Raw genomic sequence first — 115,343 nt, 5'->3', positions numbered from 1 at the left:
TACTATATGACAAATATACTTTACATTATTAATATATGCAAATGCTTTTCACAAACTTGACCTGATATGATTAATAGTATAACTTCGTTTATCTTATGATATAAAGCATTGAAACGCTTTTATAACAACGAAACATTTAAACAAAACCCAAAATCATCGATTCTTAGCTTCAATCCATTTACTCATATACTTAGTACTCTGCATTGTTTGGTGTCTTAATAATTGACCAATAAAATTCTGTTGGTGATGTACTTTTAAATTATGTTTCAGTTCAGCTATATGAGTTGAGAATTCATCTTCAAAATCTAATCGATTAAAACGCTGATTGATAACTTTAAAACCATTCTTTTGCTTTTGTTCCCATATTTCAGAATTGGTAAAAAGTGAAACTGCTTTATCTGCAAAAGCTTCAGGGTTGTCTTCTATAAAACCATTTGTTTCACAATTACCAAACATACTTTCAGCTGCAATCTCAGTCATAACTGATGGTGTCCCATTTTGCATGGCATCTATTAGTTTGCCTTTTAGTCCTGCTCCATAACGCAAAGAAGCTAAACATACTTTTGCTTTTTGCATCACTTCATTTACGTCTTCTGCAAAGCCTTTTATTAAAAAACCGTCTTTTGTATTATTAAGTTGAGTTACTTTTTGAGACTCGTAAGCTCCATAAATATGTAATTCGGCTTTTGGTAATTGCTTTCTAATTAAAGGCCAAATGGTTTGTTTTAAATATAAAACAGCATCGTAATTTGGTGCATGTAAAAAATTACCAATGGTAATAAAGTGTTGTCTGGCTTCAAAAGATGGTAATTGTTCTTTTTCGGTTTCAGAAATTGGTTCTAATAAAAATGGTAAGTAATAAAGTAAGCTTTTATCGATTTTAAATGTGGTTGTTAATAGATCTATTTCAGCCTCAGAAATCATTAAACTTAAATCACAACGATAGATACTTGCTATTTCTCGTTTGGTGATATCGTTCTGTAGATACGTAATTGAAACCTCTTCTCTTTGTCTTAAAGCCACTTCCCTAGCCTTTCTTAAACCGTGAAAATCTTCAGTGTCTAAAATACGAAGTGCATTTGGACATTGTTCTTCAATGCGCCAACCATATTGTTCTTCGGACATAAAACGATCAAACAACACAACATCTGGATTTAGGCTTTTTACAAAGACATCAAAAGAAGAATCATTTAATAGAATGGCTTCTGTTTCTATATTAAGACCACTTAAATCAAAAGTATTTTTAGAGGTATTAGCCGCAGAAGCAAACGTAACATCATAACCCTGATTTTGAAACTGTTCTATCAGCTGAAGCATTCTACTGCCAGCTGCAGAACTCTTAGGTTCTGGCCAAACAAAACCAATAACTAATAGTTTTTTATTCAATTATTGAGGCTCTTTTAAGAACACATATTTTAAACGCACTGTTTTTGCCCAAGATATTACAGCATCTATCTGTTCTTGAGATAATTTAGCGTCACCATGCGTCCAAGTGTAACTGTCTAATGGCATTTCTTTTTCTTCAACCATTTCTATTAACTCATCGAGTTTGTGGTCTTTTTTCTTATCAGAATAATCATTCCATTTAGAGATGTTAAAATGTTTCTTTCCATCATTAATATGTTCATCTAACCAATAGTTAACTGGTGTAATATTATTATACCAAGGATAACGTGTGCTATCACTATGGCAATCATTACAAGCCGCTTTTAAAATTAATTTTACATCTTCTGGCGGATTAGTATCTGCATAAAAAGCATCCACAGAAGTGATATCTCCTTCATTTTTATCTGGACCAAAAAATTGTGCAATAATGAACACTACCAAAAGTAAAAGTCCTATTTTTTTTAAAATCTTCATTTTTCATTAATTTAGAGCTCTAAATTAATCAATTTCTATTGACTAGAACAGAACTTTATAAGGAATTAAACTATGTAAATCATTCGCGCGAAAAGCGATTAAAATACGCGAATCTCGTTATTGACCAGCCTGAATTAGTTTCTCCTCTATTAGACATACTTTTTAAAGTAGACGATAAAATTTCGTGTAGAGCCGCTTGGGTGTTTGAGTTTATGTGTAAAGAAAAACTAGAAGCTATAATTCCTTTTCTAGATGTATTTACTAAAAACATGTCTAAAGTACACCTAGATCCTGCTGTAAGACCTGTAGCCAAAGTGTGCGAGTATCTCATTAAAGCACATTATTCAAAAACAGATAATGCTATTAAGTCGCATCTCACAGAAACGCACAAAGAAAGCATCATAGAAGTATGTTTCGATTGGATGATAAATGACGAAAAAATTGCTCCTAAAGCTTATGCCATGAACAGTTTATTCTTATTAGGCAATGAGTATGAGTGGATTCATCCGGAATTAGCTATTATTCTTGAGCGCGATTTTCAGATGCAGAGTTCGGGTTTTAAAGCTAGAGCTCGCCATATTCTTAAAAAAATTAAAACATAAACTATCTAAAACTATTACCAACAGTCAGTTACTTTGCAACTCTAAAACTTCCTGTTTTATCATCAAAAGCAATTAAATCTTTAGGAAAAAGCGAATTAAAAACACCTTTAGCTATTAAGTTACATGGCTGATCGCAAACTACAGTATCTTTTTGCATTACAATCATGGTATCACATAACTGAATGGCTAAATCAATTTCGTGAGATGAAAACAAGATAGTTTTTCCCGTTTCTTTTGTTAACTTTTGAAGTAGTTTTAAAATGTAAGCTTTGTGATACATATCGAGATGTGACGTTGGCTCGTCTAAAACAATGATTGCTGTATCTTGGGCTAAAGCACGTGCTATCATTACTTTTTGTAGCTGGCCATCACTTAGCTCGTAACACTTTTTTTCTGATAAGTTTAAAATATTAACAAGTTCTAAAGCTTTATTTACCGCAGATATATCTGCTTCAGATAAATTCCCTATCCAATTCGTATATGGATGTCTTCCTAATGATACCAGCTCTAAAACCGACAAGTTTTTAGAAATTAAAGGTTCTGTTAATACAATACTTAATTGTTTGGCTAGCTCTAAGGTAGAGGTTGAATTTAAATCACTTCCATTAATAGAAATATTGCCATTTAAAGCAGATTGCACTTTAATTAAAGTACGTAATAATGTAGATTTCCCTATACCATTAGCACCAACTAAACCGATAAGTTGTCCTTTTTCTAATTGGAAATTTATATTTGAAGCCACAACAGTGTCAACCTTTTTGGTTTTATAACCAATAGAAAGATCCGTTACTTTAACAATATTGTGCTTATGTGTAGTCACTAATTTATTAATTGATTGGTAATATTATTTTCATTACAGATTGAAATATAATGAATAGCCATTACAATTTGAACATTAGTATTATTTAAATCGAAATCCAAGGTGTTATCTGAAATGTAATTTAACATTGATGAATGACTAAAATCTTCAGTCTTTAAAATGTTGTTATAGTATTTACTAACCATTGAGTTATGCTTTGTAGTTAGGCTTAAAAATTCTTGATATTTTCCATTTTTTTTAGGAGCATAATATTGGTAAGTATCATCACTATTTCTACTTCTCTGTTGCGTTTTTGTTTCCCAAATTTCATCAAAGGTAGATTTTGAAACAGAACTAAACAATTTATCTATTTTTTTTGGTACTACAGACTTAAAACCTTCAGCCTCTAGGCTAACGATTCTATGTCTAAACTCTTTATTAAAATTATCATCATTAAGACTTAAGATATCTTTTATAAAAAAAGTTCTAATGGTCTGTAAGTCTTTTATTTCATGTTTATTAAAAGTAGATTCAAGTTCTGTAGTCGTTTTGTAAGATTTGCAACCTAATAATAAAAAGGTGCATACAATAAAAAGATTTTTAACAGCGCTGATCTTCCAGAAATTAAGGGTTTCTAAAGTCATGTTTTAAAAAAAATTCAAAACATCATTTTCCGCTGTCTTACTAGTAACCAAATCACTACCGGAGCACCAACTAAAGCCGTTATTGCATTAATTGGCAACATATAATCACTCGAAGGGACTTGCGCGATACTATCGCAAATTAGCATTACAATAGCACCAAATAAAAATACAGCAGGCAATAATATTTTATGATTTGTGGTTTTAAATATTTGCCGAGTTAAATGCGGAATTGCTAAACCGATAAATGCTATAGGGCCAGCAAAAGCGGTTATAGTTCCTGCAATTAAACTTGTGGCGAAGATAATAACGAATCTGCTAGACTTCAAAGATAAACCAAGGCTTTTTGCGTAATTGTCCCCTAACAACAAAGCATTCAAGCCTTTAACAGAAAAAATACTGAGGATGATTCCTACACTATAAATACCAAAGAAAATCAACAATTCTTCCCAAGATAAATTGCTTAAACTTCCAAATCCCCAAAAAATATATTGCTGTAATTGTTCTGCAGAACTGAAGTAAGACAATACGCTCACAATAGCAGCAGTAATGCTTCCAAACATTAGACCTATTATAAGAATTGCCATAGTATCTCTAACTCTACTTGAAACCGCCAAAACGGCTAAAAGCACTAAAAAACTTCCCAAACTTGCTGCAATTACAATACTCCATTTAGATATTAAAACGGTTGCAAATAAACCTCCAAACAGACCAGAACCCAAAATAACAATAGCGACTCCTAAACTTGCTCCAGAGCTTATACCCAAAACAAAAGGACCTGCTAAAGGGTTTTTAAATAACGTTTGCATTAATAGACCAGATATACCCAAACCAGAACCCACCATAATAGCAGTAATTGCCTTTGGCAATCTTACTTTTGTAATGATAACTTGCCAAGTTTCATTATCAACAGAACCAAAAAGACTACCTAAAACTTCAGAAAACGGAATACTAACCGAACCCAAGCTAATGTTTAGCACAAAACAAAACAGTAAAATGACTGTTAAGATTAGAAAAGGATATGTGTGGTTGGTTTTCAAATTGTATTTAAATATTTTGAAGAACTAAGCATTTTATTTATGATCATAGTATCAAAACTATCAACAGGTTTCGACTTTCTGAATACTATGAATTATTCTAATTTATTGAAAAAATAAGGCTCATAATCAACTAATAATTCCGGATGCGTAATTTTTATTAAATCTTTTAGCACTAAATCTGGTCTTGCTGTTCCTAATTCGTAATACAACACACCTCCTGAGGCACCTGTTTTATTTGCAAATGTATAGATGTTTTTGGTCTTGAAAGCTTTAAAATTAGAGTAAAGCGCATTCGCTTTTTCTAATTGTTCCATACTACCATAATACGAAGGACTCAACCAAAATTCTGCATCTTTGGCCTTATCTAAAACCACTTCAAAACTTAAAGCTAAACTACCATTTCCGGTAGTTTCACTCCATAAATAATTGACATTAGCATCTTTTAAAAATTGTGCTTCTGCACTAGATCCATTTGGCAAATACCATACGTCTTTATGCATGGCTCCACTTAAAACAGTTGGATTACTTTTTGCTTTTTTCGCAATGTCTTTAGCTGCTAAATATTCTTTTTCAATGTTATTAAATATAGAATCTGCTTCTTTTTCTTTATTATAAAGTACACCAAAGAACTTAATCCATTCTGCTTTTGCCAAAGCTGAACTTTCTACCCAATCGCCATTATAAATTACAGGAACACCTGCTTTTTTAACCACTTCAAAAGTCTTGTTTACACCATCTACACCAAAACCGACCACAACATCTGGGTTTAATTCTAAAAGGACTTCGGTATTAATGCCTTCATTTTTTCCTAGTTCTCTTATTTTACCATTATCTATAAGTTGTCTAGTTTTTTCTGAAGACACGTAATCTGTTCCTGGAAATCCTATTAAGGAGCTTTCTTCATTTAATAATTCTAAAGCAGGAATATGTGTTGTAGATGTCACAACTACTTTTGATACTGGTGTAATTATTACTCCATCATAATCCGCTGCATTAAATGTGATTTTAGAAGCTTGTTCTTTTGTTAGTAATAAATAAGTATATTTCTTATCGGCTTTTGGCCAAGCCTTTTTAATCTCTAATGTTTTACGATCATTGAATGCTGTAATTTTAAAACCTTCCGCATATTTTAATGAGTTATCGTGTTCTTCTACTTCTGGAAGTGATTTCACAATGCCTTTATCGTTTTTACAACTCATAAAGGATACTGCTAATAATAAGAAAATATAAGTAAATTTCATCTGTAACTTTTGTAACTTTTAATTGAGGTTATATCATTAATTTTGATAAAAATACTACCATGAGAGGCGATTCAAATTTAACATTATATATTGTTGCAGGAATTATTATTGCTCATTTTTTAATTGGCTTTATTTATCTACTGTATAAAATGAATAAAAAAAAGTGATAAAAATCAGGTATCAGCTATAATTAAAAGTCTATTTTTGCCGCGAAATTAGGTTCTAATTGTTAACCGATTAGATTAAAAGGGAATCTGGTGAGATATTATTATCAAGACCAGAACTGTTCCCGCAACTGTAAGTTTTATGCTGTAATTATTTCAGCATCTCTTAAGAGTTGTTACATACTTCAAACCACTGAGAGATTGCCACAGTTGACGCAAAAGTCAACTAAGCAATGACATCTTGGGAAGGTTATGTAACAAAAAACGAGTCAGGAGACCTGCCTATTTCAAAACCATAAAGTCAAACTTTCGGGATAAAAGTGATTTAATAATGATACGTGTAATACTCTTATTTTTATTTCTGTTTTTTTTTAGCGTAACTAAAGCGCAAAGAGCCACTGATTCTATTCAGCGATTAGATGAAGTTGTGCTTAGCGACGTAAAGTTAAAACGCTATGCAAGTGGCTTTAAATTAAAGGTTCTAAATGATTCTTTACTTAAAAAAAACAGTAGCTCATTTACAGATATACTTCGCTTTAACTCTAATCTATACTTTAAAGAAAACGGTTATGGTATGGTCTCCTCACCTTCATTTAGAGGAACTAACGCTTCTCAAACTGCTGTAATTTGGAACGGCATAAACATTAATTCTCAACTTACAGGTCAAACTGATTTTAATACTATAAACACTACTAACTTTAAAAGTATTATTATCCGATCTGGTGGAGGATCTGTACAATATGGTAGTGGTGCTGTTGGTGGTAGTATTCATTTAAATAATACCTTAACTTTTACATCTCATTTTGAGAATACCGCAACATTGTCTTATGGAAGCTATGACACTAAAAATGTAAGCTATTTATCTTCTTTTGGTAATGAAAAGCTTTCTCTTAGTATAGGATTAAACTATATAGATTCTGAAAACGATTACAAATATCTAAATACAGATGAACGCAATGAGAATGGTGCATTTACAAATGGAAGTATCAATGCCAATTTAGGCTATATTCTATCTGAGAAGAATGTACTAAAACTTTATCATCAATCCTTTATTGGTGAACGTGAGTTTTCTGGCACCGTATCTACTCAATCTTTAGCTAAATATGAAGACCAAAATTTCAGAACCATGTTAGAATGGTCTCATTTAGGTAAAAAAGCAAATTCAAAATTAAAAGTAGTACACTTACAAGAACATTTTAAATATTTTGGAAACAAAAACACTGATAATTATACGTTTGGAAAAGTAAACACTTACCTCATCAATTATACTGCAGATATAGATTTAATAAAGCATTTAAAATTTAAGCCTATAGTATCTTATAATTATTACGAAGGCAGCGGAAGTAGTTTTGACGATCCTACCCGAAAAGAATTTTCTACAACAGCTTTATTACTGTATACTCCATCACCTAAATGGTATTATGGTTTCAACTTACGGCAAGATGTAAATTCTAGTTTTGATAGTCCATTGTTATTTTCTTTTGACGTAGCTTATAACGTTTCAGATGCTTATAAACTAAAATTAAATGGTTCTAAAAATTACCGTGTCCCAACATTTAACGATTTGTATTGGCAACAAGGAGGTAATTTAGATTTGGTTCCAGAAACCTCTTATCAAGTAGATTTAGGCCAAGAAATAACATATAAAAATACTAAACTTAAGCTTAATGCATTTTACATAAACACCACATATCTTATACAATGGCTACCTAACGATTCTGGCTTTTGGAGTCCTGATAACGTTGATAAAACACAAAATTATGGCATTGAAGCGAGCTTAGATATTACAAAGCGCATCAATGCGCATCAGTTTTCATTACAATCTAATTACGCCTATACAGTTTCAGAAGATTTAGAAACAAATAATCAACTCATATATGTGCCTTACCATAAAGCAAATATCAATTTGGCTTATGCCTATAAACGTATATCAGTATTTGTTCAGCATTTATATACAGGAGAAGTTTATATAACTCCAGATAACTTATCAGGACCTTTTGACAGTGTAGATGCTTATCAGTTAACCAATTTTGGATGTAATTATCAACTATTAAAAACAAAATCACAACAAATAGATGTAAGCCTAAAAGTTAATAATCTATTTAATACAGCATACGAGAACGTGGCGTTTAGACCAATGCCAGATCGTAATTTTAATTTTCAAATTCAATATAAATTTTAAACCAATTACAATGAAAAAAATCATTTTATCAATTTTTGCAATGTCGTTATTAATCGTGTCATGTTCTAGCGATGATGATGGAACAACATCTGAGCCTTTAGGTGCTTATGAAGATGGAATAATAGTTAGTGGAGAAGGGTCGTTTTCGTTACCAAGCTCAGTATCATTTATTTCTGAGGATTTAATGACATCAGAAAATCAAATTTATTTTAATGCAAATAATGAAACTACAGGTGGATATTTACAATCTATAGGTTTTAATGCTGATAAAGCGTATATCGTAGTCCAAGATGGCACAATTAAAGTAGTTAATCGTTATACTTTTGAAAAATTAACTACTATTTCAACAGGCTTATCATTACCTAGATATATTGCTTTTGAAGATAATACAGCTTATGTATCTGATTGGGGAGATCCTAATGACACTACAGATGATTATATTGCTGTTATTGATTTAACTTCTAATACAGTAATCTCTACAATTCCTGTATCTGAAGGTCCTGAACAAATTTTAGAGGAGTCAGATAAGCTTTATGTATCTCATAAAGGTGGTTATAATGTGAATAATGTAATTTCTGTAATTGACACATCAGATAACTCACTAGAAACCATAACAGTTAATGATGTGCCAGATGAAATGTTTATAGATGAATCTGGAGATTTATTAGTTTTAAGTTCTGGTGCAAACCAATATTGGTTAACACCAGCTGTTATAACAGATGCTGCAATAACAAGAATTAATTTAAGTGACAATTCTATAATTTCTAATTTAGAATTTCCATCGGGTGAGCACCCAAGCCTAATGACTTATGAAGATGGTATAGCTTATTATATTTTAAACAATGAAGTATATAGTTTAGTAGATAATGCTACGAGTTTACCAACAACGTCGTTATTTAATACTACTGCAAGCAATGCTTATGGTTTATCTGTTAACGATAATCAATTATTTGTTACAGATGCTGGAGGCTTTTCAGCAAATAGTACTTTATTAGTTTATGATTTAGCTTCAGGAACTGAAACAAATACGTTTAGCGTTGCTGTAGGTGCTTCAAAAATATATTTCAATTAATAGTATTTTAGATACATATAAAAAGCCGCTTTTTTCATCTTGAAAAAAGCGGCTTTTTTAATTCAAATATTACACATACAATTAGTCTATATACATATCTTGCTCTAAAGGTGAAATATAATGTTTCACATCTCTTAGCTTATCCCCTTCGTTTACCGCATTAAATGAGCGATCTGCAAAATTCATATTTGCAAGAGCAGCAGCTAACAAAGGTTCGTTAATATCACCTAAAATTCCGAATGTACTTGGCGTTTCAGAAATAGCAATATCAGGAATTAAACCTGTCCCAGGAACTAACTGATCATTCAAATTGGTAGAATTTGCAATTAAAGGTTGCATAGCGTACGTATGACTTAAATTTACATCTTCATCTGTAAATAAACCTGGAGAATCGTATATCGTTTGAGAAGCTTGTGTTTTCCCAACAGTGTTTTCACCAATAACAACAACATCTATATATGGTTTTAGACTGTTTATAACAAGTTCACTGGCAGATGCTGTTCTTCTATTGGTAGTTAACACATAAACTCTAGATAAATTGAGACTGTTAATAGTACCACCACCATTAATAGAATTGGTAAAGAGATAATTGGTATCTAAACTCTGTAAGTTTTCATTATGAAAAGTTTTTGAATACACTTCACCTGTAAACTGACCTGTGACCATACTGCCTAAATATGCAGCAGTTTGTACAGAACCTCCTCCATTATATCTTAAATCAATCACCAATTCAGTAACACCAGCAGCACTAAATTCACCAAAAGCATTATTAAGTTCGTCATTAAAATTAAATGTAAAACCATTATACATTAAATAGCCAATTTTAGTTCCGCTTACATTTAACACCTCAGTTTTATGCACTGGGTTTTCAGTATATGTCATTTTACTTAAATTTGCGCTTTCACCATTTAAAACCACAGTATCATCTTCTGCCTCTACAGTACCATTATTATCATAATCTGCAAAATTTAAAGTATAAGAATCTTGGTAAATAGCGTCACCTAAATCATTAATACTCTCAACAGTTAATGATTCTCCATTGACTCCTCTAAATATTTGTCCACGCTCTAAACCTAAATTATCTGCAACGCTATTATTTAAAACCAACGTTATGGCGCCAAAAATCTCAGAACTACTGCCTGGTACATAATAAAAATTAAATTCTACTCCTGTACTTAAGGACGTGCCGCCTAAAGAATTCTGTAATTCATAATAGTTATCTGTAATTCTACTAAATCTATCTACATTTTCAGAATCATACTTTAAAGATTCAAATAAGGCTTCTGGACTTTCAAATCCATTTAAATACTCTTGGTACTCTGTACTAGAAGCAAAATTATCATCTGCTAAAGCTACAACTTCAGGTTTATACAAATAAACAAAATTCATTCCTTTCCAAACAAAATCATTGATTTCTAATGTAGAAGCAGGAATTATATTATCATCCAAATCATCAAAACAGCCTGTAAATGAAAAACCTACAAGGCATGTAAGTAGTAAAATTTTTATTTTTCTCATGGTAATAGTGTTCTTTTATATATAGCAATGTTTCACATTCAGTAGTAAAACTATAAATTTACTTACAATATTGTAAAAAATACAAAATGTTTGTAACAAAAGATAAAGTGACTCGTCGTAATAATGAAGGCGAATAATAATCAACTTTACCAACCAACCAAAAAAAAGTAATGAAGCAGGCAGATTTTGTAAATATTGTGATGCCTTTTAAGGATAAAGTGTTTCGTTTAGCAAAACGATTACTCGTTTCTAGAGAAGAAGCTGAAGATGCTACACAAGAAATACTGCTGAAATTGTGGAAGAATAACAAAAAGATTGAAGACTATAAAAATGTAGAAGCGTTTTCAATGACCATGACAAAGAATTTTTGTTTAGATCGATTAAAATCGAAACAAGCACAGAATTTAAAAATTGTTCATAGTAATTATACGGATAACAGTTCGTCATTACAAAAACAAGTTGAAGCAAAAGATAGTGTGGATTGGGTTTCTAAAATAATGGAAGACCTACCGGAACAACAAAAAATAATAGTGCAACTAAGAGATATTGAAGAATATGATTTCGCAGAAATAGCTAAAATGCTAGACATGACGGAAACTGCGATAAGAGTCAATTTATCTAGAGCACGAAAAACAATAAGAGAAAAATTAACTAATACACATGGATATGGTATTAAATAATATAGAAAATTTAATAGAAAAGTATAACAATGCGGAGACTACACTAAAAGAAGAAGCGCAATTAAAGGCCTATTTCTTAAGTGATGATGTAGCACCACATTTAGAACATTACAAACCAATGTTTCAATACTTTTCACAATCAAAACAAGAGCAGTACACCAAAGACGTTCCTTTAAACACTAAGAAAACAAAACTGTATCAATGGATTTCTGTCGCAGCTGTAACGCTTTTAATGCTTGGTTTTTTTATTCCGAATTGGAATAGTGGACCAAAAACTCTAGCGGATTATACGCCAGAAGAACAAGAAATGTATTTGGAAGCAAAACAAGCTTTGGCTATGCTTTCAAGTAATTTAAATGATGGAGCCTCAAGTTTTAAAGTCATAGAATTAGCTTCAGATAATTTTAATGCTGGACTTGAAAAAGCCAATCACATTACAGAGTTTAATAAATCAACAAACAAATTATTAAAGAATTAAAAAAAAAAGAAAAATTTAAAACAAAAATTAAAACAAGAAATTATGAAAAAAATAATAGTAATAGTAGCAGTAATGCTAATGTCGGTAAACGGATTTAGTCAAAGTGTATTTGATAAATTTGAAGACCAAGAAGGAGTAGCATCAGTTATTCTTAATGGCAAAATGTTTAAAATGTTAGCCACAATGGGCATTGACATGGACGACCCAGAAACCAAAGAATACGCTGAAATGGCTAGTAAGATTACAGGCTTTAAAGTATTTACAACTGATAACGCAAAAATATCTGCTGATATGACTGCTACAGTAGCTAAATATTTAAAAACTTCGGATTTAGAAGAATTGATGCGTATGAAAGATGGTGACCAAACCGTTAAGTTTTACGTAAAAGAAGGTAAAGACGAAAACCACGTTAAAGAATTATTAATGTTTATTACAGGTCTAAAGGAAATGACAAAAGACCAAAACATAGAAATTAATGGTAAAAAACGTGAGTTTGAAACTGTAGTAATGACATTAACTGGTGATATCGATCTAAGACAAGTATCTAAAATTACAAATCAAATGGATATTCCAGGTGGTGAGCAGTTAAAGAAAGCTGGAGACAAGAAAAACTAGAACCATGATACAATCAATCAAAAAATCAATAGTAGTGTTGTTTTTGGTTGCCGCTTTTACAAGCTGCAACCAAGGGCCAACATTGCAAACCTATTATGTAGATAACGAATTAAAGCCTGGTTTTGCTTCGTTTGATGTGCCAACAAGTTTTGTTAATGTTGATAATATAAACCTTACTGAAGAACAAAAAGAAGCTTACAGTTCTGTAGACAAATTAAATGTACTCACATTTATGAAAGAAGATACAGATGCAGAAGATTATAAACTAGAATTAGAAAAAGTAAAAACCATATTAAAAGATCCTAAATACGAAGAACTCATACGTGGAGGAAACTCAACAGATGGAAAATTCGTTGTTAAGTTTTTAGGTGATATTGAAAATATCGATGAACTCATCATTTTTGGAAGTGCCAATAATAAAGGCTTTATGATTGCCAGAATTTTAGGTGATGATATGAATGCGTCTAAGTTAATGTCTTTAAGTTCTGTATTAGAAAATGCGAAATTTGAAGATACTGATCTTAATGGTTTAACCGACTTTTTCAAGTAGAAAAACAAAGAATAAAACTTAAACCTCGATTTATCGAGTAAAGAAATTTAAATAAACTGATCGTTATTTAAATGTTAATGTGAATCGTCTTGAGGCTCGTCTTCAGGACGATTTTTTTTAGCTTCGTTTTTAAACGCAATGATTATAGCAGCAACAAATAAGCCACCGAAACCTATAAACAACATTCCTTTTACAATAACATAATCAAGAACATCAAATAAACCCGAAACAAACAAACCCAATGCTAATAAAGTCACACAAGTTAGTGCAATGGCGTCTTTGGTCGTTGGTATTAGTTTCACAGTTTCAATATTTTAAATGCCAGTATAATTACTTGGAGTAATCACCTTTAGTTCAGACTTAATAGCATCCGAAACGTCTAAGGTATCAATAAAATTTGAAATAGAACTTTGTGTAATTGCCTCATTAGTTCTCGTTAATCCTTTTAAAGCTTCATAAGGATTTGGATAACTTTCTCGCCTTAAAATGGTCTGAATGGCTTCTGCAACCACAGCCCAATTGTTTTCAAGGTCTTGCGCAAACTTAGGCTCATTTAATAATAATTTACCTAAACCTTTCATTGTAGACTTAAAACCAATAATGGTATGTCCAAACGGTACACCAACATTTCTTAAAACTGTACTATCTGTTAAATCACGTTGTAATCTTGAAAGTGGCAATTTTGCAGACAAATGCTCAAAAATAGCGTTTGCTATACCTAAGTTTCCTTCACTATTTTCAAAATCAATAGGGTTTACTTTATGTGGCATTGCAGAACTACCTACTTCACCCTTCTTAATTTTCTGTTTAAAGTAATCCATGGATACATAAGTCCAAATGTCTCTATCCAAGTCAATGATAATAGTATTAATGCGTTTTAGCCCATCAAACAAAGCAGCTACGTGATCGTAGTGTTCTATTTGTGTGGTTGGAAAAGAATGATGTAAGCCTAATTTTTCTTGAACAAATTTAGTTCCAAAAGCCTTCCAATCGATATTTGGATAAGCCACTTTATGAGCATTAAAATTACCCGTTGCACCACCAAATTTTGCAGCACTTGGTACATCATTCAATAAATTAAATTGCTCCTTTAATCTTACAGCAAACACGTCTATTTCTTTTCCTAAACGGGTTGGAGATGCTGGCTGACCATGTGTTCTCGCTAACATTGGGATATGTGCCCAATCTTTTGCTAAACCTTCTATTTTTTCTAATAATGCTGTATATTCAGGAACATAAACATCATTCATAGCATCCTTAATACTTAAAGGAATTGCTGTATTATTAATATCTTGAGAAGTTAAGCCAAAATGGATAAACTCCTTATAAGCTGAAAGCCCTAAAGCATCAAATTTCTCTTTAATAAAGTATTCAACCGCTTTTACATCGTGATTGGTCACTTTTTCAATGTCCTTAATCGCTGTTGCATCTTCAGTATTAAAGTTTTTGTATATCGCTCTTAAGTCTTCAAAAATAGAACTAGAAACCGACTCTAATTGTGGTAATGGTATTTCACATAACGCAATAAAATATTCAATCTCTACCAAAACACGATATCTAATCAGTGCTTCTTCAGAAAAATAATCTTTTAATTTTTCTACTTTAGATCGGTATCTACCATCAATTGGTGAAATTGCATTAAGAGGTGAAAGTGCCATTTTGTTTGGTTTTTTTGAAGCATCAAATATAGCAAAGTAAGTTAAGAGTTGACAGTTATAGCTAAAGAGATTTTTAAAGTTTTTACCTAAACTTGACTATCAATTGCTGCTTGTTCTTATTAGATTTTTAAATATTAGAATTTTTAAATTTTTGTCAGTTTTAAAATATTTTACTCACATCAAGATTTAAGTTTTCGCTACAATCTTCAAGTGAAAAATGTATCTTTGAGAAATTTCTATTTTAAACATGAACGACACTATAATTCTCATCCTTGTTATTTTCATTTCCACAGGAATTGGAGCTTTTATTGGACTTAAATTTTCGCAATTAAAAAGTAAAAGTGACAAAAGTACCTTAGAAGAGCGTAACGCAAATCTGCAACAACAGTTTAATGAATTCAAGCAATTTTCCGAAACTGAAAATCAAAAACAAGATCAGTATTTCAATCAGTCGTTAAATGAATTAAAAGAAAGTATTTCTAAAATTGAAATTGAACGTGAAAACATCAGAAAAGAAAAGGATTTTTTAAGCACTGAATTATCTCGAAGAAATACAGAATTTGAAAACTTACAGCAGCAAAATCTCAAACGAGATGAAGCTATGGCAGAGCAACAAATTCAGCTACGTAAAGATTTTGAATTGATGGCTTCTAAAATATTAGATGAAAAGTCTGAAAAATTTACACTTCAAAATAAGGAGAATATTAAAAACATCTTAAATCCATTACAGGAAAAAATTCAACTTTTTGAGAAAAAAGTAGATGACACCCAAAAGGAAAGTATTAGCATGCACTCTGCTTTAAAAGAGCAATTATTAGGCCTTAAAGACCTTAACTTGCAAATGAGTAAAGAAGCGACAAACCTAACTAGAGCTTTAAAAGGTGATAGTAAAATGCAAGGTAATTGGGGCGAATTAGTTTTAGAGCGTGTGTTAGAAAAATCTGGACTAGAAAAAGATAGAGAGTATTTTGTTCAGCAAAATTTTCAGCGTGAGGATGGCTCTCGTGTTATGCCAGATGTGGTATTACATCTTCCAGATTCTAAAAAAATGATTATAGATTCTAAAGTGTCACTAACAGATTATGAACGCATGGTTAATGCAGACGATGATGATAGAGCGCTGTATTTAAAAGCGCATGTTAACTCTATAAAAAGACATGTCGATCAATTATCTGCAAAAAACTACCAAGATTTATATGATATTGAATCTCCTGATTTTGTGTTGATGTTTATTCCAATTGAACCTGCTTTTGCAGTAGCAATTAATGAAGATAACACCTTATACAATAAGGCTTTTGAACAGAATATAGTTATCGTTACACCTTCTACCCTTTTAGCAACTTTACGTACCATTGATAGTATGTGGAACAATGAAAAGCAACAACAAAATGCTTTAGAAATTGCAAAACAAGCTGGTGCACTTTACGATAAGTTTGAAGGTTTGGTGAGTGATTTAACTGGTGTTGGTAAAAAAATAGATGCTGCTAAGAGTGATTATTCTGCAGCAATGAATAAATTAGTGAGTGGCAATGGTAATCTCATTTCTCGTGTTGAAAGAATAAAAAAATTGGGTGCCAAAGCAAAAAAAGCATTACCTGAAAGTTTTATTAAACGTGCAACTGATGCCGAACTAGAATAATCATTTCACTATAATTGTATGGCATATATAACTTGCTATACTTAAAACTCAAAAATTATGTTTAAAACCACTGAAGATTCTAGAATACAGATTTCAGAATTAATGAAACCAGCTCATGCTAATTTTGGAGGCAAAATTCATGGTGGTTATATTTTGAGTTTAATGGACAATGTTGCATTTGCTTGTGCATCAAAACATTCTCGTAGTTATTGTGTTACAGCATCGGTAAATAAAGTCAACTTTCTAAACCCTATTGAAGTTGGAGAATTAGTGACTATGAAAGCTTCTGTAAATTATGTCGGTAAATCATCTATGGTTGTTGGTATAAGAGTAGAATCTGAGAATATTAGAACAGGAGAAACGAAACATTGCAATTCGTCTTACTTTATTATGGTTGCTGTAGATGAAGAGGGAAATAAAATAACTGTACCTGGATTAATATTAACAAATAAATTATCTGCTAAGCGTTTTATTAAATCTATAATACGACGTGATAGCGATATTAAAAGAAGTAAGGATTTACAGCAACTTTATAAAAACGTAGAAGATCATTTAGAACAACTTAAAGATTATCGCGTTAAAATTGATTTTAAATAAAAAAAGCTGCTTCATTTCTGAAACAGCTTTCTCATGTGTTTTTAAAACTTTTATTGCTTAATAAATCGTTTAGTCTGCGACTCATTTTCAGTTGAGACCTTTACAAGATATACTCCTGTTTTCCAATTAGAGACATCTACTGATGCTGATAATTGGGTAATGGTACTTTTATGAATGCGTTTTCCAAGCACATCAAATACTTCAAGCGTCATGTTTTCTGATGCTTTTGGTAATTTAATATTTAACTTGTTTTTTGAAGGATTAGGCGAAATCTTAAAAGTATCGTCTTGAAATCCATTCAAATTTGTATCTAAATCATAGATAGAAACAACATCTTCATCAAAGCTTGCATCATCAAACAGATGTGCTGAACCATGCGCAAACACAGTGCTAAAAGTGAATATTGTTATAAGTCCGAGTAATATTTTTTTCATATAATTTGGGTATTCTTAAAACTAAGTTAGTAAATATTAATTAATTCTACTTACCATTCATCGAAAACTGTGCCAATTATTTACTCAAATACATTTTTCTTCTAGCATAAAGATCATAAAACTGATCGTCCTTTAAACTATCAATAAACAAAATGCTCTCTCCTGTACTTTTCATTTCTGGTCCTAATTGTTTATTTACATTAGGAAATTTATTAAATGAGAACACAGGTTGCTTAATAGCATAACCTTCTAATTGTGGTTTAAAGTTAAAATCCGTTACTTTTTTCTCACCTAACATTACTTTAGTTGCATAGTTTACGTAAGGTTCTTTATACGCTTTTGCTATAAATGGTACTGTTCGAGATGCTCTTGGATTGGCTTCAATAATGTATACCAATTCATCTTTTATAGCGAACTGAATATTAATTAACCCAACCGTATTTAAAGCTCTTGCAATAGTATGTGTATGATCTTTTATTTGCTGCATTACCAATTCACCTAAGTTAAATGGTGGCAACGTTGCATTACTATCGCCAGAGTGAATACCACACGGCTCAATATGTTCCATTATTCCGATAATATAGACATTACCATCTGCATCACAAATTGCATCTGCCTCTGCTTCTATTGCACCATCTAAGTAATGATCTAACAATAATTTATTACCAGGAATAGACTTTAATAAATCAATAACATGAGATTCTAACTCTTGCTTATTAATTACAATTTTCATTCCTTGACCACCAAGTACATAAGAAGGTCTTACTAAAATCGGAAAGTCTAAAACATCTGCAATCGCTAAAGCTTCATCTGCAGATTCTGCAACATCAAACTCAGGGTAAGGAATATTATGTTGTTTTAAAATGTTTGAAAAACTTCCTCTATCTTCAGCTAAATCTAATGATTTAAAGCTTGTTCCCATAATCTTAACTCCCCATTTTTCTAACTTCTCGGCAAGTTTTAATGCTGTTTGTCCTCCTAACTGAACAATAACACCTTCTGGTTTTTCATGCTGAATGATATCGTAGATATGCTCCCAGAATACAGGTTCAAAATAAAGTTTATCTGCAATATCAAAATCGGTAGATACCGTTTCTGGATTACAGTTTATCATAATCGTTTCATAACCACATTCTGCAGCTGCCAAAACACCATGCACACAACAATAATCAAACTCAATACCTTGACCAATACGGTTTGGTCCAGAGCCTAAAACGATAATTTTCTTTTTATCACTTACTATACTTTCGTTTTGCACGTAAACTTCACCTTCAGCTGTTTCTACTTCACTTTCAAAAGTTGAATAGTAATATGGTGTTTGTGCTTTAAATTCTGCGGCACAAGTATCTACCAATTTAAATACACGGTTGATGTTTAGTTCTTTTCTCTTATTATAAACTTGGCTTTCTAAACAACCCAACATGTGAGCTATTTGTCTGTCTCCATATCCTTTTTGCTTCGCTTCTAACAATAATTCGCGTTCAATGTTTTCAATTTTAAACGTAGAAATCTCTTTTTGAAGTTGAAATAACTCTTCATATTGCTTTAAAAACCACATATCAATTTTTGTGATTTCGTGAATACGATTTAAAGGAATTCCGATAGCAATAGCATCATAAATTACAAATACCCTGTCCCAACTTGCGTAAGTTAGTTTTTCAATAATGGTATCATAATCCGTATAACCTTTTCCGTCTGCACCTAATCCATTTCTCTTTATTTCTAAAGACTGTGTTGCTTTGTGTAAAGCTTCTTGGAACGAACGACCTATTGACATTACTTCACCAACGGCTTTCATCTGTAAACCTAAAGTTCTGTCTGAACCTTCAAATTTATCAAAATTCCAACGTGGAATCTTAACGACTACGTAATCTAAAGTAGGCTCAAATAAAGCCGAAGTTGATTTTGTAATCTGATTATCTAATTCATCTAAATTATAGCCAATTGCTAATTTAGCCGCAATTTTTGCAATAGGATAACCTGTTGCTTTACTTGCTAATGCTGACGAACGTGATACTCTAGGGTTAATTTCAATAGCAATAATTTCCTCTTCATCATCCGGACTTACAGCAAATTGTACATTACATCCACCAGCAAAATCACCAATACTACGCATCATATGAATTGCCATATCTCTCATTTTCTGAAAGGTCTTGTCTGACAAAGTCATTGCTGGCGCTAATGTTATAGAATCACCCGTATGAATTCCCATAGGATCCATATTCTCAATGGTACAGATAATAACAACATTATCATTTTTATCTCTTAATAATTCTAGCTCATATTCTTTCCAGCCGATTAAAGCTTTATCTATCATAACTTCATGAATTGGAGATACCTCTAAACCATGCGTTAATTTCTTGTCGAATTCGTCTTCTTTAAAAACAAAAGATGCGCCTTCACCACCTAAAGTATAAGATGCTCTAATCACTAATGGAAAACCAAACTCTTGTGCTATTTCTTTTCCTTTAAGAAAAGAAGTTGCTGTTGCTTGAGGTGCCATGCCAACACCAATTTTCAACATTAATTCTCTAAATTTTTCTCTGTCTTCTGTTATATTAATAGCATCAATATCTACACCTATAATATCTACTCCAAAATCTTCCCAAATACCTTTTTCATCTGCTTCAATACACAGATTTAAAGCTGTTTGCCCTCCCATTGTTGGTAATACAGCATCAATCTGAGGATGTTCTTTTAAAATCTGAATTAACGATTTTGTAGTCAATGGTAACAAATACACATGATCTGCCATTGTTGGATCTGTCATGATTGTTGCAGGATTAGAATTGATTAAAATCGTTTCAATTCCGTCTTCTCTAAGTGAACGTAAAGCTTGAGAACCTGAATAATCAAATTCACAGGCTTGCCCAATCACAATAGGACCTGAACCAATAAGTAAAATAGATTTTAAGTTGTTATTTTTTGGCATGAGAATAATATATTTAGTGTTTTATATAAATCTTTATTTTTTTAGCTGTGCAAAAATAGTTAACAATAGGATATAAAAAAAGGCGTTACACCTAAGTAACGCCTTTAATATATTAACAATTGTTAATCATTATTTTTTATGTCTAGATTCAGTTGAAACAGACAATTTTTTTCTTCCTTTAGCTCTTCTACGTGCTAAAACTTTTCTTCCGTTAACAGAAGCCATTCTTTCTCTGAAACCGTGTTTGTTTCTTCTCTTTCTTTTTGACGGTTGAAACGTTCTTTTTGGCATGTCTTATATTTTTAAAAACTAATATTCGTGTTAATGTCGATATGAGTTGAGAGCTATCTCAAAACTGCGTGCAAATATACAACAAGTTTTTACTTTAGCAAATAGCAAAAGATTTTTTTTCTAATGATTTTATATTGACTTTTCAATTTCTTACAAAATCACTGTAAATTCACCTTGATTGGTTGATTACTTTATTTATAGTATACTATATAAACCTTGGAAACACCTTAAATTTAAACCGTTTTCATTTAAATTATAGATAAAAATGTAAGTCAATATCAATTCTTAGATTTTAAACGCGTTGTTTTTATTATCTTTGCGCTCTCAAAAAACACACAGAAACATGTTTAATAAAAATATAAAATTAGCCATTTTCGCATTAATTATTGCTTATGCGATATATCAATTCACTGAAGGATATATTGGTAATGGTATTATGTACATCTTACTTTCTACCATTTTCATATTCCTTTACTTTAAAAATGAAATGATTTTACTCGCTTTTTTAAGGCTAAGAAAGCAAGATTTTGCAGGAGCAAAAAAATGGTTAGACAAAATTAAAAACCCTGAAGGCGCTTTAGTAAAAAAACAACAAGGCTATTTAAATTATTTAAATGGCATTATGGTTTCTCAAACTAATATGAATGAAGCCGAAGGTTACTTTAAAAAAGCGATTAGCTTAGGATTATCTATGGATCATGATTTAGCAATGGCTAAATTAAACTTAGCAGGTATTGCATTTTCAAAGCGTAGAAAGCCAGAAGCTCAAAAATTATTGGCTGAAGCTGAAAAATTAGATAAACGAGATATGCTTGCAGATCAAATTAAAATGATGAAGCAGCAGATGAAAAAAGCAGTAATGCCAAAACAACAATATGGTCAGCCTACTTCAGCTCGTCAGAATCGTCGTAGCAGAAGGTAAAACAAAGTTTATAACACATAAAAAAGGCTTGAACATATTAATGTTTAGGCCTTTTTTTTATGTAACAACTATAATAAGGGTGCCATCAAACGAGCAACAGCTTCTATCAGTTTAGTTTGTTTAGAACGTTGTTGCCATGATTTTAAGTCTAGTGGTTCACAATCTTTTAAATCATCATTAAAGAACTCTGTGAGTTGATTGCTAATGTCCTTATTATAGATTAGAGCATTAACTTCAAAATTAATATTGAAACTTCTATAATCCATATTGGTTGTACCAACCGTACTAAATACACCATCAACGACCATAGTTTTTGCATGTATAAAGCCTTTAGTGTAACGGTACACCTCTACTCCTGCTTCTAAAAGCGACTCTAAATAAGAATTGGTAGCGTATTCCGCAATCCAAGAATCGGAAGTTTTAGGCACAATAATTTTAACTTTTATATTGCTTCTTGAAGTAACTTGAAGTGCTGTGACAATTTCGCTATTAGGAATAAAATAAGGCGTTGTAATGTACACATGATCTTCAGCATTTGTAATAGCTACAAAAATAGCTTCCATTATATTAGACCAATCGGTATCTGGTCCACTAGCTGCTATTTGAAGTGGTACATTCTCTTTACAATTGTGTTCTGGGAAATAAGTTTTAGAAATCTCTAATTCTTCTTGGCTCACAAAATCCCATGTCGTAAAAAATAATATCTGTAATGGTTTTACGGCCTCGCCAATAATACGGATATGTGTATCTCTCCAATAGCGTTTATTATTAGCATTTACATAATTATCTGAAATATTTATTCCACCAACGTAACCAATTTCACCATCTATAACAATAATTTTTCGGTGATCGCGATAATTCATCTGTCCTGTGAATTTTGAAAAAAGCACAGGCATAAACGGTTTCATATTAACGCCAGAGTCTTTCAATTTTCGCTTCATATTAGAAGAAATAGAACTTCCAACATCATCTATAACGATTCTAATTTCTACACCTTCAATGGCTTTATCACAAAGTATATTAAGAAGTTCCGTACCTATTACGTCATCCTTTATTACAAAATATTCTAAATGAATGTGGTATTGCGCTGCTTTTAAATCTTTAAAAAGAAGCTTAAACTTATCATCTCCATTTTTAATAAGCTTAACATCATTATTAATAGTTAGTTTAGATTTTTCACTATTATATAATAATGGAATAAGTTTGGATTTCTGATCAAGTAAATCATCTACTACATTAATCTCCTTTGTATCGAGTTCTAACTGATTTTGAATCTTTTTTACAATAGATTGATTTAAAACATGTTTTCTACTGAAGATTTTTGTTTTCCTGTATTCTTGCCCAAAAAGATAGTACACTATTAAGCCTAAAAACGGTAAAGCCAACAAACCAATAATATAACTTAACGCTTTGGTTGGGTTGAGTTTTTTGTGCAGAATAGTAACCACAGCAGATAATGCTATGGCATAATTGAGTACAATTAAAATTTGCCAGATATGATTTCTAACAAATTCCAATAATTAAGATTTAGTATTATAATAGCCTTCTTTTGGAATTTCAATCTGGTAAGATTTTCTAGACTTGTTATTTAAATGAGGCTCTCTTAACCATGGGTTATGGAGTTTTAAAATCTTATAATTAATACCAAATTGCTTAGCAAACTTTGCAAAATCTGTTACTGCTGTATCCACTTCAACTTTATAGGTTGGCACTTCTTTATATAAATGGGATTTATTAAAGTTGAATCCGTATTTACTTGGATTAGACAATATTTCTTTCAATGCTACTATTCTAAATACATAACGCCCTGTTTCTTCACCTAACAACAGATCGTAATAGCCGTCAACATCTTGCTCTTTTAAACGTCTAGAGACACCATAATTACCAGCGTTATATGCTGCTGCTGCTTTAGTCCAAGACCCTAAACTTTCTTTTGCTTTCTTTAAGTAATCACATGCGACTTCAGTTGCTTTTTCTAAATTGTAACGTTCGTCTACATTATCGTTTACTTCTAAACCATTTTCGCGTCCTGTAGCCTTCATAATTTGCCAAACACCACTTGCGCCTGCAGGTGATTTTGCTGTTTGTACTAATCCACTTTCAATAACCGCGAGATACTTAAAATCATCTGGCACTCCATTTCGTTTCAAAATTGGCTCTATGATTGGAAAGTATTTTTGTGCGCGTTTAAACATTAAAAGTCCATTAGATTGCCAATAGGTATTTACCAATAATTCCCTATCCATTCTTTCATAGATGTCTGGATTTTGAATAGGAACCATTTCACCTGCAAAATTTAAATTTTCAGGCATTTCTAATGCATATACGTTGTAGTTATTTACAATAGGATCTTCTTTTCCTAATAAAAAATCTGATGGAGCTTTTTCATCTGGAGCTTTTTGCATGGCGAATATAAACAAGCCAGATATACAAATAACACCTATTAATGCTAAGCTATTCTTTATGTATTTCATAGTATTTCTTTTAATGTATTTTAGAATATTACATGCTGTGTATTGTTCATCATTTATTTAAATGCTTAAGCAATTTGCATGACTGATTCAGAATTTTGTTTTTTTAGTAATATATAAATGTAATCAATCTACGATGAAGATTCAAATTCAGCCTTCAATAAGTTTTGGTAAATTTTCGTTAAACCATTTATATTTATTGATAATCATGATGTGAGTTCCACCTTTAATAACAATACAATTTCCAACACAAGAATGCGGAAAAACAGCATCCTTATCTCCATGAATATAAATAGCATTAGGCATTTCTGCTTCTTGATCCCAACAAACCACATGCTTTATGGCCCAATTGAGATAAGTTTTATCATTTACAGAAAGGTATTTTTTATATAAATCAATACGTTTCTTTATGGTTTCACCTAAAGCATATTTTGCTAATAAATCAATATTACTAACTAATTGCGTTGGTAGTATTTTATACGCTTTGGTGACTTTTAGTAACTTCATACGTTTGGGTAACTCGTAATGTGATTTCACACTAGAAACGACAAACAATTTTTTTACCGTTAAGTACTTACTCATTTCTTGCACTAACATACCACCAAAAGATACACCAAGCAATACTATATTATCATGCTTTATAAACGTACACATACGTTTGGCATAAGCTTCAAAAGTTTCCGTTTTAGTTGGTATCTGCCATTCTAACCAATGAATTTCATAAGAAGTCTCTGGTAGCTTTATATGTTCAAAAATAGAGGGATTTGCTGCCATACCTGGCATTAAATATACATGTGTTAATTTAGTATTCATTTGGTAAAATTGGAGCGTCCTAATTAATTACAATTTAAGGTTTTAACAACAATAACCTAATTCTTAAGTTGATTTTTTGTACCTTTGCACAGCAAAACTATATAAAATATAGTATCTACGCTACCAACCGCTGAATTTAATATAAAGAAATTATGACAGAAACTGCTGAACTAATTGACAATGATTTTCTTCGTCAATTTGAATTAAAGGTTGAAAACGAAATGGCTATTATTGAATATTCTTTACAAGAACGAAAGATATTCTTAACTAAAATGATTATTCCTGATGGTATTAGAACAGACGAATTTGAACTAGATTTTATTGACCTAGTATTCTCAAACATTAAAGAACGAAACATTAGCGTGGTACCAACAAGTCCTGAAATTGCTAAGTTTGTAAGACGTAATAGAAAATATAAGCGAATGTTACCTGTTGGTATACGCATATAATTTAAAAATATACATCACAAAAAAATCCGAAATTTTAAAATTTCGGATTTTTTTATTGTAATTAATATTAACTATTAGTAATTCACATCAATTGTTCCATTCTCTAACACTATAGACGCTTCCTCAACTGCTGTATAAGAAGTCAGTGTTCCTGCAAAAGTTGCTGTCAATCTAGAGCCATTATTAACACTTATAACTGAATTAAATGCTCCGCTATCATAATAATACTCTCCATCAATAAGATATTCAAACGCATACAATGAGAAAGTTCCTAAATCACCCACTTCTGTTTCAAAATTAATAGTTCTAGAAGCGTCAGTTCCTACTGTAGCTGATACATATAATATTGTAAATTGTTCTCCATCAAAAGTAAATGTATCGCTCTCAACAATAATTGTATCGAATGTAACTGACTGACCATCAATTATCACGGTAAGTTCGTTAGAAGCTCCATTATTATCACTTCCATCATCATCTTTATTACAAGAGGTAGATAATATTAAACCGACTACAACAAATAAGTTAAAAAATATTTTTTTCATAATATATCAGTTTTGTTAAGATTGTAAATCTAACTTAAGAAATAACCTACGCAAACGCTTTAATAAAATTAAACCGTACTAACCCATCTTCGTCAATTTCGATTAGTTTTACATCATGTATCGTATTCACCAACTCCGGATTCCAAGGAGCCTTTACCTTTACATAGTTTTCCGTAAAACCATGAATATAACCTTCTTTGTTTTCTCCTTCAAATAATACCGTACAACTTGTCTGTAATTGATTTTCGTAAAAAGCTCTTCGCTTTTTAGCAGACAAACCTCTTAACATTTTACTACGCTTAGATCGTTTAGCTTTAGACACCACATTAGGCATATTTGCTGCTTCTGTATTATCACGTTCAGAATATTGAAACACGTGTAAATAAGAGATTTCTAATGCATTCAAAAAGTTATATGTTTCTAAAAATAATTCATCAGTTTCACCAGGAAAACCAACAATTACATCGACTCCAATACAAGCATGAGGCATTACTTCTTTAATTTTTGAAACTCTGTCTACATATAACTCTTTCATATAACGACGTTTCATCTTTTTTAAGATGTCGTTACTTCCACTTTGTAATGGTATATGAAAATGCGGCACAAACGCTCTAGATTTAGACACTAAATCTATGGTTTCGTTTTTTAATAAATTAGGTTCAATTGAAGAAATTCTTAAACGTTCAATACCTTTAACCTTATCGAGCTCAGTTACGAGATCTAAAAAAGTGTGTTCGTGCTTTTTATTCCCAAACTCTCCTTTGCCATAATCACCAATATTAACTCCTGTAAGTACAATTTCTTTAATTCCTTGCTCAGAAATTTCCTTTGCATTCTTTAAAACACTAGTCATTGTATCACTACGCGAAATTCCTCTGGCCAGCGGAATTGTACAATAGGTACATTTATAATCGCAACCATCTTGTACTTTTAAAAAAGCTCTTGTTCTATCTCCAATAGAATAACTACCAACATAAAAATCTGCATCTTCTATTTCGCAAGAATGTACCTCCCCAAAATTGTTTTTGGTTAAATCATTTAAGTAATCTGTAATCTTGAATTTTTCAGTCGCTCCCAAAACCAAATCCACACCATTTACATCTGCTAATTCCTCTGGCTTTAATTGCGCATAGCAACCAATGGCAGCAACAAATGCTTCAGGATTATTCTTTTGCGCTTGTTTTACTATAGTTTTAAAACGCTTATCTGCATTTTCAGTAACCGAACAAGTGTTTATGACGTATACATCTGCAGATTCTTTAAAATCTACACGATCAAATCCTTCGTTTTCAAAACCCCTAGCTATTGTGGAGGTTTCTGAAAAATTAAGTTTACAACCTAATGTATAAAATGCGACTTTTTTTGTTGGATTCATTCTTGTACTTTTACCAAGTTGGCAAATTTACAACATATAAATTATATGCTAAAACTCACACCATCGTTATTCAAAAGATTGCTGTATACCTCATTAATTATGATGGTATTTTCATGTACCTCAAAAGAAAGTAATGAATTAGACCATCTAGTTTTTAGATACAATGAACACAAAAACATAGGTTCATTAGACCCTGCATTTTCAAAGGATTTAGCAGATATCTGGGCAACACATCAATTATTTAATGGTTTGGTGCAAATGGATGATCAACTTAATGTAAAACCATGTATTGCTAAAAAATGGACTATTACCGATAGTGCTAAAATATACACATTTACCTTACGGAAGGATGTCTATTTTCATAAACATAATTTGTTCGGAAAAGATTCTACAAGAAGCACAACAGCTTCTGATTTTGAATATAGCTTCAACCGATTAAAAGATAATACCATTGCATCACCTGGAAGTTGGGTCTTAAATAAAGTTGAAGACTTTTCTGCGATTAATGATTCTACTTTTCAAATTAAATTAAAACAACCTTTTCCTGCGTTTCTAGGCTTACTCACCATGAAATATTGCTCTGTTGTTCCTAAAGAAATCGTAGAACATTATGGCAATGATTTCAGGTCTAATCCGATAGGCACTGGTCCTTTTAAATTTAAACGGTGGGAAGAAAATTTAAAGTTAGTTTTTAGAAAAAATAACCATTATTTTGAAATTGATTCTCAAGGACAACAACTGCCTTATCTAGAAGCGATATCCATCACCTTTTTACCAGATAAACAGAGTGAATTTCTGCAGTTTGCGCAAGGTAATATTGATTTTGTCTCTGGTTTAGATGGTTCTTATAAGGATGAAATTTTAACAGCCGAAGGCAAGTTAAGAGCAAATTATGCTGAAAATGTAAAAATGATACGAGGTCCATACCTTAACACAGAGTATTTAGCATTTTTTATGGAAACTGAGGATAATACCATTCAATCAAAAAAAATAAGAAAAGCAATTAATATTGGTTTTAATCGTAACAAAATGATGACTTATTTGAGAAATGGTATCGGAATTCCTGCTAGTGGAGGTTTTATTCCTAAAGGCTTACCTGGTTTTGATTCCTCTATTGGTTATACATATCAACCTGATTTAGCAAAACAATTAGTATCCGAATTTAAAGCCGAAACAGGTATTAACAATCCAGAAATTACGTTGACCACAACAAGTAATTATTTAAGCTTTTGTGAATTTATTCAGCGGGAACTGCAAAAAACAGGCCTATTAGTAAATGTAGATGTTATACCACCTTCAAGCTTAAAAGATGCTAAAGCAAATGGACAACTCGATTTTTTTAGAGCAAGTTGGATTGCAGATTATCCTGATGCAGAAAATTACCTATCATTATTTTACAGCAAGAATTTTGCTCCAAATGGACCAAACTATACTCATTTTAAAAATGATACATTCGACCAAATGTATGACGCTGCATATTTGGAAACTGATCAAGACTTAAGAGCTTTACTTTACACCAAAATGGATGCATTGATTATGAGCTCTGCCCCTATTGTACCTCTCTTTTATGATGAAGTGGTTAGATTTACTAGAAAAAATGTTGAAGATTTGGGTATTAATGCCACTAACTTACTAGAGTTAAAATCTGTAAGAAAGACTAAATAATCACGTATTAAACATTGAAAAATCTAAAAAAAAAGGATGAGATGATGCATTTTTTCAGCCTTAATTCCCACCAATAGATTCGCCTTCTTTAGCATTTAATTTTACCTCACTTAAATAACTTAAAATATTACCTTGAGAATCCACATTACCAACAAATCCAAAAGTAGCTGAGTAATAAAGGAAAAACTCTTTACTCTTGCCACTATCCCTATCTGTTAGCTGCTTACAATGTACTTTTATACAATCTTTGTATTTCTTTTTGGGTGTTTTAAATTTTTGATCAACAGCAATTACTTCATAACTCCAGCTTTTATCATTTTCTAACCAATTATCACCAAGAACTGGTTTTACAGGTAATACAATTGATTCTTTAAGTGATTTCTTATCAATGTGATAATAGTATGTATTGCCTTTTCGATAATACGTAGTATCAACATCTCCCCAACTATACTTTCTATATCTCACATAATATTCTTGATTATTGATATCTTCTTTTTGCTTTGCAAAAAATTCAAAATAATGTGATTTTCCGTATTTAAAATATTTTCCACTATTTGAGTTTTCAAATAACGTAATGTAACCATCTAATTCGTTATAGGTAAACGATAAAAGACTAAATGAGCATACTAAAATTATGATTATTTTTTTCATACTAAAATTGTTAGAAATAGCAATATACTAACATTTAGCATTTTAAATACTAGTTGCTTTCATCTTTATCAAACCCAGTAAAATAATACAAATCATCTCCACCTTCCCCTTTTAAACGTCTAGAAGACAAATAACCCGTAGTTAAATCATCATTTAAGAAAAATGAAAAATCATCTCCTTTACTATTTATTGGTTTATCTAAAGATACTGGAGATTTTATGATATTAGTAGAATTTAAATCAAACATATAGATATCTATTCCTCCTTTACCTCCTCGTCTATCAGAAGAAAAATAAAGTCTATTATCCGAGCTCACAAAGGGAAACGTTTCTGTACGAGAAGAGTTTATATGCTCGCCTAATTTAGTAACTTCTCCATAGGTTTTATGGTCTGTTACAGACACTTTATAAATATCAGATTTTCCTTTAGTTCCTTTTACATCAGCTATAAAATACAGTGTAGATCCATCTGCACTCAAAGCAGGATGTGCAAAATTGTGATCTGGATCACAGAAAGGTAAAGTTGTAAAATTAACCCAACCTTTCCCTTCTTCATATTCGGCACGTTGTATTAAAAGATTGAACGTGCTCATATCCTTTAGTTTATTCTCTCCTTTTACGGTTTGATTGGTTGTAAAATACATATACTTACCATCTTTAGAATAAGTAGCTACAGACATGTTAGACATGCCTACTTCCTTTTTTTCAATAAGTTTTGGATCTTCTATTTCACCTTCTTCACCTAACTTACATTCATAAATGCCGTAAAGATTCTGAGCATAATTATCTAAAATAGCTCTTCCACTTCTTGATGTAAGGTTAGAACTAATAAAAACTTTATCCTTAACAACTCTCGCTGCAAAGTGATCTAATTTATTGTTTATTTCAAGTTTTTTAACTTCTACCTCTTGAGAAAATCCAAGGCTTATAATAAATAAAAAAAGTAGGTTGAATTTGGGTGCTTTTAATTTCATAATATAATATTATTCTCTTCTATATTGTTTTGTTTCTTCAAAAATGTGCTCTAAAATGGCTTTATCTAAATCCATGAATTCTTCTTTTCGTCTTCCCATAACAACTTCAGCAACTTCAAATGCTTTATTTGTTTTATAGGTTACAAACCCATTATTTCCGCCCCAAGAAAAACTAGGAACAAAATTTCTAGGAAAACCACTTCCAAAGATATTAGCACTTACACCAACAACTGTACCAGTATTAAACATGGTATTAATTCCACATTTACTATGATCACCCATCATTAAGCCACAAAATTGTAATCCTGTTCTTGCAAATCCTTCTGTGTTATAATCCCACAGTCTTACTTCTGCATAATTATTCTTTAGATTACTATTATTAGTATCTGCACCAAGGTTACACCATTCTCCTAAAACCGAATTCCCTAAAAAGCCATCGTGTCCTTTATTAGAAAATCCAAATATTACAGAGTTACTCACCTCTCCTCCAATTTTACTATGAGGACCAACCGTTGTTGGACCATAAACCTTAGCTCCTAATTTTAAGGTTGAATTATTACACAGTGCCAAAGGCCCTCTAACCAATGCACCTTCCATAACTTCTGAATCTCTACCAATATAAATGGGTCCAGCACTCGCATTTAAAGTCGCAAAATTTAAGGTAGCACCTTTTTCTATAAAAATGTTCTCAGGGTTTACTGTATTTATTGTTGAAGGAATTGGTTCTGATTTTCTACCATTAGTAATTAGATTAAAATCTTCTGCAATAGCGTCCCCATTTTTAGAAAAAATATCCCAAGTATGTTCAATTTTTAAAATGTCGCCTTCAAATTCTACAGCTTCAAAAGTTGAAAAATCACTAACTTCTTCACCTTCTTTTGCAAAAAACGCAATTACGTCTTCGCCTTTAAATAAAGCTTGATTATGGTTTAAGTTTTTTACGACTTCAACAACTTCCATATTTGGTAAAAAAGAAGCATTAATCATAATGTTCTCTTCCATCTCAACCATAGGAAACTTTTCTGCTAGATAATCTTCAGTTACAGTTGTTGTAGTATATTCTAGATACGATTCCCATTTTTGGCGAATGGTTAAAATACCAACTCTAATATCTGCAACTGGCCTGGTAAAGGTAAACGGCAACAAATTGTTGCGATAAGGACCATCAAAAAGTATATAGTTCATTCTGATTTTATAGTTTAAAGTTTCAAATAAAAACTTTGATTAACAATTCAAAAATAACTTAATTGTATAAAACGCAAAAGCCTTTCTGTCATAGAAAGGCTTTTAACGATTATCGGTAAGCTTAGTTTATTTTTTAAACTTAGCGTATTTGTTTTTGAACTTGTCAATACGACCAGCTGTATCTACTAATTTAGATTTACCAGTGTAAAAAGGGTGAGATGTTCTAGAGATTTCTAACTTAACTAATGGATATTCTGTTCCATCAACGTCAATAGTCTCATTTGTATCTGCCGTAGATTTTGTTAAATATACCTCTTCATTAGACATATCTTTAAACGCTACTACTCTATAATTTTCTGGATGTATTCCTGCTTTCATCACTAAATGCTTTAAATGTATTCGATTTTTCGAGGTGCAAATTTAACCATTTTTTATAAATCTACAATCTTTTTTGATAAATTTTATTCTACTAATGTATGTAACATTTATGTAACTTTGTCTACTAACTAATAAATTAACCTAAAACTTAAGTTTATTATGACTAAATCTTTAAAATCTTCAGCACTAAATTATGGTCTATATTTAGGACTTATATTATCTTCATTTACAATAATTGGATATGCAGTATACCTTGACTTATTTACCCAATGGTGGTTTGGAATAGGCCAAATGTTTCTAGTTATCATTGTTGGCATTGTATCTGCAATGAAAGCAAAAAAGATATTAGGAGGTTTTATTAGTTTTAAAGAGGCATTTACCGCGTTTTTTATAACAATACTTGTTGGTGTTACAATACCAGCACTTATTGGTTTTATTATTTTTAATATAGTAGATGTAGAGGCTGCAAATATACTGCAAGAAAAAATCATCAACTCTCAATTAGCCATGATGGAAAAATTTGGTGCACCACAAGAATCTATTGATATGGCAATGGAGCAAATGCAAAAAGAAAGTAATTTTTTCTCTTTAGGAAATACAGTTAAATCTATTGCATACCAACTTGTTGGCTTTAGTATAATAGGTCTTATTGTTGCTGCGGTTACAAAAAAGAATGATCCACACGCAGCTTAAATAATTTCTTTATTTTTGAAGTTCAGAAATTAGACCAAACTCTATGGATATATCAGTAGTAATACCACTACTTAACGAAGAAGAATCTTTAAAAGAATTACACGATTGGATAGCGTCAGTGATGTTATCCAATCAGTTTTCTTACGAAATCTTATTTATAGATGATGGGAGTACGGATAAATCTTGGTCAATCATTTCTGAACTAGGTCACATTAATCCTAATGTAAAGGGTATTAGATTTCTGAAAAATTTCGGAAAATCACAAGCATTACATGCTGGTTTTGCAAAAGCTACAGGAGATATTGTTGTTACCATGGATGCTGATTTACAAGACAACCCTGAAGAAATTCCCGAACTCTTCAAAATGATTAAAACGGATAAATATGATCTTGTTTCTGGTTGGAAAAAGAAACGATATGATTCTTATTTTTCTAAAAATTTACCTTCAAAATTATTTAATTGGGCAGCAAGACGCACTTCTGGTGTAACATTAAACGATTTTAATTGTGGTTTAAAAGCCTACAGCAATACCGTTGTAAAACACATTGATGTTTATGGCGAAATGCATCGTTACATTCCGGTATTGGCAAAAAATGCAGGTTTTATAAATATTGGTGAAAAAGTAGTACAACACCAAGCGCGTAAATATGGCACCACAAAATTTGGGATGAATCGTTTTATTAACGGTTTCTTAGATCTCATAACCATATGGTTTCTTTCTCGCTTTGGTAAAAGACCCATGCATTTATTCGGAGCAATTGGCGTGCTAATGTTTATAATTGGTTTTGGGTTTTCATTTTATTTAGGTTTAGACAAACTATTTTTTAATCCTTTAGGAAGGCTAATCACAGACAGACCACAGTTCTATATCGCATTATCTACCATGATTATTGGCTCGCAATTCTTCATTGCAGGCTTTTTAGGTGAACTTATTTTGCGCTCTAACCGTCAGCAACAACGCTATTTTATTAAAGAGCATTTGAATCTGAAATAACCTTCAGAATAAATAGTCTTGATAGTCGGTTTAAAATTGTGAATTGTTTATTTTTGTTTAACATTTTACATCATTAATAAATACATTTTTTCCATGATACATATTAAGCCAGAAATTCTAGAGCGCGTAAACACTTGGTTAACTCCAACTTTTGACGAAGAATCGCAAAATCAAATTAAAAATATGATTGCCTCTAATCCTAAAGAATTAGAAGAAAGCTTTTATAAAAATCTTGAATTTGGGACAGGCGGAATGCGTGGTATTATGGGTTTAGGTACTAACCGAATTAACAAATACACTTTAGGTAAAAACACACAAGGCTTAAGTAACTACTTAAAAGAATCATTTCCAAATGAAGAATTAAAAGTGGCCATTGCTTACGATTGCAGGCATAATAGTAAAACATTTGGGAAATTAGTAGCAGATGTATTTTCTGCCAATGGAATTAAAGTATTTTTATTTGAAGATTTAAGACCTACGCCAGAGTTGTCATTTGCATTAAAACATTTAAACTGCCATTGTGGTATTGTGCTAACAGCCTCTCACAATCCACCAGAATACAATGGTTACAAAGTGTATTGGCAAGATGGTGGCCAATTAGTACCACCACAAGATGCTGCTGTAATTGCAGAAATTAATCGTTTAGATTATTCTGAAATTAAATTTGAAGCAAACGAAAGCTTAATTCAATATATAGGAAAGGATATCGATGATGTTTTTATTAATGCATCTATAAAAAATGGAAGTTTTGATACTTCAAAAGAAGCTAAAGAAAATCTAAACATTGTATTCACCTCTTTACATGGCACTTCTATTACAGCCATTCCAGAAACTTTAAAACGTGCAGGTTATACCAATGTAAATATTGTTGAAGAACAACGTGTACCTAATGGAGATTTTCCAACGGTAGTGTCTCCAAACCCTGAAGAACCAGAAGCTTTAAAAATGGCTATAGCACTTGCAGGAAAAGTTGATGGAGATATTGTTATTGGTACAGATCCAGATTGTGATCGTTTAGGTGTAGTAGTTAGAAATTTAGAAAATGAATTGGTAATTCTTAACGGAAACCAAACCATGATTTTAATGACTAACTTTTTATTAAAACAATGGAAAAAATCAGGAAAAATAAATGGTAATCAATTTGTAGGTTCTACAATTGTGTCTACTCCAATGATGACGGTTTTAGCAAATGCATATGATGTAGAATGTAAAATTGGTTTAACCGGTTTTAAATGGATTGCTAAAATGATTAAAGACTTCCCAACCATGGACTTTATTGGTGGTGGAGAAGAAAGTTTTGGTTTTATGGTTGGCGATTTTGTTCGTGATAAAGATGCCGTTACCTCTACCCTTTTAGCTATAGAAATTGCTGCACAAGCAAAAGAAAAAGGCAAAACCATGTACCAAGAGTTAATTGATTTATACGTTGAGCATGGCTTTTTTAAAGAACGTTTAGTGTCTTTAACTAAAAAAGGAATTGAAGGTGCACAAGAAATTAAACAAATGATGATTGATGCCAGAGAAAATCCTTTAAAAGAAATCAATGGTAAAAAAGTGGTTTTAATTGAAGATTACCAATTATCAATTTCTAAAAATCTTCAAAGTAATGAAGAAACAACTATCGATATTCCTAAATCTAATGTATTAATATATTATACTGAAGACGGAAGTAAAATAGCCTTAAGACCAAGTGGTACTGAGCCTAAAATAAAATTCTATATCAGCGTAAATGCAGATCTTGACAATTCGTCAGACTTTGAAAAAACGGAGCAGTTGTTGGATAAGAGGATTAATGCAATTTTAAAGGATATGAAGCTGTAAATGAATTATTTTAAACAAGTACTTGGATTTGCTAAACCTTATAAAGGCTATGCTATTTTAAATATAGTCTGTAATATTTTCTATGCGCTATTCGGAACTTTATCGATGGTATCCTTATTTCCAATGCTTAATGTTTTATTCGGAAAAACAGAACCACTCAAAATAAAACCTGAATGGACAGGAATAAGTAATATTAAAGATTATGGAGAAAATTACCTCAACTACTTTGTGACGCAAAAATCTGTTGAAGGTCATGATGATGTGCTTATCTTTATGGTAGGCTTGGTTATAACTATGTTTCTCCTTAAAAATATTTTCTCTTATCTAGCAATGTATTTTATAACGTTTCTTAGAAATGGTGTTTTAAGAGATATTAGGAATGCTGTTTATAATAAAATAATGGTGCTCCCTATTTCATATTATTCAGAAAAAAGAAAAGGTGATACTATTGCTAGAATTTCAAGTGATGTTCAAGAAATTCAAAGTTCATTTCTTTCGATATTAGAATTAATTGTTAGAGAACCATTAATGATTATTTTCACAATTATAATGATGCTTCTTATAAGCTTAAAGCTTACAATATTTGTATTTATTTTTATTCCTTTGAGTGGTTTTATCATTTCATTAATAGGAAAATCATTGAAACGAAAATCTGGTTATGTTCAAAAAGAGCAAGGTCAGTTTTTATCTATTGTAGAAGAAACACTTGGTGGTTTAAAAGTCATCAAAGGCTTTAATTCTGAAGGCGCTTTTAATCAGAGATTTCAGAATTCGACGAATCGTTTTTTTCATTTTTCAAATAAATTACTGCATCGTCAAAACTTAGCGTCTCCTACTAGTGAATTTTTAGGTATTACTGTTATTGCAATTCTCTTATGGTATGGCGGTCGCATGGTATTAAATGATAAAGCTTTAGATCCTGGATTATTTATAGTTTATATGGGTTTAGCCTATAACATCCTTACACCTGCAAAAGCCATAAGTAAGGCGAGTTATAGTGTTAAAAAAGGAAACGCAGCAGCAGAGCGTGTTTTAGAAATTCTGAATACGGTTTCACCATTAGAAGATATTCCAAATGCTAAGGTTAAAAGTGATTTTACTACAGAAATAAGACTTGATAATATTTCCTTTAAATACGAAAATGATTTAGTGCTAAAAAACTTTTCATTGAATGTACCAAAAGGAAAAACTGTAGCTTTGGTCGGCCAATCTGGAAGTGGAAAATCTACAATAGCAAATTTGGTAACACGTTTCTATGATGTTAACGAAGGTACGATAAGCATAGATGGAGAAGATATTAAAGGCCTTACAAAACATTCGCTTCGCAGCCTAATGGGATTAGTAACTCAAGATTCTATACTTTTTAATGATAGTATTAAAAACAATCTTCTTTTAGGAAAAGAAAAGGCAACAGATGAAGCTATTATAGACGCACTCAAAATTGCTAATGCATGGGAATTTGTAAAAGATTTATCAAATGGAATTGACACTAACATTGGAGATTCTGGCGGTAAATTGTCTGGCGGACAAAAACAACGTTTAAGCATCGCCAGAGCTGTGCTTAAAAATCCTCCGATAATGATTTTAGATGAAGCTACCTCAGCTTTAGATACAGAAAGCGAACGTTTAGTACAAGATGCATTAGAAAAGATGATGATGAACCGAACTTCTATTGTTATTGCTCACAGGCTTTCTACAATACAAAATGCAGATCTCATTGTTGTAATGCAAAAAGGTGAAATTGCAGAACAAGGCACACACACTGAATTGATTGCTAAAAATGGTGTTTATAGAAAACTTGTTGACATGCAAAGTTTTGAATAATATGGTGTAATCACTATTTCTTTATTAGAAATTTGAATTATCATTTTTGTTGTTAATTCTGAATATTTTAAAATAAATACAACTCATCCACAAGAATTTACAATTCAGGAATTGATATTATTTTTATTTAAAGGTTTATTAGATATTTGAATCATCAATAAAAACGAACAGTATTTCACACTAACCATTAAAACAATTTAACCATGAAAACTTTATTCTTAACATTCGCACTCGTATTAACTTCAATATTTAGCTTTTCTCAAGACTCTGGCGTAACACTCACATTAACGATAGATAATGTAATAAGCGACAAAGGCAACGTTAAAATGGCGTTACACACGGTTGATACATTTATGAAAGGAAAAGGTCTGGACAATGGTCAATCTGAAATTAAAGACGGGAAGGTTACCATCACTTTTGAAAACGTTAAACCAGGAGACTACGCTATAATAGCTTTCCATGATGAAAATGAAAACAATAAAATGGATTTTAGAGATAATGGCATGCCATTAGAATCTTACGGAATGTCTAATAACGTTATGTCTTTTGGACCACCTCAATATGATGACGCAAAGTTTACTATTGCAGATAAAGACTTAGAATTAAACATTCGTTTCTAATAATAGAATTATCATAAAATTAAAAAACCTTCAGATTAATAATCTGAAGGTTTTTCATTTATATAAAGTACTGTTTGTTATTATACAGTCTCTCCCATCCAAGCTTTCATCATCCAAACTGTTTTTTCTTGTTCAGTAATAAAATCACTCATCATAGAGCTTGTTCCTTCATCATTTGCATCTCCTGCAGATTCTAAAATAGAACGCTCAATCTTCAATAACTCACCAATAGATTCTACAATAAGCTCTACTGCTTTTTCATCCTTAGATATATTTTTTCCAACTGGTACTTTTGCAGCTTTGGTATAATCCTCAAAAGTATGTAATGGTGTAGCTCCAAGTGTTAAAATACGCTCTGCGATCTCATCTACTTTTAAATTTGCGTCTGTGTATAACTCTTCGAACTTTACATGTAAATTAAAAAAGGCATGTCCTTTAATATTCCAATGTATTCCTCTTAAATTCTGATAGTATAATTGAAAATTTGCTAATAATACATTTAAATCATTTGCTAGTTCTTTTGTTTTCTCGGTATCTAAACCTATGCTATTTAATGTCATAATAGATTGTTTTTTGTTTAGTCAAATTTACGAATGAAATAAGTATTAATTAGCATAGTTTTTATGAATAGATTTAATACTTTTATAGCCAAAATTAATAGTTATGACAATAACCCAACTCAAATATGCTTTAGCTATAGCAGAACACAAAAATTTCACAAAAGCTGCAGAAAAATGCTTTGTAACACAACCAACATTGAGTACTCAGATTCAGAAATTAGAAGACGAGTTAGACATTATTATATTTGACAGAAGTAAAAAGCCCATTGAATTAACGGACGTTGGACGAAAAATTGTTTTTCAGGCTAGAAATATTGTAAATGAAGCAGATCGTATTCAAGATATTGTAGATCAGCAAAAAGGATTTATAGGAGGTGAGTTTAGGCTTGGCATAATTCCGACTGTGATGCCTACACTTTTACCAATGTTTTTAAGAAGTTTCATTAAAAAATACCCAAAGGTTAAATTAAAAATTGAAGAATTAACCACTGAAGAAATATTAGCTCGCCTCAGTGATGGTCACTTAGATGCAGCTATTGCAGCTACACCTTTAGAAAGTGATAATATAAAAGAGCGTGTTTTATACTACGAACCTTTTGTTGCTTATATTCCTTCTAACCATCGATTAAAAGACAAGAAAATCATTGAAGTTTCTGATTTAAATATTGATGATATGCTACTTTTAGAAGATGGCCATTGTTTTAGAGATGGTGTCATCAATCTTTGTAAGACATTTAAAGATCAAATAGATGAAAACTTTCAGTTAGAAAGCGGAAGTATTGAAACCTTAATAAAACTATCTAATGAAGGTTTAGGAATGACACTGCTTCCTTATCTGCACACTTTAGACATAAAAGAAAAATTAAGTCCTAATTTAAGACACTTTAAAGAACCCTCACCTGCGAGAGAAGTAAGTATTATTTATCATAAAAGTGAATTAAAAATGCAAATAATTAATGCCTTGCATGATGTTATTTCGGGTATAATTCGTGGTGCAATTGCATTTCAGAATGTTGAAATTATAAGCCCTAAAGCAAAGTAACTTTATTCTCTATTAAAATAAAAAAACCTCGTAGCATCGATCTACGAGGTTTTTTTTATTAAAGTATCTTATTCAATGTTTATAAAGCATAATTTAAATAAATTGAAAAACGATTTTGAGACTCTACATTATCACCAAATAAATTTTGACTTAAAGGCAGTGTATAACTCGCACCAAAAATAAATTTATTAATGGCTAATTCCGAGCCTAAAGAACCGTTTAGGATGTTGCCATCTGTATCTTGTAGCGTTTCATCGTATTGAACAATAGAATCATAAACATCACCAGAAAGACCAACAAACGGCATGATATTCATTTTTTCTTTAGGAAAAACAGTATATAAATTAACCGCATAACTAAATTGATTACCAAATTGGTAACTGTTTTTATTTTCACCTTTTAAATAATAACTCAAAAGGGTGTTTACGCCAACCTTATCACTTCCGTAATTATAACTCAAAGAAAAAATACCATCTACACTACCTGTACCTACTTGAAAGCCAGGATTAACATTATCTGCTAGTTGTTCTTCAAATTTTCCCGTTGGCAATTTTACACCAATTCCAAATTGTAATGAATGTCCTGAAGCTTCTCTAGGCAAATTATAATCTACTTTATCTTTGCTACTTTTTTTCTTGTAAAACACCAATTTGTACCAACCAATTGTACTTATATCTCCCAAACCGTTAAGCGTTTCATTTTCTCCTTGAAACTTTCGAGTTAAGTCTTGGTACGGAGCATTAGCAGTAACATAAAATGATTTATTTATTGGAATTTGTGCCCATAACTGTATGGTGTTAAATGCCTCTTTACTCACTGGAGAATTACTAAATATACCTGCTTTAGATTCAAAATTTTGATAGATATAGCGTACACCAATAAAATTAGCATTGCTTAATGTTCCAAAACCAAAGCTGCCACTACTTGTAGAACAACCACATAAATCACAAAACAACTCCATAAATTGGTGATTTTCACAATCCCTTTTAATTGACGTGGCATTGACAACTGAGTTGCTCATTACAATAAAGATGAGGGCAACTATTATTTTATTAATATTCTGAAAAACGTTCATCTTCTAAAAATTCGTTATCGGTTAAAGTTTTTAAGAAAGCCAATAAGCTTTCTTTTTCATAAGTAGAAAGCGAAATACCATAAGTACCGTCGCCTCTAAGTAACACTTGGTCTACGTTACCATTATCTACAGCTGCAGAATCATAAAAATCTAAAACCACCTCTAGTGTCGCAAATCTACCATCATGCATGTAAGGATAAGACACTTCTACATTTCTTAAACTAGGTACTTTAAATTTGTACAAATCATTGGGATCTTCTAGTACACCAAATCTTCCTGTATCATTTAATTGAGGATTTATTGGTAAACCATTATTTCTAAAACTTTGATCAGAAAATAAATCTGTAGCATGACAAGTAGCACATTTATTCTGAAATATATTTAATCCATCAGACTCTAATTGTGTAAAGCTAATTCCATCTTCTCCTCTTACATATTTATCGTATTTAGAATTAGAAGATACCATCATTACCATAAATTGAGATAATGCCTTTAACATGTTCTCCGTATTAATTTCGCCATTTTCAAAAGCCCGTGCAAACTGATCTTGATAATAAGGTTCTGCTTGCAATTTAGAAATAACATTACTAGTGGTTTCACCCATTTCTAATTCGCTTGTTAATGGAATAATAGGTTGCAAGTCTAAATGTGTTGCAGCACCATCCCACATAAAAGTAGATTGATAAGCCATATTTTGTATAGGCTGTGCATTTCTAAAGCCCACACCTCCATTAACACCATGACTTAAATTATGTCCATGATGGGTAAAAGCAAAAGCTTGCTCATGGCAAAAAGCACACGGTATGGCATTGTTTAATGACAGTTTCCCCTCATAAAACAAATCTTTACCTAATTCAAAACCTGCTTTAGTAACCGGATTAACATCTAAATTATAAGCAATATCAGGAAAATTAGAAGGCATATCAACCTCCATTACTGCTGGTTCGTATTTAACAATATCTGATGTATCAGAACATGAAGATACTATAACCATTACAGCAAATAACAATTTTATTCTATTCATAAAATATCATTTATAAAACTAGAAGGAGCAAAAAGCTCCTTCTAATTTTAATATTGCTTAATCGTTATGTACGTGATGCACGTCAAACATAGTTTGAACATTTGAAGCAATAACTGGAGTTTCATTTGCATCTGTATGCACCTGATCATAACCATCAGCAAAATTCACTGAAGTAGTACCATCAAAAACTTTAGATATATCTGCGGTAATATGAACTTCTGGAGACTTATTTTCTCTAACTAAAACTGTATTTGGAAAAGTTAATGATACTTCCTTATAATTATCTAAAGAAGAACCTACACTACCCATGTGTATAGCTAATGGCTCATCTGTAACAGTATCTGTAGAGAATGTGCCATCAAACCTAACAAACCTATATCCTGTTGCCCAACTCCACAACATTCCTTCATCTGATGCTAAATCTAAAAAGTCACCTTGCCCATCAGCACCTAATAAAAAACGATCTTGATCGATACCAATTCCGAAAGTAATTTCGGTGTAATTAGCAGCATCAATATCATTTAATGTTACCCAAATCTCACCTGCATTATTACCATCTTCTTCATTAACAATAAACACGTTATCTGAGGTAGGATATGTATATATGTTTCCATCAACATCTTTAACTCTTACATTACTAATAATATATTTTAATGTAGATAGTTGGTAAGATTCACCATTAGATTTAGTATAAGTTGTTCCGAAGATAAAGTCTTGGTCTCCAACAGAATTATCAAATTTTAAAATTAATTCACCAGATTGTCCTGTTAGGTCTTCATTGTTATCATCATCAGATGAACAATTTGTAAGTATTGCGCACGCCAAAAGTGCAAATGTATATTTAAGTAATTTCATTTGTTTAAATTTTATTTTTCGAATGTATTTTGAATGTATTAAGACTTTAGTTCTATAAATTAAACAACTATATAAAAATATGAACACGATCCATTTTTAATATTAAGATACACATCTAACTATTAAAATTTTTATGAAACATGCCATTTAAAAGTTGCTTAAGGTTATAGAAAAAAATCTCACCTAAAAATAAAATTATGAAATTGGAGGCTTAAAATGGTAGTATTCAAACTTGTAAGAATAACATTGAATACATGCTATTATTTTTTGCTTATTATAAAAGGTTGTTAAAGCATTAATTTCAATTACAGGCAATTTTTCTGAAAACACTGGAAAAAAAGAATCGTAAATACTAACTAAAGCTTTTCCACTATCGTCTGTGTTATTAACCGCTGTCAATTGTTTTGCTAAATGACACTTACCATTACATTTTAGCTCTGGCTTATCTGTGTTAATACAATAAGTCTCTATAATATAATCAATATTTAATTGATAATAGAGCATGTTACCAACAACATATATTAGTCTAAACGCAAAAACTAAAAACAATATGTAAACAGCTATTTTTTTCAGTGTAATAGTTTTTTTTTGCGAAGATAACTTTACTCATAAAAAAAGCGACTCGAAAGTCGCTTTTTTTTTTATGCTTTTAAATAAATTAAACACTGATTCAATTCTGGGTTTTGATTGATTAGGGACTGGATATATATTCTAAGTTCTTCAAGTTCGTGAGGCAATAATCGTCTTACTGCTTTTTGTACTTCTCTACAGAATAATGTCGCATCAAAACTCACTTTGCTGAGAACAGTTTTAGTGTACTCGTACATTGCTCGCGCCATAGGTTTTTTTGGTTTTAGGTTTAAAAAAAGTAGATTTTCTCTATACGCTATTGTTTCAATTCAGTTTAAAGGTAATAAAAAAAATGAATTTGAATTTATTTAATCTAAAGTTTAACAGCTTATTATGTTAAAAATTTGAGATTACTTTATTAAAACCATAGTTAAATTAAGAAAACCTATTCTATTTAATTATTAGATTTAAAGCGTTATGCATACCATTTTAAAAGCGATTATCTCCATCTAACAAGTCGCCCAAACCTCCTAAAATACTACCTTCTCCTCTATCTTTTCCTCCACTTCTCGGAGCAGTTGCCAATACACGACCAGCTAACCTACTAAAAGGTAACGATTGAATATAAACTTTCCCAGGTCCTTGCAGTCTCGCAAAGAACAATCCTTCTCCTCCAAAAATGGAATTTTTTATTCCCTTCACAAATTCAATATCGTAATCAATACTTTGAGAAAACCCGACAATACAACCTGTATCTACACGCAAAGTTTCTCCAGCTGCTAATGTTTTTTCTGCCATAGTGCCACCTGCATGTACAAATGCCATACCATCTCCTTCTAACTTTTGCATTATAAAACCTTCACCTCCAAATAAGCCTCGACCTAATTTTTTAGAAAACTCAATACCTATACTTACGCCTTTTGCGGCACAAAGAAAAGCATCTTTTTGGCAAATAAACTTTCCGCCAAACTCAGTTAAATCAATTGGAACTATTTTTCCAGGATATGGAGATGCAAAAGATACATTGCGCTTACCAGTATAATCATTGTAGAAAGCGGTCATAAATAAACTCTCTCCTGTAAGAATACGTTTTCCAGCTCCAAGAATTTTACCCAGAAAACCAGTATCTTGTTGAGAGCCATCACCAAAAATGGTATCCATTTTAATACCATCATCCATCATCATAAAGCTTCCTGATTCCGCAATTACTCCTTCTTGCGGATCGAGTTCTACCTCTACATATTGCATTTCCTCACCATATATACGGTAATCTATCTCATGAGAATTTCTATCGCTATAATTTGGTAATTTTTCCATAACTAATTATTTAAATATTTTAATTGATTCCTTTATATGTTGTAAAAAGCTAAAAAATGTTACAAAAAAAAGGCTATGTACTTAAGAAACACAACAACAATTACGCTTTAACTTTTAAAGTCCATTGAAAATTAAATGTAGAGACTTCTATTCCATCTTTATTAATTCCTTTAGAATTTAACCACAATGTTTGGCCTTCTCCTGTTTCAATCGCTTTATGAATAGCATCATCTATTTTACTTCCTTCATTACAGGTAAAAGTAATTCTACCTGTTGCTTTTTTTGAAAAAGAAGCATCATTAGAAGCGACTAACATTGAGATATTTTTACCACTTTCTTTAATCTTTTTCATTACTAATGCTCCCGTTGTTAACTCAGCTGCCATACCTTGTACAGCCCAAAACATTGACCTAAAAGGATTTTGGTTCACCCAACGATGTTTTACTGAAACAACACAAGTTGTATCATCTAAAGACTTTGTTCTTATACCTGTAAAATATGCCGCAGGTAGCTTAAACATTAGAAACATGTTAAGTTTGGATGGTGAAATATTCATGATGTTAATTAAAATTTTCACTAAAATAATTCAAAATTATGAACCAAACTAATGTTAAGAAAATGTTAATTTTTAGTACTATGCGTAACATAATACCTTTTTAAAGACATATATTTGTATAAGCAACTATTATATACTTTATATTATGTTAGATAATCATCATAAAAATTTAGCCACATTTATTCATCTATCTACCTTTTCGAGGTTTGTTATTCCTTTTGGCAATTTTATTGGACCTATAGTATTATGGGCAGCTAATAAAAACAAATCAGAGTTTATAGATCAGCATGGTAAACAAGCTATTAATTTTCAGATCAGTGTTTTACTATACGCCATTATTATAGGGAGCATTAGTGTACCGCTTTTCATTTTTAGAGTGTTTAGTAATATGGATGTCTTAGATTTTAATGGCTTTAATAGTTTTCATATTAATATTGGTGAACCTTCTCCTCTGCTATACATAGGTGGTGGTCTAGGAGCATTAGCTATTATTGCCTTTATAATAGAATTAGCACTAATTGTTAAAGCTAGTTTAACTGCTAGAGATGGACTCTCGTTTAAATATCCTTTTACAATTAACTTTTTAAAATAATAACACGCGATTTAATCACTCGCTATTTTAATAACTATAAATCATCAATCAAAAAATGAACAGTTTAATCGAATTAAAGACGCACAATACATGAAAATAGAAAACACAAAAGCACAAATGCGTAAAGGTGTTCTAGAGTATTGCATTTTATCCGTTTTAAAGGATGAAGATGCATACGTAGCAGAGATTCTAGGCACACTAAAAGATGCAAAAATGCTTGTTGTAGAAGGAACTATATATCCACTATTAACAAGATTAAAAAATGCTGGCTTGCTCAATTATCGTTGGGAAGAATCTACCTCTGGACCACCAAGAAAATATTATGGACTTACAGAAACAGGAAAATTGTTTCTTAATGAATTAAATACCACTTGGAGTGAATTACAAAATGCCGTTAACCTAGTAACCAATACAAAAACACCAAAAAAATGAATAAAACAGTCAATATAAATTTAGCAGGTATATTCTTCCATATAGATGAAGATGCATACCTAAAATTATCGCGCTATCTTGAGGCTATAAAACGTTCATTTACAGATTCTCAAGGTCAATCAGAAATCATTGCAGACATTGAAGCACGTATTGCCGAATTGTTTTCTGAACGTATACAGAATGAAAAACAAGTTGTGGGTATTAGATTAGTGGACGAAGTGATTACTATAATGGGACAACCCGAAGATTATCTTGTAGATGATGAAATCTTTGAGGATGAGCCAAAACAACAATACAAGCAAAGATCTACATCTTCGAGACGTTTATACAGAGATACTGATAACTCTTACATAGGTGGTGTAGCTGCTGGTTTGGGGCATTATTTTGGAATTGATGCTTTATGGATAAGACTTATTTGGGTGATACTATTCTTTAGTGCTGGTACAGGTGTATTATTATACATTATACTTTGGGCTTTAATACCTGAAGCAAAAACTACTGCAGAAAAAATAACAATGACTGGTGATCCTGTAAACATCAGTAACATTGAAAAAAAAATTAAAGACGGCATTGATACGGTATCAGAAACCGTAAAAAATGTAGATTTAAAAAAACATAGCGAGAAATTAAAAGAAGGTTTTGATCATGTTTCAGATAATATCTCAGAAACGGTTAAAAGTGTCGATTTTCAGAAGCAAAGTAGTAAGCTAAAATCGAGTTCTCAATCTTTTTTTGAAACCATTGGTAGCATTATAATGTTCTTTTTAAAAATAGTATCAAAGTTCATTGGTATTCTTTTAATTATTATTGGAATTAGCACAATCATAGGATTAATTGTGGCCTTCTTTACTGTTGGCGTTACCAATGCTATTCATTTTCCTGGCATGGATTTCATTAATGCATCTAATGCTGCCAATATTCCTATTTGGCTCATGTCATTATTGTTATTTTTCGCTATCGGAATTCCTTTTTTCTTTGTTTTTTATTTAGGATTAAAGATTTTAATAAACAACTTAAAATCAATAGGTAATATTGCAAAATTCGCATTATTAGGTCTCTGGATTGTTTCAATTATTGGTTTAATAATTACAGGTATAAGACAAGCTACAGAGCAAGCATATGATGCCAATGTTACACAAATAGAGGAAACAATAAACGTTACTTCTGGAGATACATTGAAAATTAAAATGGTTGGTCACGATACATACAACAAACACCTATATAGTGACTATAGTGGCTATAGAATTAGTTCTACTGATGACGGTAACAATGTTATATCAACGACAGATATAAGGCTTACAGTAAAATCTACCACAGATTCCTTAGCCAGTATAAAAATTAATGCTTTAGCAAGAGGCAGCAGTTATGAATTAGCCAGAGAACGTGCTCATGAAATTAAATACAATTATTCTGAAGCAAATAATGAACTAAAATTAGATGCATATCTAATTACACATGCTTCAAATAAATTTAGCGATCAACATATTGAAGTTGTCTTGTACCTGCCTGAAGGCACCATATTTATTGCTAACAGCAATACACAAAATTTTCGTCGTTATTATAACTCTTCAAATGACATTCTTAAACGAGGCATGGAAAACCATTTCTTAAAAGTTATAGAAGATGATGTTGAGTGTTTAGATTGTGAGCCAGAACCAGAACCAGAACCAGTACAAGAACTAGAAACCAAAGTTGAAGCAGCTGTAATTAAATCAGAAGTAATAAATACTCAGGAAACTAAAATACAGAAATCAATTGAGCAAGAATTAAACTCAAAAGAATCAGAAATTCAGTATGAAATTACTGAAGAAAATGGCGTTAGCATTGATACTAATAACAATTGATACTTTAAATTATACAAGTCATCATTTTATAATTTACAACAAAGATTAATCAACTTAAATTTATAAAAAACATTTCATCAATCAAAAAACCAACAGAAATCATGAGCACATTATCAAGAATTATCGTAGTCAGTATTATTAGCTTACTAATGCTATCCTGTAATTTTTCTATGAATTTAGGAAAAGGCATTGATGGTAACGGAGACGTTATAAGTGTAGATAGAACTATTTCTAAAGACTTCAATGAAATTAAAATTAGCCAAGGTCTAGAGCTTTACATTACACAATCTGATGACGTGTCATTAGCCATTGAAGCAGATGCAAATCTTCATGATATTATTATGACTGAAGTAGAAAATGGAATATTAAGAATATATGCTACTGAGAACATAAGACGTGCTTCTTCTAAAAAAATAATGCTCAGTTTTGAAACTATTGCATCAATAAAAGCTACTAGTGGAAGCGATGTATATTCTACAAACACTATTAAACTTGCAGATTTGGAGCTAAAATGCACAAGTGGAGCTGATATAAAATTAGATGTCAAAACAGAAACTATAAACTGCAGCTCTACAAGTGGTAGCGATATTAAATTAACTGGATCTACTGAACGTTTTACAGCAGCTGCCACTAGCGGAAGTGATATAAATGCCGCAAAATTACAATCAGAAACTGCTGATGTAAATGCCACAAGCGGAGCCGATATTTCTATAAACACCTCTAAATCATTAACTGCCAAGGCCACAAGCGGTGGAGATATTAGATATTCTGGTAACCCTGAAAACGTAAAAAAATCAGACAATTCCGCTGGAAACGTACGACAACAATAATGATACTGCAAAAAAATAAATTGTATATTTAAAAAATAAAACACTAACAACCAACCAATTGCACACCATCTTAAACTCTAATTAGAGTTTGGGATGGTTTTTGTATATCTTACTTTAATAGCTTTTAATTGACCAATATTTAAATAGAAATCACTATTATTGACAATCGAAACACGTTACATAAGTATAAAACATTACAAATTAACTTATTTAGTACGTTTTGAGTCCCTTAAAAGATAGTAAACCTAAGAACATGAAAAAATTATTACTTATTCTACTTTTAATGATTGTTGCAACTCCAATCATTTCAGCGCAATCAGATGGAAAAATTAAAGGAGATAGAAACGTCACTATTAAACAAACTTTTATCGATAACTTCCACTCTATTATTATTGATGGAGATTTTTCAATTGAAGCTGTATACAACAGTAAACCTTCGGTTAGTGTAGAAGCTGATAGTAATTTACACGATGTAATTCAATTTAATGTTGTAGATGGTGTACTTACCTTTGCAGAAACGGTTCAAATTTCTTCTAAAAAGAAGCTTAATATTACCGTTAATTATGGAGATGGACTACGTTCTATAGAAACTAGAGGAGATAGCGAAATTAGATCTTTAACCTCAATGGAATTAGGTGATGTTACTTTAATTACTGCAGATGACTCTAGAGCTTACTTGAATATTAATGCTAAAAAATTTGATTATAAGAGTTCAGGAAAATCTAAAACAAGATTAAACCTTACTGCAGAAAACACCAAAATTGAATTAAGTGATAATAGTAAGTTAGACGCTTTAATTAATAGTAAAATTGCAAATTTCGATTTGTATCTTCGTTCAGATGCTGTAATAGAAGGCTCTGCAAATAGTTCGGTATTTAGATTAGATAATTCAACGAATTTTAATGGAGCAAAATTTGATGTTAAAACGGTGGATGCAACTCTTGAAGACACAAGCGATTTAACTATTGCTGCAACCGAAAGTATTACTATAGCAGCTTCTGGAGATAGTGAGATTTACCTTTTTGGAAATCCAGCAATATCAATTACGAAATTTGAAGACACTGCCAAATTACAGAAGAAAAAGCGATAAAATATTTAACGCTTAATTTATAAATATAAAAAAGCCGAAGTAATTACTTCGGCTTTTTTATGTAATCAAAATTTATCGACTAGTTATATGTTGAAGTTGCTACTTCAAAATCAGAATCTTTAGCTGCCAAATAACGCTCAGCATCTAACGCTGCCATACAACCTGTACCTGCAGCTGTAATAGCTTGTCTATAAACATGGTCTGCTGCATCACCACTAACAAATACACCTTCTACATTGGTTTTACTTGTTCCTGGTACTGCGTTAATGATGTAACCTGTTTCGTCTAAATCTAAAATGCCTTTAAAAATATCCGTATTTGGTTTATGACCAATGGCTACGAAGAAACCTGTAGCTTCAATATCATGCTTTTCATTCGTTTTATTGTTAAAAACCCTAACACCAGTAACCACTTGTCCATCACCTAAAACCTCATCCGTTTCTGTGTTGAATAAGATTTCAATATTCTCGGTGTTTTTTACACGATTCGCCATGATTTTAGACGCTCTAAACTCATCACGTCTTACTAACATCGTCACCTTTTTACAAAGTTTAGAAAGGTAGTGAGCTTCTTCACAAGCCGAATCACCTGCTCCAACAATAACTACCTCTTGATTTCTATAAAAGAAACCATCACATACTGCACATGCAGAAACTCCTCCTCCTAATTTCAAATATTTTTGTTCAGAAGGTAAGTTTAAATACTTAGCAGAAGCACCTGTAGAAATTATAATAGTATCTGCGTGAATTTCTTTTTCTTCATTTATCCATGCTTTATGAATATCACCAGAAAAATCGACTTTACTAACCCAGCCATGACGTACATCTGTACCAAAACGTTCTGCTTGTTTTTGTAATTGCATCATCATTTCTGGACCCGTAATTCCTTCAGGATAACCTGGGAAATTTTCAACATCATTTGTTGTAGTTAACTGACCACCTGGCTGCTCACCTTGATATAAAACAGGTGCCATATTAGCTCTAGCCGCATAAACAGCAGCTGTGTAACCTGCTGGACCAGAACCTATAATTAAACACTTTACTTTTTCAATTTTATCAGACATATCTTGTGTTTTTATACTTAAAAAATTAATCTCAACTTCTTCAATAAAAAAGCCAAAATTGTGTATAACAAAAGTAGGTTTTTTGAGCAAAACCTTACATAGAAGTTATTAACAGTAACTATTACAGCATAAATGTTTTAAATAGTAGCGTATTCTACTTATAATTTCGTAATTTAAAGCAGTTTAATTGCTAAATCCTAGAAATTATGTCATTAAGAATACTAATTTTAATCCTTAGCTTTGTGTTCATATCTTCATGTAAAGACCAACCCAAAGAGACTTCAGAAATTGTTGAAATTGAAGAAATTCCGAATATCAACTCAAAAAAACTTAATGGAACTTGGGAATTGGTGAGTTTTTATAATTATAAAGATAATGTGGTGGTTGATTCCTTTGACACGTCTTCGACCTCTAGGCAATTAAAAATGTATACGGACTCTAAAGTGATGTGGTGTAAGCATAAGCCAGCAGATTCTTCAGAATGGTTTGGTTATGGCACATATAATTTTAAAGACAACACACTTACCGAAGTATTAGATTTTGGTTCTGCTGTTATGGACAATGTTATTTCCGAAAAAAAACAGTTTAAATTTGAACTACAATTACAATCAAATCAGTTTCAACAAATTGAATTAGATGACGATGGTAACCGTATATATTCTGAAAATTATAAACGTGTAGAATAAATAATGTAAGTTTTGTTTTTTTAATTTATTAGAACCTTAATTATCTAAAAATACGAACGACTGTAATTAATTGTTAGTATTATTTGAAACGGTATTATCGTCACTACAGCCATCTTTAATGATATCCTCCTGAATATTTTTTAATGGAAAAACGAAAAAGAACGAACTACCTTTTCCTAATTTTGACTCTACCCATATCTTACCATCTAAGAGGTTAACAAGTTTTTTTGCTATGGTGAGTCCAATGCCAGCACCATCAAAAGACCTATTAAATGACCCATTAACTTGCGTAAAACCTTTAAAAATTAACTCTTGATGATTTGGATCTATTCCAATTCCGGTATCTGTAACATAAAAAGCAATTTTTGGTGTTTCTTCTCTTTTACAGACCTTAAAGCCATAAGTAACGGTTCCACTTTCTGAAAATTTAATGGCATTCTTTAACAGGTTAATTAATATCTGTTGTAGTTTTAGTTGATCTGTGTAAATGGTTAAATTATTATAACTAGGAGGAATCTCTAAATTAAATTCTAAGTGATCCTTTCCTAAACTTTTTTTATGAATTACCATTGATTCATGTATTTCATTTAGAAAAACATTCAAATTAATATCATTCATATAAACTTTTTCTTTCCCTGATTCTATAAGAGAAAATTTAATAAGATCTTCAATGAGTTTAAGTAAATGTTCACCGCTTTCGTTAATAATTTTTACAAACTCAAGAATTTCATCAATGGACGACTCGTTATCTATGAGCCCAGAAAGTCCAATAATAGAATTAAGTGGTGTTCTTAACTCGTGTGAAATGGTTGCAAGAAATTGAGATTTTAGTCGGTCACTTTCTTCTGCTTTATCTTTAGCTAGGGTAAGTTCTAAGGTTCTTTCTTCAACAAGATTTTCAAGATGATTTCTATATGTTTCTAACTCTTTATTTTGTGATGTAATCTCTTCTTTCTTTTCTAAAAGTAAGTTGTTTTTATTCTTTAATTCCTGAGTACGTAACTGAACTTTCTCCTCTAATAAAGTACTTAACTCTAATAATTCTTTATTTTGAATTTTAAGTTGGTTTTCTTGCTCATAGCTTTTAATGGCTTGTTTAACCGTTAACACAAGATCGTCTGTATGCCAAGGCTTAGCAATATATCGATAGAGACCTGCATGGTTTATGGCATTGGTTATGCCTTCAATAGTGGCCTGCCCTGTTAATAATATATTTAAAGTATCAGGTGATTTTTTATGAAGTTCAGTTAAAAACTCATCTCCTTTCATTACTGGCATAGCGTAATCTGCTATAACTACTTGTAGTCTGTAATTTAAGCTTAATAAATTATCTATAGCCTCTAAAGCCTCAATTCCCGATTCTGCTGTTTCAATAATATATATATTACCAAAAGCATTTTTCAGTTCAGTTTTTAAGCTATTTAAAACTATTTTTTCATCATCGATACAAAATATCACATCTTTCTTCTCCATACGCCTTAGTTTAAATTAAATGCATACCAGTTTCAATACAAGCGAATAACTCTGATCGAATCCATGGTTTTTTTAAGCACTTAAATAGATGTGCTTCCTTCTTTGTTTTCTCAATTAAATTGTCATCTGCCTGCCCAGTTAACAAAATTTTCAAAGAATTAGGATACTTATTATGCACTTTAATTAAAAATTCATCTCCTTTAACAACTGGCATTAGCCAATCGCTGATTATTATAAGTTTTACTTTTTTATCTATCATTAATTCATCAATAATATCAAAAGCTTCCACAGCACTCTGGGCCGTTTCATAAAAAAATGAATTACCGTAATTTTCTTTTAATTGTGCTTTTATACTATCTAAAATAATTTTTTCGTCATCAACACATAATATTACAATTTTCTCCATAAATTATTATTTTGGCTATACTGATAATTCTTTACTATTATTAATAGGTAAGTAAATGCTAAATGTTGTTTTTCCTGGCTTACTTTCTACCTCAATTTTTCCATTATGTTTTTCTATAATTCGTTTTGAAATATCTAAACCAATTCCCGTTCCTTCACCAGTTGGCTTTGTACTAAAAAACGGGTCAAATATTTGATGAATTTCATCTTCAGGAATTCCTTTCCCACTGTCAGTAATAGACACAACAACCCAATTATTTTCTACACCTGTTTTAACCGTTAACTTCCCTTTAAGATCCATCGCATAGATGGCATTATGAAGTATATTGGTCCAAACCTGATTAAGCTCATCATAATAACAAAGAATTTTTGGAATCTTTTGAAATACTTTTGAGACTTCAATACCTTGCTTTATTTGATTGTTGTATAAAATTAAAATACTTTCAATGCCTTCAGAAACATCTGCCAGGACTTGTTCTTCATGAATATTAATTCTTGATGAATTTTTTAAAGCAAAAACAACTTTCGAAGCTCTATCAGACGCGAATTCTATGTTTTCAGTGCTTCTTTGTAAACCTGTAATTTTATAAGCTGTTTCTAAAATATTTTCAGAATCTTCATTTTGCAAAAGAGTTAGATATTTTTCAACATTATCAACAACCATAATATCTACAAAAGTATCTGCGTAAGAATAGGCATTTTTAATATTATGAGATTCAAACGTTGCTGCTATCTTTTTCTTAAGCGTTCGTTCCTCTTTTGAAGTCAACATATGCCTATTTTTAAAAGAATCTTCCATTAATGCTAAAAAATCAACTCTTAAAGCATCTGGTAATTGATTTATAAATATGGGATAATCATTTATAACAAAATGCAATGTTTTTTTAATATTACCTATAGAAGAACGAATAGCACCAAGTGGTGTGTTGATCTCGTGAGCTACACCTGCAATTAACTGACCTAAGGCAGCCAATTTCTCTGAATTAACAAGTTTTTCTTGTGTCTGTTTTAGATCACCTAGAGTTTTTGTTAATTCTGTTGTACGTTGTTTTAGTGCTTCTTCTCTCACATATATTTGAGATAACATTTTATTATACTCATCAACTAAATCACCAATTTCATCTTTACCTTGTTTATGCACTCTCAAGTTATAATTACCTTTTTCAGATATCTCCTTGGTAGCTTTTGTTAAGTTTAAAATAGGTTCAGACAATACTTTTTGTAACCACGTAGCCAAAAAGTAATTTACTATAACTAACACAACTAATAATATGCCCATTTTTATTAAATAGTCATTAATTTTAATTGTTAGCTCTTCTGTAGAAACCCTTAAATAAATCGTTCCTGCAAATTCATTATCGCTAAATATAGGTTTAGATACGCTTAAATACTCATTTTCAAACTTATTCCAAGAGCTTGTTTTGGGAGTGTTAGAAATTGGAATTTTATTTCCGTTTTTATAATATTCTGCAAAAACTTCATTCTTATCATTATAAACAATCCCTACTTCTAAGGACGGAATGTTTTGCAACTTGCCCAGCGTTTCCACAGCACTTTCTGAAACATCAAAAACCAAAGGCACGGCACAATAATCTCCAACAAGTGTTGCATTAATTATTGCGTTGTTCTTCATGTCTTCCTTAAAAACCGTAATATTACTATAGATAACATATGCAAAACCTATCAATAACGATGACAATGACACTAATTGAATAATTAGCATCAACTTTACTTTTATTGATCGATTTTTGAATAGCATATACTAACTTAATACGTTTTATTTTATAGGATAATTAAGAATAATACGACTAAATAAAAGTAATGGTAACTACATAATTCTCACCACCAAACAAGGCTTCAATAGTTCCTACAATTTTAGAAGATGATATTGATACAATATCTATTGCAGAAAAACCCATTGATCCAACAACAGGATAATCATATACAATAGGATCACCTAATATAAGTTGAGTATTGTCTTCGTTTAATAACCATGTGCTTTCTAAGATTACCTCACCTGTAGCATCATAATGATAAAAAGTACCATCTGCTTTAAATTGAAAAGAATAATTTCTAGTTTCCTCAGACTCAAACAACATAATATCTGTAACTTCTATTCCATTATAAACAATGGTAGGTGAAAGCATTTTACTTTCTATTACCCAGTTTCTAGAACTCAGCATGTCGTTAGGATCTGATGATTCTGAATCATCAGTACTACAAGATGTTATAGTAAGGAATAAACTAAAAATAGTGATTAAAAAATAATACTTTTTCATAAATAGATAAGGGTTAAAAATTTGGGTTATTCGTGATTTTTATTAATATTTCCATTGAAGCCCTAATAAGAAAATAGATCCAATATTATCTGCAAAGCCATATTCTCGGTGTTTTCCTAATAGGTTTTTTGCAGTGAAATTTATTGAGATATTCTTATTAAATTGATATGACGTTTTCGCATTTAGAACCATATTGGTTTTTATATACATATGCGACTTTTCATTTTCAAGATTTTCTAAATCATTTATTTCGTAATAGTTATAACTCGCAAATTCATGATTAGAATAGATATAACCATCTGCATTAAAGCTCCATTTATTATTTGGATTATAGTTTAATGAAAAACCTCCAAAAAAGGATGGTGTTGCTTCTTCACTCCATTGGGTAGGGTTTGTTTTATTACTTAATGTACTTGTTAGGATATCTCCTGTAGGATTAACATTTAATTGAATATCTGTTAATTCAACATCAATATCTTTACTACCTGATATGTTAGTTTTCTGGTAAGTACCAAATACCTTAGCTCTGAAGTTATCATTAATTTCATAATCTAGCGTAAAGCCTAAACCATATTGGCTCGCATTTAAATTATAATTTTCAAATATAACAGCACCATCGGCATTTATAGATAATAAATTTCCTGGATTTCCAAATTCATCTAACTCCTGTACTGTGGTATAATCGTGATATGCATTAGGATTCACAAAGTTATCTACTTTAGAATAAAACATTTCAACATCTAAACTTAAACGATTAGTTATTTTAGTTCTCCAACCAATTTCACTACTTGTTATAGTAGGATATTTAAGATCTTCTTGGCCATTAATATTTAAATTTACTGGCACTGTAATTGGATCTGCAGAACCATCTACTGAATGATCATATTCTATTATAATGTTCCCATTTAAATAAGTATCAAAAAAGAAAGGTGATTTAGAGGCTTTTGAATGTACTGCGCGTATTAAGTTATTTTTATTAATACGATACGTAGAAGCTATTTCATAATTTATAAAATTATGTTTATTAAATCCAAATTTATCTAATCGAGCTGCACCAATTACCCTTAGCTTTTCGGCTGGTTTCCACTCAGTAAGCATAAATGCTGAAAAAGAATAAGTTTCTTTTGCTTCATCTTTAAATTGATAGTTAAGCTCATTAAAACTAAAGCGTTCTTTATAAGTAAAGGGACTATTGTATGATAAATACTTATAATTAACTCCTGGTCTTATACTTATCTTTTTAAATTCTTTAAAGTACTCTAAGTTTGCTTCAAGATTAGTAAACTTATAAGAATTAAACTTGTAATTGTTTTCATCCTTACCTGAGTTAATATTAAACTGTCCTATTAAATTATTGTGCTTTATTTTTGCATTTAAATAATAACTCTGTGATTCTGTTTGAGATAATGGTGTTGCTAAATTCACAAAACCTGTTCTCTGACTTTGAGATTTTTGAGCGCCAACAGCAACATCTATATTTGAATGTACACCATAATTATGTGTAAAAAAGATATTACCTCCAATTCTTCTTAAACTAAGATCTTCATCATAATAAGCACCTAGTTCCTTTTGATACTCCCCAAACGTCCATGCCTCATTAGCAGTCACGTCTTTTACTGGAGCGACAAACATGGTTAAACTATCTACACCTACGTAATCTTTTCTTATAAAATCGTAATACTTACTATCAAAACGATAACGCTCTGCAAAATTACCTGAAAAAGACAATTTTGTTTTGTCATCCCAATTATAGCCAATATTTACACTCGCATTTTTAGCATTATTAGTTCCCATTTGACTAGAAACTGCAATGTTTTTTCCTTTTTTATTTGCGTGAGATGTTATAATATTAATTACTCCTGTAACAGCATTGGGACCATATAATGCAGATGCAGGACCTCTAACCACTTCAATTCTTTCAACATCATTTAAATCTACAGGCAAGGTTTCCCAAAATGTGCCTCCACTAAAATAACTATACACCGTTCGGTTATCAATCATAACCAGTATTGTTGTATTATAAGACAATGTTAAATACACATTTTTTGTAATATCATCGTAACCTCTAATATGAATATCATAATTACCAGGTGTTATTTCTCTAACAATTAACCCCTGTGACAAACGTAATGCCTCCGGAATACTTGTAACACCAGAATTCTTTATTTCATCCTTACTAATAATTGTTGTAGACAAAGGTGTCTCAAACAAATCTTCTGGGTGTTTAGATGCTGTTACTACAACATCTATATTTAAAAGCTCTTCAAGAGTCATTTCATTATATACTTTACTGTCATCTTTTTGTCCAAAAGATTTGTAGCACAACAGAGATGTTATGAGCATAATGAATAAAAGTACTTTTCCCTTAAAATTCATAATTGTTTCATTTAAAAATTTTACCAATTCTCAAAATATCCGATGAGAATGATTGCCCTTCCTTTTCTAGTGATGATAAATTCACTAATATTTTAGGTTTATTGTTTTCAATTCCAAATCCTAGTGAGATTTCGCCTTGCTCAACAAAACGCGTTGTACTTGTTACAGAAAGAACATTATTATCTCTACATAATTTAGAAAAACCATGTATGCCTGGCATAAAATAAACAACTTGAGATCCCGAAATATTTTCTGCTAGTTCAGTAGGAAGAATGGCTTTAACATCCATTTTATTTCCCAATCCTTTCATAAATTCAACTTTATTTATTTCAGTACCTGTATCATACACTACTAATATTTTTATTTTTTGGTCATGAGGAATTTGAGGGTTATATTTTAAAACTTTAATTAAGAGGGCAGCTTGTATGTTTTCGGGAACAGAAATGTTTTGTGAAAAAACTGATATGCCCCAAAACAAAAACCCAACAAAAAGTACAGTCCTCCTTAATGAGAAGATGCAATTCTGAGATAATTTTGAGTTAGACATTTAGCAGGTTTCAGTTTTAACTTTAATTCACTATTTTTTTTACAAATGATAGTGTCTATTTTATTACTTCTTAACGTTTATAAGAATGCAAAAAAACATCCATTTATTTTGTTTAATAAAAATCCGGACGAAACAATAGTAGAAGATGTAGAGATACTACTAAAAAGAGAAATAGAGCTTTGTTCTACTAATAAAGGCAGAAAAAAACATAAAAAGACCATCAAAAAGATGATTTTGACTGAATTCATTTAGGGCTATTTAAATTTAATATTCTAATAAATTAAGTCTAAAATAAGACTTAAACCTATTAAATCACAAGGTTAATTAAGGCGAAAATATGCATTTAATCTTAGTTATATGCATTATGCCGATGAAAATATTTTAATAAGTTTACTTTTATTTTTCAAAAAATCAGTGTCAAATGCATCTATTTAATTAATTAACAGAATATTAAAAACAATTAGACAGTAAAAAAAATATTTGTAAAAATTATGACCTACACCATTCTGCATTATAATATCTTTTAAATTTTAATGATAATTTGCTTATTCCTTTACAAACAAGACTATATAAAAACTTTAATTTATGATGTACAGCTAGGATAACAGAAGGTTAATTGAAGTCTAAGAAAATAGATCTGCAGTAAAACGACTAGAAAGGTTTAAATTTCTATACAAAAATAGCCTTGAAAACATAAGTTCTCAAGGCTATTTAAAATATTATTTTGATTTAGTCTTTTACTAAATTATTTCTTCACCAATCCTTTTAATAAAGACAGTACAAAAAGTACTATAAATATAAAGAAAATGATTTTAGCGATTCCTGCTGCAGCACCTGCAATTCCTCCGAATCCAAGAATGGCTGCTATGATTGCTATTATAATGAATGTGATTGTCCAACGTAACATAATATTTTGATTTTAGTGTGATTAATAGAAAAAAGCTCGTCTTATTTCCTATTATAAAGATAGTTACGAAATACATATTAGCTTAACACAAACCGTTAGATTACTAACTCATTTGTTGTTTAACACACTAAATAAAAGGGTGTTATATAAAAATATAACATCCTTTACCTTATCTATAAATAAATATATTAATGCAAATCCTCTAAAGTATTAATTTTAGCCAGACCATTATTGATCGTCGTTTTTTGCGACTGCAGAATTGACTTTGTACTTATAGGAAGACTTGTATCATTTAACACGTCTTCATACTCTTTAATTGCTGCTTTTTCGCCTCTAATTGCTTCATTTAACATTGATTCTTCATCATCCGCAGAAAATAAACTTTTAACATCCATCCATGCTCTGTGAGCTGTTCCTGTTAGACTTCCTCCTTTATCAACATCTTGATTAAAACTTTTAATCTCTTGTTTTAATTCGCGTCCAAAATTTAGACGTTCCTGAGCTTTATTTCTAAAATACGATTTTAATGAGGAATGCTCAATGTTCTCTGCTGCTTTATTAAAACCTTTTTCAGCGTCGTATGTCTTTTCTAATAGATTATTTAATTTTTTTCCAACTTCTTCTGTGTAAGTACTCATAACTTTTATTTTTTTTTGTTTTATGGTACGTTATTTTAAAGATGTGCACCATTTTACATCTTTTTATCAAAATTAGCCCATCTGTACAGTACTAATTAATTCAATAAAATTCAATTTTAACTTAATAGCTTAGCGATTATCACTCATGTAAGCATTGTACTTTGTAGCTAATTCTTCTTTTTGTTTCTCTGATAATATTTTTCCTGATAATTGAAAAAAAGTATGCTCTTCATCTTCTAAATGATGCTCTACTTTATGCTTAAGATCTTTGGCTATTTTTAACCATGCAGATGAATCCATTTCTGTATCTTCTAATTGCTCAATAAGCTCATCAATCTCATGGTGTTCTGCAATACCATGTCTAGCGTGTTCTTGCATCATATCTGAAGGTATCAATGGTTTATAAAAATGCCTTTCTTCTGCATTAGCATGTAAAATCAATTCTTTTTTTAATTTTTTAAAAATTTCTTTTCTTTCTTCTGAGTCTCCTGTAGTTTGCGTTAATTTATCCAAAAGTTCTCTTTGAATATCGTGGTCGATTCTTATGGCTTCGTAAATTTTCATTTCTTAGTTTTTTTTTGAATTACTCAAAATTAAACCAATGGAAATCAAAGGATTTGCTCAATAGATTTAAAAATTAACTGTAATAATGATATACTTTAATAGCATTGTTATCCGTATTTAAGAAAGAAAATAGTATTATCATAAAGTGATTGAATAACAACAAAATAGATTTGTATTAAAAGAATAAGCTTCAATTTTTATTAAATAAAAAATGGTACTGTAAGAAGTAAAATAGGTACTACGTATTATACAGAATAGTATAAACTCGTTGTATCAAGAATTGTCTTAGCAAAAATACAAACCTCTAATTTATTATAAAGTTTTTACGAGAAGTGTTGCTTAGACTCATTATACCTGAAGAAAAATTTATTTTTTAAATAGCCACTTTCTTATCAATGCGATAAAGCTATATTTTCCAGTTAATTTCAAAGCTGTACTTAACCAATTCAAAGGTTGCAAGTCTTCTTTAAATTCACTTTTAGTGAGCTTTAATTCTTCCCAAGCAATATCGCGTTCTAATTTGTAACGCTTTAAGTCATTATCAATTTCTTCGAATGTTGTGTATGTCTTCATATTAATTAAAAAATTTAGGTCCTACTTTTTTAAGTATATAGGCATTGAATTTTGATCTTAGCATATAAATTATAATACAAAGTACCACATAAATAAGTCCCACTAATAAAAACCCAAGTGAATAACTACCAAATGAATTACCTATTTCTAAAGCTGCAGAAATAGACAAAAAGACTAATGCTGCAAATAAAAAACTACCTACAGCCAAAACTTTCGCTACTAAACTTAATGAAAGTGTTAGCTGCTGAAATATCTTCAGTCTAAAATATTGGTGAGACGCCCTAATGTAGCGCTCACCAACATGAGAAGCTTTGTTTGCTGTATGATTTACATCTTCAAAAACACTCATCAGTTATGCTTTTTTTTGTAAATTCTTATTCTTAGCTTTTAAATCTTTTAATTTAGCTTCAAGTGTGGTAATTACATCTTCTGCCTTGTAACTTGCGTTAGATACAATGGATTCTACCTGATGATCTAAATTTTCTTTTTGAGAAGTAATAGTATTCCCTAAAGTATCTCTTAATTCAGACGCTTTTTCAGCGACAATATCTCTTTTGGCAGCTGCTTCGTCTGCTATTCGTTGTCTCGTTACACTTCCTTTATCTGGTGCAAAAAGAATTCCCAATACTGCTCCTACTGCTGTTCCTGCCAAAATTCCTAAAACTGTATTTCCGTTATTACTCATAATATTTTTTTATCGTTAATTTAATGTTCAGCGCTTTGCTGTACCTCAAAGATATAGCTTATCACAGCAATAATTTAACTCGTTACATAGCAATTTTAGCTCTTATGCTTTTTTATTATTTGAGCTAATTTTTTTAGTTAAAGCACTAACTTTTAATTTTTAATAAATTTAAATTTGAACAACACTTTAAATTATGAAAACAAGTATAAAAACATCGAATCCATTTAATGGAAAACTTTTAGAATCCTATAAATTAGACTCTAAAAGTATTTTAAAAGAAAAAATAAACTTAGCAGACACCACTTTCAAAACTTGGAAAGAATTTGAGATTGAAGATCGGGTCAATTTACTTCAAAATTTAGCGGACGAATTATTCAAGCAAAAGACAGAACTAAGCGAGCTTATAACTGAAGAAATGGGTAAGCCAATTCACGAAAGTATAGCTGAAATTGAAAAATGTATATATGTTATTGATTTTTATGTAAAAAATACAGAACAATTTTTACAAGACGACATCATTGAGACTGAAGCTCACGAAAGCTTTATCAGTTATGATCCCCTAGGATGTATTTTAGCAATAATGCCTTGGAATTATCCGTTTTGGCAGGTATTTAGATTTGCCGTTCCTACCTTATCTGCGGGCAATGTTGCGCTTTTAAAACACGCTTCTAATGTTACAGGATGTGCTATAGCTATTGAAAAACTTTTTTTAGATGCAGGATTTCCGAAAGGGTGTTTTCAAACTCTCATTACAGATCACAAATCCGTAGAAGAACTTATGGAAAACGACATCATTAAAGCTGTTTCTTTAACAGGAAGTGAAAAGGCAGGTAAGAAAATAGCAGAATTAGCAGGCAAAAATCTTAAACATTCATTATTAGAATTAGGTGGAAATAATGCCTGCATTATTTTAAAAGATGCTGATTTAGAGAAACATATTGAGACCATAGTTAAAGCGAGAATGCAAAATTCTGGACAGAGCTGTATCGCTGCCAAAAGATTTATTGTTGTTGAAAGCATTTATGACGAATTCATTAAAAAATTCACATCTAAGGTAGAGGAACTAAAGTATGGTAACCCTAAAGATAATGACACTACAATATCATGTTTAGCTCGCGAGGATTTAGCTGATATTTTAGAAAAACAAGTTAAAGAGTCTATTGATTTAGGAGCAAAAGTCCTATTTGGTAACAAGCGTGAAGGCGCATATTACCAACCAACCATCTTAACGCATGTTACAACTAAAATGCCAGTGTTTAAAGAAGAAACTTTTGGACCAATTGCAGCTATTGTTAAAGTAAAATCTGAAGATGAAGCTTATAAAACAGCAATGAATTCTAAATTTGGCTTAGGAACCATGGTTTTTACATCAAATTACAAAGCTGCTTCAAAACGCATTTTAGAAATTGAAGATGGTGCCTTTTTTATCAATGAAATGGTAAAGTCCGATCCTAGATTACCTTTCGGAGGGACTAAAAGCTCAGGCTTTGGTCGCGAATTATCTAAAGAAGGTATGTTAGCCTTTGTAAATAGAAAAACAGTTTATATTAATAAATAAAAACAAAAAAATGAAGTTTGTAAAAGAAGAAGACGAAGAAAGAAGAGATTATATCCTTCAAAAAGACACAAAAACGAAGCTTGGAGCTCGAATTATAATTTTTACACTTATAGTTTTAGTAGGAGCTGTAATAGCCTCAGGAATTCACTTTAAGTGGTTCTAAACTATTTTAAAATCAAAAAAGCTCAGCAAATGCTGAGCTTTTTTAGTAAAAAGTCGGGGTGGCAGGATTCGAACCTGCGGCCTCCACGTCCCAAACGTGGCGCGATAACCGGGCTACGCTACACCCCGAATTCTAGTTTCCTAATTTCGGACTGCAAATATATAGTTTTTCTTTAAAATACAACTACATTTATATAACTTTAAAACCATATTCTTTTTCCGAATTTCAAAATGAAAAATGAGCATGTCAAATTTCTCACCGATTGCATTGATTATTAATGCTTAACGTGCACCAATACATCTAAACACATGAAATTAAAAAACATTATCATTGGTTTAATTCTTACTAGCACTTTTGCTTGTGCCCAAGATAAGAATCCAGTAAATAGCCAAAACGGTTATGAAGTTATAGTTTCAGACCTTAATATTCCATGGGGTTTTACATTTCTTCCTGATAGCACTATGTTAATTACAGAAAAATCTGGACAGCTCATTCATTTTAAAGATGGAAAAAAAACAACTATTTCAGGTTTACCAGAAATCTATGTTCGTGGTCAAGGTGGTTTATTAGATATTATTTTGCATCCAGATCACAAAACTAACGGTTGGATATACTTTTCTTATGCATCACCAGACGGTAAAGAAGATGGTGGTAACACGGCTATCGCAAGAGCAAAGCTAAAAGACAACAACTTAACAGACTTAGAAGTTTTATATAAAGCCACACCAAATACTACTAAAGGTCAACATTTTGGTTCTCGATTAATTTTTGATAACAGTGGCTACTTGTTTTTCACTATAGGTGAGCGTGGCAATAGAGACGAGAATCCACAAGACATCACTAGAGATGGTGGTAAAATATACCGTATCAATGATGACGGCTCAATACCAGAAGACAATCCATTTGTTAGCGAGTCTAATGCCAAAATAGCGATATATTCTTATGGTCACAGAAATCCTCAAGGCATGACACTTCATCCTAAAACAAAGGAAATTTGGACACACGAGCATGGTCCAAAAGGCGGTGATGAAATTAATATTATTAAAGCTGGTAAAAATTACGGCTGGCCAATAATTAGCTACGGAGTTAATTACAGCGGTACTTCATTTACTGACATCACAGAAAAAGAAGGCATGGAGCAACCAATTCATTATTGGGATCCATCAATAGCGCCTAGCGGAATGGCATTTATTAATAGTGAAAAATATGGAGATTGGAATGGTAACCTTCTGGTTGGCTCGTTAAAATTTCAATATTTAGATTTATGCACTTTAAAAGACAATAAAGTTATAAAAGAAGAACGTTTATTAGATAATTTGGGACGTGTAAGAAGTGTTAACCAAGGACCTGATGGCTTCATTTACGTTGGAATTGAAAATTTAGGTATTGTGAAATTAATTAGAAAATGAAGAAATTAATTATAATAGGCATTTCTGTTTTGACGTTTATATCAAGTTATATAAATTCAAAAACACACAATTTAAAAATTCCAAATCAAGTCGTCTCCGAATTACAAGAAAGTATTAAACGAGGCGGTATGGTTTACGAAGACATGTGTAATACTTGTCATTTACCCAATGGTTTAGGAGTAAGCAAAGTGTATCCACCTTTAGCAAATTCAGATTATTTAAGAGAAAAGCAAATAGAAAGCATAAAAGCAATAAAGTATGGACTATCAGGACAAATCACGGTTAATGGTAATTCTTATAATGGCACAATGACAACGTTAGGACTATCAGACCAAGAAGTCGCAGATGTTATGAATTACATCAACAACAATTGGGGAAATTCCATTGAAAACTTTGTAACAGCTAAGAAAGTTTCCGAGTTATAGACTTTTATAATACTTAAATAATTAAATTTGTCGCACTAAGACAAATCAAATTTAAATATGCTTATTATAGGAATCGCAGGTGGTACAGGCTGTGGAAAAACAACAGTAGTTAATACAATTCTAAAAGAATTACCAGAAGGGCAAGTTGGTGTAATTAGCCAGGATTCTTATTATAAAGACACATCTCATCTAAATTTTGAAGAACGTGTAAAAATTAATTTCGATCATCCAAGATCTATTGATTTTGAATTACTAGAACAACACTTAACAGAATTAAGAGAAGGTAAATCTATTAACCAACCCGTTTATTCTTTTGTTAAACATAATCGCACAGGAGACATAATTGTAACAAAACCAAGAAAAGTAATGATAGTTGAAGGGATTTTAATTCTCTCTCATCCAGAAATTCGCGAACTTTTTGATATTAAAATATTTGTACATGCTGATTCTGACGAGCGCTTAATTCGTCGTTTAAAGCGAGATATCACAGAACGCGGTAGAGATATAGACGAAGTTCTATTACGTTACCAAAACACTCTTAAACCTATGCATCAGCAATTTATTGAACCAATGAAAGAATATGCAGATATCATAATTCCTAACAATAAATACAACACTGTCGCTGTAGATATCGTTAAAACTATAATCAACGAACGTTTGTAATGAAACTATTCAACTCTAAATATATAAAACCGTTTAAGAACATTTACGCCATTGTTCTGATCGTTTTTGTGGTTTGGATGATGTTTTTTGATGCACATTCATGGCTGTTTCATCACGAATTAAACACCGATATTGAAGAGTTAGAATACCAAAAAGAACATTACAGAAATGAAATGGCTAAAGATAATAAAGCCATAAAAGAATTAAGTACAGAAGAAGGCATTGAGCGTACTGCACGTGAGAACTATTACATGAAAAAGTCAAATGAAGACATCTATATCATTGAATACGAAGACAGTATAGCGAAACAAAAACAGGATGAGTGAATTATTATTTAAAGATTTTGAAGACGTATCCTCAAAAGCTTGGAAACAAAAAATTCAATTTGATCTAAGAGGCGCAGATTATAACGAGACATTAATCTGGAAAACCAATGAAGGCATAAATGTAAAACCATTTTACCATTCAGATGGGTTTAATGAATTACCTAAAGTTTCAAAAAGCAAAGCTACAGAATGGAAAATAAGCCAGTCTATAACTGTTAACAATGCTAAAACCGCGAATTTAAAAGTAATTGATGCTATTCATCGCGGAGCCGAAAACATATTTTTCAACATAAAATCTAAAAATATATCCGTTGAAGATTTATTCAAAAACATAGATTTAGACACTATAAACATTGATATTACCTGTGATTTTATTTCTGCATCTTTTGCCAAAAACCTAAATAGCACTATTTTAAGTAAAGTTAATCATCCTCAAACATATATTCACTCCGATATTATTGGGAATCTAGCAAAGACAGGTAATTGGCATAATAATCTCAAAGAAGACTTCAACAATTTTAAATCAATTGCCAACTCAACCAATCATATTGGTATCAATTTAGGATTGTACCAAAACGCTGGAGCAACCATTATACAGCAGTTAGCCTATGGATTGGCTCACGCGAACGAATACCTAAACCATATAGACAAAATTATAGAGAAGGAATCTAAGCAATTGCTTCAAGTGACTTTCTGCATCGCAGTTGGTTCTAATTATTTTTTCGAAATCGCCAAAATTAGAGCCTTACGCCTATTGTGGTCAACACTAGCTTCAGAATACAATATAAACACAAATTGTAGAATCCTAGCCACACCAAGCAAGCGTAACAAAACAATTTACGATTATAATGTAAACATGTTACGAACCTCTACTGAATGTATGAGCAGCATTCTTGGAGGTGCCAACGTCATTTGTAATTTATCTTACGATGCTTTATTTCATAGCTCAAATGAATTTGGTGAACGTATAGCTCGCAACCAACTTTTAATATTAAAGAACGAAAGCCATTTCGATAAAGTAAACAATCCTTCGGACGGATCATATTACATAGAAAGTTTAACCAATCAATTATCAGAAAAAGCATTATCTCTTTTTAAAGATATAGAATCTAATGGTGGTTTTTTAAGTCAACTCAAAGAAGGTACAATTCAACGAAAAATTAAAGAGTCTGCGGCTAAAGAACAAGCCGATTTTGATACTGAAAAATTAGTATTATTAGGAACGAATAAGCACCCTAATTTAAGTGATAAAATGGCAAATGATCTAGAATTAAGCCCCTTTATTAAAATTAAAAAACGAAAAACACTTATTGAACCAATTATTGAGAAAAGACTATCTGAAAATTTGGAAATCAAAAGATTAAAAGAAGAAGAAAACCAACTATAGACAAAATCTATAGTGTCTTTTTCCGACTAAAAACCCTTTTCAATGTCAAGAAAAAATCTTCAACATATAAAACTACACAACAAAGTTGAACATTCAAATTTTGAAGCAGAAAACAACTTTATAACCGCTGAAAATATCACCATAAAATCAACGTATTCAAAAAATGATATTGACAATATTGAACACCTAAACTTCGTAGCCGGAATTTCACCTTATCTCCGTGGACCATATTCAACAATGTATGTGCGTAGACCTTGGACGATTAGACAATATGCTGGCTTCTCAACAGCAGAAGAAAGCAACGCCTTTTACAGACGAAATTTAGCTGCAGGACAAAAAGGATTATCAGTAGCCTTTGATTTAGCAACACATAGAGGTTACGACTCTGATCACGACCGTGTGGTTGGAGATGTTGGTAAAGCTGGTGTTGCAATAGACTCAGTTGAAGATATGAAAATTCTCTTCGACCAGATTCCATTAGATAAAATGTCTGTTTCTATGACCATGAACGGAGCAGTGTTACCCATTATGGCTTTTTATATTGTAGCTGCAGAAGAACAAGGTGTATCACCAGAGCAATTATCCGGCACCATTCAAAATGATATTTTAAAGGAATTTATGGTACGTAATACGTACATCTACCCACCAACACCTTCCATGAAAATTATATCTGATATTTTTGAATACACAAGCCAAAACATGCCCAAATTCAATAGTATCAGCATCTCAGGTTATCACATGCAAGAAGCCGGAGCTACTTGTGACATTGAATTAGCTTACACTTTAGCAGATGGACTAGAATACATTAGAAAAGGCTTAGATGCAGGCATGGATATTGACACCTTCGCTCCTCGCCTATCGTTCTTTTGGGCCATTGGCATGAATCATTTTATGGAAATCGCCAAAATGCGTGCAGCACGTATGCTTTGGGCTAAAATAGTAAAACAATTCAATCCTAAAAATCAAAAATCATTAGCACTAAGAACACATTGCCAAACAAGTGGTTGGAGTTTAACAGAACAAGATCCTTTTAATAACATTACCAGAACATGTATTGAAGCATCTGCAGCTGCTTTTGGTGGCACTCAAAGCTTACACACTAACGCTTTAGACGAAGCTATTGCATTACCAACAGACTTTTCTGCACGCATCGCAAGAAATACGCAGATTTATTTACAAGAAGAAACTCATATCACAAAAACAGTAGATCCATGGGCTGGCAGTTATTATGTTGAAAAACTAACAAACGATATTGCTCAAAAAGCATGGGAATTAATTGAAGAAGTTGAAGCATTAGGTGGAATGACCAAAGCTATTGAAGCTGGAATTCCGAAATTACGTATTGAAGAAGCTGCTGCACGAAAACAAGCACGTATAGATTCTAATCAAGATATCATTGTAGGAGTTAATAAATACAGACTAGAACAAGAAGACCCTATTACTACCCTAGAAGTAGATAATCAAAGTGTTCGATTGCAACAAATTGAACGTTTAAACCACATAAAATCAAGTCGCGATACTGACGCTGTTAATGACGCTTTATCTAAATTAATGGCAGCCGCTAAGACAAGTGATGATAATTTATTAGCTTTAGCAGTAGACGCAGCGAGAAAACGCGCTACTTTAGGTGAAATAAGCAATGCTTTAGAAGCTGAATTTGGAAGACACAAAGCACAAATAAAATCTTTTTCAGGAGTGTATAGCAAAGAAATAAAAGGCGATAAAAGCTTTCAGAAAGCTAAAGAATTAGCAGATTTATTTGCAGAGCAAGATGGTCGTAGACCTCGAATTATGATTGCTAAAATGGGACAAGATGGTCACGACAGAGGTGCAAAAGTTATTGCAACTGGCTATGCAGATGTTGGTTTCGATGTAGATATTGGGCCACTTTTTCAAACTCCTATGGAAGCCGCAAAGCAAGCTATTGAAAACGATGTTCATATTCTAGGTGTATCTACATTAGCCGCAGGACACAAAACACTCGTCCCTCAAGTTATAGAAGAACTTAAAAAATACGGTAGAGATGATATTATGGTCATTGTCGGAGGTGTAATACCAAAACAAGATTACCAATTTTTATTAGATGCTGGAGCCGTTGCCGTTTTTGGTCCTGGAACAAAAATTAGTGAAGCTGCTATTCAGATTTTAGAAATTTTGATTGATTAACTTTTAAGAATAGTATTCAATCTTGGTTTTTCAGAAACAATTAACTAACAGATAAACAACTAATTTCACATAAATAAAACGAACATGAATCACACCAATAAAATGCTCAGAGATGACGCTTTAAAAGGAAAAACAATTGTAGTAACAGGTGGAGGAAGCGGCTTAGGCAAATCCATGACGAGATACTTCTTAGAACTTGGTGCTAATGTTGCTATATCTTCTCGTGATTTAGATAAACTGAAAAACACAGCAAAGGAATTAGAAGCTGAAACTGGTGGTACATGCTTACCTATACAATGTGACGTGCGAGAATATCATCAAGTAGAAAACATGAGAAAAACCGTTGTCGAAAAATTTGGTAAAGTAGACATCCTACTCAATAATGCAGCCGGTAACTTTATTTCTCCAACAGAACGCCTTTCCCCTAGAGCTTTTGACGTGATTATAGATATTGTGCTAAAAGGCACAAAAAATTGCATGTTAGCCTTTGGCAAGCATTGGATAGACACTAAACAATCTAACACCAATGTTTTAAGCATTGTCACCACATATTCATGGACAGGTTCTGGATACGTAGTACCAAGTGCAGCTGCCAAAGCAGGAGTTTTGGCTATGACACGAAGTCTTGCTGTAGAATGGGCAAAATACGGCATGCGATTTAATGCTATTGCACCAGGACCATTTCCCACTAAAGGAGCTTGGGATCGTTTGATGCCTGGTGATCTTCAAGAAAAATTTGACATGGCTAAAAAAGTACCATTAAATCGTGTTGGTGAGCATCAAGAGTTAGCCAATTTAGCCGCTTATTTAGTATCTGACTTTTCTGCTTATATGAATGGAGAAGTTGTAACTTTAGATGGAGGAGAATGGTTAAAAGGCGCAGGAGAATTCAATATGCTCTCTGGTGTTACCGAAAACCAATGGGATGACTTAGAAAAAATGATTCGCGCAAAAAAGAATAAATAATCTCTTAAGTAACCAGACTTTTTTTGGTTATCGCATCATTCATACTCAGATAAGTTACATGCTACTTCTTTACACTCTTAAACCACGCCTCAAGAAGACATTCCACCTAATATAACTGATTAGACTGTACACTAGAGAGTGCTTTTAGGGTGTTTTTATTTGATAACTAACAGGTACTTCTACCCTAACTATCATCAAAAAAATTATCTCCTCCTACGTGCAATATTCAACTAAAAATTTAGTTAAAATATTGCTATTCCTTTTTAAATTAGCTAATTATAGCTAATTTAGAAGAAATTTCTCATAAATTATTAATCTATTAAACCTATCAATCAATGAAAAAATTAATTTTCAGCACAGTTGTTTTGTTGTGCTTATCCATCGCATTTCCCTCAAATGCACAGGTTGTTGCTGCAAAATCAGAAGCAAAGCTTAAGTACAATCCTAAAAACCCCATTCCTACAGATCCTAATGTAAAAACAGGTAAGTTAGACAATGGTCTCACCTATTACATTCAAAATAATCCTAAACCAGAAAATAAAGTAGAATTAAGATTAGTTATTAATGCTGGTTCTATTTTAGAGGATGAAGACCAATTAGGCTTAGCACATTTTATGGAGCACATGTGCTTTAATGGCACTAAAAATTTCAAAAAAAATGAGTTGGTTGATTATCTACAAAGTATTGGTGTAAAATTTGGTGCGCACCTTAATGCATATACTAGTTTTGACCAAACGGTTTACATTCTCCCTATTCCAAGTGATGACCCTGAAAAACTAGAACAAGGTTTTCAGATCATTGAAGACTGGGCACACAATGCTTTATTAACTGATGAAGAAATTGATAATGAACGTGGTGTTGTTTTAGAAGAATATCGTTTAGGTAAAGGCGCAGACGAGCGTATGATGCAAAGGTATTTACCAAAAATGATGTATGGTTCTATGTATGCGGAACGTCTTCCTATTGGTACAAAAGAAAATTTAGAAACGTTTAAGTACGAAAGTTTAAAACGTTTTTACAACGATTGGTACAGACCAGATTTAATGGCAGTTGTTGCTGTTGGAGATATTGATGTAGCCACATTAGAAGCGAAGATCAAATCTCATTTCGGACATATAAAAAACCCTGTAAACCCAAGACCAAGACCGTCTTTCGATTTACCAAACCACAAAGAAACCTTTGTAGCAATTGAATCAGACAAAGAAGCTCCTTTCTCTAATGTAAGATTAATGTTTAAGGATAAGGTAAATTCTAAGCCAAATGTAACTTACGCTGATTACAGAAAATCTATGGTAGAAAATTTATTTTCTCAGATGATTAATAATCGTTTAGATGAAATTAGAAATGGAGAAAACCCACCATTTGTTTATGGATTCACCTATTATGGTGGTACTTATGCACGTACAAAGAACGCTTTTCAGTCTCAAGCTATGACAAGTCCTACAGGACAATTAGATGCATTAAAAACGCTTTTGGTAGAAAACGAGCGTGTACGTAAGCATGGTTTTTTTGAAGGTGAATTTAATCGTGCCAAAAAAGATATTGTTGCTAGAATGGAGCGTGCTTTTAAAGACAAAGACAAAATGGAATCTGGAAGAATTGTAGGCAGTTATGTGAATAATTTTTTAGAACAAAACCCAATTCCTGGCATGGAATGGCGTTTCAACTTTACGAATTCGCAATTACCAACTATCACTTTAGACGAAGTTAATGCCCTTATAAAAGATTACATTAAAGAAGATAACCGTGTCGTTATTTTAACTGGACCAGAAAAAGACGATTTAGAAAAAGTTAACGAAGCACAAGTATTAGAATTACTAAATACGGTTAAAACAATGGATTTAAAACCTTATGAAGATAAAGCCGTTGCTACAAGCTTAATGACTAAAACACCAACTAAAGGTAGTATTAAAGAGTATAAAACAGACGAAATACTTGGTACTACAACTTTAATATTAAGCAATGGAGCTACTGTAACTTACAAAAAGACAGAGTTTAAAAATGACGAAGTCTTATTTGATGCTTTTAGCTATGGAGGCACATCATTATATACTGATGAAGAATATTTAGCAACAAACAATGCCAATCGCGGCCTAACAGAAGCTGGAATTAATGGTTTTGATAAAATTGAATTAAGCAAAATGATGTCTGGTAAAATTGCTAATGTAAGATTATCAATTGGCACGTATAGCGAAGGTTTATCTGGTAATACAACTCCTAAAGATTTAGAAACCTTATTTCAATTAACACACCTCCACTTTACAGCTTTAAATAAAGATGAAAAAGCATTTAGAAGTTATGCAGATAAACAGAAGGCATTCTTAGGCAATCTAATGTCTAGTCCGCAGTTCTATTTTCAAAATGCAATGTCTGAGTTTATGTATGGTAAAAGTCCTCGTTACACAGGCTTCCCAACTGCAGAAGACATGGACAATGCAGACTATAACCTAGCTTACAAAAAATACAAAGAACGTTTTGCAGATGCTAGTGACTTCCATTTTTACTTTGTAGGTAATATAGATGAAGAAAAATTGGTTAACTTATGTGAAACCTATTTAGCAAGCTTACCAGGAAAAGGTAGTAATGAAACTTATAATGTAACTGATTTTAGACCCTTAACAGGTGCTCACAAGAAAATCATAGAAAAAGGTGAAGACCCTAAAAGTTCTGTAAGAATGACTTATCATGGTCCAACTGAATATAATGAAAAAGAAGCACATGCCCTTACGAGTTTAGCAGAAGTTTTAACTATTAAACTTATTGAAAAACTTAGAGAAGAAGAAGGCGGAGTTTATGGTGCAGGTGCAAACGCAAGAATAAGCAACATGCCTTATGATTGGTATAGTTTTAATATTAGTTTCCCATGTGGTCCAGAAAATGTTGATAAACTTATAGCAGCGACCTTAACAGAAGTTGATGAATTAGTGGCTAATGGTCCAACAGAAAAAGATTTAGAAAAAGTTAAAAAAGCTCAAATCTTAGACTACAAAGAAGATTTAAAAACAAATCGTTTCTGGTTAAGTCAACTTAAAAATGCAGATTATCTCAAAAAAGACGCACATAACATCTTAAAATTTGAAGAAGCAGTAAATGGCTTAACTGTTGCTGATCTGCATAACGTAGCAAAAAAATACTTAACACAAGGATACATTACTGGCATTCACAATCCAGAAAAATAAGATTTAAATTTTCAATTTAAAAAGCAGCCTTCTTAATCACATTTTGAAGGCTGTATTTTTTTATATAAGTGTTAACAACTTGAATTTTATAAACTCGTAAATAATCGTATTTTTACCGTGAACTTATTACAGTATTTAACAATACAAAAAAGCGTAGCTTTTGCTTTTTGGCGAAAGCTTTTTTAAGTTTCATATTTTAGAATAAACCAAATCATTTAATGGGTAAAATCATTGCAATAGCAAATCAAAAGGGAGGTGTTGGTAAAACAACAACCTCAGTAAATCTTGCAGCTTCATTGGGAGCTTTAGAGAAAAAAGTCTTACTTATAGATGCCGACCCACAAGCCAACGCTAGTTCTGGTTTGGGAATAGATGTCGACACCATTGAAATAGGTTCCTACCAAGTCATAGAACATTCCGCAGAAGCAAAAGAAGCCATTGTTGCTTCTAATGCTCCAAATGTAGATTTAATTCCGGCTCATATAGATCTTGTAGCTATTGAAATAGAATTAGTAGACAAAGAAGAGCGTGAGTACATGCTTAAAAAAGCGATTGTAGATTTAAAATCTGAATATGATTATATCTTAATTGACTGTGCTCCATCGTTAGGCTTGTTAACTTTAAATGCTTTAACCGCTGCAGATTCTGTAATTATTCCTATTCAATGCGAATATTTTGCACTTGAAGGATTAGGAAAACTGTTAAATACTATTAAAAGTGTACAAAAAATACATAATGCAGCGTTAGATATAGAAGGTATGTTACTCACCATGTTCGATTCGCGTTTACGCCTTTCTAACCAAGTAGTAGAGGAAGTACAAAAACACTTTAGCGATATGGTGTTTGAAACTATTATACAACGTAACGTGCGCTTAGGAGAAGCTCCTAGTTTTGGAGAAAGCATTATTAACTATGATGTAAGTAGCAAAGGAGCGGTAAATTATTTGAGCTTAGCTAAAGAGCTGATTAAGAAAAATGAATTATAATGGCGAAAGCAACAAAAAAACAAGCATTAGGTAGAGGGCTTTCTGCTTTATTAAAAGATCCGGAGAACGATATTAACTCTGCAGAAGATAAAAATGCAGATAAAGTAGTTGGTAATATTGTTGAGCTAGATATTGACAGTATTGAGGTTAACCCGTTTCAACCTAGAACAAACTTTAACGAAGAAACATTAAGAGAACTCGCTTCTTCTATTCGAGAACTTGGTGTTATTCAACCTATAACGGTAAGAAAACTCGCTTTCAATAAGTACCAATTAGTTTCTGGTGAGCGTCGTTTTAGAGCTTCAAAATTAATTGGCTTAGAAGCGATACCTGCGTATATAAGAATTGCTAATGACCAAGAGTCATTAGAAATGGCATTAGTAGAAAATATTCAACGTCAAGATTTAGATGCGATAGAAATTGCTTTGTCTTACCAACGTTTAATTGACGAAATCAATTTAACTCAAGAGCAAATGAGCGAAAGAGTTGGTAAAAAACGTTCTACAATTGCCAATTATTTACGTTTATTAAAGTTAGACCCTATTATTCAAACTGGTATCCGTGATGGATTTATTAGTATGGGTCATGGAAGAGCAATGGTAAACATTGAAAACCAAGTAGATCAGCTAGAAGTTTACGAAAAAATAATCAGTAATAAATTATCTGTAAGAGCAACTGAGCAATTAGTGAAGAACTTTGGTTCTGAAGATACACCACCAAAACCTGAAGAAATCACATCTGAAATCCCTAAGTATATTAAAAAAGGGGTAAAAGATTTTTCAGATTATTTTGGTCATAAAATAGATGTGAAAATTGCTAAAAACGGTAGTGGTAGAATAACAATTCCTTTTCATTCTGAAGAAGATTTTAACCGCATTAAAAAATTAGTACAGCGTGACAAATAAATCTTTATTTAGTCTCTTACTGTGCTTATTCTCAGTATTATTTTCGTTTTCTCAAAAAGAAAAAGACAGCACTAGCATTACTATAAGTGAAACTACTTTAATTACCAGTGAAAATATAATAAAAAAGGAAATTGATCCTTTAAGGCCTTCAAAAGCCGCATTCTATTCAGCTGTGCTTCCTGGTTTAGGACAAGCTTACAATAAAAAATATTGGAAAATCCCTATTGTTTGGGGAGCTATAGGAGCTGGTGTCTATTTCTATGTAAGAAATGATAAACAATACGATCGCTATAGAGATGCTTATAAAAGTCGTTTGGCAGGTTTTGAGGATGATGAATTTTATGGTGTAATATCAGACGATGGCCTTATTAGAGCGCAACAACAGTTTAACAGAAACAAGGAAATGTCGTTATTAATAACCATAGGTTTATATGCTTTAAATGTTATTGATGCTAATGTAGATGCGCATTTACTTCAGTTTAATGTTGATGAAAATCTAAGTTTAAGTCCGCATTACCAATATAATGAAATGGAAAACACTTCAGATTTAGGATTAACCGTAAATTTTAAATTCTAAGTTTATTATAGGTATTAACATGATGATTCACTCACTTAACTACCTTTTTATAATTACAATAAACCAATTACAAAATGAAAATAGCTTTACTAGGTTATGGTAAAATGGGCAAAAGTATTGAGGCCATTGCATTGCACCGAAATCATACAATTTCTTTAATAGTATCAGATTCTAATTCTGATTATGATTTTTCAAATTCTGATGTTGCTATTGATTTTAGCATTCCATCTGTAGCTGTTTCAAATATAAAAAAAGCCATAGATGCTGGGATTCCTGTAATTTCTGGTACAACAGGTTGGTTAGATCAATACCAAGACGTTTTAGATTATTGTAACTCTAAAAACGGCACGTTTTTATACGCTTCTAATTTTAGTTTAGGTGTAAACCTATTTTTTGAGCTTAATAAAAGATTGAGTGAATTAATGTCTAACACTTCTGAGTACACCACAGAAATTGAAGAAATTCATCACACACAAAAATTAGATGCACCTAGTGGTACGGCTATTACTTTAGCAGAACAAATTATAGAAAACACACATTATACTAATTGGACTTTAGAGGCACCTAAACCAAATGAAATTCATATTAATGCTAAACGCATAGAAAATGTTCCTGGCACTCATGAAATTTCATATAATTCTGAAATTGATTCCATAAACATAAAGCATACAGCACACAGCAGACAAGGCTTTGCTATGGGAGCTGTAGTTGCTGCAGAATGGATTAAGGACAAAAAAGGCATCTTTAGTATGAAAGATGTGTTAAACATTGGTTAATTTGCCAAACATTTGAAACAAATTGAAATAATTTTCAACCTATTAGATTAAATATCATATTATGAGCTGGACACAGTGGTTTATCTTTTTACTCATTTTACAAATCATACATGGCTTAGGTACATGGAAATTATATATTAAAGCAGGTAGAAAACCTTGGGAAGCCTTTGTCCCAGTTTACAATGCTGTAATTTTAATGAAAATTATTTCGCGTCCTTGGTGGTGGGTAATATTAATGTTTTTACCAATTGTAAACCTTATTATGATTCCTGCTGCTTGGGTAGAAACCGCAAGAGCTTTTGGAAAAGACACTAAATTAGATGCACTTTTATGCATCGTTACATTAGGTTTTTATCTTTACTATCTTAACTATGTAGCAGAGGTTAATTATGTAGAAAACAGAAAACTCACTCCTAAAACATCTACAGGAGAATGGATCACCTCAATACTTTTCGCTATTGTAGCAGCAACTATTGTGCATACCTATTTCTTTCAACCATTTGTAATACCGTCATCATCATTAGAGAAATCGTTATTAGTAGGTGATTTTCTTATTGTAAGTAAAATACATTATGGACCACGCTTACCAATGACAACTGTTGGCGCACCAATGGTGCATGATACGATCCCTAAATTAGGTATCAAATCGTATTTATTCAACGATCATTTTGAAGAACGTAATACGTCTTGGAAGAACAAATTACAATTACCATATTTTAGATTCCCTGGTTTTGAAAAAATTGAGCGCAACGACATTGTAGTATTTGGCCAACCTGCGGATACTTTGGTGGATATGAATAAGTTTACACCAGACCGAAATTATTACAAGCCTATTGACAAAAAAACCAACTTAGTGAAACGTTGTGTTGGTATTCCTGGAGATACGCTAGAAGTTAGAAATGGAGTAGTATTTATTAATGGTAAACAAAATGAATTACCTAATAGAGCTAAGGTTCAATTTTCGTACGATATTGAATTTGCAAATATTACAGCCAATTCTATGTATGAGCTTAGCGAAAAAGTGAAGCCTATTCTAAAAAAATATGATATCACTGATGGTATCGGTTACGATAACCAACGTGAAACCTTTATAATACAAGCTACCCAAGAAGCGGCTAAAAAAGCAGTAGTACACCCAAATATTGCTTCAATAACCTTTCATGGTGAAGATAAAGGTATACGAGATAGTAGAGTATTTCCTCACGATTTAAAACACAATTGGAACTACAACTTTTTTGGACCTATTTGGATTCCTAAAGCTGGTGCCACTGTAAATTTAGATATGGATAACATTTCTATTTATAAGCGTGCCATTGGAGAATATGAAGGTCACGATGTTGTTACTAGAGGAAATCAAATTTTTATTGACAACCAACCTGCCACATCTTATACATTTAAACAAGATTACTATTGGATGATGGGAGATAATCGCCACAACTCTATTGATGCTAGAGCATGGGGTTTTGTGCCTTACGACCACGTTATTGGTAAACCTGTATTCATTTGGATGAGTATCGATGGTATTAATGAAGGACTTAAAAACTGGCGCATAAGATGGGATAGAGTCTTTACAACGGTTAGTGGCTCTGGCGAGCGCACATCTTATTTAATTCCGTTTATAATTCTTGTCTTAGGTATTACATTTTTTAATAAATGGAGAAAAAAGAAAAAAGCTCAGTAGCGTTAAGTTTTGAATAACCTTATATATCCCACTTATTTTCCCAACATTGCACATTTTTGGGCTATTGTAAATTCGGATTCCATTTGTTTTGAAGTCAGCGATAATTATCAAAAACAATCGTTCAGAAACCGAACTGAAATCTATGGAGCAAATGGTAAGTTGGCCTTAACTGTTCCTGTAAGCTATTCTCAAAAAAACAGGCAGCTGTATAGAGATGTAAAAATAGCAAATGATGAATCTTGGCAAATTCAGCATTTAAAATCCTTACAATCTGCTTATAGTATGTCTCCCTTTTTTGAGTTTTATATTGACGATTTAATGCCTCTTTTTGAAAATCATTTCGATTATATCTTAGACTTTAATCTAAAATGTTACGACTTACTATCAGATAGCTTACAATTAAACCAGTCACCAAGACATACCTCAATTTTTGAAATAAATCCTTCAGAGGAAAAAGATTTTAGAAACTTAGTCAAGCGAAATTCTAAAGTGCAATCACTTCAATCGTATACACAAGTTTTTACTGAGAAACATGGTTTTATTCCTAATCTTAGTATTTTAGATTTGTTATTTAATGAAGGACCCAATACAGAATTGTATTTGAAACGACAGCAATTAGTGATAATTTAAAGAATAATGCTTCAATCAACTGTCCATTATGGCATACACTTTGGTTTACCTTTAATTGTTGCCATTGTATTTTACAAAGACTATTGGCTAAAAGCCTATGCTATTATGCTTTTAGGAATGCTGATTGATTTAGATCACTTATTAGCAAATCCAATTTTCGATCCTTCGCGTTGTAGCATCAATTTTCATCCACTCCACTCCTACTACGCTATTATAGTTTACATGCTATTGTTAATACCTAAGAAGACCAGAATTATTGGTTTAGGTTTAGTGATTCATATTATTGCAGACACAGCAGATTGTTGGTTAATGTGATAACTTTAATGTTGTTTTAATAGGATAATGATCAGAAAGCTTTACTTCTAACGTTTCAAATCCATTCACTTCGAAATCTTTATCTGCCAAAATAAAATCTATTCGCATAGGAAAAAATTTAAAATCGTAAGTCCTACCAAAACCATTACCTGCTTGTTCAAACGTATCTTTTAAATCGTTTCCTTTAATCTTTCTATAAATATAAGAATACGCTGTATTATTAAAATCGCCTGTAACGATGGTTTTGTAATTAGACTTTGCCTTGTGTGCTAAAAACAACTCCACCTGCTCTTGCTGCGCTTTAAATGTAGCACCTACTTGTTTAAATAAATGTCCAGAGGTTTCTTCTTTAAGCTTCTCTACATCTACTTTTATACCTGATGATTGTAAGTGAAAATTATAAATTCTTATGGTATCTTTTTGCTTCACTATATCAACAAAAATGGCATTATTATAGGTATTAGGAAACTCTAAAGAACCCGAATTTACAATAGGAAATTTAGAAAAAACCGTTTGACCACCTTTAATTCCTTTTGAATATTCCGCATTAAAACTATAATAGTGTTTTATCTTAAGACGCTCACTTATTGGATACTCTTGAAGACACAACACATCTGGTGCTTCATCAGAGATTAATGCTAAAATGCTGTCTTTAACTGTTTTGCTAGGCAACCAACCAAACTTATTAAAAAGTCTGACATTAAACGACATTACAGAAAAATTAGCTTCATCTTCAATATGCGAAGATGCCGAAAACTTATACATAGAATTAATATAACTCCAACCCAACAATAACACCACCAAAGACAAAATCATTTGTTTCTTTACACGGAGTAACCAAAACACGAAGAAGATAACATTGAGTGAAATAAGTAGTGGCACACCTAAACTTAAAACAGATAATGTAGCAAAACGATTTGGAGGAATAAATGGTAGAATATAAGAAATAAGCAATAAAAATGCCACCAACGAATTGATTAAAAATATAATTTTACTACCGAATTTTAATCCTTTCACTTTGTTTTTATTTACCTGCCCTAAAAAGAAATTCCTTTTCCTCTGCGGTTAGGCTTTCGTAACCACTTTTACTAATTTTATCTAGAATTAAATCTATTTTCTTCTGATGATTAAACGAACTAAATTCGTCTTTAGTCTTTCCTGCATATTCCTTTTTTTGCGTTTTACGGTGTACTGTTTTAAGATTAGATTTTGGTTTAAACCAACTCATAAAGCTATCCATAGTACGCTCAAAACCAGAACCAATATCTGTACCTTTTAATAATTTAGTGGCATAAATATAACCTAATAAATAGCCGCCAAAATGAGCAACATAACCACCCTGATTTAAACCTGCAATTAATCTAAACAAATCTAAACCAACAATAACCATGGCAACATGTTTCCACTTTACGTTAAAAGAATTGAATAAACGTATTTCGGTATTTGGCATATAAGCAGCCACAAACATTAACAACGCACTCACACCTGCAGAAGCACCAACTAAAACACCATTTACTCCTAGAAAGTTAGCTGGCATTAGGTTTGCGAATGCTAGATAAGCCAATCCACCAAAAATAATACCCATAAAATAAACATTTAGAATCATTTTTGAACGAAACAAATTCATTGTTATTCTAGATAGGTAGTAAAGAAATAGCATATTAAAGGCCAGATGTAACAACCCACTATGTAGAAATCCATAGGTTATTATTGACCATGGTTGAAATAAAAAATCCATGATTCCAGATGGCAGTTCAAAATAGCTTAACACATCAATACGCAATAGTGATTTAAACACTAAACCAACAATAAATACTAGCACGTTAATGGCAATAATTTTACCAAAAACATCGAGCGTATTAAACTTATATTTTAAATCTTGAATTGTACTCATAATTAATTCCAACGGTATTTATCCTTTTCATTTTTCTTCCAAAAATACATTAAAAGAAAACCAGTAAGTGCGCCTCCAACGTGAGCCATATATGCTGTATTACTTGGGCTAAAGAAAGATTGACCTGTAAATGCTGAGATAATATCTAAAATTATTAATCCTGGAATAAAGTATTTTGCTTTTATAGGTATAGGTAAAAATATCATCATTAATTTAGCGTTTGGATTCATCATACCAAATGCCGCTAGCACTCCCATAATACAACCAGATGCTCCTACCATTGTACTACTAACAATACCATTTAAATTAAACAATGATTGAATAGAATTAATATTCAATTTCCCTTGATAGTTAGCTTCTTGCAAAAATGGCACCATTTTATCCAATAAAATTTCTCGCTTTAAATAGTTACCTTCTCTTGTATCTATATTTATTATCTTATGCAACAGATCATTACTCATATTTAAGTCTGCTACTGATTGAATAGCTGTAACATAATCATAATAATAGTAACCCAACTGAAATAATACAGCACCAAGTCCTGCAGAAAAATAAATAAATAAAAATTTCTTGGTACCTAATCGTTCTTCAACTGGTGTTCCAAACATCCAAAGCGCAAACATATTAAATAATATATGCGCTGGACTTCCATGCATAAACATGTGTGTTATTATTTGCCATGGCTGATACAAATCACTTTTAGGAAAATGCATAGCGAACCATTCATAAAATAATTCACCACCACCAACAGAAATTGTTCCAATGAACATTACGACATTAATAATAATTAAATGTTTTACTGCATCTGATATTTTAAACCTCATATTCTACATAAATTTTTTCTCAATATCATCAACAGCCATAGTTATAAACGTTGGTCTATTAGTTGGTGACACATTGGGTTCCTTACAGGCAAATAAACTATTCACCATGTGTTCTTGCTCTGTACTATTTAAAGATTGACCGTTTTTAATCGCTAAACTCTTCGCCATAGATTTTGCTAATAAATCTGCAGCACTAAAGTTAGTGTCTGGTACATCATTCTCTACATCGCTAATTAATTGTTCTAAAATTATAGACACTTCACTTTCTGGCACTCCTACAGGAACTCCTGTAATCATAATCTCCTTGTCATTCAATTCAGAAAACGCAAAACCTGTATGTTCTAAATCAGATTTTAAATCGGCTATAATTTTTGTTTCGTTTGGTGTAAAATGTAATTGTAACGGAAATAATAATTGCTGACTCGTTGCTTCTTTTACGGTTATATGTTTTAAAAAATTCTCATATAAAATACGCTGGTGTGCTCTATTTTGATCAATAATCAACATACCAGATTTTAAAGTACTCACAATATATTTATGCTGTAACTGAAACGTTGTTTTTCTAGTTTCAATTGCTGAATCATTAAAGATAGATTCATCTTTAGATTCACTTTCAAAAGTTACTTGACTAAAATCACTCTCAGAATTATTTCCTTTAGATTCTAAACCTACATACATACTTTCCCAAGATGCCGAAGGTGACGATTTAAACCCTGTATTTTGTCTCGTTGTTTTTTCCTTTCTATCAACATCTTCAGAAAATGGATTAAAACTACGATCCACTTCTATTGCTGGTATTGAAGCGTTTTTATTTTTATAATCGTAAGGTGTATTTAAACTACTTTGATGTTCAAAATCTAAAACTGGTGCAATATTAAACTGACCTAAACTATGTTTTACAGCCGAGCGTAAAATAGCATAAAGCGTATGCTCATCATCAAACTTAATTTCAGTCTTTGTAGGATGAATATTGATATCAATAGATTTTGGATCAACGGTAAGGTTCAAAAAATAACTTGGATGGTAACCATCTTTTAATAAACCTTCAAAAGCAGATTTTATCGCATGATTAAGATAAGGGCTTTTTATAAATCGCTGATTAACAAAGAAAAATTGTTCTGACTTTGTTTTCTTTGAAAAATTAGGTTTACCTACAAATCCAGATATTTTTAAGACTTCAGTCTCTTCTTCTACAGGCACTAGTTTTTCGTTAGTTTTAGTTCCGAAAATATGTACTACACGTTGTCTGTAATTTTCTTGTGGCACATTAAATAAGTCACTGCCATTGTGATAAAATGAAAACGCAATATTAGGATGTGCCAAAGCTACGCGATGAAATTCATCTGATATATGCCTTAACTCAACCGTATCTGATTTTAAAAAATTTCGTCTTGCCGGAATATTAAAAAACAAATGCTTCACAGCAACCGAAGTTCCGGTTGGAGTAACAACAACTTCTTGCGACTTCACTTCACTACCTTCTATAATAATTGTAGTTCCTAAATCGTCTTCGTCTTGTTTTGTTTTGAGCTCAACGTGTGCAATAGCCGCAATACTCGCTAAAGCTTCACCTCTAAATCCTTTGGTGTTGAGTTGAAATAAATCCTCTGCTGCTCTAATTTTTGATGTCGCATGACGCTCAAAACTTAATCTAGCATCAGTAACACTCATGCCTTTTCCATTATCAATAACTTGTACTAAGGTTTTACCAGCATCTTTAATAATGAGTTTTATTTCCGTAGCACTGGCATCAATGGCATTTTCCATTAATTCCTTAACTACTGAAGCTGGACGCTGAACTACCTCACCTGCTGCAATTTGATTGGCAACATGGTCTGGTAAAAGTTGAATAATATCTGACATTAGCTTTTAAAAGAAAAAATAGATAAGTCGAAATCTATGATATAAAGAAAAATTAAAACGAAGATTCCAATTAAGAGTAAAATGGTTCTATTTAAACCTGAATTGTTTCTAGTTCTGCCACTTATTCTACTATCGTGCCATTGCCCAGAAAAATCATTTTTATTATAAGTATCTGCGTAAGCATCAAACTTTGACGCATGGCCTGATGTATCAATGTCTTCTTTACCTTTATAATATCTTGGTGTATAATTAAACCTTTTATTTCTAGGTAATTTTTTAATTAAAGTGAATTTTATTGGTCCCATAATACTGTCTTATTTAATATATCCATCAAGGACATAAATTAAAACAAAAATAAAAACGAGTAAACTAATTAATACAGCTAACGATGTTAGCATACTTCCTTTGCGTTTACCACCTTCTTTAAGTTCATTCCATTTAGTTTCTAAGTCGTCTTTCGACTTTCTATTAGCGGAATCCTGAAGTCGAGATTTGTATGTGAAACGTTTATTTTTTCTTTGATTAAACAAAAGACTTGTAATTTTATCCAGATTAATCTCAAAAGTACTGAAAATACAAGGAAATAACCCTTAAGGATTCCTTAAAATTATTAACAAAAAGGATGCCAGAGTGAGCTATTTGCAGTGTACATAATTATACAGTACCTATAACATGCATTATAGATGTAGATATTTTAAGCTTGTAAAACGAGATACTGAGAACCGAAAACCTAATTTGTTTCCTTACGTAAAGCTGCCATTTTTATTGCAGCAATTGCAGCTTCTGTTCCCTTATTACCGTGTATTCCACCAGAACGATCAATGGATTGTTGCATATTATTGTCGGTAAGCACACAGAATATTACAGGAATATCCCCTTTAAGATTAAGGTCTTTTATGCCTTGAGTAACACCTTCGCAAACAAAATCGAAATGTTTAGTTTCGCCTTGTATTACACAACCTATAACAATAATAGCATCTAGCATACCAGAATCTGCATAAATACTTTTACTCATTCTTGCAGCTCCATACGTCAGCTCAAAAGTACCTGGAACATTCCAGCGCACAATGTTTTCTTTTAGAGAACCACAGTCTATAAGTGCTTCAAAAGCACCTTGCCATAAACCTTCGGTAATTTTATCATTCCATTCTGAAACAACAATCCCAAACCGAAAATCTTTCGCGTTTGGGATTGTTGCTTTATCGTAATTAGATAAATTATGATTTGCAGTTGCCATATACTATAAGCTTGCTTCTACTCTTCCTATTAATACATCTGCATTTTTAGCTTCAGTTGAAGCAGAAAACTCAGACTTAATTCGTGTTAAATAATCTAACGCCTTACTGTTTTCTCCTAAATTAATAGCAACACGAGCTGCTTTCATTAAATATAATGGAGTCGTAAAATCGTTAACATTAGCTTTAAATGCTTTTTCATAGTATTCTAAAGCTTCAGATTTTTGTTCTAATTGAACAAAAGCATCACCAATACCACCTTTAGCAATAGGATTTAACATTTTATCATCACTAGAAAAATTACCCAAGTGCGTTACGGCATTTTGATAATCTTTAAGGTTTAAATATGCCATACCAGCATAATAATTTGCTAAGTTAGCTGCAGGAGTACCACTATATTCGCTAATAATATCTAACATTCCGTACTTTCCTTCACCACCTTCTAAAGACATTTTATAAAGTGAATCTGAAGAAACACCACTAACAGCTTCATCAAAATACTTTTTAGCTGTGTACATTTCATTCATAGCATCCTTTTGTTGTGGTTCTGCTACTATTTTGTTATATCCTAAATATCCTAGAACAATTACAGCTACCAATCCAACAAAACCTAAAATATACTTTTGGTTTTTCACAGCCCATTCTTCAGTTTTGGAAGCACCTTCATCTAAAGTGTTAAACACTTCTGCTGTTGTTGATTCTTCTTCAAAAACCTCTTCCTTCTCTTTTACTGTCTTAGGTTTGTAGCCTCTTTTCTTATACGTTGCCATAAATTGTCATTTTGTGCGTCCGCAAAAATAAAATTTTTATTGGGATTTAAAAGCCTATTTATTTGTTATTTTTGAATAATTATTTTAAAGCCCAAATGCTTTTCTACATCAGTAAAATCAAGGAATCTGTTTGTTTTTTATGAATCTAAACACACTATCTTTAGTTAATTATAAAAATTTTGAAAGTCAGGTTTTCGATTTCGACGCCAAAATCAATTGTTTTGTTGGTGCAAATGGCATCGGAAAAACCAATGCACTTGATGCTATTTATCATTTAGCTTTCGGAAAAAGTTACTTTAATCCTATTGCAACTCAAAATATAAATCACAATGCCGATTTTTTTGTAGTCGATGGAATTTTCACTAAAAATGAACGGGATGAAAAAATTATTGTGTCCTTAAAACGTGGTCAGAAAAAAGTAATTAAACGCAATAGTAAAGCCTACGAAAAATTTAGTGAGCATATTGGGTTTATTCCTTTGGTTATTATTTCACCAGCAGATCGCGATTTAATTATTGAAGGTAGCGATACGCGTCGTAAATTTATTGATAGTGTTATATCACAAAGTGATAAAAGTTATTTAACCGAACTCATAAATTATAATAAGGTATTAACACAACGAAATGCGCTCTTAAAGTATTTTGCCCTTAATAGCACCTTTAATAAAGACACGCTTGCTATTTATAATGAACAGCTCCATACTTATGGTAGTGCCATATTTAAAAAACGAGACTCTTTTTTAAAAACCTTTATTCCTATTTTTAAATCGCGCTACGAAGCTATTAGCCAAAGCAAAGAAGCCATAGACTTAACTTATAAGAGTGATTTATTTGATAATGAATTAAATGATTTACTGAGCAAAACCATTAATAAAGATAGAGCATTGCAATACACTAGTGTTGGCACACACAAAGACGATTTAGTATTTTTAATTGATGATTTTCCGATTAAAAAATTTGGAAGTCAAGGACAACAAAAATCATTTTTAATTGCTTTAAAACTGGCACAATTCGATTTTATAAAACAACAAAGCGGAGTTTCACCTATTCTATTGTTAGATGATATTTTTGATAAGTTAGATGAAAACAGAGTCGCACAAATTATTAGTTTGGTAGACGATGCGCATTTTGGTCAGATTTTTATTAGCGATACGCATGCAGAACGCACAGAAGACGTTATAAAACAAACACATCAATCGTATAAAATTTTCAAATTATGAAAAACGTTTCTAATACTATTAAGCACTTTATTTTTTTATTACTTGCGATTGTAATATTCAGCTGTACTAAAAACCCAGAAACTTACATTAAACATATAGACGGTTATTGGGAAATAGATGAAGTTACTATGGCAGATGGTAGCAAAAAAGAATACAAATTCAATGAAACTATAGATTACATCAGTGTTAATGATAGTTTGAAGGGATTTCGAAAAAAATTAAAACCAGGCATCAACGACACCTATTTTTCTTCTGATGACGAAGAAGCTATTGTATTAAAAATTGAAGACAATACATTAAACATCTACTATAATACGCCTTACGCTAACTGGAAAGAAACCGTTTTAGAAGCTACAGAAACGCAACTACGCATTATTAATGAGAGTGAAAATATTTACCTTTACAAACGTTATACTCCTATAAAATTAGATATTGAGTAGCAGGCAAAAAGATACCATATATATTGAACGATGGGAAGGTTCTTTTTTATATCCTGCTGAAGATGAAAACTACGACATACCCAAACGCGTAAATTTTAAAATTGATGTAGAAGTAAAAAATGAGATCTTTATTGGCACACATTCTGATGAGGAATCAGCGCCTCTTTTTGAGGAAGACGCTAAGGTAAAAGGTTATTTTGAAGACGACTTTTTAAGTTTCATTTTAAAGTATCCTTATCTTTATTATTTAGATAAATTTGGGCAACATAAAACAGATAGAAATCAAAATCATCCAGAAATTCATTATTATGGCAACTTCAATCAAAAAACAAATTCTTACCTTGGTGCTTGGGAAATGTTTGAAGAATTTGAAGATGAATATGGAAGTCCTTGGATGGAAAGAACCGAAGGCACATGGGAATTTAAAGTCATGTCTTCAAAAGTAAAATAGTTATGGCAAAACGAAACAACGATAATCAACCAATACAAGATATTTTAAAGGAATTTGTACAATCTAACAATTTACAATCTGGTTTAGACAAAGTAGATGTGCGCGAAGCCTGGGCAAATCTTATGGGAAATGGCGTTAATAATTACACCACTGCTATTGAATTAAAACACGATACGCTCTATGTACAACTCAGCTCAAGTGTTTTGCGAGAAGAACTTAGCTATGGCACAGAGAAAATTGTAAAAATGCTTAATGAGTCGCTTAGAAAAGAAGTAGTAAAAAAATTAATACTCAGATAAAGCCCTATTAATCAAAAAGTTTACTTCTACTTTCTAAATTCAATCTTTTTTATTTAAAATATCGCTTTAGTCTCTACAACTACGAGGTATACTTCTGTGTGAATAATAGCAAAACCTATAATACTTAGCAATAATAATTAGCCCAATTCCGCTCTAAGTTTTAGATAATTTCCTATTTTTAAATTCTACTCAAATTTTGGACTATGAAGTATTTTAAACTCATTCTATCCTTCGTATTAACAGTCGCTATTTTTTATGCACTAAATACCAAGTTTGGTTCTATACCACCAATAGGTAAATTTCTTAATCCATATTCTGGTGTTTGGCAAAATGAAACTGATGAAGCCATTTCAGGAGACATCACTATTGCTGAATTACAAAACAAAGTCACTGTTCATTATGATGCAGAGTTAATTCCACATGTGTTTGCACAAAACGAACTCGATTTATACAGAGCACAAGGCTATTTAACCGCAAAGCATAGACTTTGGCAAATGGAATTTCAGACCTATGCAGCTGCAGGTCGTTTATCTGAAATTATTGGAGAAGGAGCACTTAATTACGACAGACAAGAACGCAGACGTGGTATGGGTTATGGCGCAGAACAAGCCTTAATAAAAATGCATGAAGACAAAAGAACCTCTGCCATTACTAAAGCATATGCAGATGGAGTTAATAGTTATATCAATCAATTAGATTCTAAAAATCTTCCTGTAGAGTACAAATTACTAGATTATAAACCAGAACCTTGGACGCAAAAAAAGACAGCACTACTTCTTATGTATATGACTAAAATGTTGGCTGGTGGAGATGAAGATATGGAAAACACCAATGCGTTGCGTTTATTTGGTAAAGAACGGTTCGATTTATTATTTCCAGATTTCTTTGATATTACAGATCCTATAATTCCTAAAGAAACCGATTGGAGTTTTATAGATGTTCCGCAAACACCAACACCAAATAGTCAACCTGTTTTAGATTCTATTGCAGAAACCATTGATAAGCCAGATCCAAATTATGGCAGTAATAATTGGGCAGTTTCTGGTGAAAAATCAGCTACAGGACATCCCATTTTAGCAAACGATCCACATTTAGGACTTAACTTACCTTCTATTTGGTTTATTATGCAATTAAGCACACCTAACCATAATGCTTTTGGAGCAACACTTCCTGGTGCGTTGGCTGTTATCTCTGGGTTTAACCAATATATTTCTTGGGGAGAAACCAACGCAACAAGAGATGTAATAGATTGGTATAAAATTGAATTCAATGCCGATAGAACACAATATAAATTCGATAACCAATGGAGAGATGTTTCCGTTAGAGTTGAAGACATAAAAATAAAAGGAAAAGAAACCTATAAGGATTCTGTTCTATATACACATCATGGTCCTGTGGTTTATGACAAAAACTTTAAATCTGACCAAGAACGCGCAGGTTATGCCATGAAATGGGTTGGCCATATTGGAGGCAACAACCAAAAAACCTTTGTAGATCTTAATAAAAGTAAAAATTATACAGACTACGTTAAAGCGCTAAGCAGCTATACAGCACCTGCTCAAAACTTTGTCTTTGCATCTACCGAAGGTGATATTGCCATATGGGTTCAAGGTTTACTACCTAATAAATGGGAAGGTCAAGGAAAATTTGTAATGGATGGTAGCAAATCTGAAAACGATTGGCAAAGTTACATTCCGCAAGCATATAACGCACACACTAAAAATCCGGAACGTGGTTTTGTGAGTTCTGCAAATCAATCTCCTGTAGACGAAGCTTATCCTTACTTTGTATTTAATGATGGGTATGAAACGTATAGAAATAGAGTAATCAATGATTTCTTTAATGCTAAGGACAAATTTAGCATTCAAGATTTTAAGGATTTACACAATAACAACTACAACCTTAAAGCGGCTGAATTAATGCCTTTTATGTTAGAAACCATGGATATTTCTAACTTAACAACTGAAGAAAAAGAAATTTTTGATATTGCTAAAGCGTGGCAATACAATAACGACATGGAAGAGATTGGGCCAAGTATTTGGAGTGCATGGTGGAACATACTTTATACTATGATTTGGGACGAGTTTGATATTAATGATACTGCAATAGATCCTCCATTTACCTACCAAACCATTTATTTGTTAAAAACCAAAGGAGACGATGCCTTTATGGATATTATTGGCACACCAGAAACAGAAACAGCTAAAGATTTGTTTAAACTAAGTTTTAGCAAAACTGTAAAAAAATTAAACGCATGGAAAGCAGAAAACGGAGATCTCAATTGGGTTAACTACAAAGGCACATATGCTGGTCATTTATTACAAGCGTTGCCTGCCTTTTCTCGATTTGATATTCCTATAGGAGGAGGAAAAAATATTGTAAATGCCACCTCTAAAAATTGGGGACCTTCTTGGCGAATGATTGTAGAAATGACCTCACCTCCTACTGCTTTGGGTATTTATCCTGGTGGACAGTCTGGAAATCCTGGCAGTAAATATTATGATAATTTTATAGACGATTGGGCAGCTGGTAAATACCATCGTCTTAATTTTCTACAAAGTAGTACGGCAACCGATGCTATTATTGGCACACAAACCCTAACACCAAGCAAGTAATGAATAAGACTATTATCAATTTTATAGCCACAATTGTATTAGCATGCGTCTTAGCACTAGTCTTACCTTGGTGGTCTGTTATGACAGCTGCTTTAGCCACTGCTTTATTTATTCCTCTAAAAAAAGCATCTGTATTTTTTGTACCGTTTTTTGCCATTCTTTTATTCTGGGCAGTTTATAGTTATCTAATGAGTAGTGGAAACGATTTTACTTTAGCTAAGCGCATTGCTATACTTTTACCATTAGGAGGTAACCCATATGTATTAATGCTAGTTACAGGTATTGTTGGAGGTTTAGCTGCTGGTATTGCTGCTATTTTAGGGAAACAATTAAGTTTAGTGCTTAAAAACAACTAGAATAATTTAAAAATACTTAGCTTTATAATAGAAACATTAATAGCTCATATCCCTAAAATAAAATGGGATAAATAGTGAGTTTGTTTTTATATAACGAGTTAGCTTTAATGCTGGAGCAAGTTTGCAGATTGAAAAAAGCTTTATATATTTTTTCGATTTTTTTTAGAATTTTAAGGCAGATAAATCAGAAAAACTGTGTTCGGAATTTCAAATTTTCTGGAATTATCAATCAAAAGTGGAATGAAACTTAACAGCGGAATTACTTACTCAAACTCTGAATTGAATTACGTCTGACTTTTTAGCTCGTTTGCGCAATCAGAACAGGAAAAACAACTTGGGAATTGCTCACTCAAACCTGAATAAAAAAAATGCCGGAATTTGAGCAAGTTCACAAAATTGAATTAATTTAAAAACTAGATTTAAGTAAGTTTATGGAATTAAAAGCCTTAATAATAAATACATCGGGAAATTTGAAAGGATATATTTTCATTTTTATCTTATTTACTTATGTGTTTTTTATTGGTTATTTACACAACTATAGATTTATGAAGTCAAAGTTTTATCTACAAAAAATTAAACCTCGCTCATATTTTTTTGAACTAGGATTTTATCTGTTATTAACTCTTTTATTCATAATATCACTATTACTTTTATCATTCATTTTAATAGAGTTTATAGGAATTACAAGCGACTAGAAAAGAATGAACAAAAACGAAATGAATAAATAAATAAATAAATAAATAAATACATAAAAAGCACTAAAAGCTAACACCGTGTATAATTAATTGCTTGGTTACTGCCGACTCACGAACATTCCTGCGGAATATTCTATCTGTAATTTATTTGCTAAATTAGTTGCTTAACCACGCAACTAACCATACACCGAACCGTTGTAAAACATTTGAAAAAGACAATCAGCATACTAACATTCTTCTTAATTCTTTCTTGCTCTTCCGAAAAAGACAAGATTGAAAAAAGTACTGATATGACTTATTTAGGTGGAATTATAGAAAACTATATGTTTGAGTGTACTGACGCAAATCAATTAGAAGTTCACACTAAAGCGAAATATAACCCAACCGATTCTACTTTAACTTTCTTTATTGGTAAATCTAAAACAGAATTCTTTCAAAAGTGGGAAATTCCATTACAAGATATTTATGTGGATATAAATTTTATTCATTCATTGACAGATACAATGAAACAAATAAACATTAAAGCAACTGAAAAAGATTCTGTTATTCAATATTCTGACAAAAAAAATATGACTTTTAAAATAACAAATTCTTATAATATTTATTTATTTGATTGGTGTGATAAGGAAAAACAAGAAAACTTTATAAGTGCATTAGAGAGAATAACTGAATTAAGTAAACTTAAATAAAAATGGAAGAAACCATCAAAAATGGTATTCCTATTCACGTTGATTTAGCACCAAATCGTGACGAAGTTTATTCAGGAATTTGCCTAAAATCTAACGACAATATCTTCATATTTATCTGTTTTAATGACGAGACAAAAGAATTTGATGGTTTTGCAATTATTAGAAATTTCGAAATTGAAAAATATCGAAAATGGGACGAAGAAGAATTAAGTGAAATAAAGAATAACAATTACTCGGAATTTATCGGAAAACTACCACTCGAAAAAATGAACAATATGTTCGAATGTTTATCGGAATTGGAAAACGAAGAGTTGATTGCAGTATTTACAGAAGATGATGATGATTCATATTTTGTCGGACAAATTAAAAATCTAACAGAAAATGAAGCGGAATTAAAATTAATGAATGAAGATGCGGAATGGATTGAAAATAAGAAAATAAATATTGCCGAAATAACTTATATTGGATTTCGGACAAGTATTGAAAAAGAGTTACTGAATAAAAACGTTTTACAACACCGTGTATAATTAATTGCTAGTTTTAAGCCTACTTACGAACATTCCTGCGGAATATTCTATCTGTGATTTATTTGCTAACTTAGTTCCTTAAATCACGCAACTAACCATACACAATCACGTTAACATACATTAAGGAAACGAGTTTACTCAACGAAAAAGGGCGTTCACTCATTTATAATTTTGTGCTTTATTTATTAATAATAGTTTTGATTTTAAACTAAAAAAACAAATTTTATGAAAAGCTTTCTATCAATAGTTATACTTATGAGTTTCCTTAGTTGTAATTCTGACAGAAAAACAACAGAATCAATAGCTGAAACTGAAAAACCAAATTCAGAACTCATCGGAATTTACGAATTCAAAACATCTGAACCACGAGAAAATCATTACATTACAATTGACACTTTGAATGGAAAATTTGCAGGATTATATTTTGGAACCAAAGACGGAAACGATCACGGAATTTCATACTATGGAAATAAATTAGAAAACTTAATTATTAAGAAAAATAAAATTCAATTTGAAATTGGTAATCGTAATCTTTACGAATCAACTTTATTCAGAATCGTTAAACATAAAAGGGATTTGGAAAATGACTCAATTATTGGAGTTTCAAAAAGTAGATTAAAATATAAAGGAGAGATTTTAAAAAACAAATTTATACTTAATTGTGAATCTGAATTTCAGAATTGTTGGAAAAAAGAACTCACATTTGAAAAGCTAACTGAATAAATAACGTATGCTAACACTGTATATAATTTATTGTTAGTTCTAACCTACTTACGAAAATCCTCGCGGATTTTCTATTCGGTTTTTATTTGCTAATTTACGTGATTAACCACACAACTAACTATACACAAGACCGTTACCATTAATTTTGAGTCGTCCTGAATAAAGGCTACATAATTTTAAACATTATGTACAAAAATGACAAAGTAATTAGACGTTACTCAGAACCTTTTAAATTAAAAATTTTAGCCGAACTTACAACCGGTAAACATACAAAGAGCGAACTTTGTAAACTCTATTCCATTGCACCTACAACGGTTAATGAATGGATTAAAAAGTATAATCGTAAAGACTTAATGAACACAAGAGTAAAAGTGGAAACAAAAGACGAAATATCTAGAATTAAAGCACTTCAAAAAGAAATTGAACAGCTTAAAAAACTACTGCTTAAGAAGGATCTGGATGCTATGGTATTGGATTCCTACCTAGAAGTTGCTGCTGAAGATCTAGGCTATAAATCAGTTAATGAGCTAAAAAAAAAGTTAAGTATAAAGCCTTAACTAAAGCCATTGAGAAATCTAAGGCTTTTGCGTCTTTAAAGACTATAACCTATTGTTTTGGACTTAAACGCGATGCTTATTACAAGTATAAGCTCAGAGCTGATAAGCGTTTAAAATTAGAGTAACAAATTATAGAAATTGTACGTAAAAGACGTAAATCCCTTCCTAGAGAAGGCGTGCGTAAACTTATTAAATCCTTAGATAAAGAGTTTACCAAAGCCAACCTTAAAGTTGGTAGAGATACTTTATTCAATATCCTTAGAAAACATCAAATGCTTACACTTAGAAAGAAAACCAGTGCTAGAACTACTAACTCATATCATCGTTTTTATAAGTATAGTAACATTATAAAAGACTTAGAAATTACAAGACCTAACCAAGTTTGGGTATCTGATATAACCTATATCAGAACTGTAAAAGGCTTTTGTTACTTAGCTTTAATTACAGACATGCATTCTAGGAAAATTGTTGGGTATGACCTTAGTGATAGCTTGGAACTTAAAGGTTGTGTAAGAGCACTTAACAAAGCTATTTATCAAGCTAAGGATATTAAACAGCTTATTCATCATTCCGATAGAGGAATACAATATTGTAGTAATGTATACACACAGATACTCAAAAGAAAAAAGATAGGTATTAGTATGACACAAGAAAATCATTGTTACGAAAATGCCATCGCTGAGCGTGTAAACGGCATATTAAAAGATGAGTTTTATCTAGACCAGACCTTTGATAACGTGGAACACGCTAAAAGAGCTGCAAAAAATGCAATTAATCTATACAACGAAATAAAATTACATTTATCTTTAGACTATAAAACACCAAATATGGTATATAAATTATCAGCGTAAATCAATTTTAACCTGTAGCCATATTTCAGGACTAGACAGCTAAAAAATGCGCAATACATAATGAAAATATATAATTTAGAAACAGAAAAGCTCTTTCAAAAGAGAAAAATTGAATACACAAATAAACCTGAAAAAATTTCTAATTATTTTAATTTAAAAAAAACAACCTTTTTATTATTAATTATTTGTTTTAACTCTAACAATCTCTTTGGTCAAAGAGAAGCAAAAAATTGGTATTTTGGTAGAAATGCAGGTATTGAATTTACTTCAAACTCATCCCAAAGGCTAACGGATGGTAATATAGAAGCCGCGGAAGGATGCGCCTCTATTTCTGATGCTCAAGGAAACTTATTGTTTTATACTGATGGTTTTAATGTAATGAATAGTAATCATGAATTAATGAACGTAAATGATGAGTTGTTAGGTCATTGGTCTACAACGCAATCATCAATTATAATTCCGAAACCAAATTCCAACTCTATTTATTACATTTTCACTTTAGATGTGCCTACTACAGAAAATGCTGAATATTATCCAGATCCTAATCCAGATCCTACTCATTTTAATATTTTTGACGATTCTTCTCCTTCAGATGATGGTCTTAATAATGGGCTCAATTACTCAATAGTAGATATGACTTTGAATAATGGTTTAGGAGGAATAACATCGTCAAACAATCATTTAATAACATATGATCCTAACAACACAGAAGAAATTAAATTTAAATGCTCTGAGAAACTAACAGCTGTTTATAATAATGACAACTCCGCAATATGGATTTTAACTCATTTTATTGACAAGTTTTATCTTTTTAAAATAGATGAAAACGGTATTGATCAAACCCCAATTATACAGCAAACAGTACCTAATGTACCTTATAGTGGATATGACAGTAATGCTATTGGTTATATGAAATTCTCACCCGATGGTTCAAAAATAGCTATGGCAAATAATTCTATGGGAGCAGATAATTCCAATGGCATAACAGATGGAAGTGCTTTTGTTTTCGATTTTAATAACACAACTGGTATTATTTCTAATCCAGTACAACTAATATCAAGTCTCTATCCATATGGAGTTGCCTTTTCTCCTGATAGTTCTAAATTATATTTTCATATTCAAGGCGACGGTTTTAATGACGAAATGTTTCAGTTTGATTTAAATTCAAATAACGAAATGCATGATTTAAATGCTTTTGGCGAACCATATGCTATGCAATTAGGTATAGACGGAAAAATCTATTTTTTAAATACCTGGTATAATGGGTATATTAATATGATAGACAATCCTAATGATAGTGGACTTACAATTAATTTCAATAATATTCTACCGCTTAGAGACTTTTTTACACAACCAATAAATACTAGAATTGGGCTTCCAAATTTCATCCAGACTTATTTTAATCGTTCTATTAAAACTGAAAACTTATGTGTAGGTGAAGAAACTACTTTTGAAGCTGTATATGGAATCCAAGAAATTACTCAAGCTATTTGGGACTTTGGGGATCCTGCTTCTGGTATTGAAAATTCTTCTACAGATTTAAACCCAACCCATATTTTTTCTAGTGAAGGAGTCTATAATGTAACAGCAATAGTAACTACTAACATTGGAGACACACTAACAGTAGAAAAAAAAATTGAAATATTTGACTTAAGTATTTCGGCAAATCAAATAGATGATTTACACTCATGTGAAGACAGTTTTAATTCTGGTTTCTCCACTAATTTTAACACTTCTAACATTGAGAATGATTTAATTGGTTCTCAAGCTGGACTTAATATAGATTATTATGACAGCAATGGAAACCAACTTCCAAGTCCATTGCCAAACCCAATGACTAACTCAATATCTTATCAAGAAACAATTTTAGCAAGAGTGTATCACACAAGCAATATAGACTGTTATAATGATATTTATTTTGATTTGATTGTAGATACAATACCTCTACTTAATGAAATAGGAAACATTTATGCATGTGACGATAATAATGATGGCTTCACAAATTTTGATACGTCTGTTGTAGAATCAAGTGTTATTGATGATTCAACTGGATTAACAATTGAATATTATGATGGATCTGGAAATACCTTACCAAGCCCATTGCCAAATTCATTGATAAACTCACAACAAAATATAGAAACTATTACTGTAAGAGCTATTGACAATACTACTTCTTGCTATTCTGAGACTTCGTTTGATTTAATAGCTAGACCTATTCCAACAGCATATAATCTTGATCCTTTAATTGGTTGTGATGACAATAATGATGGGGTTTCAGAATTTTTCGACACTTCATCAGTTGAAGTAACTGTTTTAAATGGACAAACTGGAATGTCTGTCACTTATTTTGATGAGGATGGAAATGAATTACCTAGCCAATTACCAGACCCTTATACAAATACTATTCCTTTTATTCAAGATATCACAATTCGTGTTACGGATATAGAGTCTGAGTGCTATTCTGAAACTATATTATCTTTGGAGACTTCCATACAACCAAATATTAATCAGCCAAATAATTTATATGCTTGTGACCAAGGTAATGGTTATGCAGAATTTAACACATCGAGTATAGAACAAGAACTGATTGGAAATCAAACAGGATTATTTATACAATATTATGATTCTGATAATAATCTACTTCCAAGTCCTCTACCTACATTATTCCAAAATACTGAGCCTTTTTCTCAAACCATAAGCGTTAGAGTTGAGGATGTCTCAAATCCTATTTGTTATTCAGAAACAGCTCTTAACTTAATCGTAAATGAATTACCCCAAATTAATTTAGAAGATGAATACTTCATTTGTAATTTAGAACCATCCATTTCTTTAAACATAAATTCTGGCTTTAATTCATATAATTGGTTCTTTGAAGATGGAACTCTAATTTCAGATACAAACAGTGCAGAAATAATAGAAGAAGGAAATTATACTTTAACCGTTACTCAAATGGAAAATGGTATTACTTGTGAAAATTCATTTGAATTTACTCTTATTCGTTCTATTTTGCCTGAAATACAAGAGGTTATTTTTGGAGAGTTAGGGAATAATTATATTGAAATTATTGCATCTGATAATGGGTATTTTGAATACTCAATTGATGGTATTAATTACCAAGACAGTAATTATTTCTCAAATATTCAAGGTGGAATGTATACGGTATTTGTGAGAGATAAAGATGGTTGTGGACAAGATTCAGAAGAAGTTACAGTAATTGATTACCCAAAGTTTTTTACACCAAATAACGATGGATATAATGATTTTTGGCAAATTAAAGGAATAGTTAATTTTCCTAATTCAAAGACTTCAATTTTTGATAGATATGGAAAATTATTAACTACAATATCATCAAATGAAATAGGTTGGAACGGACTTTATAATAGCAAACTAATGGTGTCAAATGATTATTGGTTTAGAACTGACCTCGGTAATGGTCGAACTTTTTCTGGACATTTCTCATTGAAAAGATAAAAGCCAGTTGCCAACATTGTATAAAAATAATAGCAGTTTTATTGCTAAATTAAAAATAAGTAAATATAAAAAAGGTCTGTGCTTAACTGAACAGTTAGTGGGCATTAATCCGCTACTATTCTTATACTATACCGTTGGCAAACATTAACGCACGATCTGAATACATCCTATGAAAAAACCACTAATTATATTTTTTTGCTTAATCTCATTCTTAAATTCCTGTTCGCAAGAATCACAAAATCAAAATCCAATCTTTACAGGAAAATCAATTGAAGAAGCTATCGAATATGAAACAAAACTTAAATCTAAAATCAAAAAGACTTATGCTACAATAGTTTTAGCACCTGAGCTTTATCCATATGTAGATAAATATGAATTAAGTAATCCGAAACAAATTTCAAGGATTATACCAACAGATTTCCCTACAAGTATTGAATATTTCTACGATAAAAATTCTCGAGAAGTAAAGTATTCTTCATATAGATGGGCATTTATAAATAAAGTTGATGATAATACGCTATTTGACAGAAAGAAACTTCAAAAATTGGTTGAAAAAGAATGTGGAGAACTAGAAAAATATTCTAAATTCTTTTTAGAATTAGAGGAAATAATCAACAACAAATTTGCATCAGGAAAAAAATCAATTTTAAAAACCGAACCAAAAAATAAATTAATTGAATGGGAAAATAAAAATTCAAAAGGAATTTTAAAGCTGGAATTTCAAGACTGTAATGATAGTAAAAATTTACTTCCTGGATGGTTTATAGTCGAGTATGTAGAATATTCAAAATGATAGATAACTAATAAATATAAAAACGATTTGCCAACACCGTGTATAATTCATAGCTATGTTCTTCTCTACCTGTAAAAAATTCCTATGAAATAATCACTGGTTCGTATATGTTTATTAACTTAGGTGCTAAACTACGCAACTAACTCATTAACAAAAACGTTAGCTAACATTTATGAAAAGTACACTTCTAATTTCACTCTTTATTAGTTTTCAAATCAATCTAAACTATAGTTTTGATTATCGTTTAGAATATGAAATAAAGGATAATAATTTAGACTCAATTCAATTAGTTAACTATTATGTAAACAGTAAAAACAATGATTATTTCGCTGACGTACGTAAAAACATGAAAAATGGATTTAAGTTTTACTTTAGAGACCAAGACAAGCTAACTGGTCAGGCAATTATAAATGGCAATTACAAAAATCCAGGTACAGTAATATTACATGATAGCCTAACAAGTACTTTTAGTAATATGTATGATTTCAAAGCTAAAAAATATAAAATTGAGAAATTAAAAGATACTTTAATTAACAGTAAAAGTTTTGCAAGAGTAATTTTTAAATTGATTAATTCTAAAAAGGCTAAAAGAAAAAAAATCGGTAGCCACATTTATATTATAGATACCACTAAAGTAATGAAACCTTTATTAACTGACCCAACCATTTTAAACATTTGGAGACTTAACAAAAATATTCCATATGGATTGATAGTAGAAAAGCAGGTCTATAATAGCAAAGGGGAGCTATCTTGGACCGAAAAATTAAAAGAAGTAAATCCTGTAAATTTCAATCTATTGATTCAATAAAAATAATTTGCTAACTCAAGCCGTGTATAATTTATTGTTAGTACTCACCTACTAACACAAATCCTATCGGAATATTCTATTCGGTTTCTATTTGCAAAATTAGTTACTGAAACACGCAACGAAATCATACACGTTGGCAAACATATACGAAATGACTAAAATCAGATACACAAAAGAGAGATTAAGAAGTAATTCAAAAATGGGAATATTCTTTGTAGTTATCGGAATTATTCTCGTTTTGCTATCTTTTATTACTTCAGAATGGAAAGAAATTTCACTTGCATCTATCGGAATTGGACAAATAGGTGCTGGGATTTTTATGTTTATAATTTATTACTTTGAAAACAGAAAACAATATCTGACTCTCAAAAACGGAGAATTAATAAAAAACAGTCTATTTCCAAAAAAAATACAACTATCCGAAATAAAATCTATAAAGGAATTTGCTGGCGATTTAAAATTGATTACACAAAACACAGAATTTATAATTGATACTCAAATTATTGAACCGAATTCTCTTGAGGAATTGAAAAATGAATTAAAAAATTATAATCTGAAATAAAAATACGATTTCCCAACACCGTATATAATTTATTGCTAGTTCTAACCTACCTACGAAAGTCCTCGCGAACTTTCTATCTGTGATTTATTTGCTAACTTTAGTGCTTAAACCACGCAACTAAACATACGCAAACTAGTTGACATTCATTACGGAACGCACTCTCTAAATCGAAAACAGGAGTTTGATTAACAAAAAAAATGTTTGATTATATTTTAAAACCTTTACTTAAAGTTTTAACTAAACCAATTGTTTCATTGCTGATGAATTTAGTTGAATTGATGAATGAGTTTTATGAAAGCTTTAAAAGAAAAAAGTAATATGGTTTCTATTTTTTTCTAATTTAAATACTTAAAATCAATTGAATACGGGATTTAGCAAGTTTCGGAATTATTCACTCAATCGGTATTGAAAAAGTTTGTGGAACTAACTCATCCTAAAAATATAATTATGAGATATTTAAAAGGTAACCTTCGTTAGAATTGTATTAAGCTTTTTAGGTACTAATATGATGAACGAATTAATGACTGCAAATACAAGTTGTGCGTCTGTACCAATATTTTTTACTGTTACTTTCATGAGTCTTTTATATTATGGATTAACAATTTATGTAAATAATGGAAGCCAACTATGAATAGCAACTTATGAATATATCACACAATCTAAAATTTAACCGAATTATTTAAATTCTAAAAAAAAAAAAAAACGAAATAGCAACAAAGTATACAATTCATTACTTAACTAGCGCTGATTTTATAAATTACCATATATTGTACATAGAATACAACACCGAAAAGATAGATTGTAATGAAAAATTAGAAATCCTATATAAATGATCAATAAATTAAAAAGAATAGTTAAAAAATCAGCATTCACTTTCGATATCAAGCGCTTATATATTAATATTGTTACTTTTTTATTATTTCTATTAGTAACATTTTTTATACATCCGGCTTACAAAAATATGCTCATCATTATGGGTGTGTTTATTCTTCTATTTAAATTATTAATTTTATGGGCTTATGGTGGCGAAAGACTACGAAAAATAAGGATCATAAAGAAATACAAAGAATTCTTAGCGCTATTAATCTTAGTTTTTTTCCTTTTTCCTGACCTGTATTACTTATCTAAAGATTATGGAATTTTAAACACTACAATTTATACCCTTCTCTTTGTAGTAACCTGTTTTGTCGGTTTAGAAGAAAAAAATACTGAAACACCCACTTTTAAATAATTCAATACTTTCAACTTAATTATTTCCTACCATATCTAATAATCTAAGAATTAAATCTATTAAAAAAGCCAGCTACCAACTTAAGCTGTGACTAAAAAATTAACTAAATTAGATGCTTAAAACATATACACTTGAGCGAAGCTAATAGCACACAAAAGCTATAAGCAAACACGTTATAATAATTGAAACAAATTTAAAATGAAAAAAAAGTATTTTATCTATTTTATAATCATCGCAAGTGCCATACTAATGATTTATAATATTACTGAACTCGATTTTAATAATCTTAAAAAAGGACCTTTTGGAGGTATTGTTTCAATGGTACTCTTAATTTTAGCAATGATACTCACGTTAAGAGATATAAAGAAAGACGAGAACAAATAATCTGAATTTAAAAACAATGAATATCTATTCTATTAAAGCGCAGTGGAAAAACGATAAGGCTCAATTTAACTTAAACAAACCTGGCATAACAAAAATTTTATATTGGCAATTTCTAATTATAGCATTTGTCTTTGTTGGATGCGCACCTAAAAATGCATATCAAGATTATGTATCTGATGTGTATCAAACCTCGCAAGCTGGTGACAATCTCAAATTAATTTCTAGTAATAAAACTGAGGCCACATCTTCTGAACTAAAAAATGTAAGCATCGAAGTGCTTCCTAATGAAGAATTTCAAAAATATTACGGTTTTGGTGCTTCTTTTACAGAGTCTTCTGCATGGAACTTAGCCACTATTCCAGTAAATGCTCGTAAAGATGTTTTAACCAAACTTTTCAGCCCAACAGAAGGTGCTGGTTTTACGCTTACAAGAACTCATATTAATAGTAGTGATTATTCAAATAACCATTACACTTACGTTGAAGAAGGAGATGAAGATCTTTCAACTTTTAGTGTACATGAAGATATGAAAGGTTTTAGTGGTGAAGAGAATGATCAGGTTACTGGCATTGAACTGGTAGAACCTAGTTATGATCTTATCCCAATGATATTAGAGGCATCAAGTATTCCTGGTGCAGACATTAAAATTATTGCCTCTCCTTGGAGTCCTCCTTCTTGGATGAAAACAGGCGAAACTGCAGAGATGACTAACGGAAGTTTACGTCCTGAATATTATGACTTATGGGCAAAATACATATCAAAATATGTTAGTGCTTATAAAGAACAAGGCATTACACTTTGGGGAATTACGCCACAAAATGAGCCATTGCATGCTCATAATGCACAATGGGATAGTAATGGTTTTACACCAGAACAAGGTAGGGACTTTTTAAGAGATCATCTTGGTCCTCAACTTGTAAAAGATGGCCACCTTAATCTTAAGGATTTAGAATCTGGATTGCGTGTACTAATTTATGATCACAATAAATCGACTATGAACGATTACGTTGCAAAGACTTACCAAGATCCTGAAGCCTCTAAATATGCTTGGGGAACTGCGTTTCATTGGTATACAAATTCTGAGCTAAAAGCCAATAATTATTATGCCAAAGAATTAACTGAATTACAAAACAACTGGCCAAATAAAGGTATGATTCATTCAGAATCTAGCATAGATATAGATGCCAATGATCCTATTGGACAATATTGGAGAGCAAGTACAGATTATGCCGGAACTTTTGTGCCTTTTGAAACTTATACTTACGATATAATCACAGACTTAAACCACGGTACTCAAGGCTACGTTGAGTGGTGCAGTATTCTAAGCAATCAAGGGCAACCTAATCCATACAATAACTACAACAGTGCTCCTGTACTTATAAATCCAGTTACTGATGAAGTTATATATACTCCACTCTATTATTTGTTAAGTCACTTTAGCAAGTTTATCCGTCCTAGTGCGCAAAGAATTGGTTTAAAAGGAAAAGAAATAGAAGGACTAATTTATACGGCTGCAAAAAATACTGATGGCTCAATTGCTATTGTTATTTTTAACAAAAACAATGAGGCTCTTGAACTTTCCTTATCATTGGAAACGAATACTTTTACTACCAAAATTGCACCTAATGCTATTCAAACCATTCATTTGCATAATAAGTAAGGTTGAAATAAAAAAAATTACTTCGGTAAAATAATAAAGCTCCATCCTTAAGATGGAGCTTTTAAATTATGATGCGTTAAAAGCAACTATTTAACTACAAGTTTTTTAATTGCCCTACTATTTTCTCCATTACATTCTAATACATATATACCAGAATTTAAATCTAGGTTAAACGTATTAGTTCCATTTTGAAGGCTTTTTTGCATGATTAATTTACCATCAATACTGTAAATATTCATTTGATTAAATGACACATTGTTTGCTACACTTAACTGACCTGAAGTAGGATTAGGATATATAACAATTTCATTTAAAGCCAAATCATCTACACTTAAAAACGCACAATTTATTGGATCAAAAGTTACTAGCCCTAATGAACCTATATCATTTTGATGTACAATAACCGCTTCTGCATCTGCCAATGTATTAGGAGCATTATTTTCGTCCCAACAATTATGCATTGCCGTTATTTCATTATCGGTATTATTATATAGCGCATATGTAATTCCTCCATTACCATTCTCCGAAAAAACATTCTGCCCAACATTACTAGCATTATCACCTAAGTTAATTGCAGATTCTCCTTGAAGCGTAATTCCCCATAAATTTCTACGAATCTGATTTTCACTAGCAATAATGTCCATACCTTCTGAAGATGCGTTTAATGAAATACCACTTCCTCCTAAGTTAGGACTGCCTTGTGTGTTATTATCTTCGATAACATTATTTCTAATAAAGCCAGATGCATTGTCACCAAGTATAGCAATACCATAACGATTGTCTACTATAATATTATCGTCTATAACTGCGTTGATTGCTCCACCTACAAAATTAGAAACTGCAATACCGCCAACCTGATCTAAATTACGATCACCTTTAACTGTATTTTGAATAATCTGTATAGGATTATCAACCATAGTTGTTCCCATATTAATTTGAGGTCGGTTAGAATTCGCTTGGTTATTTCCTTCAATATAATTGTTAAAAATATAGGGAGATACATCACTATTGGCTCCAGAGCTTATCGCTGCAGTATCATTAAAACTAATTGTGTTATTAGTAATTTGAGCCATACCTCTAGACAAAGAAATAACTCCTCCTGTAGATACACCTGCAACATTATTGGTTAGAAAGCAATTATTTATAGTAAAGGTTTCTGTAAGCACACGCAATCCACCTCCATATTGTATCGTTGCATTTTGAATATTAATTACGGAAAACTCTTCAAATCTAAAGCCATCATAAGGTGCATTAGTATCTATAGCCGTAAAAACAGAATTGTCTGCATTTACATTAAATGTCCCAAATATTGTAATTCTTATATCTGCGCCAATTTCTAAAATGACATCAGTACCAATATTAAAAGCATCCGATGCAGAAATTGTAAGATCATCTATTAAAGTATAGGTAGTACCAGATACTGAAATAGTGGTGGGACTTGCTGTAACTAAATCGTCTAAAGTAAAAGTTACACCAGTATCTGGCGTGGTATACCCTTGAGCCAAAAGCATGCCAATTGAGCTAAAAATAGCAAATAAATTGAGTAATAGTTGTTTCATATGATTGTGATTTTTTGGTTTGCTTAAAATTAAAAAATATTAAAAACAATGACTGTTAAAACTACTTTTATATAATTTAGAATCTTGAACTAAGAAGATAACTTACACTATCAAAAAATAATTGAGGTATTATTTGAAAAGGCTAAATTGCTGCAGGAAATAGACAACATATAGGAAGAAAAATAACATCTCAGCTTTAATCTTCAACAACGTCAAAGCTTTTTGCCCAATCTACGGCAGCTTCAAGGGTAATAAAACGTCTTATTTTTTTCTTGAAGAATAAATTTTCTATAACCGTATTTACAAAACTTAGTTTATTATAGCCAACAACACCATAACCTTTTAGTTGAAAACTATTTCTAAAAAATTTAAGCCAATCATTTGGTACTAAAGAATATGAATGAATTCTGTGAGAGATATACACTAAATTGCTACCATCACATTTAGTAAAATCTGTTACATCTTTTACAATACGTTGAGCATGATCTTCCCACGAAAAACTGACTCCTTCATTAATTTCAGAAATAACGAAGCTTTCAAAAATAAAAACATTCCCGAATTTATAATTAAACTCCTTTAAAACTTCCTTGTAAAGATCTTTATGTTTAGCGCTGTGCATTATGCTGTTATGGTGATGAATTAACAAAGTAATCATAAAATATTTGAAAATATCAAAATCTTAAATAATCCATCTCGTATTTTAATTTTTTATTATTATCAAGTTATAAAAAGCTCTAATCTTCAGACTCAACTAGTTCATAATTCTTTGCCCATTGTACGGCTGCTTCTATAGTAGAAAAACGTCTAATTCTTTTTTTAAAAAATAAATTTTCAACTACAGTATTAACTAAGCTCAAATTATTACTTGCAACAACACCATAACCTTTTAGATTAAAATTTTTACCAAAAAACTTAAGCCAATCCGTTGGTACTACAGAATAAGAATGAATTCTGTGAGATATAAGTACTAATTCTTCTCCTTTAGTTTTTGTAAACTCAAAGACATCTTCAGTAATGCTTTTAGCATGGTCTTGCCAAGAAAAACTTACACCTTCTTTTACCTCAGAAACCATAAAACCATCAAAAACAAAAACATCACCAAAATCATAGTTTATCTCTTCAATAACTTCATCGTACAATTTGGTTTCCTTTACACTAATCACTTCTATCTTATTCTGAAATTTCTTTCAAAGAAAAAAAATATAAATCATTTAATTCCAAATAATTAGAGTAATTTCTAATAATTGCTAAATCTCTAATATTAGAGCTTCTATCTTGAGGATTTAGCTGTATAATTGGTAATAAATTTTTGAGCTCTTATATTATTTGGAAAAATCTCTAATGTTTTTTCATAGTTATTGTAGGCTTTTAAACTATCTCCATTTAACAAATAAGCTTCAGCTAAACTATCATATACATTTGCACTGTTAGGATGCAAACTTGCATTAAGTTTTAAAACGCCAATAGCTTTATCAAACTCTTGGTTTCTAATATGTTTGTAACCCATAGTATTAAAGCCTCTTTCATTAATAAAACTACTTGTAGAATCTTGTTTTTTGATTTCTAAATAACCAGCTAGTGCTTTTTCATAATTCCCTTCTTTGAGATAAAAACTTGGTGTTTTATAACCTTCTGGTGCTTTTAAATAATCATATGTAATTTGTTGTTCATCTTCCTCTGATATTACAGATAAATAGCGTTTTTTAGTCTCTGGATGCTGTACAAAATGAAACTTTTTATACATGTCTGCTACAAAAAATTCGTTAGTATCTATAGCTACTGGCTCTATCTTTCCACCTCTCCAATTAAGCATCAGTTGGTTGTTTTCATAATAAACTTCAATTAAGTCATCTTGATTGTATAGATAATTCCCTGAAGTTTCTTTTTTAAATGCTTCTGAATATTCGAGATGGTTTGAGCAATTGAAAACAAGAAAACATATTGTAACTAATAAAAAAAATGTCTTTAATTTCATGATGAACGACGTATTTGGTTGGGTTATAAGCAAAAAAAAGTCTCACTATAAGTGAGACGATTCTTTTTCTATATTGTTACTATAATATGCTAAAAATTACCCTTTAACATCCATTAATTCAACATCAAATACTAATGTGGCGTTTGGTGGAATTACACCTCCTGCACCAGCAGAACCATATCCTAAACCGCTAGGAATCACAAAACGTGCTTTATCACCAACATTTAAAAGACAAATGCCTTCATCCCAACCAGATATTACCTGACCAACACCTACTTGAAAATCTAAAGGCGAATTTCTTTTGTATGATGAATCAAAAACAGTTCCATCAGCCAATTGACCTTTGTAATGTACAGAAACCATATTTCCTTTTTCTGCCTTTTTACCCTCACCTTTTTGAATAATTTTGTAACGTAACCCAGACTTAGTTTCTTCAAAACCTCCAGCTAATTTATCTAACTCCGCTCTTGCCGCTTCGCGTTCTGCTGCAATGCGCTTTTCTCTAGATCCTTCAAATGTTCTAAATGCTTCAATAGCATTAAACTTTTCAGCAGCATCACCTTGTCTAAGAATTTCAATACTCTCTATAGTATCTCCTTGTGCAATAGCATCTACAATATCTTGTCCTTCTACAACATTACCAAAAACAGTATGCTTATTATCTAACCAATCTGTTGCGATATGTGTAATGTAAAATTGACTTCCATTAGTTCCTGGTCCAGAATTTGCCATAGCTAATACACCAGGTCCACTATGTTTTAAATCTGGATGAAACTCATCATCAAATTTATAACCAGGATTACCTGTTCCTGTTCCTTGTGGACAACCACCTTGGATCATAAAATCTGGAATTACTCTATGAAATTTTAAACCATCATAATAAGGAGTACCTTGAGGCTTAACAGAGTTTTCTAAATTTCCTTCTGCTAATGCTACAAAGTTACCAACTGTTCCTGGAGCTTTTTCAAACTCTAAATTTACTAATATCTCACCTTTTGAAGTGTTGAATTTTGCGTATAAACCGTCTTGCATTGTGTTTTCTTTTGTTTAAGGATGCAAAGATAGTCAATGATTTATTAATTACGAATTTAGAGGAAAGATTTGAGCCGTTGTTGAGAAATGGATGATTAGCTCTAAGTAATGATACCTATTTTAAAATTTGAGTTTTAAATTAATAAGTTTAGTTTTGAAAAAAAAATTACATGGCATTTTTATCTAAACTCTTTGGTAACAAAACTTCTGAAACAAAATCTAAATCTAATGATACTGTTGAAGCTATAATAAATGATGTAGAAAACAATCCCTTTGGTGTTGCTGAAAACAATGTATTATTTGCCGGTTTAAATGAATTAGGAGGTTATTTCTTTTTTCAAACTGTTATTGTTGGTCAATTATCTTTGAAGTGTAAAACTGGAGCAAAACTTTCATTCATTGGAGATGATTTTAGCTTACAGTTAGAGTCTGACATGCCAGAATTTGAATCTGAAAGCTCACCTATAAAAGGTAGAAATGTTACAAAAATTGATTTTCAGATTGAAGAGAATGATGTTAAGAAGTTAGAAAATGCGACACTTAGAAGTATTCAAATCCAAGTTAAAAAGCATGATATTTTGTTTAGTAAATATGTGGTTGTTGAGATTTCTGACGAAGAAGAATAATTAAGACATTAATTTAGAGTAAGATTATTGAATTGTATTCAAGAAACTTACTCTAATTAACAAAATTATAATAGCTTTTACTTTAGCCTTTTATTAGAAACCTAATATTAATTAGCCACTTCACTCATAAATTTAATTCGGTATAAACGCAACTCTTCATCATCATAGTCTCCATCAAATTCTTCAATAGCATCGTCTATCTTATCACTTTCAGATTCCATAAAATAGTCATGAATTTCTTCTTGTTGATCTTCATCTAAAATGTCATCTATCCAATAATTGATATTCAATTTTGTACCAGAAAACACAATCGATTCCATTTCTTTAATAAAGGCTTTCATTTCCATTCCTTTAGAAGAAGCAATATCCGTTAATGGCAATTTTCTATCTACATTTTGTATGATATATAATTTAATCGCAGAGTTTGTCCCTGTTGATTTTACGACCATATCATCTGGTCTCAGAATATCGTTTTCTTCAACATATTCCGCAATTAATCCTACAAAATCTTTACCATATTTTTTAGCTTTACTGTCACCTACTCCATGTACGTTAGATAATTCTTCTATAGTAATAGGATATTTTAATGCCATATCCTCTAATGAAGGATCTTGAAAAATAACAAATGGTGGTACTCCTAATTTCTTAGCATTACGCTTACGTAAATCTTTGAGCATTACCATTAATTTTTCATCTGCTACAGCTCCACCACCTTTTGAGTTGGTGATAATGCTATCATTAGAATCTATATCATATACATGATCTTCTGCCATCATAAAGGATTGCGGATGCTTTATAAAATCTACTCCACTTTCACTTAGCCTTAAAACTCCGTATGTTTCTATGTCTTTCTTTAAATAGCGCGCCACAATTACCTGACGAATTAATGCCATCCAATATCTAGGATCTTTAGCTTTACCAACACCAAAAAACTCTTGTAAATCTGTTTTATGAGAAGAAATAAGTGCATTTGCATTACCAACAAGTACTTGTACTAAATCCTTTGCTTTATATTTTTCGTTTGTTTTTTCTACAGTTTCTAATAAAATCTTAACATCATCTTTAGCTTCAACTTGCTTTTTAGGATGGCGCACGTTATCGTCCATGTTTCCGCCTTCTCCTGTTTCATTATCAAATTCTTCGCCAAAATAATGTAGAATAAACTTACGTCTAGATACTGAAGTTTCTGAAAAAGCAACTACTTCTTGTAATAATGCATGACCAATTTCTTGTTCTGCGACAGGCTTACCTGCCATAAACTTTTCTAATTTCTCAATATCTTTATAAGCATAGTAAGCTAAACAATGACCTTCTCCACCATCTCTACCTGCTCTACCAGTTTCTTGATAATAACTTTCTATACTTTTAGGAATATCATGATGAATAACAAAACGGACATCTGGCTTGTCAATTCCCATTCCAAATGCAATAGTAGCCACCACAACATCTGTATCTTCCATTAAGAACATATCTTGATGCTTTACTCTAGTTTTAGCATCGAGACCAGCATGATAAGGAACGGCCTTTACACCATTAACCTGAAGTACTTGCGATAATTCTTCAACTCGCTTTCTACTTAGACAATAGATAATTCCTGATTTTCCTTCGTTCTGTTTAACAAAACGAATAATATCTGCATCTACATTTTTAGTTTTTGGTCGTACTTCATAATAAAGATTTGGTCTATTAAATGAATCTTTAAAAGTAACTGCATTAGGCATGCCTAAACTTTTTAAAATATCCTCTTGTACTTTTGGAGTTGCCGTTGCTGTAAGACCAACAATCGGAATATCATCACCAATTCTTTTTATTATTGTTTTTAAATTTCTGTATTCTGGTCTAAAATCGTGTCCCCATTCACTAATACAATGCGCTTCATCAACAGCCATAAATGAAATTTTAACTGTTCTTAGAAAGTCTACGTACTCTTCTTTCGTTAACGATTCTGGGGCTACATATAATAGTTTTGTAATCCCATTGGTAATATCTTCTTTAACTCGAGCAACCTCAGTTTTATTTAAAGATGAATTTAAAACATGCGCCACACCTTCGTGTTCAGACACAGCTCTTATGGCATCAACCTGATTTTTCATTAACGCAATAAGCGGAGATACTACAATAGCAGTACCATCAGCAATTAAAGCTGGTAGCTGATAACATAAAGATTTTCCACCACCAGTTGGCATAATAACAAAAGTGTTATTACCAGCTACGACGTTCTTTATTACTTCTTCTTGAAGCCCCTTGAATTGTGAAAATCCAAAATGCTTTTTTAATGCGGAGTGTAAGTCAATTTCTGCAATACTCATTAATCCCTATTGGTATTTTATATACATTTGCAACAACTTTAAAGATAACAAATTCTTTATATCTAGAAAACTCAATAAATAATAAGTTTTGAACACAAAGCAATCTATCTTAAAAACAGCGAAAACTACGATACAATTAGAAAGTAAAGCTATAAATAATTTATCAGATTTACTAACTGAAGATTTTGCGGACGCTGTAGAGTTGATTTACAAATCCAAAGGTCGTGTAATTATAACAGGTATTGGCAAGAGCGCTATAATAGCAAACAAAATCGTTGCAACCCTTAATTCTACAGGTACTCCTGCGGTTTTTATGCATGCAGCTGATGCTATTCATGGAGATCTTGGTTTAATGCTAGAAGATGATGTTGTGATCTGCATTTCTAAGAGCGGAAACACACCCGAAATTAAAGTTTTAGTACCACTTATTAAGAATGCAAACAATAAAATGATTGCAATTACAGGTAATAAAGACTCGTTTTTAGGTTTACAAGCAGATTATATTTTAAATGCATACGTGGCTCAAGAAGCTTGTCCAAATAATTTAGCACCAACAACAAGTACCACTGCTCAGTTGGTAATGGGAGATGCTTTAGCAGTTTGCTTATTAGAGTTACGTGGATTTTCGAGTAAAGATTTTGCAAAATATCATCCTGGTGGTGCACTTGGCAAACGTTTATACTTAAGAGTAAACGATTTATCATCGCAAAACCTAAAACCACAAGTTGGCTTAGAAACCTCTCTAAAAGAGGTTATTGTAGAAATTACTGAAAAGATGCTAGGTGTAACTGCTGTTGTTGAAAACGACAAAATTGTTGGAATTATAACAGATGGAGATTTAAGGCGTATGTTGAGTAAAAGTGACTCTATTACCAATTTAAAGGCCAAAGATATTATGAGCAATAATCCAAGACGAATTGCAGAAGATGCCATGGCTGTTGATGCAAAAGAGCTAATGGAGCAATTTGGTATTTCTCAATTATTAGTAGAAAACAATGCAAAATATGCAGGAGTTGTTCATCTCCATGATTTAATAAAAGAAGGCATTATATAATGACGAAAAAACATATTGATGAGATGTCTTTTTTAGATCATCTCGAAGAATTAAGATGGCATTTAGTTAGAGCTACAATTAGTATTGCAATCGCAGCGATTTTAGCTTTTATTTTTAAGAAATTTATTTTCGATATCATTTTTGGGCCAACTCACATGAATTTCCCAACTTATGAAGGGCTTTGTAAAGTCTCTCAATTTTTTGGAATGACAGATACAACTTTTTGTGCCACTGAGTTTCCTTTTATCATTCAGAGTAGAACTTTTGCAGGTCAGTTTTCTGCACATATTTGGACATCTATCTATGCTGGCTTTATAGTTTCTTTTCCATATGTACTTTATCAATTATGGAGTTTTATTAGTCCTGGATTAAAACCTAGTGAGCGCAAAAACTCAAGAGGTTTTATTATAGTTGCATCTTTATTATTCTTTTTAGGAGTTCTTTTTGGGTATTATATTGTAACACCATTATCTATAAATTTCTTAGCTAATTATCAGATTAGCGACGAAATTTCTAATGAGTTTGATATTAGCTCAGTTATAGCGTTAGTAAGATCTTCTGCTTTAGCATCTGGTTTTGTTTTTGAGCTACCTATTATTATTTACTTTTTAACTAAAGTAGGATTGGTAACACCTCAAATTTTAAAGAAGTATAGAAAATTCGCCTTGGTGATAGTCTTAGTATTATCTGCGGTTATTACACCTCCAGATATTGCAAGCCAAGTTATTGTAGCAATACCTATATTAATATTATACCAAGTAAGTATTTATATTTCTGCAGCTGTAGTGAGAAATCAGAAAAGAAAAGAAAAACGTGCTTAAACTATTATTGGAGTAACATTTACAAGTTAAACTTTTAATAAATGATTACGAAAGCCAACTGAATAGATATGATTTTATTAATTTTAGCGTTCTTAGACCATATATGAAGTTACGAGCAGAACATTTAATGAAGTCCTACAATGGACGAAAAGTAGTAAAAGATGTTTCACTTGAAGTTAATCAAGGTGAAATTGTTGGGTTATTAGGTCCTAATGGAGCTGGTAAAACAACTTCTTTCTACATGATTGTTGGTATTATAAAACCTAATGGAGGAAACATTTTTTTAGATGACACCAACATTACAAAATACCCAATGTACAAACGTGCTCAAAATGGTATTGGTTATTTAGCTCAAGAAGCATCTGTATTTAGAAAATTAAGCATTGAAGATAATATTTTAAGTGTATTACAACTTACTAAATTAAGTAAGAAAGAACAACACCATAAAATGGAATCATTAATCGAAGAATTTGGATTAGGTCACATAAGAACAAGTAGAGGTGATTTACTGTCTGGAGGTGAGCGTAGACGAACAGAAATTGCTCGTGCCTTAGCAACTGACCCTAGCTTTATTCTATTAGATGAA

At 31.4% G+C, this 115,343-nt stretch carries 119 protein-coding genes, 1 tRNA gene and 1 riboswitch (1 of these 121 cut by a window edge); of the genes, 63 read left to right on the top strand and 57 right to left on the bottom strand.

Translation table 11 applies throughout. The annotated features are described in order from the left end of the window. Positions 1-153: 153 nt before the first annotated feature. On the bottom strand, positions 154-1,386 hold the full coding sequence (locus ACJJVO_RS02535; RefSeq protein ID WP_405570052.1) for a glycosyltransferase: 1,233 nt from the start codon (positions 1,384-1,386) through the stop codon (positions 154-156). Next, positions 1,387-1,860 (bottom strand): heme-binding domain-containing protein, encoded by a 474-nt coding sequence (locus ACJJVO_RS02530; protein WP_405570049.1) that lies wholly within the window; start codon positions 1,858-1,860, stop codon positions 1,387-1,389. A 38-nt stretch (positions 1,861-1,898) separates the two neighbouring features. Between ACJJVO_RS02530 and ACJJVO_RS02525 the strand changes: the two genes are divergently transcribed. Further along, a complete protein-coding gene (locus tag ACJJVO_RS02525) occupies positions 1,899-2,462 on the top strand; it encodes an adenylosuccinate lyase (protein WP_405570048.1) in 564 nt (187 codons plus the stop codon). Between the two features lie 28 nt (positions 2,463-2,490). On the opposite strand, the gene ACJJVO_RS02520 is transcribed toward ACJJVO_RS02525, so the two are convergent. From ACJJVO_RS02520 to ACJJVO_RS02505, 4 genes are all read right to left on the bottom strand, one after another. Next, the gene (locus tag ACJJVO_RS02520; protein ID WP_405570046.1) at positions 2,491-3,282 is read right to left on the bottom strand and encodes an ABC transporter ATP-binding protein; all 792 of its coding nucleotides are present in this window, start codon (positions 3,280-3,282) and stop codon (positions 2,491-2,493) included. Next, positions 3,282-3,905 carry a hypothetical protein gene (locus tag ACJJVO_RS02515; RefSeq protein ID WP_405570044.1) on the bottom strand — a complete coding sequence of 208 codons (624 nt, stop codon included), beginning with the start codon at positions 3,903-3,905 and terminating at the stop codon, positions 3,282-3,284. The genes ACJJVO_RS02520 and ACJJVO_RS02515 overlap by 1 nt, the downstream gene beginning before the upstream one ends. 14 nt (positions 3,906-3,919) lie before the next feature. Beyond that, positions 3,920-4,942, bottom strand: a complete 1,023-nt coding sequence (locus tag ACJJVO_RS02510) for a FecCD family ABC transporter permease (protein WP_405570042.1) — start codon at positions 4,940-4,942, stop codon at positions 3,920-3,922. 92 nt (positions 4,943-5,034) lie between these two features. Next, positions 5,035-6,183, bottom strand: coding sequence for an ABC transporter substrate-binding protein (locus ACJJVO_RS02505; RefSeq protein ID WP_405570041.1), 1,149 nt, complete (start codon positions 6,181-6,183; stop codon positions 5,035-5,037). A 200-nt stretch (positions 6,184-6,383) separates the two neighbouring features. After that, a riboswitch (cobalamin riboswitch) is annotated at positions 6,384-6,648 on the top strand. A gap of 30 nt (positions 6,649-6,678) precedes the next feature. On the opposite strand from ACJJVO_RS02505, the gene ACJJVO_RS02500 reads away from it, so the two are divergent. Then, the gene (locus ACJJVO_RS02500) at positions 6,679-8,529 is read left to right on the top strand and encodes a TonB-dependent receptor plug domain-containing protein (RefSeq protein WP_405570038.1); all 1,851 of its coding nucleotides are present in this window, start codon (positions 6,679-6,681) and stop codon (positions 8,527-8,529) included. Between the two features lie 10 nt (positions 8,530-8,539). Next, positions 8,540-9,601 (top strand): YncE family protein, encoded by a 1,062-nt coding sequence (locus ACJJVO_RS02495; protein ID WP_405570037.1) that lies wholly within the window; start codon positions 8,540-8,542, stop codon positions 9,599-9,601. A gap of 81 nt (positions 9,602-9,682) precedes the next feature. Here ACJJVO_RS02495 and ACJJVO_RS02490 read toward each other — a convergent pair whose 3' ends face one another. Continuing rightward, positions 9,683-11,119, bottom strand: coding sequence for a S41 family peptidase (locus tag ACJJVO_RS02490; RefSeq protein ID WP_405570034.1), 1,437 nt, complete (start codon positions 11,117-11,119; stop codon positions 9,683-9,685). 170 nt (positions 11,120-11,289) lie between these two features. Between ACJJVO_RS02490 and ACJJVO_RS02485 the strand changes: the two genes are divergently transcribed. From ACJJVO_RS02485 to ACJJVO_RS02470, 4 genes are read left to right on the top strand one after another with little or no spacing between them, the layout of a single operon-like run. After that, the gene (locus tag ACJJVO_RS02485) at positions 11,290-11,799 is read left to right on the top strand and encodes an RNA polymerase sigma factor (protein WP_405570031.1); all 510 of its coding nucleotides are present in this window, start codon (positions 11,290-11,292) and stop codon (positions 11,797-11,799) included. Further along, positions 11,780-12,277: a hypothetical protein gene (locus ACJJVO_RS02480; protein WP_405570030.1), complete on the top strand. Its 498-nt coding sequence runs from the start codon at positions 11,780-11,782 to the stop codon at positions 12,275-12,277. The genes ACJJVO_RS02485 and ACJJVO_RS02480 overlap by 20 nt, the downstream gene beginning before the upstream one ends. 42 nt (positions 12,278-12,319) lie before the next feature. After that, positions 12,320-12,892 carry a DUF4252 domain-containing protein gene (locus tag ACJJVO_RS02475; RefSeq protein ID WP_405570027.1) on the top strand — a complete coding sequence of 191 codons (573 nt, stop codon included), beginning with the start codon at positions 12,320-12,322 and terminating at the stop codon, positions 12,890-12,892. 4 nt (positions 12,893-12,896) lie between these two features. Then, positions 12,897-13,442: a DUF4252 domain-containing protein gene (locus tag ACJJVO_RS02470; RefSeq protein ID WP_405570024.1), complete on the top strand. Its 546-nt coding sequence runs from the start codon at positions 12,897-12,899 to the stop codon at positions 13,440-13,442. A 74-nt stretch (positions 13,443-13,516) separates the two neighbouring features. Here ACJJVO_RS02470 and ACJJVO_RS02465 read toward each other — a convergent pair whose 3' ends face one another. After that, on the bottom strand, positions 13,517-13,744 hold the full coding sequence (locus ACJJVO_RS02465) for a hypothetical protein (protein WP_405570021.1): 228 nt from the start codon (positions 13,742-13,744) through the stop codon (positions 13,517-13,519). A gap of 12 nt (positions 13,745-13,756) precedes the next feature. After that, entirely contained in the window at positions 13,757-15,100 is a 1,344-nt protein-coding gene (gene purB, locus ACJJVO_RS02460) for an adenylosuccinate lyase (protein WP_405570018.1), read from the bottom strand. Positions 15,101-15,347: 247 nt separating this feature from the next. Here purB and rmuC point away from each other — a divergent pair, with 247 nt between their 5' ends. Beyond that, complete coding sequence (gene rmuC, locus ACJJVO_RS02455; RefSeq protein WP_405570016.1) at positions 15,348-16,739, top strand: DNA recombination protein RmuC; 1,392 nt, start codon at positions 15,348-15,350, stop codon at positions 16,737-16,739. A gap of 57 nt (positions 16,740-16,796) precedes the next feature. Further along, positions 16,797-17,336, top strand: a complete 540-nt coding sequence (locus ACJJVO_RS02450; protein ID WP_405570015.1) for an acyl-CoA thioesterase — start codon at positions 16,797-16,799, stop codon at positions 17,334-17,336. Between the two features lie 50 nt (positions 17,337-17,386). Here the strand turns inward: ACJJVO_RS02450 and ACJJVO_RS02445 are convergent, their stop codons facing one another. The 3 genes from ACJJVO_RS02445 to rpmH form a co-directional block, all read right to left on the bottom strand. Then, positions 17,387-17,770: a T9SS type A sorting domain-containing protein gene (locus tag ACJJVO_RS02445; RefSeq protein ID WP_405570012.1), complete on the bottom strand. Its 384-nt coding sequence runs from the start codon at positions 17,768-17,770 to the stop codon at positions 17,387-17,389. A gap of 76 nt (positions 17,771-17,846) precedes the next feature. Beyond that, a complete protein-coding gene (gene carB, locus ACJJVO_RS02440; RefSeq protein ID WP_405570009.1) occupies positions 17,847-20,702 on the bottom strand; it encodes a carbamoyl-phosphate synthase large subunit in 2,856 nt (951 codons plus the stop codon). Positions 20,703-20,831: 129 nt separating this feature from the next. Further along, positions 20,832-20,993: a 50S ribosomal protein L34 gene (gene rpmH / locus ACJJVO_RS02435; RefSeq protein ID WP_115818167.1), complete on the bottom strand. Its 162-nt coding sequence runs from the start codon at positions 20,991-20,993 to the stop codon at positions 20,832-20,834. Between the two features lie 343 nt (positions 20,994-21,336). Here rpmH and ACJJVO_RS02430 point away from each other — a divergent pair, with 343 nt between their 5' ends. Beyond that, a complete protein-coding gene (locus ACJJVO_RS02430; protein WP_405570008.1) occupies positions 21,337-21,915 on the top strand; it encodes a DUF2892 domain-containing protein in 579 nt (192 codons plus the stop codon). 68 nt (positions 21,916-21,983) lie between these two features. Here ACJJVO_RS02430 and cls read toward each other — a convergent pair whose 3' ends face one another. The 3 genes from cls to ACJJVO_RS02415 all read right to left on the bottom strand — a co-directional run bounded on the left by cls (position 21,984) and on the right by ACJJVO_RS02415 (position 25,199). Further along, the gene (gene cls, locus ACJJVO_RS02425) at positions 21,984-23,432 is read right to left on the bottom strand and encodes a cardiolipin synthase (protein ID WP_405570005.1); all 1,449 of its coding nucleotides are present in this window, start codon (positions 23,430-23,432) and stop codon (positions 21,984-21,986) included. A gap of 3 nt (positions 23,433-23,435) precedes the next feature. Continuing rightward, a complete protein-coding gene (locus tag ACJJVO_RS02420; RefSeq protein ID WP_405570003.1) occupies positions 23,436-24,389 on the bottom strand; it encodes a lytic transglycosylase domain-containing protein in 954 nt (317 codons plus the stop codon). A gap of 147 nt (positions 24,390-24,536) precedes the next feature. After that, complete coding sequence (locus ACJJVO_RS02415; RefSeq protein ID WP_405570000.1) at positions 24,537-25,199, bottom strand: alpha/beta hydrolase; 663 nt, start codon at positions 25,197-25,199, stop codon at positions 24,537-24,539. 152 nt (positions 25,200-25,351) lie between these two features. Here ACJJVO_RS02415 and ACJJVO_RS02410 point away from each other — a divergent pair, with 152 nt between their 5' ends. Continuing rightward, on the top strand, positions 25,352-25,648 hold the full coding sequence (locus ACJJVO_RS02410) for an N-acetyltransferase (protein WP_405569998.1): 297 nt from the start codon (positions 25,352-25,354) through the stop codon (positions 25,646-25,648). 74 nt (positions 25,649-25,722) lie between these two features. Here the strand turns inward: ACJJVO_RS02410 and ACJJVO_RS02405 are convergent, their stop codons facing one another. After that, entirely contained in the window at positions 25,723-26,190 is a 468-nt protein-coding gene (locus tag ACJJVO_RS02405) for a hypothetical protein (protein ID WP_405569996.1), read from the bottom strand. A gap of 46 nt (positions 26,191-26,236) precedes the next feature. Then, positions 26,237-27,565 carry a tRNA (N(6)-L-threonylcarbamoyladenosine(37)-C(2))-methylthiotransferase MtaB gene (gene mtaB / locus ACJJVO_RS02400; protein ID WP_405569994.1) on the bottom strand — a complete coding sequence of 443 codons (1,329 nt, stop codon included), beginning with the start codon at positions 27,563-27,565 and terminating at the stop codon, positions 26,237-26,239. Between the two features lie 45 nt (positions 27,566-27,610). Between mtaB and ACJJVO_RS02395 the strand changes: the two genes are divergently transcribed. Then, complete coding sequence (locus ACJJVO_RS02395) at positions 27,611-29,230, top strand: ABC transporter substrate-binding protein (protein WP_405569991.1); 1,620 nt, start codon at positions 27,611-27,613, stop codon at positions 29,228-29,230. Positions 29,231-29,290: 60 nt separating this feature from the next. Here ACJJVO_RS02395 and ACJJVO_RS02390 read toward each other — a convergent pair whose 3' ends face one another. The 4 genes from ACJJVO_RS02390 to ACJJVO_RS02375 all read right to left on the bottom strand — a co-directional run bounded on the left by ACJJVO_RS02390 (position 29,291) and on the right by ACJJVO_RS02375 (position 32,417). Next, positions 29,291-29,881: a hypothetical protein gene (locus tag ACJJVO_RS02390; RefSeq protein ID WP_405569989.1), complete on the bottom strand. Its 591-nt coding sequence runs from the start codon at positions 29,879-29,881 to the stop codon at positions 29,291-29,293. Positions 29,882-29,930: 49 nt separating this feature from the next. Next, entirely contained in the window at positions 29,931-30,854 is a 924-nt protein-coding gene (locus tag ACJJVO_RS02385) for a hypothetical protein (protein ID WP_405569986.1), read from the bottom strand. A gap of 9 nt (positions 30,855-30,863) precedes the next feature. Further along, positions 30,864-32,039 (bottom strand): GlmU family protein, encoded by a 1,176-nt coding sequence (locus ACJJVO_RS02380; protein WP_405569984.1) that lies wholly within the window; start codon positions 32,037-32,039, stop codon positions 30,864-30,866. Between the two features lie 126 nt (positions 32,040-32,165). Continuing rightward, on the bottom strand, positions 32,166-32,417 hold the full coding sequence (locus ACJJVO_RS02375; RefSeq protein ID WP_092443965.1) for a type B 50S ribosomal protein L31: 252 nt from the start codon (positions 32,415-32,417) through the stop codon (positions 32,166-32,168). Between the two features lie 159 nt (positions 32,418-32,576). Between ACJJVO_RS02375 and ACJJVO_RS02370 the strand changes: the two genes are divergently transcribed. From ACJJVO_RS02370 to ACJJVO_RS02350, 5 genes are all read left to right on the top strand, one after another. Further along, positions 32,577-33,110, top strand: coding sequence for a DUF4199 domain-containing protein (locus ACJJVO_RS02370; protein WP_405569981.1), 534 nt, complete (start codon positions 32,577-32,579; stop codon positions 33,108-33,110). A gap of 43 nt (positions 33,111-33,153) precedes the next feature. Next, positions 33,154-34,104 carry a glycosyltransferase family 2 protein gene (locus ACJJVO_RS02365; protein WP_405569980.1) on the top strand — a complete coding sequence of 317 codons (951 nt, stop codon included), beginning with the start codon at positions 33,154-33,156 and terminating at the stop codon, positions 34,102-34,104. Between the two features lie 93 nt (positions 34,105-34,197). Next, complete coding sequence (locus ACJJVO_RS02360) at positions 34,198-35,925, top strand: phospho-sugar mutase (protein WP_405569979.1); 1,728 nt, start codon at positions 34,198-34,200, stop codon at positions 35,923-35,925. After that, complete coding sequence (locus ACJJVO_RS02355) at positions 35,926-37,749, top strand: ABC transporter ATP-binding protein (RefSeq protein ID WP_405569977.1); 1,824 nt, start codon at positions 35,926-35,928, stop codon at positions 37,747-37,749. Between the two features lie 203 nt (positions 37,750-37,952). After that, positions 37,953-38,369, top strand: coding sequence for a DUF2141 domain-containing protein (locus ACJJVO_RS02350; RefSeq protein WP_405569976.1), 417 nt, complete (start codon positions 37,953-37,955; stop codon positions 38,367-38,369). Between the two features lie 80 nt (positions 38,370-38,449). Here ACJJVO_RS02350 and ACJJVO_RS02345 read toward each other — a convergent pair whose 3' ends face one another. Further along, positions 38,450-38,929: a Dps family protein gene (locus ACJJVO_RS02345; protein ID WP_405569974.1), complete on the bottom strand. Its 480-nt coding sequence runs from the start codon at positions 38,927-38,929 to the stop codon at positions 38,450-38,452. A 103-nt stretch (positions 38,930-39,032) separates the two neighbouring features. On the opposite strand from ACJJVO_RS02345, the gene ACJJVO_RS02340 reads away from it, so the two are divergent. Beyond that, positions 39,033-39,971 carry a LysR substrate-binding domain-containing protein gene (locus tag ACJJVO_RS02340; protein WP_405569971.1) on the top strand — a complete coding sequence of 313 codons (939 nt, stop codon included), beginning with the start codon at positions 39,033-39,035 and terminating at the stop codon, positions 39,969-39,971. Positions 39,972-40,050: 79 nt separating this feature from the next. Here the strand turns inward: ACJJVO_RS02340 and ACJJVO_RS02335 are convergent, their stop codons facing one another. The 7 genes from ACJJVO_RS02335 to ACJJVO_RS02305 all read right to left on the bottom strand — a co-directional run bounded on the left by ACJJVO_RS02335 (position 40,051) and on the right by ACJJVO_RS02305 (position 45,368). After that, positions 40,051-40,992 (bottom strand): hypothetical protein, encoded by a 942-nt coding sequence (locus tag ACJJVO_RS02335; protein ID WP_405569968.1) that lies wholly within the window; start codon positions 40,990-40,992, stop codon positions 40,051-40,053. A 31-nt stretch (positions 40,993-41,023) separates the two neighbouring features. Beyond that, complete coding sequence (locus ACJJVO_RS02330) at positions 41,024-42,070, bottom strand: cytochrome-c peroxidase (protein ID WP_405569965.1); 1,047 nt, start codon at positions 42,068-42,070, stop codon at positions 41,024-41,026. A gap of 57 nt (positions 42,071-42,127) precedes the next feature. Beyond that, positions 42,128-42,925, bottom strand: a complete 798-nt coding sequence (locus tag ACJJVO_RS02325) for an MbnP family protein (protein WP_405569962.1) — start codon at positions 42,923-42,925, stop codon at positions 42,128-42,130. Positions 42,926-43,120: 195 nt separating this feature from the next. Beyond that, a complete protein-coding gene (locus ACJJVO_RS02320; protein WP_405569959.1) occupies positions 43,121-43,429 on the bottom strand; it encodes a hypothetical protein in 309 nt (102 codons plus the stop codon). A gap of 137 nt (positions 43,430-43,566) precedes the next feature. Further along, positions 43,567-43,764 (bottom strand): hypothetical protein, encoded by a 198-nt coding sequence (locus ACJJVO_RS02315; protein ID WP_405569956.1) that lies wholly within the window; start codon positions 43,762-43,764, stop codon positions 43,567-43,569. Between the two features lie 220 nt (positions 43,765-43,984). Next, entirely contained in the window at positions 43,985-44,812 is an 828-nt protein-coding gene (locus ACJJVO_RS02310; protein WP_405569954.1) for a TIGR00266 family protein, read from the bottom strand. A 100-nt stretch (positions 44,813-44,912) separates the two neighbouring features. After that, on the bottom strand, positions 44,913-45,368 hold the full coding sequence (locus tag ACJJVO_RS02305; protein ID WP_405569952.1) for a DUF4442 domain-containing protein: 456 nt from the start codon (positions 45,366-45,368) through the stop codon (positions 44,913-44,915). A gap of 145 nt (positions 45,369-45,513) precedes the next feature. On the opposite strand from ACJJVO_RS02305, the gene ACJJVO_RS02300 reads away from it, so the two are divergent. The 5 genes from ACJJVO_RS02300 (at position 45,514) to ACJJVO_RS02280 (ending at position 50,156) form a co-directional block, all read left to right on the top strand. Next, on the top strand, positions 45,514-45,960 hold the full coding sequence (locus ACJJVO_RS02300; protein ID WP_405569950.1) for a DUF4870 domain-containing protein: 447 nt from the start codon (positions 45,514-45,516) through the stop codon (positions 45,958-45,960). 90 nt (positions 45,961-46,050) lie between these two features. Beyond that, positions 46,051-46,392 carry a PadR family transcriptional regulator gene (locus tag ACJJVO_RS02295; RefSeq protein ID WP_115818194.1) on the top strand — a complete coding sequence of 114 codons (342 nt, stop codon included), beginning with the start codon at positions 46,051-46,053 and terminating at the stop codon, positions 46,390-46,392. Continuing rightward, positions 46,389-48,236, top strand: a complete 1,848-nt coding sequence (locus ACJJVO_RS02290) for a PspC domain-containing protein (RefSeq protein WP_405569948.1) — start codon at positions 46,389-46,391, stop codon at positions 48,234-48,236. Before ACJJVO_RS02295 ends, ACJJVO_RS02290 begins: the two co-directional genes overlap by 4 nt. Positions 48,237-48,337: 101 nt before the next feature. After that, positions 48,338-49,066, top strand: coding sequence for a head GIN domain-containing protein (locus ACJJVO_RS02285; RefSeq protein WP_405569945.1), 729 nt, complete (start codon positions 48,338-48,340; stop codon positions 49,064-49,066). Positions 49,067-49,319: 253 nt separating this feature from the next. After that, on the top strand, positions 49,320-50,156 hold the full coding sequence (locus tag ACJJVO_RS02280; RefSeq protein WP_405569943.1) for a GIN domain-containing protein: 837 nt from the start codon (positions 49,320-49,322) through the stop codon (positions 50,154-50,156). Between the two features lie 79 nt (positions 50,157-50,235). Here ACJJVO_RS02280 and trxB read toward each other — a convergent pair whose 3' ends face one another. After that, the gene (gene trxB / locus ACJJVO_RS02275; RefSeq protein ID WP_405569940.1) at positions 50,236-51,219 is read right to left on the bottom strand and encodes a thioredoxin-disulfide reductase; all 984 of its coding nucleotides are present in this window, start codon (positions 51,217-51,219) and stop codon (positions 50,236-50,238) included. Between the two features lie 206 nt (positions 51,220-51,425). Here trxB and ACJJVO_RS02270 point away from each other — a divergent pair, with 206 nt between their 5' ends. Further along, positions 51,426-51,905: a hypothetical protein gene (locus ACJJVO_RS02270; RefSeq protein ID WP_405569938.1), complete on the top strand. Its 480-nt coding sequence runs from the start codon at positions 51,426-51,428 to the stop codon at positions 51,903-51,905. A gap of 66 nt (positions 51,906-51,971) precedes the next feature. Here the strand turns inward: ACJJVO_RS02270 and ACJJVO_RS02265 are convergent, their stop codons facing one another. The 12 genes from ACJJVO_RS02265 to ACJJVO_RS02210 all read right to left on the bottom strand — a co-directional run bounded on the left by ACJJVO_RS02265 (position 51,972) and on the right by ACJJVO_RS02210 (position 62,352). After that, entirely contained in the window at positions 51,972-53,378 is a 1,407-nt protein-coding gene (locus tag ACJJVO_RS02265; RefSeq protein ID WP_405569935.1) for a hybrid sensor histidine kinase/response regulator, read from the bottom strand. Between the two features lie 10 nt (positions 53,379-53,388). Continuing rightward, entirely contained in the window at positions 53,389-53,784 is a 396-nt protein-coding gene (locus ACJJVO_RS02260) for a response regulator (protein ID WP_405569933.1), read from the bottom strand. Between the two features lie 15 nt (positions 53,785-53,799). Next, positions 53,800-55,506: an ATP-binding protein gene (locus ACJJVO_RS02255; protein WP_405569930.1), complete on the bottom strand. Its 1,707-nt coding sequence runs from the start codon at positions 55,504-55,506 to the stop codon at positions 53,800-53,802. 85 nt (positions 55,507-55,591) lie between these two features. Beyond that, positions 55,592-56,062 carry a hypothetical protein gene (locus ACJJVO_RS02250; protein WP_405569928.1) on the bottom strand — a complete coding sequence of 157 codons (471 nt, stop codon included), beginning with the start codon at positions 56,060-56,062 and terminating at the stop codon, positions 55,592-55,594. Positions 56,063-56,104: 42 nt separating this feature from the next. Further along, positions 56,105-58,438, bottom strand: a complete 2,334-nt coding sequence (locus ACJJVO_RS02245) for a TonB-dependent receptor plug domain-containing protein (RefSeq protein ID WP_405569925.1) — start codon at positions 58,436-58,438, stop codon at positions 56,105-56,107. Positions 58,439-58,445: 7 nt separating this feature from the next. Further along, positions 58,446-58,985 carry a YfiR/HmsC family protein gene (locus ACJJVO_RS02240; RefSeq protein WP_405569922.1) on the bottom strand — a complete coding sequence of 180 codons (540 nt, stop codon included), beginning with the start codon at positions 58,983-58,985 and terminating at the stop codon, positions 58,446-58,448. Between the two features lie 745 nt (positions 58,986-59,730). Beyond that, on the bottom strand, positions 59,731-59,892 hold the full coding sequence (locus tag ACJJVO_RS02235) for a DUF1328 family protein (RefSeq protein ID WP_405569919.1): 162 nt from the start codon (positions 59,890-59,892) through the stop codon (positions 59,731-59,733). Between the two features lie 188 nt (positions 59,893-60,080). Next, positions 60,081-60,530 carry a PA2169 family four-helix-bundle protein gene (locus tag ACJJVO_RS02230; protein WP_405569916.1) on the bottom strand — a complete coding sequence of 150 codons (450 nt, stop codon included), beginning with the start codon at positions 60,528-60,530 and terminating at the stop codon, positions 60,081-60,083. A gap of 129 nt (positions 60,531-60,659) precedes the next feature. After that, entirely contained in the window at positions 60,660-61,094 is a 435-nt protein-coding gene (locus tag ACJJVO_RS02225; protein ID WP_405569913.1) for a hemerythrin domain-containing protein, read from the bottom strand. Between the two features lie 366 nt (positions 61,095-61,460). After that, a complete protein-coding gene (locus ACJJVO_RS02220; RefSeq protein WP_405569911.1) occupies positions 61,461-61,667 on the bottom strand; it encodes a DUF6327 family protein in 207 nt (68 codons plus the stop codon). A gap of 1 nt (position 61,668) precedes the next feature. Continuing rightward, on the bottom strand, positions 61,669-62,016 hold the full coding sequence (locus ACJJVO_RS02215; protein WP_405569908.1) for a hypothetical protein: 348 nt from the start codon (positions 62,014-62,016) through the stop codon (positions 61,669-61,671). A gap of 3 nt (positions 62,017-62,019) precedes the next feature. Beyond that, positions 62,020-62,352, bottom strand: a complete 333-nt coding sequence (locus ACJJVO_RS02210; RefSeq protein WP_405569905.1) for a YtxH domain-containing protein — start codon at positions 62,350-62,352, stop codon at positions 62,020-62,022. A gap of 193 nt (positions 62,353-62,545) precedes the next feature. On the opposite strand from ACJJVO_RS02210, the gene ACJJVO_RS02205 reads away from it, so the two are divergent. Next, positions 62,546-63,910 (top strand): NAD-dependent succinate-semialdehyde dehydrogenase, encoded by a 1,365-nt coding sequence (locus tag ACJJVO_RS02205; protein WP_405569902.1) that lies wholly within the window; start codon positions 62,546-62,548, stop codon positions 63,908-63,910. Between the two features lie 10 nt (positions 63,911-63,920). Further along, the gene (locus ACJJVO_RS02200) at positions 63,921-64,073 is read left to right on the top strand and encodes a hypothetical protein (RefSeq protein ID WP_405569900.1); all 153 of its coding nucleotides are present in this window, start codon (positions 63,921-63,923) and stop codon (positions 64,071-64,073) included. 53 nt (positions 64,074-64,126) lie between these two features. Here the strand turns inward: ACJJVO_RS02200 and ACJJVO_RS02195 are convergent. Further along, positions 64,127-64,201, bottom strand: a tRNA-Pro gene (locus ACJJVO_RS02195). Positions 64,202-64,381: 180 nt separating this feature from the next. On the opposite strand from ACJJVO_RS02195, the gene ACJJVO_RS02190 reads away from it, so the two are divergent. From ACJJVO_RS02190 to ACJJVO_RS02120, 15 genes are all read left to right on the top strand, one after another. After that, positions 64,382-65,482 carry a PQQ-dependent sugar dehydrogenase gene (locus tag ACJJVO_RS02190; protein WP_405569898.1) on the top strand — a complete coding sequence of 367 codons (1,101 nt, stop codon included), beginning with the start codon at positions 64,382-64,384 and terminating at the stop codon, positions 65,480-65,482. Next, positions 65,479-65,907 carry a c-type cytochrome gene (locus tag ACJJVO_RS02185; RefSeq protein WP_405569896.1) on the top strand — a complete coding sequence of 143 codons (429 nt, stop codon included), beginning with the start codon at positions 65,479-65,481 and terminating at the stop codon, positions 65,905-65,907. The genes ACJJVO_RS02190 and ACJJVO_RS02185 overlap by 4 nt, the downstream gene beginning before the upstream one ends. Before the next feature lie 57 nt (positions 65,908-65,964). Further along, positions 65,965-66,570 carry a uridine kinase gene (gene udk, locus ACJJVO_RS02180; protein ID WP_405569894.1) on the top strand — a complete coding sequence of 202 codons (606 nt, stop codon included), beginning with the start codon at positions 65,965-65,967 and terminating at the stop codon, positions 66,568-66,570. Next, positions 66,570-66,896: a septum formation initiator family protein gene (locus ACJJVO_RS02175; protein WP_405569891.1), complete on the top strand. Its 327-nt coding sequence runs from the start codon at positions 66,570-66,572 to the stop codon at positions 66,894-66,896. Before udk ends, ACJJVO_RS02175 begins: the two co-directional genes overlap by 1 nt. Continuing rightward, on the top strand, positions 66,889-68,283 hold the full coding sequence (locus tag ACJJVO_RS02170) for a methylmalonyl-CoA mutase subunit beta (protein ID WP_405569889.1): 1,395 nt from the start codon (positions 66,889-66,891) through the stop codon (positions 68,281-68,283). The genes ACJJVO_RS02175 and ACJJVO_RS02170 overlap by 8 nt, the downstream gene beginning before the upstream one ends. A 42-nt stretch (positions 68,284-68,325) precedes the next feature. After that, entirely contained in the window at positions 68,326-70,449 is a 2,124-nt protein-coding gene (scpA, locus tag ACJJVO_RS02165; RefSeq protein WP_405569887.1) for a methylmalonyl-CoA mutase, read from the top strand. A gap of 84 nt (positions 70,450-70,533) precedes the next feature. Next, the gene (locus ACJJVO_RS02160; RefSeq protein ID WP_405569885.1) at positions 70,534-71,415 is read left to right on the top strand and encodes an SDR family oxidoreductase; all 882 of its coding nucleotides are present in this window, start codon (positions 70,534-70,536) and stop codon (positions 71,413-71,415) included. A gap of 335 nt (positions 71,416-71,750) precedes the next feature. Beyond that, positions 71,751-74,594: a M16 family metallopeptidase gene (locus ACJJVO_RS02155; protein WP_405569883.1), complete on the top strand. Its 2,844-nt coding sequence runs from the start codon at positions 71,751-71,753 to the stop codon at positions 74,592-74,594. Between the two features lie 218 nt (positions 74,595-74,812). Beyond that, positions 74,813-75,580 (top strand): ParA family protein, encoded by a 768-nt coding sequence (locus ACJJVO_RS02150; protein WP_405569881.1) that lies wholly within the window; start codon positions 74,813-74,815, stop codon positions 75,578-75,580. Continuing rightward, positions 75,580-76,485, top strand: a complete 906-nt coding sequence (locus tag ACJJVO_RS02145) for a ParB/RepB/Spo0J family partition protein (protein ID WP_405569878.1) — start codon at positions 75,580-75,582, stop codon at positions 76,483-76,485. Before ACJJVO_RS02150 ends, ACJJVO_RS02145 begins: the two co-directional genes overlap by 1 nt. Next, entirely contained in the window at positions 76,475-77,062 is a 588-nt protein-coding gene (locus tag ACJJVO_RS02140; RefSeq protein ID WP_405569877.1) for a DUF5683 domain-containing protein, read from the top strand. Before ACJJVO_RS02145 ends, ACJJVO_RS02140 begins: the two co-directional genes overlap by 11 nt. A 74-nt stretch (positions 77,063-77,136) precedes the next feature. Beyond that, positions 77,137-77,838: a 4-hydroxy-tetrahydrodipicolinate reductase gene (gene dapB, locus ACJJVO_RS02135; RefSeq protein ID WP_405569875.1), complete on the top strand. Its 702-nt coding sequence runs from the start codon at positions 77,137-77,139 to the stop codon at positions 77,836-77,838. Between the two features lie 61 nt (positions 77,839-77,899). Further along, entirely contained in the window at positions 77,900-79,519 is a 1,620-nt protein-coding gene (gene lepB / locus ACJJVO_RS02130; protein ID WP_405569872.1) for a signal peptidase I, read from the top strand. Positions 79,520-79,528: 9 nt separating this feature from the next. Beyond that, a complete protein-coding gene (locus ACJJVO_RS02125; protein ID WP_405569870.1) occupies positions 79,529-80,149 on the top strand; it encodes a WbqC family protein in 621 nt (206 codons plus the stop codon). Between the two features lie 6 nt (positions 80,150-80,155). Next, positions 80,156-80,464, top strand: coding sequence for a DUF6122 family protein (locus ACJJVO_RS02120; RefSeq protein WP_405569868.1), 309 nt, complete (start codon positions 80,156-80,158; stop codon positions 80,462-80,464). Here ACJJVO_RS02120 and ACJJVO_RS02115 read toward each other — a convergent pair. From ACJJVO_RS02115 to ACJJVO_RS02080, 8 genes are all read right to left on the bottom strand, one after another. Next, positions 80,456-81,481 (bottom strand): endonuclease/exonuclease/phosphatase family protein, encoded by a 1,026-nt coding sequence (locus ACJJVO_RS02115; RefSeq protein ID WP_405569866.1) that lies wholly within the window; start codon positions 81,479-81,481, stop codon positions 80,456-80,458. The genes ACJJVO_RS02120 and ACJJVO_RS02115 overlap by 9 nt on opposite strands. Before the next feature lie 7 nt (positions 81,482-81,488). Continuing rightward, positions 81,489-82,358, bottom strand: a complete 870-nt coding sequence (locus tag ACJJVO_RS02110) for a rhomboid family intramembrane serine protease (protein WP_405569864.1) — start codon at positions 82,356-82,358, stop codon at positions 81,489-81,491. A 2-nt stretch (positions 82,359-82,360) separates the two neighbouring features. After that, on the bottom strand, positions 82,361-83,182 hold the full coding sequence (locus ACJJVO_RS02105; RefSeq protein WP_405569861.1) for a rhomboid family intramembrane serine protease: 822 nt from the start codon (positions 83,180-83,182) through the stop codon (positions 82,361-82,363). 3 nt (positions 83,183-83,185) lie between these two features. After that, positions 83,186-85,045, bottom strand: a complete 1,860-nt coding sequence (gene mutL / locus ACJJVO_RS02100; protein ID WP_405569859.1) for a DNA mismatch repair endonuclease MutL — start codon at positions 85,043-85,045, stop codon at positions 83,186-83,188. Continuing rightward, positions 85,045-85,350 carry a hypothetical protein gene (locus ACJJVO_RS02095; RefSeq protein WP_405569857.1) on the bottom strand — a complete coding sequence of 102 codons (306 nt, stop codon included), beginning with the start codon at positions 85,348-85,350 and terminating at the stop codon, positions 85,045-85,047. The genes mutL and ACJJVO_RS02095 overlap by 1 nt, the downstream gene beginning before the upstream one ends. A gap of 9 nt (positions 85,351-85,359) precedes the next feature. After that, the gene (locus tag ACJJVO_RS02090; protein WP_405569854.1) at positions 85,360-85,575 is read right to left on the bottom strand and encodes a hypothetical protein; all 216 of its coding nucleotides are present in this window, start codon (positions 85,573-85,575) and stop codon (positions 85,360-85,362) included. Between the two features lie 200 nt (positions 85,576-85,775). Further along, complete coding sequence (gene ribH, locus ACJJVO_RS02085; RefSeq protein WP_405569851.1) at positions 85,776-86,282, bottom strand: 6,7-dimethyl-8-ribityllumazine synthase; 507 nt, start codon at positions 86,280-86,282, stop codon at positions 85,776-85,778. A 3-nt stretch (positions 86,283-86,285) separates the two neighbouring features. Beyond that, entirely contained in the window at positions 86,286-87,050 is a 765-nt protein-coding gene (locus ACJJVO_RS02080; RefSeq protein ID WP_405569850.1) for a tetratricopeptide repeat protein, read from the bottom strand. A gap of 139 nt (positions 87,051-87,189) precedes the next feature. Between ACJJVO_RS02080 and recF the strand changes: the two genes are divergently transcribed. From recF to ACJJVO_RS01990, 18 genes are all read left to right on the top strand, one after another. Further along, positions 87,190-88,269, top strand: a complete 1,080-nt coding sequence (recF, locus tag ACJJVO_RS02075) for a DNA replication/repair protein RecF (RefSeq protein ID WP_405569848.1) — start codon at positions 87,190-87,192, stop codon at positions 88,267-88,269. After that, positions 88,266-88,709: a lipocalin family protein gene (locus ACJJVO_RS02070; protein ID WP_405569846.1), complete on the top strand. Its 444-nt coding sequence runs from the start codon at positions 88,266-88,268 to the stop codon at positions 88,707-88,709. The genes recF and ACJJVO_RS02070 overlap by 4 nt, the downstream gene beginning before the upstream one ends. Beyond that, positions 88,702-89,160 carry a hypothetical protein gene (locus ACJJVO_RS02065; RefSeq protein ID WP_405569844.1) on the top strand — a complete coding sequence of 153 codons (459 nt, stop codon included), beginning with the start codon at positions 88,702-88,704 and terminating at the stop codon, positions 89,158-89,160. Before ACJJVO_RS02070 ends, ACJJVO_RS02065 begins: the two co-directional genes overlap by 8 nt. A 2-nt stretch (positions 89,161-89,162) precedes the next feature. Next, positions 89,163-89,459 carry a DUF721 domain-containing protein gene (locus ACJJVO_RS02060; protein ID WP_405569842.1) on the top strand — a complete coding sequence of 99 codons (297 nt, stop codon included), beginning with the start codon at positions 89,163-89,165 and terminating at the stop codon, positions 89,457-89,459. Between the two features lie 203 nt (positions 89,460-89,662). Beyond that, complete coding sequence (locus tag ACJJVO_RS02055; RefSeq protein ID WP_405569839.1) at positions 89,663-92,074, top strand: penicillin acylase family protein; 2,412 nt, start codon at positions 89,663-89,665, stop codon at positions 92,072-92,074. Beyond that, entirely contained in the window at positions 92,074-92,430 is a 357-nt protein-coding gene (locus ACJJVO_RS02050; protein ID WP_405569836.1) for a hypothetical protein, read from the top strand. Before ACJJVO_RS02055 ends, ACJJVO_RS02050 begins: the two co-directional genes overlap by 1 nt. A gap of 901 nt (positions 92,431-93,331) precedes the next feature. Beyond that, positions 93,332-93,814, top strand: coding sequence for a hypothetical protein (locus tag ACJJVO_RS02045; RefSeq protein ID WP_405569835.1), 483 nt, complete (start codon positions 93,332-93,334; stop codon positions 93,812-93,814). A gap of 2 nt (positions 93,815-93,816) precedes the next feature. Continuing rightward, positions 93,817-94,341, top strand: coding sequence for a hypothetical protein (locus tag ACJJVO_RS02040; RefSeq protein WP_405569833.1), 525 nt, complete (start codon positions 93,817-93,819; stop codon positions 94,339-94,341). Between the two features lie 225 nt (positions 94,342-94,566). Further along, complete coding sequence (locus tag ACJJVO_RS02035) at positions 94,567-95,064, top strand: hypothetical protein (protein WP_405569830.1); 498 nt, start codon at positions 94,567-94,569, stop codon at positions 95,062-95,064. Positions 95,065-95,249: 185 nt separating this feature from the next. Further along, on the top strand, positions 95,250-95,621 hold the full coding sequence (locus ACJJVO_RS02030; RefSeq protein ID WP_282032724.1) for a transposase: 372 nt from the start codon (positions 95,250-95,252) through the stop codon (positions 95,619-95,621). Between the two features lie 128 nt (positions 95,622-95,749). Beyond that, positions 95,750-96,472 carry an IS3 family transposase gene (locus ACJJVO_RS02025; protein ID WP_405570522.1) on the top strand — a complete coding sequence of 241 codons (723 nt, stop codon included), beginning with the start codon at positions 95,750-95,752 and terminating at the stop codon, positions 96,470-96,472. 60 nt (positions 96,473-96,532) lie between these two features. After that, positions 96,533-99,943: a T9SS type B sorting domain-containing protein gene (locus ACJJVO_RS02020; RefSeq protein WP_405569827.1), complete on the top strand. Its 3,411-nt coding sequence runs from the start codon at positions 96,533-96,535 to the stop codon at positions 99,941-99,943. A gap of 169 nt (positions 99,944-100,112) precedes the next feature. Then, entirely contained in the window at positions 100,113-100,736 is a 624-nt protein-coding gene (locus ACJJVO_RS02015; RefSeq protein ID WP_405569824.1) for a hypothetical protein, read from the top strand. A gap of 172 nt (positions 100,737-100,908) precedes the next feature. Then, entirely contained in the window at positions 100,909-101,544 is a 636-nt protein-coding gene (locus ACJJVO_RS02010) for a hypothetical protein (RefSeq protein WP_405569822.1), read from the top strand. Positions 101,545-101,695: 151 nt separating this feature from the next. After that, positions 101,696-102,106, top strand: a complete 411-nt coding sequence (locus ACJJVO_RS02005; protein ID WP_405569819.1) for a hypothetical protein — start codon at positions 101,696-101,698, stop codon at positions 102,104-102,106. 829 nt (positions 102,107-102,935) lie between these two features. Further along, entirely contained in the window at positions 102,936-103,337 is a 402-nt protein-coding gene (locus tag ACJJVO_RS02000; protein ID WP_405569817.1) for a hypothetical protein, read from the top strand. Between the two features lie 198 nt (positions 103,338-103,535). After that, the gene (locus ACJJVO_RS01995) at positions 103,536-103,721 is read left to right on the top strand and encodes a hypothetical protein (protein WP_147299250.1); all 186 of its coding nucleotides are present in this window, start codon (positions 103,536-103,538) and stop codon (positions 103,719-103,721) included. Between the two features lie 16 nt (positions 103,722-103,737). Continuing rightward, positions 103,738-105,381: a glycoside hydrolase family 30 protein gene (locus ACJJVO_RS01990; protein WP_405569814.1), complete on the top strand. Its 1,644-nt coding sequence runs from the start codon at positions 103,738-103,740 to the stop codon at positions 105,379-105,381. 86 nt (positions 105,382-105,467) lie between these two features. Here ACJJVO_RS01990 and ACJJVO_RS01985 read toward each other — a convergent pair whose 3' ends face one another. From ACJJVO_RS01985 to ACJJVO_RS01965, 5 genes are all read right to left on the bottom strand, one after another. Beyond that, the gene (locus tag ACJJVO_RS01985) at positions 105,468-106,940 is read right to left on the bottom strand and encodes a T9SS type A sorting domain-containing protein (RefSeq protein ID WP_405569812.1); all 1,473 of its coding nucleotides are present in this window, start codon (positions 106,938-106,940) and stop codon (positions 105,468-105,470) included. A gap of 196 nt (positions 106,941-107,136) precedes the next feature. Next, positions 107,137-107,595, bottom strand: coding sequence for a hypothetical protein (locus tag ACJJVO_RS01980; protein ID WP_405569809.1), 459 nt, complete (start codon positions 107,593-107,595; stop codon positions 107,137-107,139). A 79-nt stretch (positions 107,596-107,674) separates the two neighbouring features. Then, positions 107,675-108,103, bottom strand: a complete 429-nt coding sequence (locus ACJJVO_RS01975; RefSeq protein WP_405569806.1) for a hypothetical protein — start codon at positions 108,101-108,103, stop codon at positions 107,675-107,677. Positions 108,104-108,210: 107 nt separating this feature from the next. Further along, positions 108,211-108,915 (bottom strand): tetratricopeptide repeat protein, encoded by a 705-nt coding sequence (locus ACJJVO_RS01970; RefSeq protein WP_405569803.1) that lies wholly within the window; start codon positions 108,913-108,915, stop codon positions 108,211-108,213. Positions 108,916-109,011: 96 nt separating this feature from the next. Continuing rightward, positions 109,012-109,947: a peptidylprolyl isomerase gene (locus ACJJVO_RS01965; RefSeq protein ID WP_405569802.1), complete on the bottom strand. Its 936-nt coding sequence runs from the start codon at positions 109,945-109,947 to the stop codon at positions 109,012-109,014. 170 nt (positions 109,948-110,117) lie between these two features. On the opposite strand from ACJJVO_RS01965, the gene ACJJVO_RS01960 reads away from it, so the two are divergent. After that, positions 110,118-110,573, top strand: coding sequence for a hypothetical protein (locus ACJJVO_RS01960; protein ID WP_405569800.1), 456 nt, complete (start codon positions 110,118-110,120; stop codon positions 110,571-110,573). A 107-nt stretch (positions 110,574-110,680) separates the two neighbouring features. On the opposite strand, the gene ACJJVO_RS01955 is transcribed toward ACJJVO_RS01960, so the two are convergent. Beyond that, positions 110,681-112,882 carry a RecQ family ATP-dependent DNA helicase gene (locus ACJJVO_RS01955; protein ID WP_405569798.1) on the bottom strand — a complete coding sequence of 734 codons (2,202 nt, stop codon included), beginning with the start codon at positions 112,880-112,882 and terminating at the stop codon, positions 110,681-110,683. A gap of 88 nt (positions 112,883-112,970) precedes the next feature. On the opposite strand from ACJJVO_RS01955, the gene ACJJVO_RS01950 reads away from it, so the two are divergent. The 3 genes from ACJJVO_RS01950 to lptB all read left to right on the top strand — a co-directional run. Then, a complete protein-coding gene (locus tag ACJJVO_RS01950; protein WP_405569796.1) occupies positions 112,971-113,936 on the top strand; it encodes an SIS domain-containing protein in 966 nt (321 codons plus the stop codon). Continuing rightward, complete coding sequence (tatC, locus tag ACJJVO_RS01945) at positions 113,936-114,757, top strand: twin-arginine translocase subunit TatC (protein WP_405569794.1); 822 nt, start codon at positions 113,936-113,938, stop codon at positions 114,755-114,757. Before ACJJVO_RS01950 ends, tatC begins: the two co-directional genes overlap by 1 nt. A gap of 103 nt (positions 114,758-114,860) precedes the next feature. Then, positions 114,861-115,343: the 5' portion of an LPS export ABC transporter ATP-binding protein gene (gene lptB, locus ACJJVO_RS01940; RefSeq protein ID WP_405569791.1), read on the top strand. The gene runs 258 nt beyond the window's last position; the window shows 483 of its 741 coding nt (coding positions 1-483); the start codon lies at positions 114,861-114,863; the stop codon falls past the right edge of the window.

This window comes from Winogradskyella sp. Asnod2-B02-A, assembly GCF_045063645.1.
Lineage (GTDB): Bacteria > Bacteroidota > Bacteroidia > Flavobacteriales > Flavobacteriaceae > Winogradskyella.
The sequence above is the reverse complement of the archived record's forward strand: the minus strand, read 5'-3'. Positions and strand labels throughout refer to the sequence as shown.

Bases quoted from the DNA above. Each gene is read 5' to 3' on its own strand.
- ACJJVO_RS02105 (WP_405569861.1), bottom strand. From the start codon at position 83,182: ATGAGGTTTAAAATATCAGATGCAGTAAAACATTTAATTATTATTAAT.
- ACJJVO_RS02430 (WP_405570008.1), top strand. From the start codon at position 21,337: ATGTTTAATAAAAATATAAAATTAGCCATTTTCGCATTAATTATTGCT.
- ACJJVO_RS02160 (WP_405569885.1), top strand. From the start codon at position 70,534: ATGAATCACACCAATAAAATGCTCAGAGATGACGCTTTAAAAGGAAAA.
- ACJJVO_RS02060 (WP_405569842.1), top strand. From the start codon at position 89,163: ATGGCAAAACGAAACAACGATAATCAACCAATACAAGATATTTTAAAG.
- rpmH (WP_115818167.1), bottom strand. From the start codon at position 20,993: ATGCCAAAAAGAACGTTTCAACCGTCAAAAAGAAAGAGAAGAAACAAA.
- ACJJVO_RS02210 (WP_405569905.1), bottom strand. From the start codon at position 62,352: ATGAGTAATAACGGAAATACAGTTTTAGGAATTTTGGCAGGAACAGCA.
- ACJJVO_RS02305 (WP_405569952.1), bottom strand. From the start codon at position 45,368: ATGAATATTTCACCATCCAAACTTAACATGTTTCTAATGTTTAAGCTA.
- ACJJVO_RS02240 (WP_405569922.1), bottom strand. From the start codon at position 58,985: ATGTCTAACTCAAAATTATCTCAGAATTGCATCTTCTCATTAAGGAGG.
- ACJJVO_RS02390 (WP_405569989.1), bottom strand. From the start codon at position 29,881: ATGAAAAAAATAATCATAATTTTAGTATGCTCATTTAGTCTTTTATCG.
- ACJJVO_RS02285 (WP_405569945.1), top strand. From the start codon at position 48,338: ATGAGCACATTATCAAGAATTATCGTAGTCAGTATTATTAGCTTACTA.
- ACJJVO_RS02330 (WP_405569965.1), bottom strand. From the start codon at position 42,070: ATGAATAGAATAAAATTGTTATTTGCTGTAATGGTTATAGTATCTTCA.
- ACJJVO_RS02265 (WP_405569935.1), bottom strand. From the start codon at position 53,378: ATGGAGAAGAAAGATGTGATATTTTGTATCGATGATGAAAAAATAGTT.
- ACJJVO_RS02270 (WP_405569938.1), top strand. From the start codon at position 51,426: ATGTCATTAAGAATACTAATTTTAATCCTTAGCTTTGTGTTCATATCT.
- mtaB (WP_405569994.1), bottom strand. From the start codon at position 27,565: ATGAATCCAACAAAAAAAGTCGCATTTTATACATTAGGTTGTAAACTT.
- ACJJVO_RS02365 (WP_405569980.1), top strand. From the start codon at position 33,154: ATGGATATATCAGTAGTAATACCACTACTTAACGAAGAAGAATCTTTA.
- mutL (WP_405569859.1), bottom strand. From the start codon at position 85,045: ATGTCAGATATTATTCAACTTTTACCAGACCATGTTGCCAATCAAATT.
- ACJJVO_RS02445 (WP_405570012.1), bottom strand. From the start codon at position 17,770: ATGAAAAAAATATTACTCGGACTTATAACAATATTCACTTTTAGCACT.
- udk (WP_405569894.1), top strand. From the start codon at position 65,965: ATGCTTATTATAGGAATCGCAGGTGGTACAGGCTGTGGAAAAACAACA.
- ACJJVO_RS02055 (WP_405569839.1), top strand. From the start codon at position 89,663: ATGAAGTATTTTAAACTCATTCTATCCTTCGTATTAACAGTCGCTATT.
- ACJJVO_RS02040 (WP_405569833.1), top strand. From the start codon at position 93,817: ATGGAAGAAACCATCAAAAATGGTATTCCTATTCACGTTGATTTAGCA.
- ACJJVO_RS02000 (WP_405569817.1), top strand. From the start codon at position 102,936: ATGATCAATAAATTAAAAAGAATAGTTAAAAAATCAGCATTCACTTTC.
- ACJJVO_RS02335 (WP_405569968.1), bottom strand. From the start codon at position 40,992: ATGAGCAACTCAGTTGTCAATGCCACGTCAATTAAAAGGGATTGTGAA.
- ACJJVO_RS02175 (WP_405569891.1), top strand. From the start codon at position 66,570: ATGAAACTATTCAACTCTAAATATATAAAACCGTTTAAGAACATTTAC.
- ACJJVO_RS02340 (WP_405569971.1), top strand. From the start codon at position 39,033: ATGACAATAACCCAACTCAAATATGCTTTAGCTATAGCAGAACACAAA.
- ACJJVO_RS02310 (WP_405569954.1), bottom strand. From the start codon at position 44,812: ATGGAAAAATTACCAAATTATAGCGATAGAAATTCTCATGAGATAGAT.
- trxB (WP_405569940.1), bottom strand. From the start codon at position 51,219: ATGTCTGATAAAATTGAAAAAGTAAAGTGTTTAATTATAGGTTCTGGT.
- ACJJVO_RS02095 (WP_405569857.1), bottom strand. From the start codon at position 85,350: ATGGGACCAATAAAATTCACTTTAATTAAAAAATTACCTAGAAATAAA.
- ACJJVO_RS02350 (WP_405569976.1), top strand. From the start codon at position 37,953: ATGAAAACTTTATTCTTAACATTCGCACTCGTATTAACTTCAATATTT.
- ACJJVO_RS02300 (WP_405569950.1), top strand. From the start codon at position 45,514: ATGTTAGATAATCATCATAAAAATTTAGCCACATTTATTCATCTATCT.
- ACJJVO_RS02035 (WP_405569830.1), top strand. From the start codon at position 94,567: ATGAAAAGCTTTCTATCAATAGTTATACTTATGAGTTTCCTTAGTTGT.
- ACJJVO_RS02355 (WP_405569977.1), top strand. From the start codon at position 35,926: ATGAATTATTTTAAACAAGTACTTGGATTTGCTAAACCTTATAAAGGC.
- ACJJVO_RS02530 (WP_405570049.1), bottom strand. From the start codon at position 1,860: ATGAAGATTTTAAAAAAAATAGGACTTTTACTTTTGGTAGTGTTCATT.
- ribH (WP_405569851.1), bottom strand. From the start codon at position 86,282: ATGGCAACTGCAAATCATAATTTATCTAATTACGATAAAGCAACAATC.
- ACJJVO_RS02250 (WP_405569928.1), bottom strand. From the start codon at position 56,062: ATGAAAAAGTATTATTTTTTAATCACTATTTTTAGTTTATTCCTTACT.
- ACJJVO_RS01960 (WP_405569800.1), top strand. From the start codon at position 110,118: ATGGCATTTTTATCTAAACTCTTTGGTAACAAAACTTCTGAAACAAAA.
- ACJJVO_RS02360 (WP_405569979.1), top strand. From the start codon at position 34,198: ATGATACATATTAAGCCAGAAATTCTAGAGCGCGTAAACACTTGGTTA.
- ACJJVO_RS01955 (WP_405569798.1), bottom strand. From the start codon at position 112,882: ATGAGTATTGCAGAAATTGACTTACACTCCGCATTAAAAAAGCATTTT.
- ACJJVO_RS02485 (WP_405570031.1), top strand. From the start codon at position 11,290: ATGAAGCAGGCAGATTTTGTAAATATTGTGATGCCTTTTAAGGATAAA.
- ACJJVO_RS02155 (WP_405569883.1), top strand. From the start codon at position 71,751: ATGAAAAAATTAATTTTCAGCACAGTTGTTTTGTTGTGCTTATCCATC.
- ACJJVO_RS02505 (WP_405570041.1), bottom strand. From the start codon at position 6,183: ATGAAATTTACTTATATTTTCTTATTATTAGCAGTATCCTTTATGAGT.
- ACJJVO_RS02280 (WP_405569943.1), top strand. From the start codon at position 49,320: ATGAAAAAATTATTACTTATTCTACTTTTAATGATTGTTGCAACTCCA.
- ACJJVO_RS02235 (WP_405569919.1), bottom strand. From the start codon at position 59,892: ATGTTACGTTGGACAATCACATTCATTATAATAGCAATCATAGCAGCC.
- ACJJVO_RS02230 (WP_405569916.1), bottom strand. From the start codon at position 60,530: ATGAGTACTTACACAGAAGAAGTTGGAAAAAAATTAAATAATCTATTA.
- ACJJVO_RS02080 (WP_405569850.1), bottom strand. From the start codon at position 87,050: ATGGCAACGTATAAGAAAAGAGGCTACAAACCTAAGACAGTAAAAGAG.
- ACJJVO_RS02150 (WP_405569881.1), top strand. From the start codon at position 74,813: ATGGGTAAAATCATTGCAATAGCAAATCAAAAGGGAGGTGTTGGTAAA.
- ACJJVO_RS02030 (WP_282032724.1), top strand. From the start codon at position 95,250: ATGTACAAAAATGACAAAGTAATTAGACGTTACTCAGAACCTTTTAAA.
- ACJJVO_RS02405 (WP_405569996.1), bottom strand. From the start codon at position 26,190: ATGAAAAAAATATTTTTTAACTTATTTGTTGTAGTCGGTTTAATATTA.
- ACJJVO_RS02260 (WP_405569933.1), bottom strand. From the start codon at position 53,784: ATGGAGAAAATTGTAATATTATGTGTTGATGACGAAAAAATTATTTTA.
- ACJJVO_RS02205 (WP_405569902.1), top strand. From the start codon at position 62,546: ATGAAAACAAGTATAAAAACATCGAATCCATTTAATGGAAAACTTTTA.
- ACJJVO_RS01980 (WP_405569809.1), bottom strand. From the start codon at position 107,595: ATGATTACTTTGTTAATTCATCACCATAACAGCATAATGCACAGCGCT.
- dapB (WP_405569875.1), top strand. From the start codon at position 77,137: ATGAAAATAGCTTTACTAGGTTATGGTAAAATGGGCAAAAGTATTGAG.
- ACJJVO_RS02480 (WP_405570030.1), top strand. From the start codon at position 11,780: ATGGATATGGTATTAAATAATATAGAAAATTTAATAGAAAAGTATAAC.
- ACJJVO_RS02050 (WP_405569836.1), top strand. From the start codon at position 92,074: ATGAATAAGACTATTATCAATTTTATAGCCACAATTGTATTAGCATGC.
- purB (WP_405570018.1), bottom strand. From the start codon at position 15,100: ATGGCACTTTCACCTCTTAATGCAATTTCACCAATTGATGGTAGATAC.
- ACJJVO_RS02295 (WP_115818194.1), top strand. From the start codon at position 46,051: ATGAAAATAGAAAACACAAAAGCACAAATGCGTAAAGGTGTTCTAGAG.
- ACJJVO_RS02490 (WP_405570034.1), bottom strand. From the start codon at position 11,119: ATGAGAAAAATAAAAATTTTACTACTTACATGCCTTGTAGGTTTTTCA.
- ACJJVO_RS02325 (WP_405569962.1), bottom strand. From the start codon at position 42,925: ATGAAATTACTTAAATATACATTTGCACTTTTGGCGTGCGCAATACTT.
- ACJJVO_RS02470 (WP_405570024.1), top strand. From the start codon at position 12,897: ATGATACAATCAATCAAAAAATCAATAGTAGTGTTGTTTTTGGTTGCC.
- carB (WP_405570009.1), bottom strand. From the start codon at position 20,702: ATGCCAAAAAATAACAACTTAAAATCTATTTTACTTATTGGTTCAGGT.
- ACJJVO_RS01990 (WP_405569814.1), top strand. From the start codon at position 103,738: ATGAATATCTATTCTATTAAAGCGCAGTGGAAAAACGATAAGGCTCAA.
- ACJJVO_RS01970 (WP_405569803.1), bottom strand. From the start codon at position 108,915: ATGAAATTAAAGACATTTTTTTTATTAGTTACAATATGTTTTCTTGTT.
- rmuC (WP_405570016.1), top strand. From the start codon at position 15,348: ATGAACGACACTATAATTCTCATCCTTGTTATTTTCATTTCCACAGGA.
- ACJJVO_RS02385 (WP_405569986.1), bottom strand. From the start codon at position 30,854: ATGAAATTAAAAGCACCCAAATTCAACCTACTTTTTTTATTTATTATA.
- ACJJVO_RS02015 (WP_405569824.1), top strand. From the start codon at position 100,113: ATGAAAAAACCACTAATTATATTTTTTTGCTTAATCTCATTCTTAAAT.
- ACJJVO_RS02255 (WP_405569930.1), bottom strand. From the start codon at position 55,506: ATGCTAATTATTCAATTAGTGTCATTGTCATCGTTATTGATAGGTTTT.
- ACJJVO_RS02370 (WP_405569981.1), top strand. From the start codon at position 32,577: ATGACTAAATCTTTAAAATCTTCAGCACTAAATTATGGTCTATATTTA.
- ACJJVO_RS02475 (WP_405570027.1), top strand. From the start codon at position 12,320: ATGAAAAAAATAATAGTAATAGTAGCAGTAATGCTAATGTCGGTAAAC.
- ACJJVO_RS02225 (WP_405569913.1), bottom strand. From the start codon at position 61,094: ATGAAAATTTACGAAGCCATAAGAATCGACCACGATATTCAAAGAGAA.
- ACJJVO_RS02120 (WP_405569868.1), top strand. From the start codon at position 80,156: ATGCTTCAATCAACTGTCCATTATGGCATACACTTTGGTTTACCTTTA.
- ACJJVO_RS02170 (WP_405569889.1), top strand. From the start codon at position 66,889: ATGAGTGAATTATTATTTAAAGATTTTGAAGACGTATCCTCAAAAGCT.
- ACJJVO_RS01995 (WP_147299250.1), top strand. From the start codon at position 103,536: ATGAAAAAAAAGTATTTTATCTATTTTATAATCATCGCAAGTGCCATA.
- ACJJVO_RS02315 (WP_405569956.1), bottom strand. From the start codon at position 43,764: ATGGCGCGAGCAATGTACGAGTACACTAAAACTGTTCTCAGCAAAGTG.
- ACJJVO_RS02110 (WP_405569864.1), bottom strand. From the start codon at position 82,358: ATGAGTACAATTCAAGATTTAAAATATAAGTTTAATACGCTCGATGTT.
- ACJJVO_RS02410 (WP_405569998.1), top strand. From the start codon at position 25,352: ATGACAGAAACTGCTGAACTAATTGACAATGATTTTCTTCGTCAATTT.
- ACJJVO_RS02375 (WP_092443965.1), bottom strand. From the start codon at position 32,417: ATGAAAGCAGGAATACATCCAGAAAATTATAGAGTAGTAGCGTTTAAA.
- ACJJVO_RS02005 (WP_405569819.1), top strand. From the start codon at position 101,696: ATGACTAAAATCAGATACACAAAAGAGAGATTAAGAAGTAATTCAAAA.
- ACJJVO_RS02245 (WP_405569925.1), bottom strand. From the start codon at position 58,438: ATGAATTTTAAGGGAAAAGTACTTTTATTCATTATGCTCATAACATCT.
- ACJJVO_RS02070 (WP_405569846.1), top strand. From the start codon at position 88,266: ATGAAAAACGTTTCTAATACTATTAAGCACTTTATTTTTTTATTACTT.
- ACJJVO_RS02380 (WP_405569984.1), bottom strand. From the start codon at position 32,039: ATGAACTATATACTTTTTGATGGTCCTTATCGCAACAATTTGTTGCCG.
- ACJJVO_RS01985 (WP_405569812.1), bottom strand. From the start codon at position 106,940: ATGAAACAACTATTACTCAATTTATTTGCTATTTTTAGCTCAATTGGC.
- ACJJVO_RS01965 (WP_405569802.1), bottom strand. From the start codon at position 109,947: ATGCAAGACGGTTTATACGCAAAATTCAACACTTCAAAAGGTGAGATA.
- ACJJVO_RS02290 (WP_405569948.1), top strand. From the start codon at position 46,389: ATGAATAAAACAGTCAATATAAATTTAGCAGGTATATTCTTCCATATA.
- ACJJVO_RS02395 (WP_405569991.1), top strand. From the start codon at position 27,611: ATGCTAAAACTCACACCATCGTTATTCAAAAGATTGCTGTATACCTCA.
- ACJJVO_RS02220 (WP_405569911.1), bottom strand. From the start codon at position 61,667: ATGAAGACATACACAACATTCGAAGAAATTGATAATGACTTAAAGCGT.
- ACJJVO_RS02145 (WP_405569878.1), top strand. From the start codon at position 75,580: ATGGCGAAAGCAACAAAAAAACAAGCATTAGGTAGAGGGCTTTCTGCT.
- ACJJVO_RS02500 (WP_405570038.1), top strand. From the start codon at position 6,679: ATGATACGTGTAATACTCTTATTTTTATTTCTGTTTTTTTTTAGCGTA.
- ACJJVO_RS02495 (WP_405570037.1), top strand. From the start codon at position 8,540: ATGAAAAAAATCATTTTATCAATTTTTGCAATGTCGTTATTAATCGTG.
- ACJJVO_RS02345 (WP_405569974.1), bottom strand. From the start codon at position 38,929: ATGACATTAAATAGCATAGGTTTAGATACCGAGAAAACAAAAGAACTA.
- ACJJVO_RS02020 (WP_405569827.1), top strand. From the start codon at position 96,533: ATGAAAATATATAATTTAGAAACAGAAAAGCTCTTTCAAAAGAGAAAA.
- ACJJVO_RS02415 (WP_405570000.1), bottom strand. From the start codon at position 25,199: ATGAATACTAAATTAACACATGTATATTTAATGCCAGGTATGGCAGCA.
- recF (WP_405569848.1), top strand. From the start codon at position 87,190: ATGAATCTAAACACACTATCTTTAGTTAATTATAAAAATTTTGAAAGT.
- lepB (WP_405569872.1), top strand. From the start codon at position 77,900: ATGAGCTGGACACAGTGGTTTATCTTTTTACTCATTTTACAAATCATA.
- scpA (WP_405569887.1), top strand. From the start codon at position 68,326: ATGTCAAGAAAAAATCTTCAACATATAAAACTACACAACAAAGTTGAA.
- ACJJVO_RS02200 (WP_405569900.1), top strand. From the start codon at position 63,921: ATGAAGTTTGTAAAAGAAGAAGACGAAGAAAGAAGAGATTATATCCTT.
- ACJJVO_RS02185 (WP_405569896.1), top strand. From the start codon at position 65,479: ATGAAGAAATTAATTATAATAGGCATTTCTGTTTTGACGTTTATATCA.
- tatC (WP_405569794.1), top strand. From the start codon at position 113,936: ATGACGAAAAAACATATTGATGAGATGTCTTTTTTAGATCATCTCGAA.
- ACJJVO_RS02515 (WP_405570044.1), bottom strand. From the start codon at position 3,905: ATGACTTTAGAAACCCTTAATTTCTGGAAGATCAGCGCTGTTAAAAAT.
- ACJJVO_RS02190 (WP_405569898.1), top strand. From the start codon at position 64,382: ATGAAATTAAAAAACATTATCATTGGTTTAATTCTTACTAGCACTTTT.
- ACJJVO_RS02420 (WP_405570003.1), bottom strand. From the start codon at position 24,389: ATGAAATACATAAAGAATAGCTTAGCATTAATAGGTGTTATTTGTATA.
- ACJJVO_RS02010 (WP_405569822.1), top strand. From the start codon at position 100,909: ATGAAAAGTACACTTCTAATTTCACTCTTTATTAGTTTTCAAATCAAT.
- ACJJVO_RS02450 (WP_405570015.1), top strand. From the start codon at position 16,797: ATGTTTAAAACCACTGAAGATTCTAGAATACAGATTTCAGAATTAATG.
- ACJJVO_RS02215 (WP_405569908.1), bottom strand. From the start codon at position 62,016: ATGAGTGTTTTTGAAGATGTAAATCATACAGCAAACAAAGCTTCTCAT.
- ACJJVO_RS02320 (WP_405569959.1), bottom strand. From the start codon at position 43,429: ATGCTCTATTATCAATTAAATATTGATTATATTATAGAGACTTATTGT.